A 91604-nucleotide genomic window follows, 5' to 3' on the forward strand; every position below is an offset into this window, starting at 1 on the left:
TCGCCGACCACCTCACCGCCGACCGGATCGAGCTGGTACGGCTCCGCCGCTCCCTGGAGGAGCGCGGCCTGGAGGTCGTCAGCCTCAACGGCACCGGCGGCCGCAACCAGGAGGCCCCCGGACCTGACTGGGCCAAGCCCGAGCGCTACCGCTACACGATGGCGCTGGCCAGGATCCTGGCCTTCCTGCTCCCGGAGGACGTGCGCTTCGGCAGCATCTCCACCATCCCCATCGGCTGGCGCCGCGACTGGCCCGCCGACCTGCACGCGATCGCGGCCCGCCGCCTCGAACGCCTCTCCCGCGAGCTGAGGGGCCTGTACGGCGTGACCGGCAAGACCATCAGGGTCGGCTTCGAGCCCTGGCCCGGCTGCGTGCTGGAGACCACCGAGCAGGCTCTGGAGCGGGTCTGCGGCATCGACTCCGAGCACCTCGGGGTCTGCCTGGACGCCTGCCACCTGGCCGGGGGCACGGCGGGCGCCGGGATCACGGAGGAGGCCGGGACGGCGCTGCGCGGCCTGGCCGCGGCGGGCACGCCCGTGGTCAAGCTCGGGCACGTCCACAACCACGCGGGCGACTCCTGCCGGGAGCTGCCGAGCACCCGCCCGGTCCTGGAGGACACGCTCACCGCGATGCTCTCCGGGGCGGTGAGCGGCACGGCCCACATCGAGGTCGAGATCCACGACCTGGCCGTGCCGCTGCGGACCAGGGGGCCCGGCGCACTGGTCAGCGCGCTGGCCGAGGAGCTCGACTGGGCCCGCAGCAACCTCACCGCCCTGGGACTGCGGCTCGCCGCCTGAGCGGCGCCGTCACCTGCTCACCCGCCTGAGCGGCACCGTCATCCGCTCACCCGGGCGGCCGTCCGCCGGCAGCCCGCCGGGCGGCCCCGTCGCCCGGAGGGCTCTGCGCCGTCCCGCTGCGCGGTGCGAGGGCTCATCCCGTGCCGCCCGGCAGCCGGTAGGTGCCGTCGCCGAGGACCTCCGCCAGGCCGTCGGAGACGAGGCCGTCGAGGGCGCGCTCACGCTGGACGGGCTCGTCCCAGACGGAGTCGAGTGCCGCCTTGGGGACGGGGCCGTGGGCCTCGCGCAGGACGGCCAGGAGGCGGCCGCGGCACTGGCGGTCGGTGCCCGCGTAGGTCTGCCCCCTGCGGGCGGGACCCTCGTAGGGGGGCTTGCCCGCCAGGCGCCAGGCGCACCGGTCGCGGATCGGGCAGTCGGCGCAGCGGGGGGCGCGCGCCGTACAGACCAGGGCGCCCAGCTCCATCACGGCGACGGCCCAGACGGGCGCGTCCTCCGGCCCGGGGAGCAGGGACTCGGCGAGCGCGCGCTCGGCGGCGGTGGTGGCCTTCGGGGGATATTCCTCCGCCCGTACGGCCCGCGCCAGCACCCGGCGGACGTTGGTGTCGAGCACGGCGTGGCGTCCGCCGAAGGCGAAGCTGGCGACCGCGGCCGCGGTGTACTCGCCGACGCCGGGGAGGGTCAGCAGCGTGGCGTGGTCGGCGGGGACCCGTCCGCCGTGCAGGTCGGTGACCGCGCGGGCGCAGGCGTGCAGGTTGAGGGCACGGCGCGGATAGCCGAGGCGGCCCCAGTGGCGTACGGCCTCACCGGGCGGCTCGGCGGCCAGGGCGGCCGGGGTCGGCCAGCGCTCCATCCACTCGGTCCAGACGGGGAGCACCCGGACCACCGGCGTCTGCTGGAGCATGATCTCGCTGACCAGGATCGACCAGGGGGTGGCGCCGGGCTCGCGCCACGGCAGCTCGCGGGCGCATCTGGCATACCACTCGAGAACGGGAGTCAGCAGGAGATTGCGCTTGGCCACGCCTCGACGATAGTGCCGTCCGCCGACATGTTTACCCAAGGAAGCGTAGGGGAACGGCGGGTCGCCGCCGGGCTTCCCCAAGGGCTCCCCATACTGTGCGCATGGATCCGGACACGTTCCGCAGTGACATGGGGGTCGACGTCTACTGGAGGCGCCGGCTGATCGCGCTCGTCGCCGTCCTCGTGGTGGTCGCGATCGTGGCATGGGCCTGCTCGGCGACGGGCGGGCCGGAGAGCGCCTCGAAGGCCCAGGCGGCTCCGACGAGCCGGTCGCCCGCCCCGGACCCGCTCCTGGCCACCCTGCCGGTGGCCGCCATCACCCCCACCCCGACGGCTCCGACCCCCTCCCCGAGGCCCGCCAAGCCGGTCCCCCGGCCCAAGCGGCCGGGGGACGCCTGCGACGCCGCCGACCTGGTGCTGAGCCTCATCGGCGAAGGGGAGGTCTACCGCTCGGGCGAGCGTCCGCGGTTCATCCTCACGCTGGTCAACACCGGCAAGGTGATGTGCACGGCCGACGTGGGGCCGCGGACGACGGAGGTCCGCATCACCTCCGGTGACGACCGCGTCTGGTCGTCGGCCGACTGCCTCAGCGGCGAGACCGACGACATCCGCAGGCTGGAGCGCGGCATCCCCTACGTCCGGCAGATCCAGTGGGACCGGCGCAGGTCGGGTTCCGACTGCAGGGCGAAGCGGGCCGAGGCCCGTCCGGGGACGTATGTGGCCGTGGTCCGGGCTCCCCGGCTGAAGAGCGACAAGGTGGTCTTCCACCTGCGCTGAGGGCGGGGATGCGGGTGTGCGTCTCGGCGCGGGGCCGGGTCCGCCGCCCGGGTCCGCCACGGTCTGGCCGGCGGGGTCCGCCGCGTCTGCCCAGCCCCGCACCCGTCGCCCCCGTCCCCGTCCGGCCCTCGTGTCTGTCCGGCTCCTGCGGCACGGACGGCGACGGCGGAACCTTCACCGAACGCCGTTATGGTGACGCTGAAGGCGATTTAAGACTCCCATAAGATAAGCGGTTCTCCTTTCATGTTATAAAAATGACCAGTTTCACGGAGCATGAAGGAGTCGCCCTCTCGTGAGCATTCCCCGCCGTTTCACCGCACCACCGGACGAGGTGAGCCGTCTCCCGGCGGAAAGGTCGCGTCCGAGCGGCCCGGTGGGCCGCGCGGGCCGGAGGCCATCCGGTGGCGTGACTCCCGAACGGCGCCCATGACCCGTTCGACCTGCGGGTACGGTGCCCCGTCGGTGGCGTCCGCGGAGACGGCCGGTGGCCGGAGGTCCCGGACGGCTCCGGCGGGAGCGCTCGCTCCGTGATCCGGCGCGACCCGGCCCGCTGAACGACCGCGGCCTTCGCGCAGCGGTCCGGAAAAAAGGCCGAGCGGTCGTCCGCCGTAAGGGAAGGCGTTCTTTTCTGCTTTCCACAGACCCCGAGCAAGGAATGGTAAATGCGTAGAACGGCCACGCTCCTCACCATGGCAGCGGTCAGCTTCGGTGCCACGGTTTTCGCCGCCTCCCCCGCCCTGGCCCACGGCTACGTGTCGTCACCGCCGAGCCGCCAGGCCATGTGCGCCCAGGGGCGCGTCGCGAACTGCGGCGCGATCGTCTACGAGCCGCAGAGCGTCGAGGGCCCCAAGGGGCAGATGAACTGCCACGGCGGGGTCGGCCGGTTCTCCGTGCTCAGTGACGAGAGCAGGGCCTGGCCGGCCACGCCCGTCGGCAACAGCGTGACCTTCAACTGGGTGCTGACGGCTCGCCACTCCACCAGCCACTGGGACTACTACATCGGCAACAAGAAGATCGCCACCTTCAACGACGGAGGCAGGCAGCCCGGTGCGACGGTCTCGCACGTGGTGAACCTGTCCGGCTACAGCGGGCGGCAGAAGGTCCTGGCCGTCTGGAACATCGCCGACACGGTCAACGCCTTCTACTCGTGCATCGACCTGCAGGTCGGCGGCAGCGGCGGCGGGAGCACCCCGCCCCCGGCTCCCACCCCGGCTCCGACCAGGCCGTCCACGCCCGCGCCGACCCCCGCCCCGACCAAGCCGTCCACCCCGCCCCCGGCCACCCCGGGCGGGACGTGGAAGGCGGGGACCTGGTACGCGGTCGGCGCCAAGGTCACCTACGGCGGTGCCGCCTACCGGTGCATCCAGGCGCACACCGCCCTCGGCGGATGGGAGCCGCCGAACGTCCCGGCTCTCTGGCAGCGGGTCTGACCGGTCCGCGGGCGCCGCGCCGTCCCGGTGCGGCGCCCGCGTGGCGGGAACCCGGTTCCGGCCAGGAGAAACGACGTGAATGAGACGACACGAATGAGATGGCACGGATGAGACGCCATGGACGAGGCGACACCGGTGAGACGACACGGATGAGGCGGTGCCCGTGAGCGTCCGTGGGATGGTGCCTAGCAGTGCCCGTGGGGCGGTGCCTATCAATGCCTGTGGGTCGGTGCCCGTGAGACGCCTCGCCCTCGCTCTCGCCGTCACGGGTGTGCTGGCGCTCTCCGGGTGCGGGACGGCGGCCGCCTCACCCGGCCACCATGCCGGCCCTCATGCCGGTCACGCCGCCCGGGTGCCCGCCGCGGACCCGGCCCCCGCCACCGCGGCTCCCGCCACCACCCCCGCCTCCGCGGGCACGGTGCCCGCCTCGGACGGTCCCGCCGGGACCGGGAGGGCCTCGGCCGGCCGGGAGGGCGGTCGGACCGGGACCGGCTCCTTCAACGACGCCGACGTGATGTTCCTGCAGATGATGATCCCCCACAACCGGCAGGGGGTGGAGCTGGCGGGCCTGGCCGGCTCCCGGTCCGCCCGGGGCACGGTGAAGGCGCTGGCGGCGGCGATCGCGGCCACCCAGGACCAGGAGGCCGAGGCCATGGCCGGTCGGCTGGGACGCTGGGGGCGCCCCCTGGAGGCCGAGGCGCACGCCCACGACGCGCACGGCGGCCTGCACGTCACCGGCCCGGAGGAGGCCGGGATGCTCAGGAAGGCGACCGGAGCCGCGTTCGACGTCAGGTTCCTCAACGTGATGGTCGCCCACCAGCACAACGCCGTCGAGATGGCCCGCGCCGAGATCCGGGACGGACGGCATCCCGAGGTGGTCGAGCTGGCCCGGCGGATCGAGCTGTCGCGCTCCGCGCAGATCAAGGCGATGCTCGGGGAACTGGGCTCCTGAGCTCCCGGGAAGGGCGCGTCCCCTCCGGACGGGTGCCGGCCGCGCGGGCCCGTCTCCCGGGTCGCGTCCGTCAGACGTAGCGCTCCAGGATGGACGACTCGGCCAGGCGGGACAGACCCTCGCGGATGTGGCGGGCGCGGGTCTCGCTGACGCCGCCCGCCTCCTGCAGGTCCTCGGTGCTGGCGGCCAGGAGCTTCTGCAGGCTGCCGAACTGGTCGGCCAGGCGGTCGACGACCGCGGTGGGGAGCCGCGGGATCTTGGCCAGCAGGCGGTGGCCGCGCGGGCTCGCCGGGGAGTCCAGGGCGTCGGCGCCGGTGTGGCCGAGGATGCCGGCGACCGAGGTCAGGTCGAGCAGGGCGGTGGAGGAGAGCCTGTCCAGTTCGTGCAGGGCTCCGGCGACCGTACGGGCCCGGCGGCCCGTCACGGGCAGGTAGTCCCGCACGATGAGCTCGCGGTCGGTCTCCGTCCCGGCGACCAGCTCGTCCAGCTGCAGGGAGAGCAGCCGGCCGTCCGTGCCGAGCTCGACGACGTAGTCCGCGATCTCGTCGGAGATCCGGCGGACCATCTCGAGCCGCTGCAGGACCACCGCGATGTCGCGGACCGTCACCAGGTCCTCGATCTCCAGCGCCGACAGCGTGCCGGAGACCTCGTCCAGCCGGAACTTGTACCGCTCGAGGGTGGCGAGGGCCTGGTTGGCCCGGGACAGGATCGCCGCCGACTCCTCCAGCACGTAGCGGACGCCGTCCAGGTAGAGGGCGATGATCCGCATGGACTTGCTGAGGGAGACGACGGGGAAGAAGGTCTGCACCGAGACCCGCTGGGCGGTCCGGTGCCTGGTGCCGGACTCGTCCGTGGGGATGGAGGGGTCGGGCATCAGGTGCACGGCCGCGCGCACGATCCGGTGGCCGTCGCAGCTCAGCACGATGGCGCCGTCCATCTTGGCCAGCTCGCGCAGCCGCGTCGCGGAGAACTCGACGTCCAGCTCGAATCCGCCGCTGCAGATCTCCTCGACCACGCGGTCGTATCCCAGCACGATCAGGCCGCCGGTGTGCCCGCGCAGGATGCGCTCCAGGCCGTCGCGCAACGCGGTGCCCGGCGCGACCGAGGCCAGGACGGCTCTGCGGCGCTCGTCGAGGCCCTTGTCGGTTGCTGCCACATGACCCCCGTGGTCCGTGTCGAGAGCCCGGCGGGTCCGAAAGCCGTCACCGGGGTCCGGCGCCCAGCTTACCGAAGGCCCGCGGCGGGCCCCGGTCTTCAGGACGTGACGTGGTTGAGGGCGTCCCAGACGTTCTCCGCCTCGACGACGTCGAAGCCCGGCGCGAAGCTGGAGCGACCGTCGGCCCGGACGAGGGAGCTCTCGCCGCGCCTGCCCCGGCCGGCGTCGAGGGAGCCCGCCGGGACCAGCGCGCGGGTGAAGCCGAGCCGCGCCGCCTCCGACAGGCGGCGCCGTACGTCGCGCACCTGGCGGAGCTCTCCGGCCAGGCCCACCTCGCCCAGCACCACGAGCCCGGACGGGAGCGCCCGGTCGCCGGCCGCGCTGGCCACCGCGAGCATCACCGACAGGTCGATCGCCGGGTCGCCGAGCTTGATCCCGCCCACGGTCGCGGTGAACACGTCGCAGCCGCCGAGCTTGGCGTTGAGCCGCCGCTCCAGCACGGCCAGCACCATGGTCACCCGGTAGGGGTCGAGACCGGAGGAGGAGCGGCGCGGCTGCTGGGCCTCGGTCCGCGCGACCAGCGCCTGGACCTCGGCGGGCAGCGGCCGGGTGCCCTCCATGGTGACCGTGACGCACGTGCCGGGGACGGGCTCGGCGCGGTGGGAGACGAACAGCCCGCTGGCGTCGGTGATGCCCTCGATGCCGCCCTCGTGCAGGTCGAAGCAGCCGACCTCGTCGACGGGGCCGTAGCGGTTCTTGATCGCGCGGACCATGCGGAGCCGGGAGTGGCGGTCGCCCTCGAAGTGGAGCACGACGTCGACGAGGTGCTCCAGCGTCCGGGGGCCGGCGATCGAGCCCTCCTTGGTGACGTGGCCGACCAGGACCGTGGACATGCCGCGCTCCTTGGCGAGCCTGACCAGGTTGCCGGCCACCTCCCTGACCTGGGTCACCCCGCCGGGCACGCCGGTCGCCTGCGCCGAGCCGATCGTCTGCACGGAGTCGACCACGAGCAGGCCCGGCTGGACCTTCTCGACGTGGGAGACCAGCGCGCCGAGGTCGGTCTCCGCCGCGAGGTAGAGGTCGTCGTGGATCGCGCCGATCCGGTCGGCCCTGACCCGGACCTGGGCGGCGGACTCCTCTCCGGTGACGTAGAGGACGGTCTGCCCTCGGGCGATCTTGGAGGCCGCCTCCAGGAGGAGGGTGGACTTGCCGATGCCGGGCTCCCCGGCCAGCAGCACGACCGCCCCGGGCACCAGGCCGCCGCCGAGGACCCGGTCGAGCTCGGGCACGCCCGTGCTGCGCGCGTGCGCGACCTCGGCCTTGACCTGGCCGATCGGGACGGCCGGGGCCGACACCGCGCCGGGGGAGGCCACGTGCGCGCCGCCGCGGGCGGTCTCCTCCTCGACCGTGCCCCAGGCCTGGCACTCGCCGCAGCGTCCCACCCACTTGGCGGTCTGCCAACCGCACTCACCACAGCGATAGCCGACCTTCTTTGCCATGGCCGCACGCTACCGGCCCGGGCCGACAACTTTCACCCCGACGCCCGGCCGGGTACGGCGCGCGGCGCCGTACCCGAAACCGCACCGAGGCTGCTTCAGCCCTGGGTCGTTGACATGTGGCCTTCGAGGTCGGCCAGGAGCATGCGCTTGGGCTTGGCGCCCCTGATCTGCCGGACGACCTCGCCGCCGACGTAGAGGTTGAGCGTCGGCAGGCCGAGCACGCCGTACCTGGCGGAGATCTCGGGGTGGTCGTCGGCGTTGAGCTTGGCGATGGTGAGGCGGTCGCCGTACTCGGCCTCGATCTCCTCCAGCACCGGCGCGATCATCTTGCACGGCCCGCACCACTCGGCCCAGAAGTCCACCAGGACCGGCTTGTCGCTGCGCAGCACCTGCTCGTCGAAGTTCTCCGCGGTCAAAGTGATCATTTCTCTCCCTGCTTCCCTGTCGGACATCCCTGGCAGGAGCCGGCCAGCTGCGCGGCCACCTCGGCCCGCCGGACCAGCAGCGTGCGGATCTCCTCGTCGATCTCGGCCAGTTTCCGCCGGTAGACGGCCACGGACTCGGGACACGAGCCGCCCGTGGCGTTCCCGGCCCGCAGGCACGCCACGAACGGTTCGGCGTCCGCGAGCGTGAACCCCACGGTGAGCAGCGTGCGGATCTCGGCGACGAGCCGGAGGGCGTCCTCGTCGTACTCCCGGTACCCGTTGGCCGACCGCCGCGCGGTGATCAGACCCTGCTGCTCGTAGTAGCGCAGCGCTCTGGTGCTGACCCCCGCCCGCCGGGCGAGCTCTCCGATGCGCATCCGGCCCTCCTCCTCCGCGACCGTAATCCCTGACGCCGGTGTCAAGGTCAAGCGGCGGCGTTCTGTTCCGCGGCGGAGCAGGCGCGCGGGCGCGCGGGCGCCGGAGAGCCGCCTAAGATCGTTCGTTCACCCCGTGTTCACCATCCCCTCAGGAGGACGGCCGTGTACCGCGACATCGTCGAGTTCGCCCAGGGCACCCCGGCGTGGGTGCACGCCCTCGCCGAGACGGGCACGGACGCGGGGCTGCTCGTCTTCGCGCTGCTGTTCGTCCTGGCCTGGTGGCGGGCGCGGGGGAGGGACCCGCGGGACATGGCGCTGGTCCTGCTGGGCCCGGTGGCGGTGGTGGCCGTCTACCTGCTCAGCGAGATCGTCAAGGTGCTCGTCCGGGAGGAGCGGCCGTGCCGGGGGCTGGCGGCGACCATCGCGGCCTGCCCCGAGACGGGGGACTGGTCGTTCCCGAGCAACCACGCGGTGATCGCGGCGGCGGCGGCGGGCACGCTGGTCCTCGCCTGGCGCGGGCTGGCCGCCCTCGTGCTGCCGCTGGCGGTGCTGATGGCCTTCTCCCGGGTGTTCGTCGGCGTGCACTACCCGCACGACGTCGCGGCCGGGTTCCTGCTGGGGGTGGTGGCGGCACCGCTGCTCGTCCTGCTGCTGACGGGGGCGGTCACGCCGCTGGTGCGCCGGTGGAACCTCGTGCGGGCGGCGTGACGGAGACGCGCGCCCGCGGTCCGGCGGGCCCCGGCCTGGCCGGATCAGGGCGGATCAGGGCGGATCAGGGCGGATCAGGGCCGGTCAGGCCGGGGCGGGACGGGTCGGAGCGGGCTGGGCCGGTCGGCGTCCGGTCAGAAGTGCTTCCAGCGCAGCACGTTGGGGTAGGCGATCTCCAGGCCGGGGGTCTCGGCGGCGGCCTGCGCGGCGACCTCGGGGGTGAACTCGATGCGCAGGACGGCCTCGAGGTCGGCCCGGCGCTCGAAGGCCATGCGCAGGTCGAGGGGCTGCGCCTGCCAGTCCTGGCGGACCCAGAAGTCCGCCACGGCCTGCGGCGAGTAGGACGGGATCGACCGGCGGAACCAGCGGCCGAAGTCGCCGCGGGAGGCGTCGACGTCGACCACGAAGGCGGTGCCGCCGCGCCGCAGCACCCGGGTGAGCTCGGCCAGGCCGGGCTCGCAGCCGGGGCCGAAGAAGTAGGCCCAGCGGGCGACGGCGACGTCCACCGAGGCGTCCGGGAGCGGCAGGGCCTGCGCGGTGCCCGTGCGGACCTCCACGCCGGGCAGGGCCCGGCAGCGCCGCCGGGCGAGCTCGACGAGGTCGGCGTGCGGTTCGACGCCGATGACGCGGGCGGCTTCGGCGGACAGCGCAGGGAGGTGGTAGCCGGTGCCGCAGCCGACGTCGAGGACGGTCGCTCCGGCGAGCGGGCGGACGGCGGCCATCGCGGTCCCGGCCCGGCCCTCGGGGTCGACCGCGCGGTTCTCCAGCTCGTAGACGTGCGGGGTGTTCCAGATGTTGGGGCTGGGGATGGCCCCCTTGACGAACCGCGGCATCCCCACACCGTATCCGGGTGATCGATCGGTGTGATCCGGGCCGCACAGGGGTGGCTGGACGCCATTCTGCCCCGGGCGCGCTTAGTCTGGCATTGTGGACGAGCGGGGCGACCGGCGTCGCGGCGTCCGCGCGACATGGACGACATGGACTCCGACCCCGAAGGCGAGAAGGCTCCGATGAGCGTCATCCGAGTGCCCAGCGCCAAGATCGCGCTGTCCACGGCGTCGGTGTATCCGGAGCGCACACCGGACGCCTTCGAGTTGGCCGCGCGCCTGGGATACGACGGCGTGGAGATCATGGTGGGCGCCGACCCCGTGAGCCAGGACATCGACGTCCTGGAGCGGCTGTCGGACCACTACCAGCTGCCCATCCTCGCGATCCACGCGCCCTGCCTGCTGGTCACCCAGCGGGTGTGGGGCAAGGACCCGTGGGCCAAGCTCAAGCGCGCCCAGCGGGCCGCGGAGCGGGTGGGGGCGCGGACGGTCGTGGTGCACCCGCCGTTCCGCTGGCAGCGCGACTACGCGCGCGACTTCGAGGTCGGCCTGGCCCGGATGCGCGAGGAGACCGACGTGGTCTTCGCGGTGGAGAACATGTTCCCGCTGAAGGCGCGCGGCAACAAGGTCGTGCCGTACTCCCCGGACTGGAACCCCGTCGACTATGACTTCCCGCAGGTCACCCTGGACCTGTCGCACACGGCGGTGTCGGGCTCCGACGCCTGGGAGATGTTCACCAAGCTCGGCGACCGGCTGGCCCACCTGCACCTGGCCGACGGGGTCGGCATCCCCAACAAGGACGAGCACCTGGTCCCCGGGCGGGGCAACCAGCCGTGCGCGCCGATCCTGGAGCGGCTGGCGGCGAACGGCTTCGGCGGCCTGGTGGTGCTGGAGGTCAACACGCGCAAGGCGGCCAGCCGTACCGAGCGCGTCGACGACCTCGCCGAGGCGCTCGCCTTCGCCCGGCTGCACCTCGCGGCCTCGGCCAACGCGTGACGGTGACGGACGGGCAGCGCCCGGGGCGCCGGCCGGGGCGCCGGCCCGGGTCGGCGGACACGCGGGGGGAGATCCTCGCGGCGGCGCGCAGGACGTTCGCGGAGAAGGGGTTCGACAAGGCCACGGTCCGTGGCATCGCCCGTGCGGCGGGGGTGGACCCGGCGCTGGTCCACCACTACTTCACCAGCAAGGAGGGCGTGTTCGTCGCGGCCATGGAGCTGCCCATCGTCCCGGACGAGGTGATCCCGCAGGTCCTCACCGGGCCGCGCGAGGAGATGGGCGAGCGGCTGGTCCGCTTCATCCTCACGGTGACCTCGGACGCGGAGGCGCGCCAGCCGCTGCTGGCGCTGGTGCGCACGGCGATGACCAACGAGAAGGCCGCCGGGATGATCCGGGAGTTCATGACGCACGCCCTGCTGCTGCGGGTCGCCGAGGCGCTGGACATCCCGCCGATCCGGATGGAGGCCGCGTTCGCGCAGCTGTTCGGCGTGGTGCTGGCCCGGTACGTGCTCGAACTCGAGCCGCTGGCCTCGGCCGGCATCGAGGAGCTGGTGGCCCTGCTGGCCCCGGCGGTCCAGCGTTACCTGGACGGGTCCCGCTGACCGGGGGGTGCCCGCAGGAGTATAGAGCATTGTTCTAGAATGGGAATTGACCATATGGTGACCACGTTCACCGCGTTTCCCATTCCGGGTGGAAGTTACCCATGGGTAGGATTCGGGGCGACCTGTGGTCACTGTGGATGACCGGCGGTCATTCGCTGGCAGCCAACGCCGTCTGTGGGAGGACCCGTGCTCTGGGTAGCCATCATCGGGCTCGTCATGACAGTCGCCGCGCTCGCGCTCGCCGCGCGCCGCGTCCTGTTCCTGTACAAGCTCGCCGTCGTCGGGCCGCCCGCGCCCGAGCGGATCGAATACGCCAGGAACAACGTCGGCGCGGAGGTCAAGGCCCAGCTGGTCGAGGTCCTCGGGCAGAAGAAGCTGCTGAAGTGGACGCCGTCGGGCGTCGCGCACTTCTTCGTCATGTGGGCCTTCTTCATCCTGCTGACCGTCTACATCGAGGCGTACGGCGCGATCATCCAGGGTGCGATCACGGGGCGGGCGAACTTCCACATCCCGATCATCGGCACCTGGCCGGTCCTCGGCTTCCTGCAGGACTTCATCGCGGTGGCCTGCCTCCTCGGCCTGGTCGCCTTCGCGGTCATCCGGATCAAGAACTCCCCGAAGAAGCTCGGCCGCGGCTCGCGATTCTCCGGCTCACACCTGGGCGGCGCCTGGCTCGTCCTGTTCATGATCTTCAACATCATCTGGACGCTCTTCCTCGCCCGCGCCGCCGCGGTGAACACCGGGAACTTCCCCTACGCCTCGGGCGCGTTCGCCTCCGAGGCGGTCGCCTCGATCCTGCCCGCCAGCCACCTGCTGGAGGAGATCGCGCTGCTGCTGCACATCGGCTTCATGCTGGTGTTCCTGGTCATCGTGGTGAACTCCAAGCACCTGCACATCTTCACCGCGCCGCTGAACGTGATGTTCTCCCGCCGGCCCGACGCCATGGGCGCGGCCCCGGAGATGCGCATCGACGGCAAGGTCGTCGACTTCGAGGACGAGGACCTCGACGGCGACCGGCTCGGCCGCGGCAAGATCGAGGACACCACCTGGAAGGGCTTCCTCGACTTCTACACCTGCACCGAGTGCGGCCGCTGCCAGTCCCAGTGCCCGGCGTGGAACACCGACAAGCCGCTCTCCCCGAAGATGCTCATCCTGGACCAGCGCGACCACGCCTTCGCGGTCGCGCCGTACCTGATGATGAGCGAGGAGCAGCGGGCGCACCAGGGCCAGGACGTGCTGGCGCTGCTGGAGAAGCCGCTGGTCGGCGAGGACGGCGTCATCCACCCGGACGTGCTGTGGTCCTGCACCAACTGCGGCGCCTGCGTCGAGCAGTGCCCGGTGGACATCGAGCACATCGACCACATCCTCGACATGCGCCGCTACCAGGTGATGGTGGAGTCGAACTTCCCGTCCGAGGCCGGCGTCATGGTCAAGAACCTGGAGAACAAGGGCAACCCGTGGGGCATGTCCGAGATGAAGCGGGCGGACTGGATCGAGGAGCTCGACTTCGAGGTCCAGCTCATCGACGAGAAGATGCCCGAGGACACCGAGTACCTGTTCTGGGTGGGGTGCGCCGGCGCGCTGGAGGACCGGGCCAAGAAGACCACCAAGGCGGTCGCCGAGCTGCTGCACATCGCGGGCGTGAAGTTCGCGGTGCTCGGCCCGATGGAGGCCTGCACCGGTGACCCGGCCCGCCGCCTGGGCATGGAGTTCCTCTTCAACATGCTGGCCCAGCAGAACATCGAGACGCTGAACGAGGCGGGCGTCAAGAAGATCGTGGCCACCTGCCCGCACTGCTTCAACACCCTGGCCAACGAGTATCCCCAGCTGGGCGGGACCTACGAGGTCGTGCACCACACCCAGCTGCTGGCCAAGCTGGTCGACGAGGGCAAGCTGGTCCCGGTCACCCCGATCGAGGAGAAGATCACCTACCACGACCCGTGCTTCCTCGGCCGCCACAACAAGGTCTACTCCCAGCCGCGCGACATCATGGCCAAGGTGCCCGGCGTCAAGACGCAGGAGATGCACCGCCACAAGGACCGCGGCTTCTGCTGCGGCGCCGGCGGCGCGCGGATGTGGATGGAGGAGCGGCTCGGCAAGCGCATCAACACCGAGCGCGTGGACGAGGCGCTGACCACCGACCCGGACACCATCTCCACCGCGTGCCCCTTCTGCCTCGTCATGCTGGGCGACTCGATCAACGAGAAGAAGAACTCCGGTGAGGCCAAGGAGACGCTGGAGGTCGTGGACGTCTCGCAGTTGCTGATCAAGTCCGTCAAGGGCGAGCCGGTCGAGGCATCCTGATCGTTTTTCCGCTCACGGGTCGGGCGCGGTCCGCTTTTTTGCGGGCCGCGCCTGACTCGTTGTAATGCCTCTTTGAAAAGGACAGTCGGTCCGAAACTTCTCCGTCTAGGGCTGTCCACATAACGGGAAAATCACGGTAACCTCAACGTCGCGTAGCTCATTCGACGGGGAGGGGGCCGGCGGTGCGTGCCGTCGTCACGGATGCCGAAGTCACCCTGGCCGACGTGCTCTCCCTCCGCCTGGCGATCGACGAACCCCTCGCCGAGGGCGCCGAGCTGGTCCTGCGCCACCGGGCCACCACCACCGAGCGCCGGGTCCCGCTGGGCGCCTCGGCCACGAAGGCGCGGGACGCGACCCTCGCCGTCTCCCTCGCCCCGCTGACGCTCGCCCCCGGCCGCTGGGACGCCTACCTCGCCCAGGACGGCCCCCGAGCGCGGCTGCGCAGCGTCGACCCCGGATTCTCCCTCGACCACCTCGACACCTACGCGCTGAGCCGCCGCTCGCTGGCCTACCGGGCCTACCGGACCCAGGGCGGCTTCCTCGCCCTGAAGATCGACAAGGTGGAGCCGCTCGCCGAGGTCCGTGCGGTCTGGTTCCGGGAAGGCCGCTTCGAGGTCACCGGGCTGCTGGCCTTCACCGGGCTCGACGACGACGAGTCCCGGCACGAGGCGCGGCTGGCGCTGCGCCGCGGCGAGCCCGAGGCCGAGCTCTCCGTCGCCGCCACGGTCCAGGGCGTGCGCTTCCACGCCGCGCTCTCCCTGTGCGACGTGGTCGACGCCGCGCCCGAGCGGCCGGGCGTCTGGGAGCCCGTGCTGGAGGTCGACGGCCTGCCCGGCCCGCTCCGCCTGGGCTCGCGCCTCGACGACGTGGACGGCAAGCGCCGCCGTCTGCACTACCCGGCCGCCCGGATCGACGGGGTGCCGATCAGGCCCTGCTACACCGCCGACGACGAGTTGAGGATCGAGGTGGGTGGGTGAGGATCTGCCTGCTCGTCCCCTCGGTGTACGGCATGCGCGGCGACGTCCGCTCCGTCGTCAACCTCGCGGGCGAGCTGGCGGAGCGCCACGACGTGGAGATCGTCAGCGTCCGTCGCCACAAGGACCGGCCCTTCTTCCCGGTCGGGTCCAAGGTGCGGCTCTCCTGGCTGGTCGACGCCAGGCCCGGGGTGCGCCACCTGCTCCCGGCCGGGCAGATGCGCACCGAGGTGGCCCTGTGGCGGCGGCTGCGCGGGCTCCGGACGGACGTGCTGATCACCACCCGGCCGGGACTGGGCGTGCAGGCGGCCCGGCACGCCCCGCGCGAGATCGTGCGGATCGCCCGGGAGTGGGGCCGCCCACCGGTGCCTGGCCCGATCAGGAGGTTCTACCCGCGCCTGGACGCGGTCGTCGCCGCCACCGAGACCGGCCGCGACGAGTGGGACCGCCTGCTGGGCGGCGGAGCCGGAGACACGGGGGGAGGCGGCGGGGGCGGTGGGGGCACGGCGGTCCGGATGATCCCGGACGCGCTGCCCGCGGGGCCCTGGCCGCGCTCCCGGATGGACAACCGCATCGTCGCCGCCGGCGGACGCCTGGTGCCGGTCAAGGCGTACGACCGGTTGATCCGCGCGTTCGCCCTCATCGCGGGCAGGCGCCCCGACTGGCGGCTGAGGCTGTACGGCGGGGGCCCCGAGGAGCGGCGGCTGCGGGCCCTGGTGGCCGAGCTGGACCTGCACAACCACGTCTACTTCATGGGCACCACCCCCGACCTCGGGGGAGAGTTCGCCAAGGCGTCGATCGTGGCGGTGACGTCCCGGGCCGAGGTGCTCGGGATGACCGTGATCGAGGCGATGGCCAGCGGGGTCCCGGTGATCGGCTTCGACAGCGCGCGGGGACCGGGGGAGTTCGTGGCGGACGGGCGGAGCGGGGTCCTGGTCCGCGAGGGCGAGGGCGAGATCGAGGCGTACGCCGCGGCGCTGCTCGGGCTCATCGACGACGAGCGCAGGCGCCGGGAGCTCGCCGCGGGCGCGCTCGACGCCGCGGCCGCCCACGGGGCGCCCGTCGTGGCCGAGCGGTGGGAGAAACTGATCGCCGAGACCTCCGGCTGCTCCTGACCCGGGTACCGTTGGGTCATGCATGGGTACAGCGGAGACAAGCAGGCCTATCTCACCCGGTTGCGGCGCATCGAGGGACAGATCAGGGGTCTGCAGCGGATGGTCGAGGAGGACTCCTACTGCATCGACGTGCTGACGCAGGTCTCGGCCGCGACCCGGGCGCTGCAGGCCGTGGCGCTGGGGCTGCTGGAGGACCACATCGGCCACTGCGTCGCGGAGGCCATCGGCACGGGGGGCCCGGAGGCGGAGGAGAAGGTCAAGGAGGCCTCCGCGGCGATCGCCCGGCTGGTGCGCTCCTGACTAGTCATCGCACCGTCCTTTCGGACCACGTCCCGGACCCCCTGCGGAGGGGGTCCGGGACCGGATCGGACGGGTTCACCGTGTCCTGCCGTGGCTTCAGCAGATCGCCGAAGCGCTCAATCCGAGCGCGTTGTCGAGCTCGGCCAAGGTGAGAGGCCGTTCGCTGTCAGCGACGGCGGTAAGCACCTCGGCATAGAGCGCGATCTCGTCCAACGCGACACGGTCGTGGACCCTGAGGTCCAGGTCGTCGTGCCCCACCGCGTCGTCCTTCCTTCCGCAGCCCACACCCACTCCGAGGGTACGGCGGGCGGTCTTTCGTGCCCATGGCCCATCGGGGCCATTCCCTCCGGTACCGGTCCGTACCCCGAAGGATCATTTCCCGATTGCGAGATCACGATTCAGCTAATTGTGGGGCATAGTGGGGGCGAGAAGGGTATAGGGGAAGTAAGGGTGAAATAACCGGATTAGTAGTTTAAATCCACCGAGATGCGTCAGAAGTGGCGCAGATGTGGATGCGGCCCTGAAACACCGGGGAGCGGATCGTCCCGCTCGTGCGTCAGCCGGTGCACCACCGCCGCGGCCGTCGCGAACCCCCGCTCCGGCACCTCGGTCCCCGACAGCCGGCACCAGGCGAGCCCGGTGGCGTAGGCCGAGCCCAGCAGCGCCGCGGCCGAGGCGCGGTCCGGCGGGTGCAGCGCCGAGGGCAGCGCGGAGGCCGACGGGAAGTCCGGGACGCCGCCCGCGCGCGGCCAGCAGCCCCGCAGCGGGTGCGCCGGGTCGGTGAGCACGACGTGCAGGATGTGGCGGAGCTCGGGATCCAGCCACGGGTAGAGCCGGTCGGCGGCCCGGGGCGCGTGGGCCGACAGGTCCGCGGCGAGCAGCGAGGCCGCCACCGCCCGGGGGTCGGCCCCCTTGCGGGCGATGAAGCCCAGGGCCCGCACCAGGTCGTAGACGGCGTGCTGGAAGTGGTCGCCGGGCGACGACTCCGACAGCGTCACGTGGGACGGGCAGCGCGACAGCCACGCGTGCCGTACCGCGTCGTCGCCGTGGTGGGCCGCGGCGGCGTCCTGACCGGTCCGGTGCAGGACCGGGGCGACCATCGCCGGCAGCGCGGAGGCCCGGGGGCGGAAGCGGGGGTCGGTCCGGACGGCCTCGGCGGTGGCGGCCATCAGCGCCACCAGCCGGCGGCCCGCCTCGGGATGGCCCGCCCGGACGCGCTCGCCGTACAGGGCGACCAGGTCGCCGAGCGAGGCGGGCGGCAGCCAGCGGACCCACTCGTCGCCGGGGAGCGGGCGGGCCAGGAACTCCCCGAACATCGAGAGCAGCACCTCGTTGCCGTCGAAGGCCGGGGCGTAGGCGCACCACATGAGCGTGCCCCAGACCGCGGCCACCGGGCTGGCGACCTCGGCCGCGAACAGCCCGGCGAACGGGCCGTGCAGCGGGAAGTCCTCCGGGCGCCTGCCCCGCTGGGCGGCGAGCAGGTCGCGGACCCGCTCGGTGATCTCGAACGGCACGTCCGGGCCGACGAAGCCCTGCACCGACCCCCGGTCGGCGGTGAAGTCCGGGCCGGACGGGACCAGCTGCGGCGGGACCGCCGAGGCGATCTGGACGACCCGGGCCCCGGACCGCATCAGCGGGTCGGCGGGCGGGTGCGACAGGTGCCAGCGGCCGTCCACCGGGTCCTGCCGGTACCACCGCGCGTGCGCGCCGAACCGCCACAGGCCGTCGTCCGGTGTGGCCAGCGTGCGCAGCGCGACCGCCTGGGCGCGCGCGGCGAACGGGAGCGCCGGCCACCGGGGGTCGGTGACCATGGTGCGCACGTCGCCCTCGATGGCGTCGAAACCGTCCCACTGCCGCACGGCGTCATGCTACCGACCGCGTCACCGGCCGTCCGGGTGCACCGGCAGGACGGTGGCGGCGCGGTGACGGGCGGCCTTGGCCATGTAGTTGTCGGGGGTGCGGGCGAAGGAGGCGCGGTCGTCGTCGGTGAGCTCCCGGACGATCCTGCCCGGGACGCCCGCCACCAGGACGCCGGCGGGGATCTTCTTGCCGGGGCCGACGAGGGCGCCCGCCGCCACCAGCGAGCCCGCGCCGATCCGCGCGCCGCCCAGCACGATCGCGCCGATCCCGACGAGCGCCCCGGTCTCGACGTACGCGCCGTGGACCATGGCCTTGTGGCCGAGGCTCACCCGCGGCTCCAGCACGGTCGGCTCGCCCGGGTCGGCGTGCAGGCAGCACAGGTCCTGGACGTTGCACTCCTCGCCGACCTCGACGGCCTCGTCGTCCCCGCGCAGGACGGAGCCGTACCAGACGCTGGCCGCGCGGCCGAGCCGTACCCGGCCGACGACCACCGCGCCGGGGGCGACGTAGGCGTCCGGGTGGATCTGCGGGGCGGCGTCCCCGTCGAGGGCCGCGAGGTGAGGGACGAGGTGAGGAACGCGGTTCATGGGGACGATGGTACGAGGGGCGCGCTGTCCGATATTTCGCAAGCATGTCCCCGTTCCGGTTGCGATTGCGGATGGTTGGCAGCAGAGTCGTCTCTGACTTCTCCTTTTCCGCCCCACGACCTCCACGGGTAGCGCCATGACGAACCAGCACGAGAGCTTTCCCGACCTGATGCATGAGGACTCGTTCGAGGTCGTCATGCGTGGTTACAGCCGTCGCCAGGTGCACGACTACATGATCCGGACGCGCAACCAGATCCGCGATCTGGAGGAGCGGGTCGCGCGGGCGATCGACCAGGCGGAGCAGAGCAGGCTGGAGCTGGCCGACGCCCGGCGCAGGCTCTCCGACGCGCCCCAGGACTACGACGAGCTCGGGCAGCGGCTCAGCCAGATCCTGAAGCTGGGCGAGGAGGAGGCGGCGGCCAAGCGCGAGGTCGCCGACGCCGAGGCGAACCGCCTCCGCGACGAGGCCGCGGCCGAGGCCGAGCGGCTGGTCGGCTCCGCCCGCGAGCGGGCCGAGGGCATCCTCACCGCCGCGCAGCAGGAGGCCGAGCGCCGGGTCGCCGAGGCCACCGCCACCGCCGAGCAGCTGCTCGCCCAGGCGGGCGGCGACGCCGAGGAGACGCTGGGCGCGGCACGGGCGGAGGCGGAGGAGACCCTGACCCGCGCCCGCAGCGAGGCGGAGCGCATGATCGGCTCCGCCCGCCACGAGGCCGAGCGCACGCTGGAGGGCGCCCGCGCGGAGGCGGAGGAGACCCTGACCCGGGCCAGGAGCGAGGCGGAGTCGACGGTCTCCTCGGCCAACGCCGAGGCCCACTCCACACTGAGCTCCGCCCAGCAGCGCGCCGCGGTCCTGGACGAGAGCACGGGCCGCCGGGTCGCCTACCTCACCGACACGCACCGCGAGGTCATGCGCCGCCTCAACGAGATGGGCACGGTCCTCGGCGACCTGCTCCACCGGGAGAACAGCGCCGGGCCGCTCATCGACGAGGCGGCGGTTCCCCCTCCGGCGGCCGCCGCGCAGCCCCTGCCGGCTCCCGGCGTGCTCGTCGCCTCCGGCGCCCCGTCACGGCACGGGCATGGGGACGAGGCTCCCGGCACCGGTCCCGGGAGCGGCGCCGAACCCGGCCCGGAGACCGGTTCCGGCGCCGATCCCGAGATCGACGTCGAGGCCGTCCGGGTGATCGTCGAGGACGAGGACGAGGACGAGCAGGGCCCCGCCGAGGGGCGCCGCGTCGTGGTCTCCGACGACACCGTCCTCGGCCTGGGCCCGGCGCGCGGCGGCGACGGGGAGCTGGCCACCCGAAAGTGAGGGTGTCTCCCGCTGACGAGTGCGTCGGCGGGAGGGCGCCTCCCGCCCGTGGATGCGGAACGGTCCGAGCGGTCCCGGTGGTTCGAGCGGTCCCGGTGGTTCGAGCGGTCCCGGTGGTTCGGGCGGTCCGGGCGGTTCGGGCGGTCCGGGCGGAAGCCCCCGCCCCCGATAGGGTCGGGGGCTTCCGCGTTCCTGGAGCCCGGCGCCGGAGCCGCGAGCGCTCCGCCGACCGCGGCACCGGGCGGCTCTTCGACGGCGGTTCAGCGGAGCGTCCCGCCGGAACGTTCCTCCTGGTCGCGCAGGCGCCGGCGCAGTCCTTCGGCGTCGTCCGCGTCGACGGTCATCGCACAGCCCGCCTCGCGCTGGGCGGAGCTCAGCGGGTGGTGGCGGGTGGCCCACCACCGACCCGCGTCGCTCCGCCAGATCGTCCAGTCGGGAAACTCCCGGGCCATCTCCGCCAGATGCCGGTCGAAAGACATCCATGCACCTTCCCCGCGCCCAGGACCGCTGTGACGTTCCACCTCCGACGGTGCGACACCTCTCTAGAGAAATCAATGATCGCAAGGGTCAGGTCAACCTACCGGTTGACGGGCGGCCTTGATCTATGCGTCGAAGTCGTACTGGAGTACATATGAGGCGGAGTCCAGGACCATCTCGTTGACCTCGACGGGCACGCCGGCCGAGGTGTAGGCGGTCCGCATGATCGCGATGACCGGGGTGCCCGCCGGGAGGTCCAGCTGGACGGTCTCGTGCGGGTGCGGCATCCGGGCCCGCACCTCCTCGGTGAAGTGGGCCGGGGCGTGCCCGAGGTCGCCCAGGCGCGCGTAGACGCCGCCGGGGCCGGTGTCCTCCTGGACGATCGCGGTGCCCTCCACCAGACCGGCGGGGAAGTAGGAGACCGAGAGCTGGACCGGCCGCCCGTCCACCGAGTAGCGCCGCCGCCGCACCCAGACCTCGGGCCCGCCCAGCACGCGGGCGACGTCCTCCTCGGCGGTCTCCCTGTCGAGCTGCACCTCGTCCACGGTGTACGGCCGGCCCCTGGTGTCGGACTCCCAGATGGCCTGCCCCTGGCCCCAGTGCTCACGGGAGAGCCGCCGGGAACCGTGCCGCCTGATGGGCCGGAAGCGCCGGACGTAGACCCCCGAACCGCGCTTGGGCACGGCCAGTCCTTCGTTGATGAGCACCGACAGCGCCTGCCTGGCGGTCGCACGGGCGATGCCGTGCTGCGCCATGAGGGCGTTCTCGCCCGGAAGCCGGTCCCCGTCACGGAGCTCGCCGGACAGGATCGCTTCGCGGAGCCCGTCGGCGATGCGCCGATAGATCGGGGTCTCGGGAGGTACCGGGGACTGCTGCACGTTTGATCACCCTCTGTCACCAACCGGGTTTGGCGTCTCCAGAGAACTTGCCCCGCCTTGTCCACGATCGCACAGATACAGAGGTTGGTACCGGGATTCTTTTGAGTGGATCGTGCCCGTGTGGTGATCCACGGGGGTTTTCTTGGTCCGTTTCCATGGAACGGTCCTGACCGCTATCGCCGTGCCCACCACCGGCGGGTGACGAGCGCGGCGAGTACGGCTCCCGCGGTGTTGAGGAGCACGTCGTCCACGGAGCTGACCCGGCCGAGACGCAGGCCGTACTGGAGGACCTCCACGGCGGCCGAGGCGGCGGCGGCCACGCCGGCGACCGCGGGGAGCGACGCCAGCCGCGCCGAGCGGACCGGGAGCAGCGCGCCGAGCGCGGCGAAGACCAGGAGGTTCCCCCCGACCTGTACGAACGCCGCTCCCGGTGACATGTGCCCGACCTGCCCGGCCAGGTCGACCAGCGGGACGAGGTTCACCCCCTGCGCGGTCCCGGGGGTCAGGATCATCCAGATCCACGGAACGGTCCCGGCCAGGGCGCCCACGTCGGCGGCGGCCGTACGCCAGGGGGCGGGATGCCCGGCGCGCCCGCGGCGGCGGGCCAGCAGGAACGCGGCGAGGACGGCCATCGGGACGGCCGAAACGGCCGTGATGACGACATCTCCCCATGTGCGCCATGCCTGCTCCACAGGACGATGATGCCAGGGCGGCCACCTCGCCGTGCGGTCCGTCAGGTCAGGGGAAGGTGGCTCCGGAGGAAGGCCGTCGCGTGCGCCCAGGCGGCCCGGGCGGCCTCGGGGTGGTGGAACTGCGGCGCCGCGTGGTTGTGGAAGGCGTGACCGGCCTCCTCCGCGACGTACATCTCGATGTTCGGGCGCCCGGCGGCGGCCTTCTCCACCTTGGCGACCTGGTCGCGCGGGATGTAGGGGTCGGAGCCGCCGAAGACGAGCAGCGCCGGGCAGCCGATCTTCTCCACCAGGCCGACCGCGTCCGGCACGCCGGAGCCGTAGAACGAGAGCAGCGCGTCCATCTCCACCGAGGCGGCCAGGACGTAGGCGATCGAACCGCCCAGGCAGAACCCGAGCGCCCCGCTGCGGCCGGTGGACTCCGGCAGCGCCCGCAGGTGCGCCAAGGCCATGGCCGCGTCGGAGACGGCGTGCGTGAAGTCGAGGCGGGAGGCCACCTCCATGGAGGCCATCGTCCCGGCCTCGGTGTGCTCGGCCTCCCAGTGCGGCTCGATCCGCCAGAACAGGTCGGGCGCCCCGACGACGTAGCCGAGCGCGGCCAGGTCCTCGGCGACCCTGCGGATGTACGGCCCGACCCCGAAGATCTCCTGGACCAGCAGGACGGCCGGGCCGCCGCCGCTCACCGGGAGCCACAGGTGCAGGTCGAACGAGCCGTCGGCGACGGTGACCGTCTCGGTCCGAGCTTCCACGGAGCCCTCCTGGATCTTCGTTCTGCTGACGACCAGCCTAGGACAGCGGAAGGGTCGTCCCCGGCATCCGTTCCCCGTCACCGGGTGATACGCCTGGGGCGCGGGTAAATGTGAGGATTCATCTCGCGCGAACCGCGCTCCACCGACGACCTCCCGGAGTGCCCCGATGGCCGAGCCCACCCACCGGCGGCGCATGGGCGTGCTGGCGATCTGCTGCATGAGCCTGCTGCTGGTGAGCCTGGACACCACCATCCTCAACGTCGCCCTGCCGGCCATCCGCCGGGAGTTCGACGCGTCGGTCTCCGGCCTGCAGTGGACGATCGACGCCTACGTGCTGGTGCTGGCCTCGCTGCTGATGCTCTCCGGCTCCACCGCCGACCGGATCGGCCGGCGCCGGGTCTTCCAGGCCGGGCTCGTGCTGTTCACCGCCGGCTCGGTGCTGTGCAGCCTCGCGCCGAGCCTGGGGTGGCTGGTGGCCTTCCGCACGGTGCAGGCGGTCGGCGGGTCGATGCTCAACCCGGTGGCGATGTCGATCATCACCAACACCTTCACCGACCCCCGGGAGCGGGCCCGCGCGATCGGCTTCTGGGGCGGCGTGATCGGCATCAGCATGGCCGCCGGGCCGCTGGTCGGCGGCCTGCTCGTGGAGACGGCCGGCTGGCGGCTGGTCTTCCTGATCAACCTGCCGGTGGGGCTGGCGGCCCTGGTCCTCACCGTGTTGTTCGTCCCGGAGTCCAGGGCCGCCCGGGCGCGCCGGACCGACCCCGTCGGGCAGCTCCTGGTGATCCTGGTGCTCGGGCCGCTCACGTTCGGCATCATCGAGGCCCCGGTCCTGGGCTGGACCTCACCGGTGATCGTCGCCTGCCTCGCGGTGGCGCTCTGCGCGCTGGCGGTGCTCCCGGCCTACGAGCGGCGCCGGGACGATCCGCTGATCGACCCGCGGTTCTTCCGGAGCGCGCCGTTCGCCGGGGCGGCGGCCATCGCGGTGTGCGGGTTCGCCGCGCTCGGCGGCTTCCTGTTCGTCAACACCCTGTACCTACAGGACGTGCGGGGCATGACCGCCCTGCACGCCGGGCTGTACCTGCTGCCGATGGCGGCCATGATGCTCCTGCTGGCCCCGCTCTCGGGGCGGCTGGTGGCCGCCCGCGGGCCGCGCCCGCCACTGCTGGCGGCGGGGACGGCGATGACGCTGGGCGGCGGGCTGTCGGCGGTGGGCGGCACGGGGTCCCCCGGTTCCCCCGACGCGCTGCTGCTCGCCTCCTTCGTCCTGTTCGGCGTCGGCATGGGCCTGCTCAACGCCCCCGTCACGAACACGGCCGTCTCCGGCATGCCGGTCGCGCAGGCCGGGGTGGCGGCGGGGATCGCCTCCACCAGCCGCCAGGTCGGCCAGGTCCTGGGCGTCGCGGTCGTCGGCTCCGTGATCGCCGCCGGGGTGGGCGGTGCGGCCGTCGCCGCGGGAGCCGGTTTCACCGGGGCCGCCCGTACGGCCTGGTGGATCATCACCGGCTGCGGAGCCGCCGTGCTCGTCCTCGGCGCCGCCACCACGGGCCCCTGGGCCCGGGGTACGGCGGAGCGCGCGGCGGCCCTGATCGGAGCCGAGGGGGGAGCGGCGCCGTCCGGTGGCCGCACGGGTTCCCGTACTGGATGATGGGAGGACTGGTAAGGACCCAACCGGGAGATGATTCATGGCCATCAGCCGCGCGGACTGCGCCGCCCTCGACGCCGCCGATCCCCTCCGGCACCTCAGGGACGAGTTCGTCCTGCCCGACGGGACGGTCTACCTGGTCGGCAACTCGCTCGGCGCCCCGCCGAAGCGCGCCGCGGCGGCGGTCACCCGGGTCGTGGAGGAGGAGTGGGGCGGCCGCCTGGTCGGCGCCTGGAACGCCGACGGCTGGTTCGACCTGCCGATCTCCACCGGTGACCGGCTGGCCCCCCTGATCGGGGCGGGCCCCGGGCAGGTCGTGGTGGGCGACACCACCTCCATCGCGATCGTCAAGGCCGTCTCGGCCGCGCTGCGCCTGCGCCCGGGGCGCCGGGTGATCGTCTCGGACCTGGACAACTTCCCGACCGACCGCTACATGGTCCAGGGGCTCGCGGGGGCGCTGGGCGGCTACGAGATCCGCGACGTGCGCGGCACGGAGGGCCTCGACGAGGCGCTCGCCGGAGGGGACGTGGCGTGCGTGCTGCTGTCGGAGGTCGACTACCGGACCGGGAACCGGCACGACACCGCCGAGGTGACGGCGCGGGTCCAGGCGGCCGGCGCGCTGATGGTCTGGGACCTGTGCCACAGCGCGGGCGCCTACCAGGTGGACGTGTCCCCGGCCGACTTCGCGGTCGGCTGCACCTACAAGTACCTCAACGGCGGCCCCGGCTCCCCGGCGTTCGTCTACGTGCACCCGCGCCACCAGGCCGACGCCGAGCACATCCTGACCGGCTGGCACGGCCACGCCGCGCCGTTCGCGTTCGAACCCGGCTACCGCCCGGCCGAGGGGGTGCGGCGCTTCGCCGTGAGCACCCCGCACGTGCTCTCCTTCGCCTCGCTCAACGCCTCGCTGGACGTCTGGGAGCGGGCGGACCTGGCCGAGGTGCGGGCCAAGAGCGTGGCGCTCACCTCCCTCTTCATCGACCTGGTCGAGGAGCTGTGCGCGCCGTACGGGCTCGGGCTGGCCACCTCGCGCGACCCGGAACGCCGGGGCAGCCAGGTGAGCTTCACCCATCCGGAGGGCTACCCGGTCATGCGCGCGCTGATCGACCGGGGCGTGCACGGGGACTTCCGCGCCCCGGACATCCTCCGGTTCGGCTTCGCCCCGCTGTACATCCGCCACGTGGACGTCCACGATGCGGCGGTCACCCTGGCGGAGGTGCTGGAGAAGGAGCACTGGCGCGACGAGCGGTACCGGCGGCGGCTCGCCGTCACCTGATCCCGGTCCCGGTTCTCCGGTCCCGGGAGTTCGGTCTGTCGCCGGGCCTGGTCGCCGGTCCGCCGCGTGCCCGCGACCGGTTCGCCACCGCCCGGTGGTCCCCGGGTCTCCCTGGATAAATAGGATGAGCGCGCCCACAAGGCACTTTTCACCACATGTCCAGGGAGACCCCCGTTCCATGTTGACGACCTTCGCGGTCACGGCGCTCGTGATGATCATGATTCCCGGGCCGGACCAGGCCCTGATCACGCGCAACGCCCTCGCCTTCGGCCGTACCGCCGGCCTGCTGACCATGACCGGCGGCCTGTTCGGGCTCGCCGTCCACGCCACCTCCGCCGCGATCGGGCTCTCGGCCCTGCTGCTGGCCTCGGCCACCGCCTTCACCGTGCTGAAGGTCGCGGGCGTGGTCTACCTGCTCTGGCTGGGTGTCCAGGCGCTGCGCTCCAGCCGCCGTACGGCCGCCGCCACCGCCGTCGTCACGGAGGTCCCGGCCGACGGGGGCCCGCCCTTCCGGCACGTCCGCAACGGCTTCCTGTCGAACGTGCTCAACCCCAAGGTCGCTCTCTTCTTCGTGACCTTCCTGCCCCAGTTCCTGCCGGCCCACGGCAACACGCTGGGCCGGGCCCTCCTGCTCTCGGCGATCTTCGCCGGGCTGTACCTGCTCTGGTTCGGCTTCTACAACGTGGTGGTGGACCGGATCGGCGCGCTGCTGCGCGCCCCCCGGGTCCGCGCCAGGGTCGAGCGGGTCACCGGTCTGCTGCTGGTCGGCTTCGCGATCCGCCTGGCCGTGCAGCAGCCCTGACGACGGCCGGCGCCGACATGTTTGCGCGGCGGGGTCCGGCTGGGTAGCGTTGCCGTTCCCAGCAGTGGACGCACCGGAGGAGGTGAGACCCATCAACGCCAGATCAGGCCGGGTGCTCTCCTCCCGCGGCCGCGCGGTCCACCCGGCCTAGGTGACCGAGAGAGCACCCATCGGAATTCCGAAGGGCTCTCATGCCGGTTCAGCCGTCACCGCACATCCGATCCGTTCCCCCGCCACCCGCCGCGGCCCCGCCTGTCGTCCCGTCCGGCGTAGAGGTCCCGCCTGTCGGCCTGTCCGGCGTAGAGGTCCCGCCTGTCGGCCTGTCCGGCGTCGAGGTCCCGTCCGCCGTCGTCGCCAGGCTCCGGGCCGCCGGTTGCGTCTTCGCCGAGGACGAGGCCGAGCTGCTCGCCGCCGCGGCGCGGACGCCCGGCGAGCTCACCGCCATGGTGGAGCGGCGGGTCGCCGGGCTCCCCCTCGAGCACGTCCTGGGCTGGGCGGAGTTCTGCGGCCTGAGGGTGGCCGTGGATCCCGGGGTCTTCGTGCCCCGCCGCCGCACCGAGTTCCTCGTCCGCCGAGCCGCCGCCTTCGCCCGTCCGGGATCCGTCGTCGTCGACCTGTGCTGCGGTTCGGGGGCGCTGGGCGCGGCGCTGGCCGCCGCCCTGGCCGCGCCTCCGGAGAGGGCCGCCGGCAGGGCTCCGGAGGACCCTCCGGACGGCACCCCCGGCGGGCTGGAACTGCACGCCGCCGACATCGATCCCGCCGCGGTGGCCTGCGCCCGCCGCAACCTCGCCGCCCTGGGCGGCCGGGTGTACCGGGGCGACCTCTACGAGCCGCTGCCCGCCGCGTTGCGAGGCCGTGTCGACGTCCTGCTCGCCAACGTGCCCTACGTGCCCACCGGTGAGATCACGCTCCTGCCTCCGGAGGCCCGGCTCCACGAGGCGCGGGTGGCGCTGGACGGCGGCGCGGACGGGCTCGCCGTCCTGCGGCGGGTGGCCGCCGGGGCGCCGCGGTGGCTGGCGCCGGGCGGCCGCCTGCTGTTCGAGACGAGCGGGCGGCAGGTTCCGTCGGCCGTCGGGATCGTCACCCGGGAGGGGCTGGTGCCGGAGGTGGCCGTCTGCGAGGAACTGGACGCCACCGTGGTCGTCGCGACCCGGCCGCCCACCGGTTCACCCGGCCGGACCCGGTAGCCGGGCGGTGCGGACGCCTCGGCCGACGGGATCCCGTCAGCCGAGGCGGGCGGGTTCCTACCGGGGAACGATCGGGAGGGTGATGCAGGAGTCCGGGAAGACCTTCTGGTGCTGGAGGACCAGATCGGCCTCGGTGGCCTCGGCGGCCGGGCGGCCGGTTCCGGGATTGCGGTCGAAGCGGGGGAAGTTGGAGCTGGAGACCTCCACCCGGATGCGGTGGCCGGCCTTGAAGACCTGGCTGGTGGCGACCAGGTCGATGGTGAACGTCCCGGCGGGTTCGGCGGTGCGGACGATGCCGTCGATCACGCTCATCGCCCGCCCGTCGGGGTGGACGTCCACCAGCTTGGCCGTCCAGTCGGTGGCGGCCGCCGAGGTCTCACCGTGCAGGGTCACCGTGACCGGGCCGGTCACCTCGACGTCGGCGGCCAGGACCTCGGTGGTGTAGCAGAGCACGTCCGGGCGGAGCTCCACGTCGCGCTGGTCCTGCGGGCCGACGTTGGTGGTGTCGGGCAACAGGAGCGGGCCGCCGACCGTGGGGACCGGGTCGCGCGGGTCGAAGGTGAACACGGCCGGTTCCGCGGTGGCGGGAGGAGCGGTGGACAGCAGCCCGTCGGAGTGGAAGTGGTAGCGGGTCTCGACGGCGCGGGCCAGAGGCCAGGCCTCCTCGTCCCGCCACACGTCGTCGCCCATCACGAAGATCTTCACGGCGGGGCCGGTGTCCTCGCCCCGCAGGAAGGCCAGCTGCCGCTGCTCCAGCCGGATCGCCTGCGCGGAGGCGGAGAAGCCGAAGTCCAGCCGGCCGGTGCCGGTCGCGCCCAGCGCCGTGTGGGACCAGGGACCGATGATCAATGGCCCGCCCAGGCGGCGGTGGTTCTCCAGCGTCCCGGCCAGGAACAGGTCGAACCAGCCCGCCACGTGCATGACCGGCACCTCGATCCGGTCGTGCCGCAGGGTCTCGGCCAGGTCCTGCCAGTAGGCGTCGCGCTCCGGGTGACCGGTCCAGTCCCGCCACCACGGGATGCCCGGGACGTCGCCCACCGGGAGGGTGCGGGCCGCGGCGGCCTGGTCGCCCAGGACCGGCAGGAGCGCGCCGAACCCGGCGCCGACGTCCTCGCCCGCCTCCATGGCGTGCACCAGCCCGAGCATCGCCTGCATCGCGCCCCAGCCCAGGGCGGAGCCCAGCGCGAACGCCCCGCCGTGGTACTTCAGCCCGTCATGGAAGTCGTGCGGCGTCACCGCGGCGACCACGGCCTTCAGCCCCGGCGGGCGCGTCGCGGCGGCCTGCAGCGCGCATCCGGCCAGGTAGGACATGCCGCTCATCACGACCTCGCCGTCCGACCACGGCTGCGCGGTGATCCAAACGATCGTGTCGTGGCCGTCGGCGCCCTCGTCCAGCCAGGGCCGGAACTCGCCGTCGCTGCTCCCGCGCCCCCGGCAGTGCTGCAGCACCACCGCGAACCCGGCCTGCAGCGCTGACCGCACCGGCACCGACCGGAACGTGCCCTCGCCGTACGGCGTGCGGACCAGCAGCGTGGGGAACGGCCCGCCGCCGGCCGGCCGGTGGACGTCGCCGCGCAGGACGGTGCCGTCGCGCATCGGCATGGGCACGTCGTGTTCGGTGGTGATCGCCAGCGGGGTGCGGTCGAGCTTCGGCATGAGGCTCCTCGGTGCAGGGGCAGGGGCAGGGGCAGGGGCGGAGGCGGGGGCAGGGAGCGGGGCGGGGATCTCGCGGAGACGTGGGCCGCCGGCCGAGGTGGGGACGGGGTGGGGACGGGGTGGGGACGGGGTGGGGACGGGCCGCCGCCGGGGACGGGCCGGGTGAGGACGGGCCGCCGGGCCGCCGTCAGGTCAGGGCATAGGCGTCGTAGCGGACGGCGCCGGGGGCGCGGGCACCGGAGGCCACGGCCAGCGTGCGGTTGAGCCACAGATAGCGCTCGTCACCCGTCTCGAAGCGGCAGAACAGCCGGAAGTAGTACGCCGACGGATCCACCTCCTCGCCCCGGGCCAGGCGGCCGAGGACCTCCGGCGGACCGTGCCGCACGCCGCTGGTGGAGATGTACAGGTGCGCGCCGTCGTGGGTGCGCAGCGTGTAGCGGGTGTCGATGCTGGCCGTGCCGTCGGCGTGCACGACCTGCCAGTCGGCCCCACCGGGCAGCACGGTCCCCGACAGGCGGGGACCGTCGAACGACCCGCCGACGATGTTGATCACCCGGCGGCGGCCCCACTGCGAGTCGCCGAGATCGAGGATCGGGTCGAGTTCCACGTGGAACGCGGCGAGCGGTTCGAGGTTCACGGGCGGCGCTCCAGGGGCTTACGGGCGGTGGTCCGGGGCATCGGAGGGGGCTTGCGGGCGGTGGTCCGGCGGACCGGGGGTGCGGCGGCCCGGCGGCTCGGTGGTTCACCGGGTGACATTCCAGGAAGGGCGTTCGTTGAGCGAGGCCGGGTCGAAACCGGCGGTGCGCTTGTAGGCGGCGGCGATCTCGGCGCGCTCCGCGTACGGGATGACCTGCTCGATGTCGTCGAACCCGCCGGGCGCGCGCTCGTGGGCGAGCTTCATGACGACCTCGGGGCCCATCTCGCGGTTGGACAGCTGCAGGGCGGTCGTGGCGGGGCGGCGCAGCGCCTCGTAGGCGGCCAGGTCCCCGCGGGCCAGCGAGTGCGCCAGCACCCGGGCGTCGATGATCGCCTGCGAGGCGCCGTTGGAACCGATCGGGTACATCGCGTGGGCGGCGTCGCCCAGCAGCGTGACGCCGTCGAAGGTCCAGCGGGGCAGCGGGTCGCGGTCGACCATCGGGTACTCGTAGGCGGCCTCGGCCCCGGCGATGACGCCCGGCACGTCCAGCCAGTCGAAGCGCCAGTCCGCGAAGTGCCGGCCGATCTCGGCCGGGTCCGCCGGGTGGTTCCAGTTGCCCCGGTCCGGGGCATCGCCGTCCAGCGGCCGCTCGGCGATCCAGTTGATCAGCGTGCGCCCGCCGGTCTCGATCGGGTAGGCGACGAACTTCTGGGCGCCGTCCCCGGCCATGATCATGGATCGACCGGTCAGGAACGGCTCGCCGTACGTGGTGCCGCGCCACAGCACCAGGCCGTTCCACGGGGGCGGGCCCTCTCCGGGGAACAGGTGGGCGCGGACCGCCGAGTGGATGCCGTCCGCGCCGATCAGCAGGTCCTCGCCGCCGAGGCCGGTGATCCTGCTGCCGGTCCGTACGGCCCGCGGCCCCAGCCGCTCGGCGACCGCCTCCAGCAGGAGCAGTTGCAGGCGTCCGCGGTGCACGGAGTACTGCGGCCAGGCGTAGCCGGCGGCCAGGCCCCGGGGCTCGGACCAGATCGCCGTGCCGTACCGGTTGAAGTAGGCCAGCTCGGCGGTGGCGACACCGATCTCCGCGAGCCGGTCGCCGAGGCCGAGCTCGGTCAGCTCCCGCACGGCGTGCGGCAGGAGGTTGATGCCCACGCCCAGCGGCCGGATCTCGGGCACGGCCTCGTGGACGGTCACGTCCTCGAAACCGGCCGCGTGCAGGCTGAGCGCGGTGGCCAGTCCGCCGATGCCGGCTCCGGCGATGACGATGCGCACGGGCTCCTCCGGGGACGCCGCCGCTGCGACGACAGATTGTTATGGCCATAACAATATTCACGCCGGGTGGCCCGTTGCGCAAGACTTGGCCGGTGGACGGAACCGGTGACGACGGGGATCGGCGGGCGGGCCTCGACGAGGATCCTCCGGGCGAGGGCGAGGGCGAAAGCTGGCAGGAGGCCCGGGCGGACCCCGGTGCGGGCTTCCGGGGCGGCGAGGGCCTGCCGGACGACCTGTGGGCGGGTCCCCCGGGCGTCCCGGCGGACCTGCGGTACGCCGCCTACGCGCGCGAGCGCCTGGCCGCCATGCCGCCGCCGGCCGACGCCGAGGCGTTCGGGCTGGCCTACAACCTGCTTCAGCTGGCCTATCTGCTCGTCAACGACCTGGAGACCCGGATCCACCGCCCGCGCGGCTGGACGCTCCCCGGCTTCCGGCTGATGTTCAAGCTGTGGCTGCTCGGGCCCACCCGGCCCGCCCGGCTCGCCGAGATCTCGGCCATGTCCCGCTCGGCGGTGACCAACGCGGTCAACACCCTGGAACGGGACGGGCTGGTGGCACGCCGCCCGCTGCCGGAGGACGGGCGCGCGGTGGTGGTCGCGCTGACCGCCGAGGGCGAGACGGCCGTCCGCGCGGCCTTCGCCGAGCAGACCCGCAGGGAGCGGGAGTGGTTCGCGCCCCTGGGCGCCGTCGAGCGCGAGCACCTGACCGGCCTGCTCGCCCGCATCCTCGAATCCCGCCCGCCCGGCGCCCTCTGAGCCGCCCGCCGGAGCCGGGCCCAGGCTGCGGGGGTCAGGCGTCCCGGGGCCCGGCTGCGGGGGTCAGGCGTCCTGGGCGTCGAGCGCGGCGACGAGCTTCTTGGGGGCCACGGCGCGGTAGCTCTCCTCGACCCAGTCGAGCAGCACCTCGGTCTCGGGAAGCGTCCCCGTCAGCGGGACCGTCACCCACCCGGACCTGCCGAGTCCGTAACCCGAGGGGCGGACGCCGTCGAGGGCCAGGGCGTGGCCGTGCGACTCGGGCAGCTTCACCCCGGCGCTCGGGCTCCACTTGTCGGTCGGCTCCTCCACGCCGAGGAAGAGGAAGATCTTCTTGTTGACCTTGACGACGGTCTCACCCCAGGGGTGGTCCTCGTAGGCCTCCGGGAACCGGAGGGCGAACTCGCGCAGCGTCTCGCGGACCTCACGCCATTTCTCCATGCCCGCCATTGTGGACGCCGGGTCCGACGTTTTCCCGCCATCCGGCGAGCACCCGGTCGATGTCCGCCCGGATCCGGTCGCGGGCCTCGGCGCGCGGCACCCCCGCCATCAGCAGCCGGTCGTAGTCCGTGTCGAGGTGCCGCACCGAGGCGACCACGGCCAGCGTGACGGCGTTCGCGTCGAGGACCTTGGCGGCGGCCGTGCGCCCCACCCGGCCGCTGCCCCGCTCCGCCGCGTGCCGGGCGATCTCCGCGGCCCGCTCCTGCGGGCAGCCGGGGAACAGCCGGACGATCTCCTCGGCCATCCCGGCCTGGAAGCGCAGGTCCTCGTCCGTCCGGCGCTCGCGGTCGCGCTCGCGGCGGCGGAGCCGTACCTCCTCGTCGGCCAGGCACTGCTCCTCGGCCCGCGCCAGCGCGGCCTCCTCGACGAGGACGCCGAGTCGCTCGTACCGCTTGCGCCGGGCGTTGAAGCGGACCACGACGGCGGCCAGCCCGCTCTCCTTCTTGGCCCGGCGGCTGAGCGCGGCGTCCCCCGCCGGGAGGAGGACCAGGTGGTCCAGATCCGCGCAGGTCAGGCAGTGGGGCTCGGCGTTCTCCATGATCAGGTACGGCCCGGTGCCGCGGCAGTCGGCGCACTCCCACGCCCTCGTCGCCTCGACCACCGTCAGGTCGGGCGCCTTGGCCTGCCGCTCGGCGAGCTGCCTGCGCCGGGCCTGGCTCATGTCCGGTGAGACCCAGTGGACCCGGAACGGGCCGTCGTCGCCGGAGGCGGTGAACCGGAGCTCGGCGCGGTCGCGGGCGGCCGACAGGTAGGGGGCCTCGCCGGGGGCGAGGCCCCGCTCCCCGGCCCACCGGGCCAGGACCGCCACCGCGTCGGCCATCCTCGCGCCGTCCACGGCCGCGAGCTCCTCCAGCGACCCCGCCCGGCCCTGCCGCCAGACGTCCACGTGCCGGGCGTGCAGCCAGCCCGCCCCGGTCAGCACGTCGATCGCCGTCACATATTTGCGCTGCGCGAGCGCGGCCTCCGCCGCCGCCACGACCCGCCGTTCGTACTTCGCCACGGCCCCAGCCTGCCGTACGGCGCGGCCCGGCCGGTCCGGAAGCCGCCGGTTCCGGAGGGCCGGTCGGTTCCGGAGGGCCGGCCGGTCCGGAAGCCGGAGGTTCCGGAGCGGCCGGTTCCGCAGGCGCCGGGTTCACGGGGCCGGACGCGCCGGGTTCACCGGGCCGGGGTCAGAAGTACCAGGGGAAGGGGCTCCAGTCGGGGTCGCGCTTCTCCAGGAAGGAGTCGCGGCCCTCGACCGCCTCCTCGGTCATGTAGGCCAGCCGGGTGGCCTCGCCGGCGAAGAGCTGCTGGCCGACCATGCCGTCGTCGGCCAGGTTGAAAGCGTACTTCAGCATGCGCTGGGCCATCGGGCTCTTGCCGTTGACCTTCCGGGCCCACTCCAGGGCGGTGCTCTCCAGCTCCGCGTGGGGCACGACGGCGTTGACCATGCCCATCCGGTGGGCGTCCTCGGCGGTGTAGTCGTCGCCGAGGAAGAAGATCTCGCGGGCGAACTTCTGGCCTACCTGGCGGGCCAGGTAGGCCGAGCCGTACCCGCCGTCGAAGCTGGCCACGTCGGCGTCGGTCTGCTTGAACCGGGCGTGCTCCCGGCTGGCGAGGGTCAGGTCCGAGACGACGTGCAGGCTGTGCCCGCCGCCGGCGGCCCAGCCCGGCACCACGCAGATGACGACCTTGGGCATGAAGCGGATCAGCCGCTGGACCTCCAGGATGTGCAGGCGGCCGGCCCGCGCCGGGTCGACCTGTCCGCCCTCGGCGTACTTGTAGCCGTCGCGCCCGCGGATGCGCTGGTCGCCGCCCGAGCAGAACGCCCATCCGCCGTCCTTCGGCGAGGGCCCGTTCCCGGTGAGCAGCACGCAGCCGACGTCGGCGCTCATCCGGGCGTGGTCGAAGGCGCGGTAGAGCTCGTCCACCGTCTGCGGGCGGAACGCGTTGCGCACCTCGGGCCGGTCGAAGGCGATCCGCACCGTCCCCTGGTCCACGGCCCGGTGGTAGGTGATGTCGGTGAAGTCGAAGCCCTCGACCTCCCGCCACGCCTGCGGGTCGAACAACTCGGAGACCATGCTCGTCACCTCTCCCGGCCCGGTGCGCCGGCGGTTGGGGAACCGGTTAGTAGGGAAGAGCGTAGGGCGTGAAGCCCGAGGCCATGAAAGGCGCCTTGAACTTCGCGTAGGCGACCGTCGCGACGTCCCCGTCGGAGGTGTAGCGCTCGCTGGGGTTGGCCTTCAGCCAGTCCAGCCAGGCGGTGGAGCAGAAGCGGGCGCAGTCGTCCTTCTTGATCTTGTCCATGGAGCGGATGCGCGGCAGGTTCACCGGGTCGAAGTCCTTGCTGAAGGGCGAGGACCCCGGGGTGTACCCGGCGCGGAAGACACCGCCGTAGTCGTAGGAGACGTCCCCCGCGCGGCCCTTGAGGGCCCACGACTTGGTGCTCGGCTGGTTTCCGTACGGCAGCGCCAGCGTCACCGGGTCGGTGCCGGTCAGCTCGGTGATCAGCTCGTGGCCCTTGGCGATCTCGGTCATCGCCTCCTTCTTCGACATGCCGAGGAGGTTGCGGTGGCCGTGGGTGTGGTTGCCGATGTCGAAGCCGTTCTCCCGGAGCCAGGTGAGCATCTGCGTCTGCTCCTCCGGGGTGGTCTTGCCGAACAGGTCGCGCGTCACGTAGAAGGTGGCCACCGGCCGGAACCCCGGGTGCTTCTTCGCGACCTCCTGCAGGATGGCGACGGCGGTGTTCGGCATCGGCGTGCCCGTCCCGTCCAGGGTGAGCTGCTCCGGGGACGCGTCGTCGAAGGTGAGGACGACCGGGTGCTTGCCGGGGGGGACGCCGATGCGCCCGCGGACGTACTCGGCGGCGGTGATCGGGACGTAGCCCTCGACGGCCAGCCGCTCCAGCTCCTTGCGGAACTGCCCGGGGGTGCGGTCGTCGGGGGCCGTGGGCCTGTCCACCACCCGGTGGTACATCAGGACGGGGATCTGGCCCAGTTCGTTGGCCTTGACCTTGGCGGCCCTGGCCGCCTTCTCCTTGCGGACGGCGCTCTGGTCGGTCTTGCCGCCCTGCCGTCCGGCGGCGGCGCCGATCTTCTTCTGCTCCGGCTCGTCCTCCCACGGCATGCACCCGGTCAGCGCGGCACATGCCAGCGCGGCGGCCAGGCCGGCCGCGCCTACCCTACGACAGCTCATCAGATCTCCCCGGAAAGGTGGAACAGGTGCGATGGGGGGGTGGCCGGCCGCCCCTGCGGGGCAAGGGCGGCGGCGCCCGGCGCTACCGCGCGCCGGCGGCGAGCGGCTGCTCGTCCCGGTTCTTCAGGACGGGCGCGCCGGCGACCTCGATCCGGCGGGCGTGCGGGTCGATCGGGTCGAGGTGGCCGCCGTGCTGGTCGTGGCGGTCGGCGTCGGGGTCGTCGAACCAGACGCCGCCCTCGGCCAGGTAGCGGAAGGAGACGCCCCGGTGCGCGGGGACGGTGACGGTCACCTGGTAGGTCCCGTCGTCGCCGCGGCGCATCGGGTGGGCGTACGGGTTCCAGTCGTTGAAGTCCCCGACGAGGGAGACCTCACCGCGGACCTGGTCGGCCGGCAGGGTGAAGGTGAGCTTGACCTGCCCGTTCTTGGCGGGCTTACCACGCTTGATCACTGATGTCCTCCTGAACTCGTTGCCTCATGGCCGCTGCCGCGGTGATGGGCGCGCGGGGCGCCCCGTCCGCACGTGCACCCGTCCATGCGGGCCGCATGCGGGCGCACTGTCCACACGGATCGCGGTGGAGGCGTCGCGGTGGAAGCGGAGGTCCGTCCGGCTGACTGGTACAGACCATGAGAATCTCTACTTCCTGGTCCCCATGGGGTGATATGGACACACTGCGTGTTGTGCAGGATTTACGCCCACATGCCGCTATCCCGACGGTGAGCGCGGGAATCCGGCCGGAAGGCGGGGTGATCCCGTCCGGGGGATGTCGTCACGCTCCGTCAACGGTCCCGGCCGCCGGGTCCGGCCGTTGGTCCCGGTCGTTGGTCCCGGTCGCTGGTCCCGGCACATACCGACCGTTTAGTATGTTGGTTCCGTGCCGGTGGGGTGCCGGTGCGCCGGTGCGTGGGTGAAGGAGTTCGCGTTGGATGCCGGAGAGGTCCGCGACGAGGACGCGTTCGACGTCGCCGCGCTGCACGCCTGGCTGACCGGGCGGGTGGAGGGCCTGGACGGGCCTCCGGAGGTGCGGCAGTTCAGGGGCGGCGTGTCGAACCTGACGTACCTGCTCCGGTACGACGGCCTGAACCTGGTTCTGCGCCGTCCGCCGCGCGGGCACAAGGCCGCCTCCGCGCACGACATGCGGCGCGAGTTCACGGTGCAGCGGCGGCTGCGGCCCCACTTCGGCGCCGTCCCCGAGATGCTGGCCTTCTGTGATGATCCGGCGGTGCTGGGCGGCGAGTTCTACGTGATGGAGCACCTGGAGGGGACGGTGCTGCGCCGCGAGCTCCCGGCCGGGATGACGCTGGGCGAGGACGAGGCCAGGGCCCTCGGCCACACCGTGGTCGACACCCTGGCGGACCTGCACGCGGTGGATCCGGAGGCGGCCGGGCTCGGCGAGCTGGGCCGGGGGCCGGGCTACGTGCGGCGGCAGGTCGAGGGCTGGTCGCGGCGCTACCGCGGCGCGCTGACCGACGACGTGCCCGACGGCGAGGCCGTGATGGCCTGGCTGGCCGGGCACCAGCCCGCCGACGCCGCCCTGCGGCTGATCCACAACGACTGGAAGCTCGACAACCTGATCCTGGACGTGGACGGGCCGCTGCGGGTCGTGGGCGTCCTGGACTGGGAGATGGCGACGGTCGGCGACCCGCTGATGGAGCTGGGCTCGGCCATGGCCTACTGGATCACCGCGGACGACGACGAGCTCTTCGCCCTCCTGCGCCGCCAGCCCACGCACCTGCCCGGCATGCCCACCCGCGAGCAGTTCGTGGAGCGCTACCTGTCGCGGACGGGCCTGCCGATGGGGCGCTGGGACTTCTACGAGGTCTTCGGCCTGTTCCGGCTGGCGGTGATCACCCAGCAGATCTGGTTCCGCTACCGCGCGGGCCAGACCACCAACCCGGCGTTCGCGCCGTTCGGCGACGCGGTGCGGATCCTGATCGCCCGCGCCTCGGACCTGGCCGGGGTACGGCCGCCCGGCTGAACCCGCGGCCCCGGACTCACTTCCCCTGCGGGGAGGTCTCGATCGGCTCCTTCTCCTCCACGGACAGGCCGGGCTCCTGGGGAAGGTCCTCGACCTCGATGACCGACTCCTCCGGCGGCGCCTCGACGGTCACCCGGGAGCCCCAGCCGGTGAAGCGCAGGTCGGAGCTGAGCCCCAGTACGTAGTCGTCGTTCGTCCGCTGGGAGACCTTGGTGGTCAGGCGGGTGACCCGGCCCCTGTCGTCGAACCAGAGCGCCCAGGCGACCTTCTCGCCTTTCTCGCCGCGGCTCATCGGCACGCCGAAGGGCCAGCCGGGGATCTTGGCGGAGTAGATGGTGCCCTTGGCGCTGCGCGGGCCGGCGGAGGAGGCGGTGGCGAGCAGCGCCTTCAGGGCGCCCGGCTCGAACTCGGATGAGGGCACGACCCGCGGAGGCCGGCCGGGCCTTCGCGGGCCCGGCCGGAGGGGCGGCCTCAGGTGGTCCAGGGCGGGGTGATCCGCTCGGCGTCCCTGGGAGCCAGCTCGCACGCGTCCTCGGGTGAGACGCCGCCGGGGTTGTACGCCCGGCCGCCCGGGAGTGCGGCGACGATCGCGACGAAGCCGTCCCGGGCGTCGGCGAAGACCTGCCGGGGCAGGTCGGCGGGCATGACGACGGTGTCGCCGGCGACCAGGTCGATCTTCTCGCCGGCCAGGTCGACGGTGGCCCCGCCCTCCAGCAGGGTCCAGATCTGCTCGGTCTCGAAGGCGTGGAGCGGGCCCTCCCTGCCGGGCGCCATGTCCACCCGCCAGAGGGCCTGCCCGGCGCCGCCCAGGGTGGGCGAGGCGAAGGTGGTCATGACGGCGTTGGGCGTGGTGCTGCGGCGGGCTTCGGCGGCACGGATGACGGACATCGCTGCGGTCTCCTAAGATGGTCAACGTTGTTGTCCATATAGTCAATCAGGTTGTCTATCATGTCAAGCGACCCGCCCGGATTCGAGCTCCCGCTCCGGCTGTTCCTCGGCTTCCGCGTCCTCATCGACGAGCTCCACGCCGAGCTCGCCCGGCAGGGCCATCCCGACATGCGCCCCATGCACGGGTTCGCGCTCCAGGCGATCATGCGCGGCGGCGACACCGCCGTGGAGCTCGGCCGTACGCTCGGCGTCTCCAAGCAGGCGGCGGGCAAGACGATCGAGACGCTGGAGCGCCTCGGCTACGTCGAGCGCACCGTCGACCCCCGCGACACGCGGCGCAAGATCGTACGGCTCACCGCGCGCGGGGCCGACTCGCTGGAGCGCTCGGCCCGCATCTTCGACGACCTGCGCCGCCGCTGGGCCGGCGAGATCGGCGAGGAGCGGCTCCGCGCCCTGGAGGCCGACCTGTGCAAGGTGACGCCGGTGGACGTCTTCCGCCTCGACGTGCCGGGCTGGTTCGGTGGCCAGTGATCCGCGGGCGGCGTTGCCTAACGCGTAACCAGTAGGTTACGCTTTCAACGTGGATCAGGTGGCAGGGGCGATCGCGGACCCCGTACGGCGCGAAATCCTGATGATGCTGCGCGAGGGGCGGCTCTCCGCCGGGGAGATCGCCGGACGGTTCCCGATCAGCAGGCCCGCGGTCAGCCGCCACCTGCGCGTGCTCAGGGACAGCGGGCTGGCCCGCGACGAGCTGGTGGGCAGGCAGCGGTTCTACGTGCTCGACACCGGGCCGCTCACCGGCCTCGCCGAGTGGATGGCCCTGCTCGCCAGGCCCTCGGGCTGGGAGCACCGTCTCGACGCCCTGGAGACGGAGATCCACCGGACCCGCCGCGAGCGCCGCGTGCACGACATGACCGACCAGGCGAAGGAGAACACCGCGTGAGCCCCATCCCCACCGGCCGGTTGTTCCGCACCGGCGACGGAAGCGATCTCGTCCTCGGCCGCACGTTCCGCGCCTCCGCCGAGGACGTGTGGGCGAGCCTCACCGAGCCCGAGCGCACGGCCCGCTGGTTCGGCCCGTGGGAGGGCGAGGCCGCCCCCGGCCGGACGGTCCGGGTGCGGATGGCGTTCGAGGAGGGAGCGCCCTGGTGCGACCTACGCATCGAGGCGTGCGACCCGCCCCGGCGGCTGGTCCTGTCGATGACCGACGAGCACGGGAGCTGGGACGTGGAGCTGCTGCTGTCCGAGGCGGACGGCTCGACGGAGCTGCGGTTCGTGCAGCACCTGGCCGGGGAGGACGGCCTCGGCGAGGTCGGCTCCGGCTGGGAGTACTACCTCGACCTGCTCGCGGCCTCGCGCGAGGGCGGCCCGCGGCCGGACTTCGGCGACTACTACCCCGCGATGAAGGCCTATTTCGAGGAGCTGCCGACCCGGGCGGAGACTCCCGGCCGCACCGGGTGAGGTGATCTGCCCGCCGGAGCCGCCGGAGCCGCCGGAGCCGCCGGTCTCCCGGACGAGCCCGACGGCCCGGAAGGGTCAGGCCAGGCCGGTGAAGAACCGGCGGACGTCGGCGGCGAGCACTCCGGGCACCTGGTGCGCGGCGTAGTGGCCGCCGGAGTCGTAGGTGTTCCAGGAGACGATGTTCTCGTGGTCGCGCTCGGCGAAGCGGCGCACCGACTTGAAGTCGTCGGCGAAGCCGGCCAGTGCGATCGGCACGGTGGTCGGCTCGGCGGGCTGCTCGGCCCGCTTGTCCTCGTAGTAGAAGCGGATCGACGAGCCCGCGGTGCCGCAGAACCAGTGGATCGCGATGTTGGCCAGCACGAAGTCGTCGTCGAGCCCCTCACCCAGGAGCTGGGCCATCCAGCCGAGCAGCCCGGCCGGGGAGTCGGCGAGCGCGTGCGCGAGCGTCTGCGGGGACTGGGCCTGGAGCAGGTTGAAGGCGCCCATGTTCTCCCAGAACCACTGCAGGTGGGCCACGGCCGCCTGCTCCTCCTCGGTCAGGCCCTCGAACTCGGCCGGGTCGCCGGAGGGGAAGGAGAAGATCTGCGTGACGTGCACGCCGACCACGTGCCCGGCGTCGACCCTGCCGACCTCCGGGGAGATCAGCGAACCGCCGTCGTTGCCGACCGCGCCGTAGCGTTCGTAGCCGAGCCGGCTCATCAGCTCGGCCCATGCCCTGGCCACGCGGTTGCGGTCCCAGCCCTTCTCCCGGGTCGGTCCGGAGAAGCCGAAGCCGGGGATCGACGGGATGACCAGGTGGAAGTCCTCCGACAGCGGCTCGACGACGTCGAGGTACTCCATGACCGTGCCGGGCCAGCCGTGCGTGAGGATCAGCGGCAGGGCCTCCGGGTTCGCGGAGCGGACGTGGACGAAGTGCACGTCCTGCCCGTCGATCTCGGTGGTGAACTGCGGGTGGGCGTTGAGCCGGGCCTCCACGGCGCGCCAGTCGAAGCCGGTGCGCCAGTACTCCACCATCCGCTTGACGTAGTCGAGCCGGACCCCGTACGCGCCGTCCGAGCCGGGCAGTTCGTCCGTGAAGCGGGTCAGCGCCAGCCGGGCGCGCAGATCGTCGAGGTCGGCCTGGGGGACGTCGACGCGGAAGGGGCGGATCTCGGTCATGGCTTCCTCTTCACTCCAATGGGAACGAACCGTTCTGTTCCAGAATACCAGAACGGAATGATTTGTTCCACAATTTGCGGTGATGGGAAGGCGGCGGCCGTCCGGAGGGCGCCGACGAGGCGCGGGCCCCTACTGCCCGGGCCCCGGGAAGGTCACTCGGGCCCCTGTCGCCCGGACCCCGGGAGGGTCACCCGAGCCGCCTGAAGCCCCGGCGCCGCCGGCCGGGAGCGCCGTCGGCGCCCCGCTCGGAGGTCCGGCCCGCGCTCTGCTCGGGCCTGCGGGAGACGAGCGCGCTGGACAGCGTGGCATGGACGGCGAAGGCGCGGTCCAGGCCGGTGACGTGCAGCAGCCTGGCCACGGGCGGCCGGGGGGCGGCGAGGCGGACCGTGATGCCGGACGCCGTGGCGCGCTGCCGGACGTCGACCAGCACGCTCAGCCCGGAGGCGTCGCAGAACGACACCGCGGACAGGTCGAGCACGAGCAGGTCCGTGCTGTGCTGGAGCGCGTTGAGCAGGCGCCTGCGCAGCGCCGGGGCGGTGGCGACGTCGATCTCGCCGTGCAGCGCGACGACGGTGTGCGGGGGGCGGCAGGCGGCCAGCAGGCGCGCACGGGTACAGGCGTCGGCCTGGGTGGTGATGATCATGCAATCTCCGATCGAGAGGCTGGGCGTGCGAGTTCGGGACGGGCGGCGGAACACCGCCCGTGCGCGGGGTCTCCCCGCTGGGAGGAGGGTGGGAACGCCGCGTCCGGCGTGCTGAGAGAAGTGGTCCGGCCGTCGTGATCGGCCCGGTCCGCATCGGTCTCGGAAAGGACCGCGGCGAATCGCCGCGGGTGGCGCCGGCCGTGTCGCCGGCGCGCGGAAGGTCCTTTGGTGATCACAGTCTACCTCCCCGGCGGGACCCGGCGCGGCCCGGCGCGCGCAGGCACGGGTGCGGACCTCGCCGGGACGGGGCCCGGCCGGGGTTCCGGCGGCCCCGTCCCGGGTGCGGTGGGCTACAGGGCGGCGCCGACCGCCGCCTCACCCGCCTCGTCGAGCCTGAACACCGCGGTCCGGCCGGCGGCCGACACCTCGTACTCGCCGAGGAAGCCGTTGAAGCGGACCGTGCCGTCGGCGTCGGTGACCATCGTGGTGGGCGCCAGCCACCACTCGTCCTTGACCAGCGAGCGGAGCGCGTCGTACGAGGGCTTCGGCGTGCCGTCGACGCGGACGAGGCCGCCCGGCGCGCCGAGCCAGCCGCCGTCCGAGATGCCCCAGTACGTCGTCGCCTCCACGGAGGGGTGGGAGAGCAGCGTCCGGTAGTGCCGGACGATCTCGTCGGCCTGGCGGGCCTCGCCTTCGGGCGTCGTCGGCCACTCCGGGATCTGGTAGTCGTTCAGGTCCTCGATCTCGGCCGGCATGATGTGGCCGGAGAGGATGGTCGTCTCGGTGAAGTGGATGGGCAGCCCGTAGCGGGCGAAGCGGTCGATGATCCCGAGGGTCTTCTCCTCGCCCCAGTAGCCCTGGTGCATGTGGCTCTGCAGCCCCAGCGCGTCGATCTTCACGCCCGCCTCCAGCACGCCCTCGATCAGGCACTCGTACGCCGAGGACATGTCGAAGTCGTTGAGCAGCAGCGTGGCGTGCGGATCGGCCTCGCGCGCCGCGTCGAAGACCATCCTGACCATGGGGATGCGCCCGATCTCACGGCAGAGCCGGGAGATCCCGTTGTCGTACTTGTCGAAGATCGGCATGATCACGACCTCGTTGACGACGTCCCACATGCCGACCAGGCCGGCGAAGTCGGTCATCTCCCGCCGGATCCGGTCCACCTGCACCCGGGCGATCTCCTCGTTGGACAGGTCCTTCAGCCACTCCGCGCTGACGGTGTGCCAGGCCAGCGGGTGCCCCTTGACCGCGCAGCCCCGGTCGGCGAACCACCGCGCCGTCCTGAGCAGCCGCTCGGTGTCCGGCCTGCCGCGCACGGGCTCGAAACGGCCCCAGTAGAAGGGGAGCGTGGCGAAGTTGAAGAGGTCGAACCAGAGGTCGGCCAGGTGCTCGTCGTGGACGGCGGGCGCCTCGCCCAGAGACCCCGGCACCTCTCCCGGTACGGCCTGCGCCACCTGCGGCGGCTCACCGTTGGCGAGCGGGATGAAGTCGAAGCCGATGCAGCCGAAGAGGAACTTGTGGTTCCGCTGGCGGACCACCACCTCCTGCCCGGCCAGCGGCACGCCGTCGAGGGTGACGGTGAGCGCGGTGTCCGCCGTACGGTGCCTCCTGATCAACGGATCGGAGACGGAAACGGGGCGATCGGGACGTGACGCCATAGGGGGTCCTCCAGTGGTGCTTGGGGCGGAAATGCTATGAGAACGGACTCACCAGCCGTAAGTCCTTTCCCGCCGGTAACAACCCGGCTGGACGTCTCCGGCCGGTGAGGGCCTGCCGCCTCCTCCGGCCGGTCCTTCCCACCGTCTCCCCGGCCGCCCCTGCGGGTCTCCGGCCGTCCCTCCGGGTGGGAATGTCGCAGTCGATCACTACGCTCTCCGCACGTGAACGACAGGCAGACTCCCCCCGGCACGGCCGTGTTCGTCGACCGGACCGGCAGGCGCAGGCGGCTTCTCAAGGCCGCCGGGCTCGTCGTCGGCATCCTGGCGTTCGCCCTGGTGACGACGGTGGTCACCGGGTTGTTCGCGGCCACCCCGCTGGCGGTGGTCGGCTGGCCCGGGGACGGTCCCGCACGGCCCGCGCCCGCCGCCACCCCGGCCGGGCCCGGCCGCTCGGCGAAGCCCTCCCCGCACCCGGAGGCCACCGCCCCTGCCCGGCGGCGTACGGCGCCGGTGGTCTCCCGCACGCCCCGGAGCACGGCCCCTCCCCGGACCGCGCCCACGGCCGCCCCGGTGCGTTCGACGAGGCCGCTTCCCTCGCCCCGCCGTACCGGTCCGGCAGCCCCCGCGACCGCCTCGTCCGAGCCGGCGGATCCGGGAGGACTGGCCGAACCCGGCGAACCGGCCGGACCGGCTCGCGAACCCGGCGAACCGGCCGGACCGGCTCGCGAATCCGCGGAACCCGACGCCTCCGCGCGACCGCCGGACCCGTCCGGGGCCCCGTCCGGTCAGGACTCCGGCGTGGCCGCGGAGCCGGGGAGTTGAGCCCCCGGCCCGCGGAGAGCACGCAGGCCGGGGGGACCGCGGTCCGCGCCGGACGGCCCGCCGACCCCGCCGCCGGCACCGTCCGCGGAAAGCGCTCCGCGGCCCGGCGGCGGCACCGGGCCGATCCGCGGGGGCACTGGTTCCTGGTCGTGGCGGTCATGGTGCTGACGGCGGGGGCGCTGGTGCTCGACGCGTACGTCGCCGGAGCGCCGGGCAAGGCGCCGGAGGAGACGTACGCCCCGCCGCATCCGCCCGGCGCACCCTCCACCGGACTCGGCCGGGTACGGCGCGGCGGACCGGTGCTCAACCTGACCGGCCCCGAGCCGGCCAGCGTCCGCCTCCCGGCCCGCACGCTGGCCCTCACCTTCGAGGACGGCCCGGATCCGCGCTGGACGCCGCGGCTGCTCGACGTGCTGGCCGAGCACGGCGCCAAGGCGACGTTCTTCGCCGTCGGCGCCAGGATCGCGGAGAACCCCGCGCTGACCCGGCGGATCATCGCCGAGGGACACGAGATCGGCAACCACTCCTACGTGCACCCCGACCCCGCCGCCGTGCCCGGATGGCGGCTGCGGCTGGAGCTGTCGCTCACCCAGAAGGCGCTGGCCGGGGCCGCGGGCGTGTACACCCGCCTGGCGCGCCCGCCGTACTCCTCGGCTCCGGCGGCCCTGACCGACGCCCAGCTCCGGGCGATGCGGGTGATGGCCGGGGAGGGATACCTCCTGGCGCTCACCGACCTGGACGCCGCGGGCCGGGAGGGGGAGGGGACCGCCGGACGGGACGCCGCGGACCGGGACGGAGCGGAGACCGCCGACCTAGGCGCCGTGGACCGGGGCGGAGCGGGGACCGCCGGACGGGACGGGCGGGAGACCGGGCGGATCGTCCGCGCGGCCACCCCGCGCGCGGGCAGGGGCGCGATCGTCACGATGCGCGGCTCCGGGGACGACGGCGGCCGGACGGCCGAGGCGGTGGACCGGCTGCTCACCCGGCTCGCCGCCCGCGGCTACCGGGCGACGACGCTCACCTCCGCGCTCGGCATGCCCCCGGCCCACGTGGCGGCCGGGCAGACGGACCGCTTCGTCGGCACCGGGCTGATCCTCGCCCAGCGCGGGGCGACCGGCTTCACCGCGGCGATGTCGTGGATCATGGTCGCGGCCGGCGCGCTCACCCTCCTCCGGCTGGTGCTCTTCCTCGGCCTGGCCCGGACGCACGCCCGGAGGGCCCGGGGCGGTCCGGCCCGCGGCGGGCGGACGGGCGCCCGCCGCGTTCCGCAGTGGACCGCGCCGCCCGGTGTCACCGTGATCGTCCCCGCCTACAACGAGGAGGCCGGGATCGCGGCCACCGTACGCTCGCTGGTGGACACCGGCTACCGGGGAGCGCTGGAGGTGATCGTCGTCGACGACGGCTCCTCGGACGGCACCGCCGCCGCCGTCGCCGCGCTCGGCCTGCCGCGGGTGCGGGTGATCCGCCAGGAGAACGGGGGCAAGCCCGCCGCGCTCAACACCGGCATCGCCCACGCCTCCCACGACATCCTGATCATGGTGGACGGCGACACCGTGTTCGAGCCCGCCACGATCGGGAACCTGGTCCGGCCGCTCGCCGATCCCACCGTGGGCGCGGTCAGCGGCAACACCAAGGTGGGCAACCGGAGCGGCATGCTCGGCCGCTGGCAGCACATCGAGTACGTCATCGGCTTCAACCTCGACCGCCGCGCCTTCGACCTCCTGGGCTGTATGCCCACGGTGCCCGGGGCGATCGGGGCCTTCCGCCGCTCGGCGCTGGCGGCGGTCGGCGGGCTGAGCGGCGACACCCTGGCCGAGGACACCGACCTGACCATGGCGATGTGCCGGGACGGCTGGCGGGTCGTCTACGAGGAGACCGCCCCGGCCTGGACCGAGGCGCCGGCGTCGCTCCGGCAGATGTGGCGCCAGCGCTACCGGTGGTGCTACGGCACCCTGCAGGCGATGTGGAAGCACCGGCGCGCGGTCGTGGAACCGGGCCCGTTCGGTCGCCGGTGCCTGGGTTACCTGGCCCTCTTCCAGGTGGTGCTCCCGCTGCTCGCCCCGGTGGTGGACGTCATGGCCGTGTACGGCGCGGTGGTGGGGGAGCCGCTGCCGGCGGTGGCCGTCTGGGCGGGGTTCGGGCTGCTCCAGGCGGTCGGCGGCTGGTATGCGCTCCGGCTGGACCGCGAGCCCGCCTCGGTGCTGTGGGCCCTCCCCCTGCAGCAGCTGGTGTACCGGCAGCTGATGTACCTGGTGGTCATCCAGTCGGTGGTGACGGCGGTGCTCGGGGCTCGCCTGCACTGGCAGACGATCCGCCGGGAGGGGACCTTCTCCGGGACCGGGCCGGTTCCTGTACCGGTTCCCGGTCCGGCTCCCGTGCCGGTTCCTACGCCGGATGCACGAGCCGGTTCTCGTAGGCGAAGACGACGGCCTGCACCCGGTCGCGCAGTTCCAGCTTCGCCAGGATCCGGCCCAGATGCGTCTTGACGGTGGCCTCCGCGAGGTGCAGCTCGGCGGCGATCTCGGTGTTGGACAGGCCGCGGGCCACCTCGATGAGCACCTCCCGCTCGCGGGGGGTGAGCAGCTCCAGCCGCCCGTCACCCGGCGGAGCGCCGCCGGCGGGAAGCCCGTGGGCGAAGTTCTCCAGCAGGCGCCGGGTGATCCGCGGGGAGACCACCGCGTCGCCCGAGGCGATGCTCCGGATCGCCGCCAGCAGTTCCTCGGGCAGGGCGTTCTTGAGCAGGAAGCCGGACGCCCCGGCCTTCAGCCCGGCGAAGGCGTACTCGTCGAGGTCGAAGGTGGTGAGGATGAGGACCCGGGTCTGCCGGCGGTTCCGGACGATCCGGCCGGTCGCCTCGATCCCGTCGGTGCCGGGCATGCGCACGTCCATCAGGACGACGTCGGGACGGAGCCGCCGGGCGAGCCGTACGGCCTCGGCGCCGTCCCCGGCCTCGCCCACCACCTCCATGTCCGGCTGGGCGTCCAGGACCATGGTGAACGCCATGCGGAGCAGCGGCTCGTCATCGGCGAGCAGGACGCGGATCGTCACGCGGCACCACCTTCAGCGGGGACGGGGACGGCGCCGGGACCGAGGGCGAGGGTGGCGGAGACCCGCCATCCGCCGCCCGGGAGCGGCCCGGCGTCCAGGCTCCCGCCGTACGCGGCGACGCGCTCGCGCATGCCGGGGATGCCGTGCCCGGAGGACGGCCCGGAGAGCGGCGGGCCGGGGACGTGCCCGGCCCGGCCGTCGTCGGTGACGTCGAGGGCGACGGCCGCGGGCGAGCAGCGGACCCGGACCTCGGCGCGGGTGCCGGGCGGGGCGTGCTTGAGGGTGTTGGTCAGGGCCTCCTGCACCAGGCGGTAGGCGGTGAGCTGCGCGGCGGCGGGGACGGGGGCGGGGTCGCCCGCCACCCGGAGGCGGGTCGGCAGCCCGGCCGCGCGCATCCGCCCGGCGAGGGCGTCCAGCTGGGCGATGCCGGGCATCGGGTGGCGCAGCGCGTCCGGCTCGTCGGCCCGCAGGACGCCCAGGGAGCGCCGCATGTCGGTGAGGGCCTGCCGCCCGGTGCCGGAGATCTGCCGCATGGCGGCGGTCGCGCGGTCGGGCGAGCGGTGCTGCGCGAAGACCGCGCCGTCGGCGAGCGCGACCATGACGGACAGGTTGTGGGTGACGATGTCGTGCATCTCGCGGGCGATCCGGGCGCGTTCGTCCGCCGCGGCGAGCCGGGCCCGCTGGTCGCGTTCGCGTTCCAGGCGGACCGCGCGGTCCTCCAGGGACGCGAGGTAGGCGCGTCTGGTCCGCGCGTTCGTCCCGGTGGCGGCGACGGCGGCGGCCACCGCGCTCAGGAAGACGACCGAGCCGAGGAATCCGCCGTCGGGCGCGGCCCAGCGGGCGGAGGCCAGCACGATGCCGAACTCCAGCACGGCCCAGGCCGCGAGTGTGCGGTACCAGGCGGAACGTGCGGCCACCGTGTACAGGACGACCAGCAGTGCCACGTCGGTCAGCAGCTGGACGTCGGCGAGCCACTGGGCGAAGGCGGCGGCGGCCACCGCGCAGAACACCGCCAGGGGCGCGCGTCGCCGCCACACCAGGGGCAGCGACAGGGCCGCGTGGAGGATCAGGGGACCGGGCGGGCCCTGGTAGACCTCGCTGGTGAGGCCGGCGCTGCCGAGGAAGACCGCGGCGGCCAGAAGCGCGTCGAACGCGACCGGCGGGAACCGGTCGCCTGCCCGGAACAGGGCCCGTACCGGCCGCGCGGCGTACGGGCGGAGAACGGTGAGCCCCCACTGCACGGCCCCAACATAGCCGCTCCCGCCCGGCGGTCCGGGGCCGGCCGGACCGGCCCCGGAGCGGCCCGGGTCAGCCCGGAGTCGTACGCGGGTCCGCCGGACGAGGCCCCCGGCGCGGCCCGGCCTGCGGAGAAAACCGCAGGCCGGGCACGGTGCCGTCCGGAGACGCGGCGGAGCGGCCCGCGGGACCGGACGGGATCGGACGGGGCCGGGAAGCCCGACCGGAGGCTGACGCGCCGGACCGGCCGTGCGGCCTAGCTTCGTACCCCGTGACGTACGGCCTGCGATCCGCGCAGGCCGTCCCCGGGCCGGGAGGCCTCCCGTGCACCGCGCCGCGGGTACGGGAGGCCGCCCGTGCGGCGTGGTCGCGCCGGGCCCGGGAGGCCGGGCGCGCCGCGGTCGTGCGGGGCCCGGGACGGTGGACGGTGCGGAAGGAGAACCCGATGAGTGGACGAAGAGCGGCGGCGGCCGGGGTCGCGATGGCGGCGATGCTGGCGGGCGCCGTCGCGGCCGGTGCGACGCCGGCCGCCGGGGTGGCCCGGGAGGGTGCCGGGGTGGCCCGGGAGGGCGCCGGGGTGGCCCGGGAGGGTGTCGGGGTGGCCCGGGAGGGTGCCGGGGTGGCCCGGGAGGGCGCCGGGGACCGCGCCGAGCAGGACGGCCTGGACCGGTTCCGGGGGCAGGAGATCGACTGGCACCGCTGCCGGACCGGCCCGGACGACGCGGAGGGCGGGCTGCTGGACGAGGCGAAGGCCCAGTGCGCCGAGGTCACCGTGCCACTGGACCACCGCCGCCCGGAGGGGCGGACGATCAAGGTCGCGATGTCCCGGCTGAAGGCCGCCGACTCCGCCCGACGGAGGGGTGTCCTGTTCTACAATCCCGGCGGCCCGGGCGTTCCCGCGATGTCCCTCGTCCTGCAGGTCAGGCAGGCGGCCCCCGAGGTCGCGGCCCGCTACGACCTGATCGGGATGGACCCCCGGTTCGTCGGGCGCAGCACCCCCTTCGACTGCGGCTGGCCCGTTCCCGCCGTCGGCTCCGCCGGGCCGGACCGGCGCGGCTTCGAGCGGACCGCGGCCCTGGCGAAGGACCTGGCGTCCCGCTGCGCCGTCCACCGGGACGTGCTGCCGCACGCCTCCACCCGCAACACCGCCCGGGACATGGACGTGATCCGGGCCGCCCTCGGCGAGCCGAAGCTGTCCTACCTCGGCTCGTCGTACGGCACCCAGCTCGGCATGGTCTACCTGCAGCTGTTTCCCCACCGAGCCGACCGGGTCGTCCTCGACAGCACGATGAACCCCGACCTGTTCGGCCCCGACCTGACCCGCACCCAGGGCCCGGCCGTGGCCGCGATGCTGGAGGACTGGGCGGTCTGGGCGGCCCGCCGCCACGACCGCTACCGGCTGGGCTCCACCGCGGCGGAGGTCATGGCCGCCGTGCGCCGGATCGACCGGGCCGCCGCCCGCTCCCCGCTGAAGGTCGGCCGCCACCGGGTCGACTCCCGGGTGCTGCCCATGATCCTGTTCAACGTCACCGCCGGGGACGGCCCGGAGGCGTACGGCTCCTTCGCCGCCGACGTCCGGGTCCTCAGCGCGGCCGCCCGCGGGGCCGAGGCGGCCCCGACCCCGGTCCTGGAACAGGTCCTGACCGGCCTGTCCGCGCCGGACGAGGGCGGGACCGCGAGCGTGCAGACCGCGATCCTCTGCGCGGACCGGGCCGCGTCCCGCGACCCTGAGGCCTACTACCGCGACATCCGGGCGCACCGCGCCGCCGAACCGCTGTTCGGCGCGCTGACCCGCAACCTCACCCCCTGCACGTTCTGGCCGACCGCCCCCGCCGAGCCCCCCACCCGGGTCCGCAACGACGTCCCGGTCCTGATGGTGGGCGCCACCGGCGACCCGGGCGCCGTCCACACGGGCCAACGGGCCGCGCACCGGGCCCTGACCGGCTCCCGTCTGGTGACCCTGCGCGGCGTCTTCCGCCACACCGTGTACGGAGGACTCTTCGCCCCCCGGAACGCCTGCGTCGACGCCGCCGTCGAGCGCTACCTGCTCCGGGGCGTCATGCCCGCCCGGGACGCCGTCTGCGCCGAGGCCCGGGCCCGCTGACCATCCGGCGGCCATCCGGCGTCGCGCCGCCCGGCCGCCGGCACCGCGCCGCTCGATCATCCGGCGTCGCGCCGCCCGGCGATCCGGTGGCTGCGCGCACCGGGTCGCCGGGCGGGCCGTTACGACCGGTTCCGCGGGGGCACGGTCCCTCATGCGACACCGGTGAAGGCACCTCATGAGAAGGACGGGAAACGCCATGGACACTCCGACCCGGCCGCTGGCCGTGGTGACCGGCGCCTCCAGCGGCATCGGCTACGAGCTCGCCCGGCAGTTCGCCCAGCACGGCTTCGACCTCGTCGTCGCCGCCGAGGACGAGGGGCTCATCCCGGCCGCCCGCTCCCTGGAGGAGCTCGGGGCGGCGGTCTCCAGCGTGCGCGTCGACCTCGCGCACCACGACGGAGTCGAGGAGCTCCACACCCGGATCACCGCGCCCGGCCGCCCGGTGGACGCGATCGCGATCAACGCCGGTGTCGGGGTGGGCGGGGACTTCGCCCGGGAGACCGACCTGGACGCGGAGCTGAAGCTGATCAAGCTGAACGTGATCTCCTCGGTGCACCTGGCCAAGCGGGTGCTGCCGGACATGGTCCGGCGCGGCCAGGGCCGGGTGCTGTTCACCTCCTCCATCGCCGGGACCATGCCGGGGCCGTTCCACGCGGTGTACGCCGCCTCCAAGGCCTTCCTGTACTCCTTCTCCGAGGCGATCCGGGAGGAGCTCAAGGACACCGGCGTCAGTGTCACCGCCCTGCTGCCCGGCCCCACCGACACCGACTTCTTCCGCCGCGCCGGCATGGAGGACACCAAGGTGGCCACCGGCAAGAAGGACGATCCGGCCGAGGTGGCGCGCCAGGGCTTCGAGGCGCTGATGTCGGGAGACGACCACGTCGTGGCCGGAGCGAAGAAGAACGTGCTGCAGAGCGTCGCGGGCAAGCTCGCGCCCGAGGCCGCCCAGGCGAAGATGGCCCGCCCGATGGCCGAGCCGGGCGGGGGGAAGGACTCGGACCCCGCCGGGGAATAGGACGCGGAGCCTGAGAGACGCGGCGGGGCTATTCGACGATGCCGGCCCGGAACGCGGCGATGGCCAGCTGCACGCGGTTGGTGGCGGAGAGCTTGTCGAACAGGCGGGTGACGTGGCTCTTCACCGTCGCCTCGCTCATGTGCAGCCGGGCGGCGATCTCGGCGTTGGCGTGGCCGAGGCCGATCTCGACCAGCACCTGCCGCTCCCGCTCGGTCAGGTCGCGGAGCCGGTCGAGCGCGTCCCGGCGGCGGCGCGTGCGGTCCTCGGCGGTGAGGCGGTCGATGAGCTGACGGGTGACGCCGGGGGAGAGCATCGAGTCGCCCGCCGCGGCGAGCCGTACGGCGCGCAGGAGGTCGTGCGGCGGGGTGTCCTTGAGCAGGAAGCCCGTCGCCCCCGCCTCCAGGGCGCGGAAGACGGTGTCGTCGGCGTCGAAGGTGGTCAGCACGATCACCGCCGGCGGACGCGGGCGGGCGCGGATCGCCGCGGTCGCGGCCAGCCCGTCGAGGCCGGGCATGCGGACGTCCATGAGGACCACGTCCGGCCGGTCGCGGGCGACCGCGTCGATCGCGGCACGCCCGTCGGCGGCGTCTCCGATCACGGTCATGTCGTCGGCCGTTTCGAGGATCATGCGCAGGCCGACCCGGACGAGGGCCTCGTCGTCCACGAGCAGGACGGAGATCACGATGCGTACCTCCCCGTCGTCCCACTCGTGTCCGTTGTCCTCGTCGTCCCGGTCGTTCCCGCCGTCCTGCTCGTGCCCGTCATCCCCGTCATCCCCGTCGGCCCACTCGTTCCCGTCGTCCTCATCCTCCCGGCCGTCTCCTTCGTTCCCGCCGGCTCGCCGGAGGCGGGTTTCCCGGCCGTCCCGCCGGCCGGGCCCCCTTCGCGGACCCCGTGGTCGAGGTGGGGGAGTACGGCGCGCAGCCGCCAGCCGCCGCCCTCCTCGCGTCCGACCGGGCCGCCGTGCAGGGTCCCGCCCACCAGCCGGACCCGTTCGGCCAGTCCGACCAGCCCGGAACCCGACCCGGGCAGGTCGGCCGGTGCGCCGCTCGCCGGAGGGTTGTCCACGGTGACGGTCACGGCGCCGACGCCGACGCCGTCACGGTCCACCGAGACGGCGACCGGCGCGTCCGGCGCGTGCTTGTGGGCGTTGGTCAGTCCTTCCTGGACGACGCGGTAGACGACCCGGGCCATGACCGGCGGCAGGGGCCCCGCCCGGTCGTGCAGCTCGACCCGCTGCCCGGCCCGCTCCGAAGCCCGGACCAGCGACGACAGGTCGGCGAACAGCTCACCGGCGGAGCCGTCATATCCGCCGTATCCGCCGTATCCGGCATGTCCGCCGTGTTCGCCGTGTTCGCCGTGTTCGCCGTGTTCGCCGTGTTCGCCGTGTTCGCCGTGTTCGCCGTGTTCGCCGTGTCCCTCGTGTCCCTCGTGTCCCTCGTGCCCACCGGAGGGGCCGGCGTCCGGCGGGTGCACCGCGTGCCGCGTGCCGGGCGGGGCCGGCCGGTGCGGGGCGTCCGGCAGGTCCGGCTCGGCCCGGAGCACGCCGAGCACGTAGCGCAGCTCCTGCAGCGCCTCACGGGCGGTGAGGCGGATGAGCGCCGCCCCCTCCTCGACCCGGGGGGAGCCTCCGCTCGCGGTGAGTTCCAGCGCGCCCGCGTGCAGGGCGATGAGCGAGACCTTGTGGGCCAGCACGTCGTGCATCTCCCGCGCGATCCGGGTGCGTTCGGCGGAGCGGGCCTGCTCGTCGCGGAGCCGCCGCTCGGCCTCGGCGCTCTCGGCCCGCTCGCGCCAGGACTCGGCCAGCGCCCGCCGGGTGGCGACGTGCAGGCCCAGGGCCGTCACCAGTGCGGCCGCGACGGCCGCCGAGAGCACGCCGTCCACCGTCAACCGGCCCTCGTCGATCCACGACCATCCGGCGAAGCCCGTCCACCCGGCGACCGCGAGCGCCCCCACCTGCCGGCGGGGAGCGTACGAGGCCCCGGAGTACAGGCCGACGAGCAGGGGCGCCGGGTTGCCCGACAGCGCGTACGCCGCCGCTCCGGCCACGGTCGCCGCCTGCGGCCACCGCCTGCGCCACCACTGCGCCAGGCTGCCCGGCACGCCCGCCCCCACGATCACCGGCCACGGCAGCGCCGACCAGTGCGCCTTCGCCGCGAGGCCGGTGAGGGCCAGGCACACCAGCACCGCGGCCGCGTCCACGACCCGCCGCCCGGCGAACCGGTCCCGCCACCGAACCGTCAGTTCCATGGCCCGAAGCCTAGGCGCCGCACCGCGGCGCTCCCATCCCTCCGCCGTCGCCGCGTCCGGCCGTCCCGCTCCGACTTTCGTCGCCGGGGCCGGCCCCCGGGCTCCGACTTTCGTCGGAGGACGGTCCCGCTCGCGGGGCGATGCGCTCCGGGTCCCCGCGACGCGACGCTGTACGGCATCCCCGGCCGGACCGCCGTCCGACGTCCGGGCCGGATCACTGTCCGGCATCCCCGGCCGGACCGCCACCACGAGGAGTCCCCATGCGCATCCGGCCGTCCCGTCCGACCCGCAGAGCAGCGGCAGGCCTGCTGGCGAGCTGCGTCGCCGTACCGCTCCTCGGCCTGGCGGCGGGCCCGGCGCGGCCGGCCTCCGCCGACGCCGCCCCTTCCGCCGGTGGTCCCCTCTCCACCACCACCGCCGCCGTCACCACCGAAGACACCGGTGCCACCGCTGTCGGCGCCACCGCCTCCGCCGGTTCCGGCGCCTGCGCGACTCCCGACCGGGCGGCGCTGGCGGGCTTCTTCGACCGGGTGGTGCCGGACCGCCTCACCCGCGACCGGGTGCCCGGCGCGGTGGTGTCGGTGGTGGCCGGTGACAGGACCGTGTTCACCGGCGGGTACGGCCTGGCCGACACCCGGCGGGGCGTCGCGTTCGACCCCGCCCGCTCCCTGGTCCGGATCGGCTCGATCACCAAGCTGTTCACCTGGACGGCCGTGATGCAGCAGGTCGAGGCCGGCCGCCTCGACCTGGACGCCGACGTGAACCGCTACCTGAAGGCGTTCAAGGTGCCGTCCGCCTACCCGGAGCCGGTGACCCTGCGGACCCTGATGGACCACACCGCGGGCTTCGAGGAACGCGTGGTCGGCACCGGGGCGCGCACCGCCGCCGACGTGCCGCCGCTCGGCGAGCAGCTCGCGGAGCACCTGCCGGCCCGGATCCGGCCGCCGGGCGAGATCTCCGCCTACTCCAACCACGGCGCCGCGCTCGCCGGACACCTCGTCGAAGAGGTCACCGGAGAGCCCTACGACGCCTATGTCCAGCGCCACCTGCTGGCACCGCTCGGCATGACGCGCAGCACCGCGGCCGAACCGGTGCCCGAGCACCTCGCGGCCGACCTCGCCCGCGGCCACGACTCCGACACCGACCCCCTGGAGGCCGCCCCCTTCACCTTCGACCGGCTGCCCCCCGACGGGTCGATCAGCGCCACGGCCGGTGACATGGCCAACTTCATGATCGCCCAGTTGAACGGCGGGCGCTTCGGCGGCACGGCCGTCCTCGGTCCGGAGACCGCGGAGCGGATGCACCGGCGCTCCTTCGCCGCGGACCCCCGCCTGGGCGGTTACGCGCACGGGTTCATGGACCGGACCATCAACGGCCACCGGGTGCTGATGCACGACGGCAGCTGGGAGGGCTTCCAGAGCGCGCTGGTCCTGGTGCCGGGATGCGACCTCGGGGTGTTCCTGTCGGCCAACGGCACCGGCGGCACCGAGACGCTGGCGGAGCTGATCCCGACGTTCCTCGACCGGTTCGCCCCGCCCCGGGCGGCCTCCGAGCCCGCGGCCGCGCCCGAGGCGGCACCGGCGCCTCCGCTGTCCAGGACCGCCCCGCAGGCGGGCTTCTACACGCCGACCCGGCACAACGAGTCGACGATCGAGAAGATCCTGGTCCTGCTCGGCCCCTCTCGGCTGACCGTGGAGGGCGACGGCACCGTCCGCTTCAAGGGCGCCGAGTGGACGCCCCGGGGCGACGGCCTGTACGTCCGGGCGGACGGCGGGGACCGCCTGGTGTTCCTCGAAGGCCGGGACGGGCGGCGCTACGCGGCCACCGACGGCCCCGCCTACCAGCTGATGACCGCCGCGCAGGGCCCGATCCTCAACCTGGTCGTCCTGCTCGTATTCGCGGTCGCGGCGGTCAGCGCGCTCGCCGTGCCCCTGGCGGCGCTGTGGCGGCGGGTGCGCCGCCGGCCCGCCGCCGCCACGGCCGCCTGGCGGGCGGCACGCGCGCTGGCCGCCGGGGCCGCCGGGGCGGGCCTCGCGTTCCTGGTGCTGCTGGCGGTCCAGCTCTTCGGTGACACGGGGGACTTCCTGTACGGCGTGACGACCGGCATGCGGGTCCTGCTCGCCGTACCCCTCGCCGTGCTCGCCATGGCGGCCGCGGCGGCGGTGTGCACCGCGAAGGGGTGGCGGGGGGCGGGCGTGGCCGCACGTGTCCACCAGGTGGTCCTGTTCGCGGGTCTGGCGGCGCTGGTGTGGTTCCTCTGGCAGTGGAACCTCGTCGGCTGGCGGTTCTGAGCGGGGACGGAGCACGGACGGTCCCGGACGCGGACGGGGCCGCACCGGCGGGTGCGGGTCACGGCCCCGCCGGGACCCACCCACCCACCCGCCCACCCGCCCACCCACCCGCCCACCCACCCGCCCGCCCGCCCGCCCGCCCGGCCGGCCGGACGGCACGTGCCCTCCGGCTCCGCGCGTCGTGCCGTCACCGTGACCTCCGGTACTTATCCGGCCGGGTCCCCCGCTCCTACCGTCGGACCGTTCCCAGTCCTCACGGAAGGAGTTCCCGTGTCACTCTCCTGGATGTCGCGCTTCGGCATGGTGTGCGGCGTCGTCCTGGCGCTGTCCGTCGGCCTGCCCGGGGCGGTCGAGGCGTTCACCGGCGAGACCGCCGCGACCAGTATCGTCCTCGGCCTCGGAATCGCCTCCGGCCCGCCCGCGCTGACCGCCTTCCACCTGCATCAGAGCTCTTCCTCGGGGCGTTTCGGCGCCGTCGCGTACGCCGTGAACATGATCGGCCTCTGTCTCTTCGCAGGTGTCGTCTTCGCGCTCAACCTCGTCGTCTTCTTCCTCGACCCGGCGGTGGTGAAGACGCTGCTCGCCGGGCCCACCAGGATCGCGTTGCTCGGCGGCATGGCGCTCTTCGTCGTCGGGACCGCGCTGTTCTCCGCGTCGATGCTGCGCACCGGGGTCTTCCCGCGAGTCCCCGCCGTGGGCTACGGCGTCACCCTGGTGCTGCTGGCGCTGCTCGCGCCGCTGCCGGACACCCCGCTGAACAGCGTCGTCCACGTGCTGGTCGCCGCATCGCTGATCTGGCTGTCGCTGTCGCTGCGGCAGGGCGGGGCGTCGCCCCGGCGGGCGGCCGTGCCGTACCGGACCGCGGGATAGCCGGGTGGAGCGGCGTACCGGACCGCGGGACGGCCGGGTGGAGCGGCGTACCGGACCGCGGGACGGCCGGGTGGAGCGGCGTACCGGACCGGGGCGGTGTACCGGACCGCGGGACGGGCGGGTGGAGCGGCGTGCGGTCCGGCCGTAGTCTGGCGGGCATGTCCCTCTCCCGCCCCGTGCCGTGGGTGTCGCCCGTCCTCTACGGCGCGGTGCTGGCGGCGGGCCTGTACGCCTGGGTGGCCGGGTTCGGCGACACCCGGCCGGCGCTGTTCGCCGGCGGCCTGGCCGCGCTGGCCGGGCTCGACCTGCTGGAGGGGCGCCGCCACCCGGAAGGCACGCCCCGGCGGCAGGCGGCCGTGCTGCTCGGCGCGAGGATCGCGCTGTTCGCGGCCGTCGCGGCCGCCGACGGGTCCGGGCTGTCACGGGCGCTGTTCGTCCTGGTGCCGTTCACCGCGTACTTCGCCTTCGGCCGCACGGCCGCGGTCGTGCTGGCCGTGGCCTGCGCCCTGTCCCTGGCGGGAGCGGGCGCGGTGGCCGACCCGCGCTGGTACGCCGACCCCGAGCAGGTGTCCGACCTGCTGATGTTCTCCGTGGGACTGGTCCTGGCCGTCGCCATGGCCGCGGTGGCGGTGGAGGAGCGGCGGGCCAGGACCGAACTGGCCGCCTCCGCCGCCAGGGTCGCCGAGCTCTCCGCCGCGGCCGAGCGCAACCGGGTGGCCCGGGACATCCACGACGACCTCGGGCACCACCTGACGGCGGTCGTCGTGCTGCTGGAGAAGGCCGCGGCCTTCCGGGAGCTGGACGCCGCCACGGCGGACCGGGCGGTCGCGGACGCGCACGGTTCGGCGCGGCGCGCGCTGGGCGACGTCCGGCGGTCGGTCCGCACGCTGCGCGAGGAGGGCGGCGGCTCCTTCGACCTGGCGGACGCCCTGGCCGAGCTGGTGGAGGGCCAGGCGGACGACGGCGTGGCCGTGGCCCTGGAGGTCACCGGCGAGGAGAGCGGGCACGATCCGGCGGCGCTCCGGGCCGTCTACCGGGCGGCCCAGGAGGGCATCACCAACGCCAGGCGGCACGCGCGCGCCACCCGCGTCACCGTGGCCGCGACCCTGGGCGCCGCGGGCGCCGAGCTGGTGGTCAGCGACGACGGCCGCGGGTTCGCTCCGGAGAAGGAGGGGTACGGCCTGCTCGGCATGCGCGAGCGCGTGCACCTGGCCGGGGGACGGGTCGACATCGGCTCCGCCCCCGGTGGCGGGACCCGGCTGACCGTCACGATCCCCCGGCGGACCGCACCGTGACCCCGGCGACCCCGAACATCTCGGACACCCCGGCGACCCCGGACATCTCGGAGAGCGCCGGGGCTCCGGCGGGCCCGGGGACGTCGGCGCCCGCGGAGGGTGCGGTGTCCCCGGAGACCTCCGACCGGGCGGTGCGCGTCCTGGTCGTCGACGACCAGCGGCTCATCAGGGAGGCCGTCGCCTCGCTGCTCGGCATCCAGCCCGGCATCGCCGTGGTCGGCACGGCGGCGGACGGGCGCGACGCGGTGGAGCAGACGGTCGCCCTGGCGCCCGACGTGGTGCTCATGGACGTCAGGATGCCCGGGATGGGCGGGGTCGAGGCCGTCGCCGCCCTGCGCGACCGCGCCCCCGGCGTCCGGGTGGTCATGCTCACCACCTTCGACGACGAGGAGTACGTCGTCCAGGCGCTGCGCGCGGGCGCGACCGGCTACCTGCTCAAGGACGTGCCGGCCCGGGAACTGGCCGCCGCCGTACGGCTCGCGCACGCCGGCATCGCCCAGCTCGACCCGGCGGCGGCGGCGAGGCTGGCGTCGGTCCTGGCCGTCCGGCCCGGCGCCGGGCCGGACGCCTCCCTGACCGCCAGGGAGCTCGACGTGCTCCGGCTGATCGCCCGGGGCTCGACCAACCGGGAGATCGCCGAGCGCCTGTTCCTCAGCGAGGGGACCGTGAAGAACCACATATCGCGCATCCTCCACCGGCTCGGCCTCCGCGACCGCACCCAGGCGGCCGTCTACGCCCGCGACCACGGCCTGGGATGACGCCGGGCGCCGGCGTCCGCATCGGGACTCTGTACCGGCGTCCGCACCAAGACCCTGCGACGGCGTCCGCACCGGGACTCTGCGCCGGCGTCCGCGCCAAGACCCCGCGCCGGCGTCCGCACCGGGACTCTGCGCCGGCGTCCGCGCCAAGACCCCGCGGTGGCGGCCGCACCGGAACCCCTGCGGTGGCGTCCGCACCGGGGGACCGACGGCGGCGGCCGATGCCCGGCCGGCCTGGCGGCGGATCCCCGGACAACGATCTTCTCTATTGATTACATGATTACAGATCATGCATAGTGGGCCGGAGAGTTCGATCCCGCCCTCCGGAGGACGACCATGATCGTGGAGTACATCCGCTACCGCATTCCCGACGACCGGTCGGCCGCGTTCGAGGAGGCCTACGGCAGGGCGGCGCTCCTCCTCGCGCGGGCGCCGCAGTGCGCGGACTACGAGCTCAGCCGCTGCACCGACGACCCCGCCTCCTACATCCTGCGGATCACCTGGACCTCGGCCGAGGACCACCTGGAGGGGTTCCGGGGAGGCGAGCTGTTCCCCGGGTTCCTCGCGGAGGTCCGGCCCTACATCGGCATGATCGAGGAGATGCGCCACTACGAGCCGGCCGCGGTGCGCGGCACCGGCGGCGCCGTCCCCACCCTGTACGACTGGATGGGCGGGACCGAGGCGCTCGAACGCCTCACCGAGCGGTTCTACGAGACGGTCAGGGCCGACGACGTGGTCGGGCCGCTCTTCGCCCACATGGACCCCGGTCATCCCCGCTACGTCGCCATGTGGCTGGCGGAGGTCTTCGGCGGCCCGGCGCGCTACACCGGCGAGCGGGGCGGTTACGCGCACATGCTGGGCATGCACCTGAACCGGGCGATCACCGAGGCGCAGCGCCGCCGCTGGGTGAGCCTGCTGGCCGACGCCGCCGACGAGGTCGGCCTGCCCGACGACCCGGAGTTCCGCGCCGCGTTCATGGGTTACGTCGAGTGGGGCACCCGCCTGGCCCTCGCCAACTCCCAGCCCGGGGCCGCGCCCGTGCGGCAGGCGCCGGTGCCGCGGTGGGGCTGGGGCGTCGCGCCGCCGTACCAGGGCTGAGACGCCGCGGCACCCCCACGGGACTTTCCCGCGGGGGTCCCGCCGTGCGGCGGTCGGCGCGTCACCGCCGGGCGCGGGCGCGGGCACGGGCGCGGGCGCGGGTGACGGGCTCCGGGCGGGAGGAGCGAGGGGGGCGGCTCGGCGCCTCAGGTGAGGGCCGTGGCCGCCAGGGCGAGGACCGATGCGCCGAACACCACGGTGTGCCGCACGTTCTGCAGGGTCCAGGTCCAGGCGGGGAAGCCGTCCTCGGCCGCCTTGAGGAGGGCGGGCACGTCGATGCGGGCCGGCGCCGGGTCGCCCTTGCGCCGGAAGGCGGCCTGCACGGACTTCGCGGCGGTCAGCTGGCTGTACAGGATGAGGCCGTTCGCGACCAGGACCAGTGACTGGAAGATCCAGGTCAGGGGCCGGGCCCAGTCGCCGCCGGACAGGTTGAGCGCGGCCAGCGCCGCCATCACCGCGGCCACCGCGGCCGGGGCGGCGGTCTCGTGCCCGCCGGCGTCGAACCGCATCCCGTTCTCGGCCAGGACCGTGGTCCGCACGCCCTGACGGGCCAGCTCCGCCTGTGCGCCGGCCATCGCGACGGCTCCGTAGCGGTGCCGGACCAGCGGGATGCTCAGAAAGGCCGCGGCGACGAGCGACTGCATGACGGCGGTGAAAACGCTCACGGAAGGGCTCCTTCGTCGGGCGCCCCGGGGCGCCTCCTGGACTTTCACTAAGTTCAAGTGAACCGTAACCCGTCGATTGAACTAAGTGCAATACCTCTCTTGAACTTTGTGCAAGAACGGTCGGATGCCCTATCGTGAGCCCATGCCGCGCGACACGCTGACCAAGGAGCAGATCGTCCGGACCGCGATCGAGCTGCTCGACGACGAGGGTCTGGACGGCCTGAACATGCGCAGCCTGGGCAAGCGGCTGGGCGCCGCGGCCACCGCGGTCTACTGGCACGTCAAGAACAAGGACGACCTCATCCTGCTCGCCGGCGACCGGGTCTGGGACGAGATCGACCTGCCGGACCCCGATGCGGCCGGCTGGCGCGCCGCGGCCACCGCGATGGCCACCGGCCTGCACGCCATGCTCAGCCGGCACCCGTGGCTGGTGCAGGCCTTCGGCGCCCATCTCTTCCACGGTCCCGGCAAGGCGCGCCACGACGACCGCAGCCTCGCCGTCTACGAGGCGGCCGGCTTCACCGGGGAGCAGGCCGACTGCGCCGCCGCCGCCGTTTTCACCTTCGTGCTGGGCGACGTCCTGGGCGCCTCGGCCATGGTCTCCCTGACCCGGCGGCTGAGCCGCGACGGCGCGGACGCCGAGGCGCTCATCGCCGACACGATGGTCAGGGCGCGCGAGGTCGCCATGGACTTCCCCCGGCTGCGCGCCCGCCTCGAGACCCCGATGGCCATCGACTACGCCGCCGCCCCCGGGCGGACCTTCGAGTACGGCCTGCAGGCCCTCCTCGACGGCCTGGAGGGCCGACTCGCCGGCCTCCGCCCGGACGCCTCCCGGGCATAGCGCGCCGGACCGGCGGCGCTAGGCGGCGGGTTCGAGGAGTACGCAGCAGTTGTCCGGGCAGGGCCGCAGCCGGGCGGTGAACCGTTCCGAGGCGTCCAGGCCGTCGAGGCAGCCCCGGGCCAGGGCGGCGTTCACCGAGCAGACCAGCTCGGTGTCGACCGCGCGCATCCGCTGGAACGGGCAGTTCGTCAGCAGCACGGAGGCGCCGTCGGCGGCGGGCTCGTAACCGAGCCGGCCGAGGAGGTCCCAGAGCGCGTCGGGACCGTCGGGACCGTCGGCGGCGGCCTGCTCGGCGGCCAGCCGGCGGCCGAGCCGTACGGCCGCGTGGGCGGCGGCCTCGGCGAACGACTCGGAGGGCAGCTGCTCCCGGGCGGCGCGGAGCAGGATCTCGGCGAGCAGCTCGTAGCGGCGCGGCGGCACCGAGGCGTTCAGCTCGCGCCGGGCGGCCCGGTAGCGCTGGGCGGGACGGCCGCGGCGGCCGGTGCCCGCCGGTTCGTCGACCGTCGTGACGAGCCGGGCCTGTTCGAGCTTGAGCAGGTGGAACGCGACCAGGGTCCGGCCCATGCCGAGGGCGTCGCAGATCTCCTGGCGGGTGCACGGCCCGTTGGCGGCCAGGAACTCGTAGAGGCGGGCCCGTTGCGGCTCGGACAGCAGGCCGAGCGCCTCGAGGTCCCCCGACGTCGCGTCCATGGACTCCACCGTAGCCGAATCTCAAATTTCGCCAATTCTGGTTGACGTAATTGGGGGCCGGCGGAATATTGAGCACGGCAGTTGGCGGAAATGGCCCGACCGATGGGGGAAGCGATGCGCCCGACATACCGGAGACGAGAGGTGAGCCGATGAGAGACGAACCGATCGGTGCCGGACCGGCGATGAGGCTCGACCGGCTCCGCGGGCCGGTGCTCTCGCTCTTCCGCGCCGTGACGGGCCTGCTGTTCCTGTTCCACGGGCTGGCGTCGATCTTCGGCGTCCTCGGCGGCAACCGCGGCACCGGCCAGGCCGTGGAGTTCGGCGCCTGGCCCGGGTGGTGGGCGGCGCTGATCCAGCTGGTCTTCGGGGGCCTGGTGCTCACCGGGCTCCTCACCCGCATCAGCGCGCTGGTCTGCTCCGGCTCGATGGCGTACGCCTACTTCGTGGTGCACCAGCCCGAGCACCTCCTGCCGCTGCTCAACGGCGGAGAGCTCGCGGCGCTGTTCTGCTGGTCGTTCCTCCTCGTCACGGTGCTCGGCCCGGGGCCGTGGGCGCTGGACGCGCTCCTGCGCCCCCGGGGCCGGAGCGGGCCGGCGGTGGCGGTGGTCGCGCGGGACGGCCGGTCCGTCGCGCGGTGACGGACCGGCGGAGGCGGGCGGTGCCCGGACGGTCCCGGGACGAGTGACGGAGGTCACACCTGAGACCGTGAAAGCGGATCGGCGGATCGGGCGATAAGAAGCGACCGCCGATCCGTCTTCGAGAGGGTGCACATGCCGGGGAGACCATCATGACCGCGCCGCCCCGGGCCGCCCTGTCCGCTGCGGGTACCGGCCGGACCCCGCCTGCGGAGGACGCCGGGACCGGCCCGCTCTCCCTCGACGACCCGGAGGCGTTCGGCGCGGTCTTCGACGCCTGCTTCGCAGAGATCCACCGCTACGTCGCCCAGCGCCTCGGCCCCGACCACGCCGAGGACGTCGTCGCCGAGACGTTCCTCACCGCGTTCCGCAAGCGGGCCTCCTACGACCCCTCCCGGGCGGGCGTGCGGGCATGGCTGTACGGCATCGCCACCAACCTCGTCGGCAGGCACCGCCGCCTGGAGGTGCGCACGCTGCGCGCGCTCGGGCGCCACGGCCCGGACGCCGACGCCCCCGGCCACGACGAGCGCGTCGCCGTGCGGGTCAGCGCGCAGAGCCTGCGGCCGGAGCTCGCGGCGGCGGTGGCCGGGCTCGACCGGCGCGACCGCGACGTCCTGCTGCTGGTCGCCCTGGCCGGGCTGAGCCACGAGGAGATCGCCACCGCCCTGGGCATCCCGTACGGGACCGTCGGATCCCGGCTCAGCCGGGCCAGGAAGAAGCTGCGCGCCGCGCTGGGCGGCGGCAACCCGATGCTCGACCCCGAGGAGACCGGCCGTGGATGAGCTGAAGACGCTCCGCGAGCTGTACGGCGAGCCGCAGGCCGACCCGGTCCTCAAGGCCAGGGTCCGCGGCCGGGTCGAGGCAGGGGTACGCAACCTGCCGGACGCCGCCACCCGGCGGAGCCCGATGGCCTGGTTCCGCCAAGGACAGGGGACCGGGCATCCGGGGGCCGGACTCCTTCGGGGTCCGGGGACGGGACCGGGACGGCGGCGCCGGTGGCCGTGGGCACCGGTCGCGGCCGGGCTCGCCGCCGCCGTGGCGGTGGCGGTGGCGGTCGTGGTTCCGGGGGCGACCGGCGGCGAGCCGGGCGGACCGGGCGGACCGGGCCGGATCACGACGGTCTCCGGACGGTCGGTGCTGCTGGCGGCGGCGAGCACGGCCGCCGCCGAACCCGCGGTGACCGGCGCGTACTGGAGGGTCAGGAAGCTGCACCGGCAGACCCATCCGGAGCCGCTCGGCCGGGGCGGGAACCGCTACCGGCTGGTGGAGTCGCGGGTCACCGAGCAGTGGGTGGCCAGGGACGGCCGGGTCTGGTCGGGTTCCCGGGCGCTGGGGGCGCACCCGGCCGGCAAGGCCGACGAGGACGCCTGGCGACGCGACGGCTCGCCCGCCGAGTGGTCGGGCCGGGGACGCCTGCTGTCCACCGCGGCGGAGGAGGGGCGGCTCACGGAGGCCACGGGCAGGGTGCCGTTCAGCATGGCCGGCCGTGCGATGACCTTCGAGCAGATCCAGAGGCTGCCGACCGATGCCGCCGCGCTGAAGGAGTGGGTGAGCCGGGCGGTGCGGGAGGAACGGGCGGCCGGCGCCTCCGGGGCCGGTCCGCTCGATTCGTTCGACGGCGTCGTCGCCGACGCGCTGAGCGGCCTGCTGTGGAGCAAGCCGTCGCCGCCCGCCGTACGGGCGGCCGCCTACCGGGCGCTGGCGGAGCTGCCGAACGTCCGCTACCTGGGCGAGGAGACGGACGAACGGGGCCGCAGGGGCGCCGCATTCTCGTTCATCCTGCGGGCCGCTCCCGCCGTCCGGCGGACGCTGATCATCGATCCCGGTGACTCGCAGGTGCTCTCCGCCACGGTCGAGGGCCCGTCGGGGTCCGGAGGAGACCAGGTGGAACTGGTGCTGGAGGCGGGCTGGACCGACGACGAACCGGCCGTGCCCGGGCTGCCGTAACCCGCCTCGCCGGGTGGTCTCCGGGGCCGCTCGCGCCGTTCATTGGAGCAAGCATTTGTTCAAGCACGTCATCACGGCGCCCGGCCCCGTCGCGTACCGGCCCGCCGTACCGGCCCGGATGCGCCGCGCAGGCGTGGCCCTCCTGCGACGGGCCCCCGTGCGGGCCTCCGTGCGGGCCCTCCTGCGACGGGCCTCCGTGCGGGCCTCCGGGGAGCGGCCCGCCCTGCGGTCCCTCCGGGCGGGCGAGGGCCCGGCCGTCTGCGTGCCCGGCGGCCTCCCCGCGATCGACGCCGCGGAGGTCCTGCGGGGCCGGGTCGCGTTCGCCGGCCTCCCGCCCGTCGATCTGGGCACCGGGGGGATCGACTGGCACGCCGACCCGCACCGGAGCCGTTCCTGGGCGCTCAATCTGCACGCGCTGCGCTGGATGGGCGGCCTGGTCGTGGAGTACGGGCGCTCCGGGAACCGGGAGTTCCTCGACCGCGCCGCCGCGATCGCCGAGGACTGGGTGCGCGGCAACCCCGAGGGCGGGGCCGGGGTCAGCCCGTGGGCCTGGGCCGAGCACCCGGTCGCGCTGCGCGGCCCGGCGCTGGTCTGCCTCAGTGCGCACGTGCGCGCCGGCTGGCTGCGCCGGAGCCTGGCCGAGCACGGCCGGGTCCTGGCCGATCCGGCGCTCTACCGCCGGGGGCACAACCACGGCCTGGACCAGGACATCGCGCTGCTGACGATCGGATGCCGCCTCGGCCACCGGCCCTGGCGGGAACTGGCCGTCCGGCGGATGACCGGCTCCGCGCTGCTCGCGATCGACGGGCAGGGCGCGCTGCACGAGCAGGCGCCGCGGTACGGCCTCTACGTCCACCGGCGGCTGGGGGTCGCGCTGGAGACGATCACCCGGTGCGGGATGGAGGTCCCGCCCGCCCTGGCCGCGCGGCGCGCGGCGCTGGAGTCCTACGTCGCCCACGCCACCCAGCCCGACGGCCGCCTGGTGCCGATCGGCGACGGCCCGGCCGGGGTGCGCCCGGTGGGATTCCCCGCCCGGCGGGAGACGGTGAAGGTGTTCGACGCCGGCTACGTCTTCGCCAGGACCGCCTGGGGCGACCCGGCCTCGGCGTACTACTCGATCAGGTTCGGACCCGGGCGCAGGCTGCACGGCCACGAGGACCACCTGGGCGTCACCTACCACGCCCGGGGCCGCGCGGTCCTGGTCGAGGCGGGCTTCCACTCCTACGAGCGCACGCCGTACCAGCGGTGGACGGCCTCGCCCGAGGCGCACAACGTCCCGGTCGTGCCGGGCGCGACGTTCCGGGAGGGTACGGCGACGCACCTGGTGAGCGCGTCCACCGGCCCGGAGCGGCAGTGCTTCCGGCTCACCGACGACGCGTACGGCGTCCGCCGCACCCGCTCGGTCCTGGTCGTCCACGGCACCGACCTGATGGCCGTGCTGGACGAGGTCCCGGCCGGGTCGGCACTGCGCAGCCTCTGGCACTTCGACCCGTCGCTCACCGTGGTCTCGGTCCGCGACGGGCGGGTGGTGCTGGCCGACGGGGAGCGGCGGGTGACGCTGGTCCAGCTCTCCCCGGTCTCGGGCCTGCCGCTCGGCGGACAGGAGGTCGAGCACCGGGAGATCGCGACCGGGCACCTCCGGACGGCGCGGTCGGCGACGGTGCTGTCGCCCGCGGCGCGCTCCGTGCTGACCCTGATCGTCCCCGGCACCGGTGATCCCGAGGTCACCTGCGCCGGCGGCCGGGCGACCGTCCGGACCCCCGGCGGCCCGGTCTCCTTCCCGATCCCGCTCGACCGGTGACGCCGTCCGGCCGGAACCCCGGGAACGAGGACGTCCGGCCGGAACCCCGGGAACGAGGACGTCCGGGCCGGCCCGCGCGGGCCGGCCCGGACGCCGGGATCATCAGGCGAGGTCGAACCGGTCGAGGTTCATGACCTTGTCCCATGCCGCCACGAAGTCCTTCACGAACTTCTCCTTCGCGTCGTCGCTCGCGTAGACCTCCGCGAGGGCGCGCAGCTCGGAGTTCGCCCCGAAGACGAGGTCGGCGCGGGTGCCGGTCCACTCGATCGAGCCGGCGGCGTCGCGGCCCTCGAACGTGCTCGCGTCCTCCGACGTCGACGTCCACTCCGTGCCCAGGTCGAGCAGGTTGACGAAGAAGTCGTTGGTCAGGACCCCGGGCGTCTTGGTGAAGACGCCGAACGGCGACTGCCTGTGGTTGGCGTTCAGGACGCGCAGGCCGCCGACGAGGACCGTCATCTCGGGGGCGCTCAGGTTCAGCAGGTTCGCCCGGTCGAGCAGGAGGTACTCGGCCGGCAGCCGGTTGCCCTTGCCGAGGTAGTTGCGGAACCCGTCGGCCGCCGGCTCGAGCGCGGCGAACGACTCCACGTCGGTCTCCTCCTGCGAGGCGTCCACGCGGCCCGGCGTGAAGGGGACCTCGACCTCGAAACCGGCGTCCCTGGCGGCCTTCTCGACGGCCGCGCAGCCGCCGAGCACGATCAGGTCGGCGAGCGAGACCCGCTTGCCGCCGGCCTGGGCGGCGTTGAAGGCCTGCTGGATCCCCTCCAGGGTGCGCAGCACCGGCGCGAGCCGGTCGGGGTCGTTGACCTCCCACCCGTTCTGCGGCTCGAGGCGGATGCGGGCGCCGTTGGCGCCGCCGCGCTTGTCGCTGCCGCGGAAGGACGAGGCCGACGCCCACGCGGTGAACACGAGGTCGGACACCGTCAGGCCCGAGGCGAGGATGTCGCCCTTGAGGGAGGCGGCGTCGGCGGCGTCGACGAGCTCGTGGGTGCGCTCCGGGAGCGGGTCCTGCCAGATCAGCACCTCGCTCGGGACCTCCGGGCCGAGGTAGCGGGCGACCGGGCCCATGTCGCGGTGGGTCAGCTTGAACCACGCGCGGGCGAAGGCGTCCGCGAACTCGTCGGGGTTCTCCAGGAAGCGCCGCGAGATCTGCTCGTAGATCGGGTCGAACCGGAGCGCGAGGTCGGCCGTGGTCATCCCCGGGGCGTGGCGCTTCGACGGGTCGTGCGCGTCCGGGACGGTGCCGTCACCGGCGGCGCCCTTCGGCTTCCACTGGTGGGCGCCGGCGGGGCTCTTGGTCAGCTCCCACTCGTAGCCGAACAGGATCTCGAAGAAGCTGTTGTCCCACTGGGTCGGGGTGTTCGTCCAGGTGACCTCGATGCCGCTGGTGATCGTGTCGCCGCCCTTGCCGGTGCGGAAGGTGCTCTTCCAGCCCAGGCCCTGCTGCTCGATCGGGGAGGCCTCGGGGTCGGGGCCGACGTGCTCGGCCGGGCCCGCGCCGTGGGTCTTGCCGAAGGTGTGGCCGCCCGCGATCAGGGCGACCGTCTCCTCGTCGTTCATCGCCATCCGGCGGAAGGTCTCACGGATGTCGCGGGCCGAGGCGAGCGGGTCCGGGTTGCCGTTCGGGCCCTCCGGGTTGACGTAGATGAGGCCCATCTGCACCGCGGCGAGGGGGCTCTCCAGCTCCCGGTCGCCGCTGTAGCGCTCGTCGCCGAGCCAGGTGGTCTCGGGGCCCCAGTAGACGTCCTCGTCGGGCTCCCAGACGTCCGCGCGGCCGCCGGCGAAGCCGAAGGTCTTGAAGCCCATCGTCTCCAGGGCGACGTTGCCGGTGAGGACCAGGAGGTCGGCCCAGGAGATCTTCTGGCCGTACTTCTTCTTGACCGGCCAGAGCAGGCGGCGGGCCTTGTCGAGGTTGGCGTTGTCCGGCCAGCTGTTGAGCGGGGCGAAGCGCTGCTGACCGGCCCCGGCGCCGCCGCGGCCGTCGTGGATCCGGTAGGTGCCGGCGCTGTGCCAGGCCATCCGCACCATGAGCGGGCCGTAGTGGCCGAAGTCGGCCGGCCACCAGTCCTGCGAGGTCGTCAGGACCTCCGCGATGTCCCGCTTCACGGCCGCGAGGTCGAGGCTGCCGAACGCCTCGGCGTAGTCGAAGTCCTCACCGAGGGGGTTGGCCACGGCGGGGTTCTTCGCGAGGATCTTCAGGTTGAGCCGCTCAGGCCACCACCGGTGGTTTCCGCCGCCCTGAGCGGGGTGCGAGGCGCGCCCGTGCGCGACGGGGCAGCCGCCTCCCTCCTCCGCCTTCGGGTCGGTGACGATCGCATCGTGGTTCTCGGACATGGAAATCCTTCCGGACTGAGGGACGAGAGGTGTTCAGGAGTCGCTGGTGGAACAGGCGGGGCACAGGCCCCAGTAGATGACCTCGGCCTCGTCGATCGAGAAGCCGTGGGCATCGGACGCGGTCAGGCAGGGCGCCTCACCGACCGCGCAGTCGACGTCGGCGACGACGCCGCATGACCGGCACATGACGTGGTGGTGGTTGTCCCCGACGCGTCCCTCGAACCGGGCCGGGCTGCCGGCCGGTTCGATGCGGCGCAGGAGTCCCGCCGCGGTGAGCGCGTGGAGGGCCTCGTACACGGCCTGGAGGGAGATGTGGCCCACACGGTCGCGCACCCCGGAGGCGATCGCCTCGACGTCGAGGTGGTCGCCGGCTCGGACGGTCTCGAGGAGCGCGACGCGGGCGGCCGTGACCCGCAGGCCCACCCCGCGCAGCTCCTCGGCGGTGGTCGGAGTCTCGGGTGCGGTCATGGCGCCAAACCTACCTCCGTAAACACGAATGATTCAAGAGAGCGAATGACTTAAGTCTAATGCCGCATCGGGCGGGATTCGTCCCGTCGCGGTACGGCATGCGGAGACCGGGAGCCGGTGGGCGCCGGGCTCCCGTCCGGCACGCCGGGATGCGTTAGATTGGTGCGGCATGGGCGTGACCGGCCGCGACGCGCGCCCGACGAGCGGGGGCCGCCGTCCTCCACCCGGCGGATCCGGCGACGCGGTGCGGTTTCGATCATGGCGGCGGTGACGTCCCCGGCCGTCTTCATCCCCCGGCCGCGGCGAGCCCGCGGCGCCTCATCCCACCCGCACGTGCCTTAGGAGAGCCTCGCCCATGGGCGCCGACCATTCCCACGGTTCGCACGGTCACCTCCCGGCGGGCTCGCGGGCGACGGTCCGGGCGATCCTGGCCGTGATCATCCCGCTGGCGGTCGTCACCGTGGCGGCGCTGGTCTGGCTGTGGCCGGCCGGACAGGTCTCCACCGCCCAGCAGCCGGCACTGCAGCGGGTGAACGGGACCATCACCGCGATCACCCTCACCCCCTGCCCGCAGGAGCCGCCCCTCGAAGGGGAGCCGCAGGCGGCGCCGCCCGCACCGGACCCGGCCACCTGCGGCGACGCCCGCGTCCGGCTGACCAGCGGCCCGCAGGCCGGCGGGGACGTCGTCTCCCCGCTGCCCAGCGGCCCGGGCGCGCAGCGCTTCGCCGCCGGCGACGACGTGGTGCTCATCCACACCCCCGAGAGCGAGTTGGAGGTGCCGCCCTACCAGATCTCCGACCACGACCGGTCCTCACCGCTGCTGCTGGCCGGAGCCGCCTTCGCGCTGGCGGTGATCGCGTTCGGCCGCTGGCGCGGGGTGATGGCCCTGGTCGGGCTGGGCATCACCTTCGTGCTCCTGCTGGCGTTCGTCATCCCGGCGATCCTGGCCGGCGAGCCGCCGCTGCTGGTGGCCGTGGTCGGCGCCGCGGCGATCATGCTGACCGTGCTGTATCTCACCCACGGTTTCACCGTCACGACCTCGGTGGCGATCGTGGGCACCGTGGCCAGCCTGACCCTGACCGGCGCGCTGGCCTACGCCGCCATCGGCGTCGTCCAGCTCAACGGCATCACCGACGAGAGCTCCTTCTACCTCGACACCAGCCACCGCATCAACACCCAGGGACTGCTGCTGGCCAGCATCATCATCGGATCCCTGGGCGTACTGGACGACGTCACCGTCACCCAGGCCGCCACCGTCGCCGAACTGGCCCACGCCAATCCCGGGTACGGGTTCGCCCGGCTGTACCGGGCCGCGGCCCGGGTCGGCCGTTCCCACATCGCCTCGGTGATCAACACGATCGTGCTCGCCTACGCCGGCGCGTCGCTGCCGCTGCTGCTGCTGATCAGCGTCGGCGAGCAGCCCCTGGGCGAGGTGCTGACCAACCCGGTGCTCGCCCAGGAGATCGTCCGCAGCGTGGTGGGCACCCTCGGGCTGATCGCGGCCGTGCCGATCACGACCGCGCTGGCCGCCCTGACCGGCGCCCGCCGCGCCGACTCCGAGCACGACCACGACCACGACCACGGCGACCCGCCGCGCCGGGCCCGTCACCGGCGGCCGCCGCAGCCGCTGTCCGACCCGGTCGCCTGAGCCGGTCCGGCTGCCGGGGCGGGCGGAAAACCGCTCGCCTCCCTCTCGTGCGCTGCGGCAGCATGGCCACGGCGGTGTCGGCGTTCGGGAGGGCTGATGACTGTGCTCGGATCGCCGGAGGGCTCCGGAGACGACCCGCCCGTGCGGAGATCGGCGGTTCTGCTGGCGCTGCGCCACTACTGCGGTGAGCTGAGGCGCCAGTGGCGGGTCGCGGTGCCCGCGCTGACGCTGCCGGCGCTGGGGAACATCTGCCTGTACTACCTGGCGCCGCTGGCGGTGGCCGGGCTCGTGGGGCACCTGGCGGGCGGCGGGGACGGCTCCGTCGACGCGCTGCTGCCCTACGTGCTCGGTTTCGGCGCGCTGCTGCTGGCGGGCGAGGTGCTGTGGCGGGTGGGGCTGCACTTCCTGAACCGCACCGACGCCCGGGGCATCGAGAGGCTCGGCGTGGTGGGCATGGACGCGCTGCTGGCCAAGGACGCCGCGTTCTTCCACGACAACTTCGCCGGATCGCTGACCAAGAGGGTGCTCGGATTCTCCTCCAGGTTCGAGGACTTCGCCGACACGCTCACGTTCTCGATCATGGCCAAGGTGGTCCCCCTGGCCTTCGCCTCGGTGGTGCTGTGGCGGTACCACCCGCTGCTGGTCGTCGTGCTCCTGGGCCTCATCGTCTTCACCGCCGTCCTCGTCGCCCCGCTCATCCGCCGCCGCCAGGCGCTGGTCGACGAACGCGAGGCCGCCAAGGTACGGGTGTCGGGCCACGTCGCCGACGTGCTGTCCAACATGGACACGGTCCGCGCGTTCGCCGCGGAGGAGCGCGAAGCCGCCGAGCACCGGGTCCGGCTCGCCGAGCAGCACCGGTTGTCCCTGCGCTCCTGGGACTACGGCAACCTCCGGGTGGACACCGTGGTCGCCCCCCTGTCGGTGCTCACCAGCACCGCGGGGCTGCTCCTCGCCGTGGCGCTCCGCGGCGGCCTCGGCGTGGAGGCCGTCGTGGTGACGTTCACCTACTACTCGAACGCGATCAACATCATGTTCGAGTTCAACCAGATATACCGGCGCATGGAGAGCGTGCTCACCGAGGCGGCCCAGTTCACCGAGCTGCTCCTGGTGCCGCCGACCGTGGTGGATCCCCCCGACCCGCAGCCGCTGCGCCCGGCCGACGCGGGCGTCCGCTTCGAGCGGGTGAGGTTCGGGTACGCCGACGGCCCGCCGCTCTTCGAGGACCTGGACCTGGACATCCCCAGCGGGACCAAGATCGGCCTGGTCGGCCAGTCCGGCGGCGGCAAGAGCACCCTCACCCGGTTGCTGCTGCGCCTCATGGACGTGGACGGGGGCAGGATCCTGGTGGGCGGGCAGGACATCTCCCGGCTGCGCCAGGCCGACCTGCGCGGCCTCATCGCCTACGTCCCCCAGGAACCCGCCATGTTCCACCGGTCCGTGCGGGACAACCTCGCGTTCGCCCGGCCGGGCGCCACCGACGCCGAGATCCTCCGGGCCGCGCGGGCGGCGCACGTCACGGAGTTCGTCGAGTCCCTGCCGGACGGATTCGACACCCTGGTCGGGGAGCGCGGCGTCAAGCTCTCCGGCGGCCAGCGGCAGCGCGTCGCGCTCGCGCGCGCCATCCTGCGCGACGCCCCGATCCTGGTGCTGGACGAGGCGACCAGCGCCCTGGACTCCGAGAGCGAGATCCTCGTCCAGGAGGCCCTGTGGCGCCTGATGCAGGACCGCACCGCGCTCGTGGTCGCGCACCGCCTGAGCACCGTCGTCCGGATGGACCGGCTCGTCGTCCTCAACCGGGGGCACATCGTGGAGCAGGGCACCCACGCCGAGCTGCTCCAGGCCCGGGGCCCTTACGCCCGGCTCTGGCACCACCAGTCCGGGGGCTTCCTGGCGGAGGACGACGCCCGGGACGCGCTCCACCGCTGACCGGCACCGTGTCAGTACAGTTTCGCGGTGGTGCGCTGGACGGCGGCGGGGGCCAGGCGGACGCGTCCCGCCGTGGCCCGGTGCCCGCGGGTGTCGGTGACCCGTACGGCGAAGGGGCCCCGGCCCATGCCGGACTCGGCGATCCAGTGGTTGTGGTCGGCCCGGGCCAGTCTGCGCCACGCGCCGCCGGCGGCCTTCACCTCCACCGAGGCGAGCGGGTTGCCGTGGTCGATGACCAGCAGGGCCAGCCACCACCGCGACGACCCCTCCTTGACGCGGAAGGAGAGCGGTCTGCCGATTCGCGGGTCGCGGACCGGGCGGTAGGCGACCCGCGCCGTGCCCCTGCCGGAGCCGGCCACCCGGGTGAAGGCCCTGCGGCTCAGGTCGATGTGCCCCGCCGGGCACTCCGGGCACTGGTCGACGACCTTGACCCGGACGGAGCCCTTCGGCCCGGTGACGTGCAGGTAGCCGCCGCAGGAGGCGGCGGCGGCGTACTCGCGGGGGGAGAGCGCCACGTAGAGGCCGTCGGCCGGAGGCGAGGGATACGAGCAGTTGCCCCCTCCGGACCGCAGTTCGTAGAAGGTCGCCTTCCCTCTGACCGCCTTCCCGTCGGCCGCTGTTCCGCCGGCCGCCTTCCCGCCGGTCGCCGCCGGCCCGCGGGCGGCGGCGGTGCTCTCCCCGCCCCGGGCGGACTGCGCCAGGACCGGGGACGGGAGGAGCGAGCTCGCGGCGAGCACGGCTACGAGGGCGGGGGGCAGGCGTCGCATCCGGGGATTCCTCTCAAGGGGGACGGAGAGGACGGTAGCGAATCGGCCCCGGGTGCCGCGCGCCCGGCCGGTGCCCGCTCTGCCCCGGCACCCGCGGGCCTGCGGCTCACCGGCCGCGGGTTCACCGGGGGATGGCGGGACTGGAGCCCGGCGCCGCCGGCGCTAGGCGAGGTTGCGGTGGGCCCGTGCGTGCAGGGCGATCCCCACCGAGACGGAGACGTTGAGGGACTCGGCCGCGGGGTTCATGGGAATCGACACCGACTCGGCGGAGATGCCGGAGAACTCACCCGACGCACCGGTCTTCTCACTGCCGAACATGAGGACGAGGCGCTCGTCGATGTCGCCGAGGTCCCTGACCGTGAGGGCTCCGCCGGACTCGAAGGCCATCAGGCGCATGCCGTTGTCCTGGAAGTGGCGGAGCGCCTCCTCCCGGGAGGCGAGGACGATCGGGAGCGAGAACACGTAGCCGCGGCTCGCCCGGATCAGGCGCCGGTCCGCGATGCTGACGAGGTCGCTGTCCACGAGCACGATGCCCGAGGCGCCGAGTGCGAAGGAGGTCCGCACGATGGCGCCGATGTTTCCGACGATCTTCACCCCGTCCAGCAGGACGAGGTCGCCCTTCCGGCCGGTCAGGTCGGCGAAGCCGCAGGGGCGCGGGACCCGGCAGATGCCGAACGCCTTGGGCTTCTTCTCGGTCTTGAAGACCTGGTTGGCGATCGCGGGGGAGAGCAGGCGGACCGGGATGCCGCGCTGCTCGCACGCGGCGAGCAGGTCGCCCGGCAGGGGAACGGTCTCCAGCCCGTAGACCTCGATGAGCTCGACCCCGGCGCGGATGCTCTGCAGGAGCGGCTCGGGGTCCTCGATCAGCGCCGTGCGGACGACGGACCTCGAAGGCTTCGTGACATCGATGATCCGTTGTACGGCGGGATCGGAGCGCTCGGTGATGACGTCAAGGCTGGCCACGGCGAAGAGGCTAACACGAGCGCCGCCCGGTCTTCGGGCCGGTCAGGACGGGGTGCGAGGGCGGGCACGGGGTGCGAGGGCGGACGCGGGGTGCGAGGGCGGACGTGGGGTGCGAGGGCGAGCGGTATCAACCGTTCGGTGGATTTCCGGATCAGCACCATTCGCGGATGAACATGGCCGGTGGATCGATTCGCCCCGGACGCCGGCGCAAGATGCTTGAGCCATGGCAGTCATCGAAGTCACAGACCTCCGCAAGCGGTACGCGGACCTGACCGTGCTGGACGGGGTGTCGTTCTCGGTGGAGGAAGGCGAGATCTTCGGCATCCTCGGACCGAACGGCACCGGCAAGACCACCACCGTGGAGTGCGTGGAGGGCCTGCGGCGGCCCGACGGCGGGTCGATCAGGGTCCTCGGGCTCGACCCGGTCGAGGACGCGCGCAAGGTGCACGAGCGGATCGGGGTGCAGCTCCAGCAGACCCAGCTGCCGGAGAACATCAAGGTGTGGGAGGCCCTCGACCTGTACGCCTCCTTCTACGCCGCGCCGCGCGACTGGCGGGCGCTGCTGGAGGAGTGGGGTCTGGCGGACAAGCGGAACGCCCGGTTCGGCAAGCTCTCCGGCGGCCAGAAGCAGCGGCTCTTCATCGCGCTGGCGCTGGTCGGCAACCCGCGGGTGGCCTTCCTGGACGAGCTGACCACCGGCCTGGACCCGCAGGCCCGCCGGGCCACCTGGGAGCTGATCAAGCAGGTCCGGGCGAGCGGTGTGACGGTGGTCCTGGTCAGCCACTTCATGGACGAGGTGGAGGAGCTGTGCGACCGCGTCGCCGTCTTCAACCGCGGCAGGGTGGTGGCGATCGACACCCCGGCCGGACTGGCGGAGGGCGAGCACCGGATGCGGTTCACGGTGATGACGGGGGAGATGACCGGCGTCGAGGGGCTGCCCGGCGTGACCGGTGTGTCCAGGGAGGGGAACCGGGTGGTCGTCACCGGGACGGGTGACTTCGCCACGGCGGTCACCGCGCACCTGGCCCGCCACCAGGTCCTCGTCAGCGACCTCCGGATCGACAAGCGCACCCTGGAAGACGCGTTCACCGCCCTGACCGGCCGGTCCTTCGACTAAAGGAAAATGATCATGATGAAGCTCGCCGTCGTCGAGACCAAGCTGCTGACCCGGGAGCCCGGGGCGCTCTTCTCCCTGCTCATCCCGCTGTTCATCCTGGTGGTGTTCGGAAGCTCGATCGAGCCGGGCGACACCGTGCTGCTGCCGATGGCGCTGGCCATCGCCGTGGGGCTGGTGGCCCTGTACATGCTGCCCACCACCCTGGCCACCTACCGCGAGCGGGGCATCCTGCGCAGGCTGTCGGTCACGCCGGTGCGCCCGGGCAATCTCCTGGCGGTGCAGCTGCTCCTGCTCCTCGTCCTCGCGCTGGCCGCCTGCGGGCTGTTGCTGGCCGTCGCGGGCACCGTCCTCGAAGCCCGCCTGCCCGCCGGGGTGCTGCCCGCCGCGCTGGTCTTCGTCCTCGGTACGGCGAGCATGTTCGCGATCGGCCTGCTCATCGCGGCGCTGGCGCCGAACGGCCGGTCCGCCAACGGGATCGGGGTCCTGCTGTACTTCCCGATGGCCTACCTCGCCGGGCTCATGCAGCCCGTCCACCTGATGCCCGATATGTTGATCCGCATCGGGGAGTTCACCCCTCTGGGCGCCTTCGCGCAGAGCATGCGGGACGTCTGGGCGGGCGGTGCCCCCAGCCCCCTGCTGCTCGGTGTGATGGCCGTCTACGCCCTGGTCGTCAGCATCGCGGCGGCCACGCTCTTCCGCTGGGAGTGACGGATGACCGGCCGGCTCGACCGATGGGAACGGCTCCTGGAGCGCCAGATGGCGGCCACGCCGTACGTCTTGCTGGCGATCTCCGCGGTGCTCTCCCTGTCCACCGGCGGCAGTCCGTGGATCACGTCCGGCCTGGCCGCGCTCGCGGCCGCCTGGATGCGGCTGGCGCCGCGGGGCTTGGCCGGCGGTGCGGTCTACGTGGCGGGGCTGGTGGTCCTGATCGGCGCGCTCTGCACGCAGGGCGTGTGGTTCGCGAGCTTCTTCGGCTTCACCGGCTATCTCCACTCCTGGCAGTACCTGAAGGGGAAGTGGCGGGCGGCCGGGGTGACCGCCACGGCGGCGATCAGCGTCACGGCCTACGGCGGCGGCCTGCCCGAGCCCACCCCGTCAGCGATCTTCACCTACCTGTTCTTCACCGCCGCCATCGTCGTGGGGGTGAGCCTGTTCAGTTTCGTCGGGGAGGTCACCGCCGAACGGAGCACCGAGCGCAAGCGCATGGTGGCGCGGCTCGAGGAGACCATGCGGGAGAACGCCGGCCTCCAGGCCCAGCTGCTGGTCCAGGCCCGCGAGGCGGGCGTGCTCGACGAACGGCAGCGCATGGCGGCCGAGATCCACGACACCCTCGCCCAGGGGCTGACCGGCATCATCACCCAGCTCCAGGCGGCCAGGCAGGCCGAGGACTGGCGGCCGCACGTGGACAACGCGGTGGGGCTGGCCCGGGAGAGCCTCGCCGAGGCCCGGCGCTCGGTGCACGCGGTGGGCCCCGGCCAGCTGGAGGCGGCACCGCTGCCCGAGGCGCTGGAGGGCGTCGTGGCCCGGTGGGGCGAGCTCAACAAGGTTCGTGCGGATTTCACCGTCACCGGTACGGTTCGTCCCATGCATCCGGAGGTCGAGGAGACGTTGCTGCGCACGGCGCAGGAGGCTCTGGCCAACGCGGCCAAGCACGCCGGCGCGTCCCGGGTCGGGCTGACCCTGTCGTACATGGAGGACGTGGTCACCCTGGACGTGCGTGACGACGGCGCCGGGTTCGACCCGGAACGCGTCCGCGACGGCGGGGGGTTCGGCCTGACCGCGATGCGCAAGCGGGTGACCCGGCTGGCGGGCACGCTGGAGGTCGAGTCCGAGCCCGGCACGGGCACCGCGATCTCCGCGAGCGTCCCGGCGGTGGCCCGTGGCTGAGTCTTCCGTGCCTTCCGTGCCTTCAGTGACCCCCATCCGGCTGCTGATCGCCGACGACCACCCCATCGTCCGCGACGGCATCCGCGGCATGTTCGCCGGCGACCCGGACTTCGAGGTGCTCGGCGAGGCAGGCGACGGCGCACAGGCCGTCGAACTCGCGCGGGCGCTGAACCCGGACGTGATCCTCATGGACCTGCGCATGCCGGGGACGGACGGCGTCACGGCCATCAAGGAGCTCGCCCGGCTGGGCAGCGCGGCCCGCGTCCTGGTGCTGACCACCTACGACACCGACCGGGACGTCCTGCCCGCCATCGAGGCCGGCGCCACCGGCTATCTCCTCAAGGACACCGGCCGCGACGAACTCGTCCGCGCCGTGCGTACGGCGGCGCGGGGCGAGGCCGTGCTCTCCCCGTCGGTCGCCACCCGCCTCCTCGGCCAGGTCCGCACCCCCGCCGACCCGCTGAGCGCCCGGGAACGGGAGGTCCTCCGCCTCATCGCCGAGGGCGGCACCAACCGGGAGATCGCCGTCCGCCTGTTCATCAGCGAGGCCACGGTCAAGAGCCACGTGCTGCACATCTACACCAAACTCGGCGTCAACGACCGCGCGGCCGCCGTCGCCGTCGCCTTCCGGCGCGGCCTGCTCACGATGGACGACGGCTGACCGGACGGCCACCGGCCGCCCGTCGCCCTTTCCCGGCCCCGGCCAGGCACCGACGTAGGCCGCCCGTCGCCCGTCGTCCTTCCCCGGCCGGGATCAGGCGCCGACGTAGGCCGCCAGGTGCTCGCCGGTGAGGGTGGAGCGGGCGGCGACGAGGTCGGCGGGCGTGCCCTCGAAGACGATCCGGCCGCCGTCGTGGCCGGCGCCGGGACCGAGGTCGATGATCCAGTCGGCGTGCGCCATGACCGCCTGGTGGTGTTCGACGACGATGACCGACCTGCCGGAGTCGACGAGCCGGTCGAGCAGGCCGAGCAGTTGCTCGACGTCGGCGAGGTGCAGCCCCGCGGTCGGCTCGTCGAGGACGTAGACGCCGCCCTTCCCGGCCATGTGCACGGCCAGCTTGAGCCGCTGCCGCTCGCCGCCGGACAGCGTGGTGAGCGGCTGGCCGAGACTGAGGTAGCCGAGCCCGACGTCGGCGAGCCGGGTCAGGATCGCGTGCGCTGCGGGGATCCGCGTCTCGCCGGCGCCGAAGAACTCCAGGGCCTCGGTGACCGGCATCGCGAGCACCTCGCCGATGTCGCGGCCGCCGAAGCGGTGCTCCAGCACCGCCGCCTGGAACCGCCTGCCCTCGCACTCCTCGCAGGGGACGGCGACGCCGGCCATCATGCCCAGGTCGGTGTAGACGACGCCGGCGCCGTTGCAGTCGGGGCAGGCGCCCTCGGAGTTGGGGCTGAACAGCGCCGGTTTCACGCCGTTGGCCTTCGCGAACGCCTTGCGGACCGGGTCGAGCAGGCCGGTGTAGGTCGCCGGGTTGCTCCGCCGCGAGCCCCGGACGGGCGCCTGGTCGACCGCGACGACACCCGCGGAGGCGGGGATGGAGCCGTGCACGAGCGAGCTCTTGCCGGAGCCGGCGACGCCGGTGACGACGCAGAGCACGCCGAGCGGGATGTCGACGTCGACGTTCCGGAGGTTGTGGCGGGTGGCGCCGCGGATCTCCAGCCTGCCTGCGGGGGTGCGGACCTTCTCCTTGAGGGCGGTCCGGTCGCCGAGGTGGCGGCCGGTGAGGGTGCCGGCGGCCCGCAGGCCCTCGACGGTCCCCTCGTAGCAGACGGCGCCGCCCGCCGTACCGGCGCCGGGGCCGAGGTCGACGACGTGGTCGGCGATCGCGATCACCTCCGGCTCGTGCTCCACGACGAGCACCGTGTTGCCCTTGTCCCGCAGCCGCCGCAGCAGGCCGTTCATCCGCTGGACGTCGTGGGGGTGCAGGCCGGCGGTGGGCTCGTCGAAGACGTAGGTGGTGTCGGTGAGCGGGGAGCCGAGGTGGCGGATCATCTTGACGCGCTGCGCCTCGCCGCCGGAGAGCGTGCCCGCCGGCCGGTCGAGCGAGAGGTAGCCCAGTCCGATCTCCGCGAACGAGTCGAGGGTGTGCAGCAGCTTGGCCAGCAGCGGCGCCGCCGACGGCTCGCTGAGGCCGCGGACCCACTCGGCCAGGTCGCTGATCTGCATCGCGCAGGCGTCGGCGATGCTGACGCCTCCGATCCGCGAGGAGCGGGCCTCCTCGCTGAGCCGGGTGCCGTCGCACCCGGGGCAGGTGGCGAAGGTGACCGCCCGGTCGACGAAGGCCCGGATGTGCGGCTGCATCGCCTCCCGGTCCTTGGCCAGGAACGACTTGCGGACCTTCGGGATGAGGCCCTCGTAGGTGAGGTTGACGCCGTCGACCTTCACCTTGACCGGCTCCCCGTACAGGAAGTCGCGGAGCTCCTTCTCGGTGTAGTCGCGGATGGGCTTGTCCGGGTCGACGAAACCCGACTCGGCGTAGACCCGCACGGTCCAGAAGCTGTCCGACTTCCAGCCGGGGATGGTGAACGCGCCCTCGGTGAGCGACTTGGAGTCGTCGTAGAGCTGGGTGAGGTCGATGTCGGTGACCGTGCCCCGCCCCTCGCACCGCGTGCACATGCCGCCGACGCGGGTGAAGGTCACCTTCTCGGCCTTGCGTGCACCGCGGTCGACCGTGATCGCACCGCTCGCCCGGACCGTGGGGACGTTGAAGGAGAACGCCTGGGGCGAGCCGATGCGCGGCCGTCCGAGCCGGCTGAAGAGGATGCGCAGCATCGCGTTGGCGTCGGTGACGGTGCCGACCGTGGAGCGGGGGTCGGCGCCCATCCGCTGCTGGTCGACGATGATCGCGGTCGTCAGCCCTTCGAGGACGTCGACCTCCGGCCGCGCGAGCGCCGGCATGAAACCCTGCACGAAGGCGCTGTAGGTCTCGTTGATCAGCCGCTGCGACTCCGCGGCGATCGTGCCGAAGACCAGCGAGCTCTTGCCCGAGCCGGAGACGCCGGTGAACACCGTCAGCCGGCGTTTCGGGATCTCGACGCTGACGTCCTTGAGGTTGTTCACGCGCGCGCCGTGCACGCGGATCAGGTCGTGGCCGTCGGCGGGGTCCGGCACGGGCGGCTGCGCGTCCGCCTTCGTGGTCGGGCTCATGCTGTCTCCATCCGTCGGGCGGGGCCGCTCCGCGGTCTCCGCCGGTGCCGCCCCGCAGGTCGTGGTGGCGGCCTCCAGGCTAGGCGCGGCGCGGAGACCGGCGCTTCTCGATTCCTGACCGGTCCGGTCACCCGCCCGGCCGCGGCCAGGCCCTGAGATCAGGCCCTGAGAGGTCAGGCCCTGAGATCAGGCCCTGAGAGGTCAGGCCCTGATCTCAGGCCCTGAGAGGTCAGGCCCTGAGATCAGGCCCTGAGATAGGTGAGGACGGCGAGGACCCGGCGCCGGCGCTCCTGGCCCTCTTCGAGGGTGGATGGTGACGCACCCCGCGGGCGGCCGGCCGGCCGGGCACGGGCGGGCCTCAGCCCGCCGCCTGCTTCACCAGCGCGGCGATGCGCGCCTCCACCTCGGCCGTCACCTCGGTCAGGGCGAAAGCGGTCGGCCACATCGTGCCCTCGTCCAGCTTCGCCGGGTCGTTGAACCCGAGCGTCGCATAGCGCGCCTTGAACTTCTCCGCGCTCTGGAAGAAGCAGACGATCTTTCCGTCCAGCGCGTAGGCGGGCATCCCGTACCAGAGCTTCGGCGCGAGGGCCGGGGCTTCGGCCTTGACGATCGCGTGGACGCGCTCGGCCATGACCCGGTCCGAGTCCTGCATCTCGGCGATCTTCGCGAGCACGTCCCGCTCCGCCTCCGCAGCCTTGTCCGCCCGCGAGGCGCGGCGCGCCGCCTTCTTCAGCTCCTGGGAGTGCTCCTTCATCGCGGCCCGCTCCTCGGCCGTGAACCCCTCGTACGTGCTGTTTCCGGTGCCGCTCATCGTGTTCTCCTCCGTCGTTTCCGGTGTGAGACAAGGATGCCCGCCCGGATTGATACGTCCGCTATGCGATGACGATGCGAGGGCACCGGCGGGCTTCCGCCCCGGTGGTCGGCGACCGGTCACCTCACCCCGGCGGGAACCCGTTCACCGGAGGTCACCGCGGATCGTGCCCCGGTGGTCGGCGACCGGTCACCTCACCTCGGCGGGAACCCGTTCACCGCCCAGGGACTCCTCGGACCTCTTGTTCCGGGTCAGGTGGACGTAGGCCAGCGCGCCCAGGAACAGGGCGACCGACGTCCACTGGTTCAGCCGCATCCCGAGGATCTCGTTGGCCGGGTCGACGCGCAGGCCCTCGATCCAGAACCGGCCCGCGGTGTAGCCCGCCACGTACAGGGCGAAGAGCCGGCCGTGCCGCAGCGCGAAGCGGCCGCCGATCCAGATGAGCGCCAGCGCCAGGCCCAGGTTCCACAGCGACTCGTACAGGAACGTGGGGTGGTAGGTGGTGACGCCCGGCACGGTCCCCGGGCGGCCAGCGTCGATGACCAGGCCCCAGGGCAGGTTGGTCGGGCCGCCGAACAGCTCCTGGTTGAAGTAGTTGCACCACCGGCCGACGGCCTGACCGATGGCGACGGCCGGGGCCGCGGTGTCGGCGACCGCGCTCACGGAGATGCCCCGGCGGCGGCAGGCGATCCACACGCCCACCCCGCCCAGGGCGATGCCGCCCCAGACGCCCAGGCCGCGCCAGCCCGGCCCGGACTCGCTCCAGACCAGGATCGCGTCGATCGGCCGGTGGGGGGCGTCGGGCCCGAAGTACAGCTGCCAGTCGGTGATGACGTGGTACAGCCGCGCACCCACGATGCCGAACGGGAGCCCCCACGTCACCAGGTCCACCATGGTTCCCGGAGCCCCGCCCCGGTTCCGCCAGCGGCGCTCGGCGACGACGACGGCCACCACGACGCCGAGCATGATGCAGACCGTGTAGCCGCGGATGGGCAGCGGCCCCAGATGCCAGACGCCTTCGGAGGGACTGGGGATGCCGGCGAGCGACATGACGGGTGACATGGCCGGCAATCTAACGCGGCCCGCGGCGATCATGCATCCGACCGAAGTTCATACTTCGCACGCCTCCACCGCCGGGGCGGTCACCGTCCCGCGCCGATGCCGAGTGGCATGATCCTGCTTGACCTTGACACAGTGACAAGGCCTTCACTGTGCTGGAGGAGGTGGTCCCGATGACCATGCCGGAAGAGGACACGAACACGATGAGGGCCCTCCGGGGGCTGGAGGACGGCGGCCCGTCGGTGCGGCTGCGGGCGGCGATGGCGGCCGGTACGGCCCCCGACCCGCGGTTCGTCGGCGTGCTCGTCGAACGATGCGCTGTCGAGCCCGAATTCCATGTGCGCGATATGCTGACCTGGGCACTCACCCGCCACCCCGCGTCCATGACGGTTCCGGCGCTGCTCGGCGAACTCCGCTCGGAGCGTGTGCAGGCACGGAGCCAGGCGCTGCACACGCTGTCCAAGATCGGAGATCGGCGGGCGTGGCCGGCGATCACACGGGCGCTCCTGACCGACGCCGACGACGAGGTGGCGCGGAGCGCCTGGAGGGCGGCGGTCGTGCTCGTGCCCGAAGGCGAGGAGCCCGGGTTGGCCGGAGTGCTGGCGACGCAGCTCGGCCGCGGCGGGCGCGAGACGCGGCTGAGCCTCAGCCGGGCGCTGATCGCACTCGGTGAGGCGATCACGCCGATCCTGCACGCCGCGATGACGGACCCCGACCCCCGCGTGCGCCGGCACGCGGCCGCCACGGAACGGCTGCTGCGCGACCCCGACGCCGGATTCGAGTTCGCGATCGAGGAGGCCAAGCGCGCCGTAGCCCTCGGCGGCGCCGGCCGGGAGGAGTGACGGGCAGTGTTGATCGGTGACGTGGCACGGCGGTCCGGGGTCAGCGCCCGGATGCTCCGGCACTACGACTCGCTCGGCCTGGTGCGGCCGACGGATCGTAGCGGCGCAGGCTACCGGGAGTACTCCGGCGAGGACATCCGGCGGATCTTCCACATCGAGAGCCTGCGCTCCCTGGGGCTGTCGTTGCGTGACGTCGGGCGCGCGCTCGATGATCCCGACTTCACGCCGTCGGAGCTCGTCGGCGGCCTCATCCGCCGGACGCGGGAACGCATCGCGGCCGAGACGGAGCTGCTCACGCGACTGCGCCGGATCGACGCCGCGGAACCCGCCGGCTGGGAGGACGTCCTCCAGGTCGTCGCGCTCCTCCGGGCACTGGGGTCGAAGAGCGCCGGCAGCCGCCAGCGCGCGGTCCTGTCCTCGGCCGAAGAGCTGCCGGTGGAGGCGCTGGTCGAGGCGGCGCTGAGCGAGACGGACCCGAACGTCGCCGGAGCCCTCCGCTGGGCGCTGGCGCAGTCGGGCGACGAAGGCCTGGCATTGCTGGCGGAGGGCCTCGGCTCACCGGCGGCCGAGGTGCGCGAACGCGCCGTCCGGTCCATCGCCGAGATCCCGGACGGCGAGGCGACCGCGCTGCTGCGGAACGCCCTCGCGAACCCCGACACCGTGGTCCGCAGGCACGCGGCTCTGGCGCTCGGGGCACGCGGAGTGGCCGACGCGATCCCGGCGCTCATCGACGTCGTCGTCGAGGGGACGAACGACGTCGACGCGGCCGACGCCCTGAGCGCGCTGGCGGGTCGTCCCGAGCTGGCGGATCGGATCGCGACCGGGCTCGTCGACCGCCTCGCCCCCGCTGACGTCGGATCGCCCGCGCGTCTGCGGCTGACCCAGGCGCTCGCGGACATCCCGGGAACCACGGCGTCCCGGGCCCTCGCCGAGCTGTCCCATGACGGCGACCGCGCCGTCGCGCTCACCGCGGCGTACATCCTCGGGATACGCGACGCACGATGACGGGTCGTCGCCGGCGCGGGCGGTCCGGCAGGCCGTCACCGGCGCCAGTGGCCCGGCTGGACGAGGCCGGACTCGTAGGCGCAGATGACCGCCTGGATCCGGTCGCGCAGGCCGAGCTTGGACAGCACGCCGCTGACGTGGCTCTTCACCGTGTGCTCGCTGACCACCAGGGCTTCGGCGATCTCGGGGTTGGACAGGCCGCGACCGAGGAGGGCCAGGGTCTCCCGCTCGCGACCGGTCAGGGTGTCCATGCCCGGTACCGCCACCGGCGGGCGGGCGTCGCGCCGGATGATGTCGTCGACGAGCTTGCGGGTCACGGCGGGGGCGAGCAGCGACTCTCCGGCCATGACGACGCGGACGGCGTGCACGAGGTCGTCCCGCCGCACGTCTTTCAGCAGGAAGCCGCTGGCCCCCGCGTGCAGGGCCTCGTAGACGTACTCGTCGTTGTTGAACGTGGTCAGGATGATGATCCTCGCGGCGGTCTCGGCGCAGATCCTCCCGGCGGCCCGGATGCCGTCCATGACGGGCATGTGGATGTCGAGCAGGACCACGTCGGGCGCGTGGAGGCGCGCCGCCTCCACCGCCTGGGCGCCGTCGCCGACCTCCGCGACGACCGTGATGTCCGGTTGCATGTCGAGGATCAGGGCGAAGCCGCTGCGCACGAGCTCCTGGTCGTCGGCGACCACGACGCGGATGGTCACGCGGCGGCTCCCGGCAGGCGGACCGAGACGGTGAAACCGCGCCGGCCCGGTCCGTGGCCGAAGGACGCCGAGCCGCCGCAGGCCGCCGCGCGCTCGCGGATGCCGACGAGCCCGTGCCCCGTTCCGCCGGTGTGCCCGCGGCCGTCGTCCGTCACGTCGATCACGAGCGCGTCCGCCCGCCAGCCGAGTTCGATGGAGACCTTGCTCGCGCGGGCGTGCTTGACGGCGTTGGTGAGCGCCTCCTGGACCACCCGGTAGGCGGCGGCCTCCACGTCCGGCGGCAGGGGGCGCGGTGTCCCGCTGACGGTCAGGGCGGCGGGCTGCCCGGCGCGGTCCACGCTCTCGACCAGCGCCCCGATGCGGGCCACCGTCGGGGTGGCTTCGGAGGAGTCCTCCCCCAGCAGGCCGAGCAGGCGGCGCAACTGGTCCATCGCGTCGCGTCCGGCCGCGGCGATGGCGTCGAAGGCCGCTTCGGCGCGGCCGGGATCGGGCCGCACGATCAGCGGGCCGGCCTCCGCCTGCACCACCATCAGGCTGATCGCGTGGCCGAGGATGTCGTGCATGTCCCGGGAGATCGCCGCCCGCTCCCGCTCGACGGCCCGGCGCGCCTCCATCTCCTTCTCGCGTTCGAGCTGGCGGGCGTGGGCCTGCCGGTTGGCCGCCGCCCGCCCCATCGCCCAGGCCGCGACGTACATCACCAGTCCGCGCACCGTCGTGTCCGCACTCGGCGTGCGCAGGATCAGTCCGGCGAGCTGGGCGGCGGCGCCGGCGGCGAGGATGGCCAGCCCCCACGCCCGCTCGCGCCGCGAACCGTGTACGGCCACCGTGTAGACGGCGATCAGCAGCGCGTACGGGACGGGCTGCGGCGCGGTGTCGGGATCGTTCAGCAGGTAGGCGCCGGTCGCGGCCATCGCCGCGACCAGGACCGCCAGCGGTGCGCGCCGCCGCCAGAGCAGCGGCAGCACCTGGCCGAGCACGGGGAGGTACTGCTGGACCGTGTAACCCGTCACCGGGTCGGCCTCCCGGACCGTCAGCAGGAAGGGAGCCGAGTGGGCGGCGAGGACGGCCAGGGCGACGGCGATGTCCGCGGCGAGTGGCGGGATGCGGCGGACGACACGGACAGTGGAGCTCATAAGTGAATGGATCATAGTTCAGGTGTGCGAGAGGCCGGCGAGGTTGTACGCGACCGCCACGACGGCGAACGCGGTCACGCCGAGGGAGACCAGGGTGTAGGCGATCCTGCCCGGCGCCCGCCACCAGCGCCTCCACCAGGCCATCGCCGTGCAGACCAGCAGGGCGGCGGCCAGCGGCACCGTCAGCGACGCCAGCACCAGCAACGCGATCAGCACCGGAGCACCCTCCAGGACCAGAGGCAGGGCCCGGCCCTGGTCGGCGAGCAGGCTGCCGAACCCGGCGGTGAAGGCGACCACGCAGGCGCCGGCGAGCCAGGCGAGCAGGCGCGGGACGCGGGGGCCGGCGGGGGGCGGGGACGACCGTCTGCGGACCGCCCGCACCGCCGCCGCCACGGGGAACCCCAGCAGGGCGGCCAGGGAGGCGAGGAGCGCGGCGGCCAGCAGGGCGAGGTGCAGGGACGGGTGGTCCAGCGGGCCGATCCGGTCGAAGACGGCCGTGCTGCGGCTGATCGCCAGCTGTCCCGGCTCGGGGAAGGCGATCCGGTCCCAGCCGCCCTCCTCCTGGAAGACGCCGGGCTCGAACTGGACCCAGCGCACCTGCCTGCCCTTGAGGCCGGTGGTGAGGACGCCGCCGTCGGCGGTCGCGGTGACGTGCACCGGCGAGTCCGTGAGCGCCTGCACCTTCAGCAGGCTGCCGTGGCTGGTCCGGCTGCTCTGGTACGAGCCCTCGTACCGCTCCGCGGAGGCGCCGGGCAGAGCCTTGACGGCCGTCGGGCGCGCGCCCGGGAGATAGCGGTCGATGATCTTGTGGGCCAGCTCGAACCCGTCCAGCCCGTGTCGTCCGGTGCCGTCGCCGTTGGACATGACGTGGATGCCGATGCCCCGTTCCGGCAGCAGGAACATGTAGGTGTGCATGCCCGGCATGTCACCGGCCTTGAAGAGCATGCGATGCCCCTTGTACGGCGATTCCTCCCACATGAAGCCCATGCCGGGCAGCCGGGGGTCCTCGGTGTGCTGGCGCCGCTGCATCTCGGCCGCCACCCCGGTCCCGAGACGGGGGTCCAGTTCCAGCTGCGCCTGCAGGTAGGCGGCCATGTCCGACGCGGTCGACGCGGGCCCCGCACCGGAGGCGGCGAAGTTCGCGCAGTCGGCCGTGGTCGTCGAGCCGTCCGCCAGGTAGGCCTTGGTGTCCCCGAGCCCGCCGCAGGCGATCGTCGAGTCCTCCATGCCGAGGGGGGCGAACACGTGCCGTTCGACGTACTCCTCGAACGGCATCCCCGAGACCGTCTCCACCAGGTATCCGGCCAGGGCGACGCCGTAGTTGCTGTAGGAGACGCCGGTGCCCGGCGGGCGGAGCCGGGCGGGCTGGGTCGCGGCCAGCGCCTCGCCCAGCGGCCGGACGTCCGCGCCGCTGCCCAGGATGTGGTCGTCGTCGAATCCGGCCGTGTGCGTGAGCAGATGCCGCAGGGTGACCGGACGGCCCGGATAGGTGTCACGGATCTCGAAGGCGGTCAGGTAGGAGTTGACGTCGGCGTCCAGGTTCAGCCTTCCCGCGTGGACCAGCTGCAGGGCCGCCTGGGCGGTGAACAGCTTCGTCTCCGACCCGATCAGGAAACGGGTGCGCTCGGGATCCACCGGGAGGCGGCGCTCCGCGTCGGCCCAGCCGTACCCCTTGTCGACCACCCGCCGGCCGTCGGCGACCACCGTGACGGTCACGCCGGGGATCTTCTCCTCGGCCATGACCGAGGAGACGTGTTCGTCGACGAGCGCGCCGACCCCCGGCAGGTCCGCCGGCTGAACGGCCTGAGCCGGGGTGGTCGCGAGGACCAGCGCGGTGATGAGTTCCAGCAGCATGCCGTCAAGCCTCCTGCGAACCCCCCTCCCGGCACATCGCCGACGCCGCCCATTCCGCCGTCCCCCGCGCGGGGGAGTACCGCGGTGACGCCTCTCCGCCGGGCGGCCGCCCGCCGTCAGGTCCCCATGACGTGTACGGCCCGGCCGCCCGCCGTCAGGCCCTGACGTGTACGGCCCGGCCGCCCGCCGTCAGGCCCTGACGTGTACGGCCCGGCCGCCCGCCGTCAGGCCCTGACGTGTACGGCCCGGCCGTGCGGTGACGTGACGCCGCTTCCCGCGGCCGGCGGCACACCGCGGGAGAAGCCGGCAGGTGCGGGTCCCGGACCCGCACCTGCCGGCTGCGATGACATCGTCTCCATGATCCGGGACCGCCGATCCGCTCATGGGCGGCGGCCTGCGGGAGGCCCTACTCCCAGCGGAACCAGCGGACCGCGATGACCGTGCACCCGGCCGCGTAGGCCGCCAGGGTCAGCAGGGGGGCGGCGGGCGGGAAGGATCCCAGGTAGGCCTCCTGGAAGGCCTGCATGCCCGCGCCGAGCGGGGTGTAGTGGCTGATGGTCTGCAGCGCCTCGGGCATCTGCGCGACCGGCACCCACAGCCCGGCGAAGAACATCATCGGGAAGAACAGCACCGTGCCGATCGCCGTGGCCGGGCCGCGCCCGGGTGCCAGCGCGGTGATCAGCAGGCCGATGGCGAGCAGCGCGGCGGTCGCCAGCAGCCAGGCCAGGACGAAGCCGACGGGGTGCCGGGGCAGGTCGACGCCGAAGCCGAGCCCGGCCACCGCCAGGAACAGGACCGTCGCCACCAGCGCGATGGCGAAGTTGGCCGCCAGCTGGGCGCCCAGCACGCGGGCCGGGCCGATCGGCGTGGTCTGCATGCGCCGCAGCACGCCGTTCTCCCGGTAGCCCGCCAGCGTGGTCGGCAGCGCCGTCATGGCCAGGATGGCCAGGTTGAACAAGATCAGGACAGGCACGTACAGGTCGAAGTAGGTCAGGCCGCCGGCGGTCGGCACGGGTTCCCGCAGGGCGGGCACGAGGCCCAGGATGATCAGCACGATCAGCGGGCAGCCGACGCCCCACAGGGGACCGACCTTGTCGCGGATGCTCAGCCTGCTCTCGGCCTTGATGAGCCGCCACGTCGCCGAACCACGTGCGGCGGTGACGGGAGCGGCGGGGGCGGGGGCGGTGTTCAGGACGGACATGGAGGCGGCCTTTCGTTCTCTGTCTCGTTGCGGGGGAGGAGGCGGGCTGCGAGCGGTCGGCTAGCGGGGGTCGAGGCGGCTGCCGGTCAGCTGGACGAAGGCCTCCTCCAGGCTCGCCTGCTCGACGCGCAGCCGTTCGGCCACGATCTGGTTGCGGGCCAGCACGGTGGTCACGGCGTTGAGCGCGTTGTCGTTGCCGTTGACGACGACCAGCTCGCCCCGGCGGGTGAGGCCGGAGACGTCGGGCAGGCTCGTCAGCAGGTGGTCGTCGATCGGCCGGGAGGGGCGGAAGCAGATGCGCTGCTCGATGCGGGCCCGCGCGGTCAGGCCGGCCGGGGTGTCCACCGCCACGACGCGGCCGGCGTCGATCAGCGCCAGCCGGTCGCACAACCGCTCGGCCTCCTCCATGAAGTGGGTGACCAGCACGATCGTCACCCCGCTCGAGCGCACCCCCTCGATCAGCTCCCAGGTGTCGCGCCGGGCCTGCGGGTCCAGACCGGTGGTGAGCTCGTCCAGGATCGCCACCCGGGGGTTGCCGACCAGCGCCAGCGCGATCGACAGCCGCTGCTTCTGCCCGCCCGACAGCTTGCCGTAGGCGGTCCTGGCCTTGTCCGCCAGGCCGAGCCCGTGCATCAGTTCACGCCAGTCGGCCGGGGCGGGATAGAAGGAGGCGTACAGCTCCAGGGCCTCGGCGACCCGCAGCCGGTCGGGCAGTTGGCCGGCCTGCAGTTGCACGCCCAGACGCCGGGTCAGCTCGGCGCGGTCCCGGCGGGGATCGAGCCCGCACACCGCGATCGTGCCCCGGTCCGGTGTGCGCAGGCCCGCGATGCACTCCACGCTCGTGGTCTTGCCGGCGCCGTTCGGGCCGAGGATCCCGAAGATCTCGCCCTCCTGCACGGTCAGCGAGACGTCCTCGACCGCGACCTTGTCGGCGTAGCGCTTGTGGAGGTCGCGTACCTCGATCACTGCTGGCATGTGCGTGTCCTTTTCGGAGCGGGATCGGAGCGGGATCGGAGCGGGATCGGAGCGGGAACCGCCGGTGTCCGGCTGCACCAAGCGTGCTATGACCGGCGCTTCTCCAACACCGACCGGCGGACGGGACCTGTTCACCGGACGGTGGGGACGCCGGATCAGCCGATCGGTGGATCGCCACCCGGCCGGAGGTGTGCTCGCGCGGCGGTCGCGGTGCCGGCGGCGCCCCGACCGCTCTCCTGACGCACGCGAAGCAGGCGCGGGGCCGCTCCCGGATCCGCCGGCCTTCGGCATGGGCCTTCGCCGTTTCCGCGGTTCGCCGTCCGCGCGGCCGCAGTGCGGGACCGCAAGTTAAGCTCAGAGAAGCCTTAAGTTAGATCACAGACCCCGGCTGAATCATGAAACTTTCACAGGCGCGGGGAGGGCGGTGTGCTCCCGGATCGGAAGAAACCACAGGTCGGGAAGTATTCCGGCGGTGACGTCCGGGCCGGCGAGGACCACCCGCCCGTTGACGCCGGGCTGAGGCATCGGATGTACTCCGCGGAAAGCGCTCACCTAAATCGGCAGAGCAGCCTGCATGATTCTATGTTAGCGCTAACAATTCGCGAGGACGCAGCTTCGACCAGCCAAGGAGCCCTGGATGTCCCCCCCATCCCCGGCGCCCGTGCGCGCCAGACCATTCGCCCGCCCGCCGGTGAACCGAGGCGCCGACGCCTCCACCCGGACCGGCACGGTACGGCGTGCGGTCGCGGTCCTCGCGGCCCTGCTCCTCCTGGGCGTGTTCCTCACGCCCCAGGCGTCGGCCGCGACGGTCGACACCGACGCATGGTACGTCCTGGTCAACCGCAATAGCGGCAAGGCGCTGGACGTCTACAACCTGGCGACCGGCGACGGCGCCCGCATCACCCAGT

General features: G+C 73.5%; 87 protein-coding genes and 1 pseudogene (1 of these 88 only partly in view). 44 read left to right on the top strand and 44 right to left on the bottom strand.

What is annotated here, in order from left to right:
* Positions 1 to 797 carry the 3' portion of a TIM barrel protein gene (locus IEZ06_RS16045; protein ID WP_189237491.1) on the top strand. It extends 172 nt beyond the left edge of the window, so the window shows 797 of its 969 coding nt (coding positions 173-969); its start codon lies off the left edge, out of view; the stop codon is at positions 795 to 797.
* A gap of 133 nt (positions 798 to 930) precedes the next feature.
* Here the strand turns inward: IEZ06_RS16045 and IEZ06_RS16050 are convergent, their stop codons facing one another.
* On the bottom strand, positions 931 to 1815 hold the full coding sequence (locus IEZ06_RS16050; protein WP_189237492.1) for an iron-sulfur binding domain-containing protein: 885 nt from the start codon (positions 1813 to 1815) through the stop codon (positions 931 to 933).
* Positions 1816 to 1916: 101 nt separating this feature from the next.
* Here IEZ06_RS16050 and IEZ06_RS16055 point away from each other — a divergent pair, with 101 nt between their 5' ends.
* The 3 genes from IEZ06_RS16055 (at position 1917) to IEZ06_RS16065 (ending at position 4973) form a co-directional block, all read left to right on the top strand.
* The gene (locus IEZ06_RS16055; protein ID WP_189237493.1) at positions 1917 to 2591 is read left to right on the top strand and encodes a hypothetical protein; all 675 of its coding nucleotides are present in this window, start codon (positions 1917 to 1919) and stop codon (positions 2589 to 2591) included.
* Positions 2592 to 3253: 662 nt separating this feature from the next.
* Positions 3254 to 4021 carry a lytic polysaccharide monooxygenase gene (locus IEZ06_RS16060; RefSeq protein WP_189237494.1) on the top strand — a complete coding sequence of 256 codons (768 nt, stop codon included), beginning with the start codon at positions 3254 to 3256 and terminating at the stop codon, positions 4019 to 4021.
* A gap of 235 nt (positions 4022 to 4256) precedes the next feature.
* The gene (locus IEZ06_RS16065; protein WP_189237495.1) at positions 4257 to 4973 is read left to right on the top strand and encodes a DUF305 domain-containing protein; all 717 of its coding nucleotides are present in this window, start codon (positions 4257 to 4259) and stop codon (positions 4971 to 4973) included.
* A 70-nt stretch (positions 4974 to 5043) separates the two neighbouring features.
* Here IEZ06_RS16065 and disA read toward each other — a convergent pair whose 3' ends face one another.
* The 4 genes from disA to IEZ06_RS16085 form a co-directional block, all read right to left on the bottom strand.
* The gene (disA, locus tag IEZ06_RS16070) at positions 5044 to 6129 is read right to left on the bottom strand and encodes a DNA integrity scanning diadenylate cyclase DisA (RefSeq protein WP_189237496.1); all 1086 of its coding nucleotides are present in this window, start codon (positions 6127 to 6129) and stop codon (positions 5044 to 5046) included.
* Positions 6130 to 6227: 98 nt separating this feature from the next.
* Positions 6228 to 7628, bottom strand: coding sequence for a DNA repair protein RadA (gene radA / locus IEZ06_RS16075; RefSeq protein WP_189237497.1), 1401 nt, complete (start codon positions 7626 to 7628; stop codon positions 6228 to 6230).
* 95 nt (positions 7629 to 7723) lie between these two features.
* Positions 7724 to 8053, bottom strand: a complete 330-nt coding sequence (gene trxA / locus IEZ06_RS16080; protein WP_189237498.1) for a thioredoxin — start codon at positions 8051 to 8053, stop codon at positions 7724 to 7726.
* A complete protein-coding gene (locus tag IEZ06_RS16085; protein ID WP_189237499.1) occupies positions 8050 to 8430 on the bottom strand; it encodes a MerR family transcriptional regulator in 381 nt (126 codons plus the stop codon). The genes trxA and IEZ06_RS16085 overlap by 4 nt, the downstream gene beginning before the upstream one ends.
* A 162-nt stretch (positions 8431 to 8592) precedes the next feature.
* Here IEZ06_RS16085 and IEZ06_RS16090 point away from each other — a divergent pair, with 162 nt between their 5' ends.
* Positions 8593 to 9138: a phosphatase PAP2 family protein gene (locus IEZ06_RS16090; RefSeq protein WP_189237500.1), complete on the top strand. Its 546-nt coding sequence runs from the start codon at positions 8593 to 8595 to the stop codon at positions 9136 to 9138.
* A 134-nt stretch (positions 9139 to 9272) separates the two neighbouring features.
* On the opposite strand, the gene IEZ06_RS16095 is transcribed toward IEZ06_RS16090, so the two are convergent.
* Positions 9273 to 9971: a class I SAM-dependent methyltransferase gene (locus IEZ06_RS16095; RefSeq protein WP_189237501.1), complete on the bottom strand. Its 699-nt coding sequence runs from the start codon at positions 9969 to 9971 to the stop codon at positions 9273 to 9275.
* A 177-nt stretch (positions 9972 to 10148) separates the two neighbouring features.
* On the opposite strand from IEZ06_RS16095, the gene IEZ06_RS16100 reads away from it, so the two are divergent.
* From IEZ06_RS16100 to IEZ06_RS16125, 6 genes are all read left to right on the top strand, one after another.
* On the top strand, positions 10149 to 10961 hold the full coding sequence (locus IEZ06_RS16100; RefSeq protein ID WP_189237502.1) for a sugar phosphate isomerase/epimerase family protein: 813 nt from the start codon (positions 10149 to 10151) through the stop codon (positions 10959 to 10961).
* A gap of 2 nt (positions 10962 to 10963) precedes the next feature.
* Positions 10964 to 11563, top strand: coding sequence for a TetR/AcrR family transcriptional regulator (locus IEZ06_RS16105; protein WP_189237503.1), 600 nt, complete (start codon positions 10964 to 10966; stop codon positions 11561 to 11563).
* A gap of 186 nt (positions 11564 to 11749) precedes the next feature.
* Entirely contained in the window at positions 11750 to 13867 is a 2118-nt protein-coding gene (locus IEZ06_RS16110) for a (Fe-S)-binding protein (protein WP_189237504.1), read from the top strand.
* 182 nt (positions 13868 to 14049) lie between these two features.
* Positions 14050 to 14844 (top strand): hypothetical protein, encoded by a 795-nt coding sequence (locus tag IEZ06_RS16115; protein WP_189237505.1) that lies wholly within the window; start codon positions 14050 to 14052, stop codon positions 14842 to 14844.
* A complete protein-coding gene (locus IEZ06_RS16120) occupies positions 14841 to 15956 on the top strand; it encodes a glycosyltransferase (protein ID WP_189237506.1) in 1116 nt (371 codons plus the stop codon). The genes IEZ06_RS16115 and IEZ06_RS16120 overlap by 4 nt, the downstream gene beginning before the upstream one ends.
* 18 nt (positions 15957 to 15974) lie before the next feature.
* A complete protein-coding gene (locus tag IEZ06_RS16125; RefSeq protein ID WP_189237507.1) occupies positions 15975 to 16256 on the top strand; it encodes a metal-sensitive transcriptional regulator in 282 nt (93 codons plus the stop codon).
* A 96-nt stretch (positions 16257 to 16352) separates the two neighbouring features.
* Here IEZ06_RS16125 and IEZ06_RS16130 read toward each other — a convergent pair whose 3' ends face one another.
* The 3 genes from IEZ06_RS16130 to IEZ06_RS16140 form a co-directional block, all read right to left on the bottom strand.
* On the bottom strand, positions 16353 to 16514 hold the full coding sequence (locus IEZ06_RS16130) for a hypothetical protein (RefSeq protein ID WP_189237508.1): 162 nt from the start codon (positions 16512 to 16514) through the stop codon (positions 16353 to 16355).
* Between the two features lie 233 nt (positions 16515 to 16747).
* The gene (locus tag IEZ06_RS16135; RefSeq protein WP_229798217.1) at positions 16748 to 18115 is read right to left on the bottom strand and encodes a hypothetical protein; all 1368 of its coding nucleotides are present in this window, start codon (positions 18113 to 18115) and stop codon (positions 16748 to 16750) included.
* A gap of 21 nt (positions 18116 to 18136) precedes the next feature.
* Complete coding sequence (locus IEZ06_RS16140) at positions 18137 to 18703, bottom strand: gamma carbonic anhydrase family protein (RefSeq protein WP_189237509.1); 567 nt, start codon at positions 18701 to 18703, stop codon at positions 18137 to 18139.
* 136 nt (positions 18704 to 18839) lie between these two features.
* On the opposite strand from IEZ06_RS16140, the gene IEZ06_RS16145 reads away from it, so the two are divergent.
* On the top strand, positions 18840 to 20012 hold the full coding sequence (locus tag IEZ06_RS16145) for a DivIVA domain-containing protein (RefSeq protein ID WP_189237510.1): 1173 nt from the start codon (positions 18840 to 18842) through the stop codon (positions 20010 to 20012).
* A 260-nt stretch (positions 20013 to 20272) separates the two neighbouring features.
* On the opposite strand, the gene IEZ06_RS16150 is transcribed toward IEZ06_RS16145, so the two are convergent.
* The 4 genes from IEZ06_RS16150 to IEZ06_RS16165 all read right to left on the bottom strand — a co-directional run bounded on the left by IEZ06_RS16150 (position 20273) and on the right by IEZ06_RS16165 (position 22805).
* Positions 20273 to 20491, bottom strand: a complete 219-nt coding sequence (locus tag IEZ06_RS16150; RefSeq protein ID WP_189237511.1) for a hypothetical protein — start codon at positions 20489 to 20491, stop codon at positions 20273 to 20275.
* Between the two features lie 123 nt (positions 20492 to 20614).
* On the bottom strand, positions 20615 to 21367 hold the full coding sequence (locus IEZ06_RS16155) for a GntR family transcriptional regulator (RefSeq protein ID WP_189237512.1): 753 nt from the start codon (positions 21365 to 21367) through the stop codon (positions 20615 to 20617).
* Positions 21368 to 21540: 173 nt separating this feature from the next.
* The gene (locus IEZ06_RS16160; RefSeq protein WP_203872118.1) at positions 21541 to 22059 is read right to left on the bottom strand and encodes a VanZ family protein; all 519 of its coding nucleotides are present in this window, start codon (positions 22057 to 22059) and stop codon (positions 21541 to 21543) included.
* Positions 22060 to 22100: 41 nt separating this feature from the next.
* Positions 22101 to 22805 (bottom strand): dienelactone hydrolase family protein, encoded by a 705-nt coding sequence (locus IEZ06_RS16165; RefSeq protein WP_203872119.1) that lies wholly within the window; start codon positions 22803 to 22805, stop codon positions 22101 to 22103.
* A 166-nt stretch (positions 22806 to 22971) separates the two neighbouring features.
* Between IEZ06_RS16165 and IEZ06_RS16170 the strand changes: the two genes are divergently transcribed.
* The 4 genes from IEZ06_RS16170 to IEZ06_RS16185 all read left to right on the top strand — a co-directional run bounded on the left by IEZ06_RS16170 (position 22972) and on the right by IEZ06_RS16185 (position 27715).
* The gene (locus tag IEZ06_RS16170; protein ID WP_189237513.1) at positions 22972 to 24453 is read left to right on the top strand and encodes a DHA2 family efflux MFS transporter permease subunit; all 1482 of its coding nucleotides are present in this window, start codon (positions 22972 to 22974) and stop codon (positions 24451 to 24453) included.
* Between the two features lie 37 nt (positions 24454 to 24490).
* Positions 24491 to 25726: a kynureninase gene (gene kynU, locus IEZ06_RS16175; protein WP_189237514.1), complete on the top strand. Its 1236-nt coding sequence runs from the start codon at positions 24491 to 24493 to the stop codon at positions 25724 to 25726.
* A gap of 178 nt (positions 25727 to 25904) precedes the next feature.
* Complete coding sequence (locus IEZ06_RS16180) at positions 25905 to 26528, top strand: LysE family translocator (RefSeq protein WP_189237515.1); 624 nt, start codon at positions 25905 to 25907, stop codon at positions 26526 to 26528.
* A gap of 191 nt (positions 26529 to 26719) precedes the next feature.
* Complete coding sequence (locus tag IEZ06_RS16185; protein WP_189237516.1) at positions 26720 to 27715, top strand: putative protein N(5)-glutamine methyltransferase; 996 nt, start codon at positions 26720 to 26722, stop codon at positions 27713 to 27715.
* 57 nt (positions 27716 to 27772) lie between these two features.
* Here the strand turns inward: IEZ06_RS16185 and IEZ06_RS16190 are convergent, their stop codons facing one another.
* From IEZ06_RS16190 to IEZ06_RS16200, 3 genes are all read right to left on the bottom strand, one after another.
* Positions 27773 to 29371 (bottom strand): CocE/NonD family hydrolase, encoded by a 1599-nt coding sequence (locus tag IEZ06_RS16190; protein ID WP_189237517.1) that lies wholly within the window; start codon positions 29369 to 29371, stop codon positions 27773 to 27775.
* Positions 29372 to 29558: 187 nt separating this feature from the next.
* Complete coding sequence (locus tag IEZ06_RS16195; protein WP_189237518.1) at positions 29559 to 30008, bottom strand: DUF3237 domain-containing protein; 450 nt, start codon at positions 30006 to 30008, stop codon at positions 29559 to 29561.
* A 105-nt stretch (positions 30009 to 30113) separates the two neighbouring features.
* On the bottom strand, positions 30114 to 31283 hold the full coding sequence (locus tag IEZ06_RS16200; RefSeq protein ID WP_189237519.1) for a flavin-dependent oxidoreductase: 1170 nt from the start codon (positions 31281 to 31283) through the stop codon (positions 30114 to 30116).
* Positions 31284 to 31375: 92 nt separating this feature from the next.
* On the opposite strand from IEZ06_RS16200, the gene IEZ06_RS16205 reads away from it, so the two are divergent.
* Positions 31376 to 32038: a MarR family winged helix-turn-helix transcriptional regulator gene (locus tag IEZ06_RS16205; protein WP_229798220.1), complete on the top strand. Its 663-nt coding sequence runs from the start codon at positions 31376 to 31378 to the stop codon at positions 32036 to 32038.
* 63 nt (positions 32039 to 32101) lie between these two features.
* Here the strand turns inward: IEZ06_RS16205 and IEZ06_RS16210 are convergent, their stop codons facing one another.
* From IEZ06_RS16210 to IEZ06_RS16230, 5 genes are all read right to left on the bottom strand, one after another.
* Positions 32102 to 32476 (bottom strand): MmcQ/YjbR family DNA-binding protein, encoded by a 375-nt coding sequence (locus tag IEZ06_RS16210; protein WP_203872120.1) that lies wholly within the window; start codon positions 32474 to 32476, stop codon positions 32102 to 32104.
* The gene (locus tag IEZ06_RS16215) at positions 32460 to 33536 is read right to left on the bottom strand and encodes a DUF2293 domain-containing protein (protein WP_229798223.1); all 1077 of its coding nucleotides are present in this window, start codon (positions 33534 to 33536) and stop codon (positions 32460 to 32462) included. The genes IEZ06_RS16210 and IEZ06_RS16215 overlap by 17 nt, the downstream gene beginning before the upstream one ends.
* A 169-nt stretch (positions 33537 to 33705) precedes the next feature.
* Entirely contained in the window at positions 33706 to 34596 is an 891-nt protein-coding gene (locus IEZ06_RS16220; protein ID WP_189237521.1) for a 1,4-dihydroxy-2-naphthoyl-CoA synthase, read from the bottom strand.
* A 46-nt stretch (positions 34597 to 34642) separates the two neighbouring features.
* Positions 34643 to 35710, bottom strand: coding sequence for a polysaccharide deacetylase family protein (locus IEZ06_RS16225; protein WP_203872121.1), 1068 nt, complete (start codon positions 35708 to 35710; stop codon positions 34643 to 34645).
* An 82-nt stretch (positions 35711 to 35792) separates the two neighbouring features.
* Positions 35793 to 36161 carry an isoamylase early set domain-containing protein gene (locus tag IEZ06_RS16230; protein WP_189237522.1) on the bottom strand — a complete coding sequence of 123 codons (369 nt, stop codon included), beginning with the start codon at positions 36159 to 36161 and terminating at the stop codon, positions 35793 to 35795.
* Between the two features lie 472 nt (positions 36162 to 36633).
* Here IEZ06_RS16230 and IEZ06_RS16235 point away from each other — a divergent pair, with 472 nt between their 5' ends.
* Positions 36634 to 37689 carry a phosphotransferase family protein gene (locus tag IEZ06_RS16235; protein WP_189237523.1) on the top strand — a complete coding sequence of 352 codons (1056 nt, stop codon included), beginning with the start codon at positions 36634 to 36636 and terminating at the stop codon, positions 37687 to 37689.
* 16 nt (positions 37690 to 37705) lie between these two features.
* Here IEZ06_RS16235 and IEZ06_RS16240 read toward each other — a convergent pair whose 3' ends face one another.
* Together IEZ06_RS16240 and IEZ06_RS16245 are read right to left on the bottom strand one after the other, a co-directional pair.
* Positions 37706 to 38110, bottom strand: a complete 405-nt coding sequence (locus tag IEZ06_RS16240; RefSeq protein WP_189237524.1) for a hypothetical protein — start codon at positions 38108 to 38110, stop codon at positions 37706 to 37708.
* A 50-nt stretch (positions 38111 to 38160) separates the two neighbouring features.
* Positions 38161 to 38577 (bottom strand): cupin domain-containing protein, encoded by a 417-nt coding sequence (locus IEZ06_RS16245; protein ID WP_189237525.1) that lies wholly within the window; start codon positions 38575 to 38577, stop codon positions 38161 to 38163.
* Between the two features lie 60 nt (positions 38578 to 38637).
* Here IEZ06_RS16245 and IEZ06_RS16250 point away from each other — a divergent pair, with 60 nt between their 5' ends.
* The 3 genes from IEZ06_RS16250 to IEZ06_RS16260 are packed head-to-tail and all read left to right on the top strand — an operon-like array spanning position 38638 to position 40038.
* Positions 38638 to 39108, top strand: a complete 471-nt coding sequence (locus tag IEZ06_RS16250) for a MarR family winged helix-turn-helix transcriptional regulator (RefSeq protein ID WP_189237526.1) — start codon at positions 38638 to 38640, stop codon at positions 39106 to 39108.
* 49 nt (positions 39109 to 39157) lie between these two features.
* On the top strand, positions 39158 to 39520 hold the full coding sequence (locus IEZ06_RS16255) for a metalloregulator ArsR/SmtB family transcription factor (protein ID WP_189237527.1): 363 nt from the start codon (positions 39158 to 39160) through the stop codon (positions 39518 to 39520).
* Positions 39517 to 40038, top strand: coding sequence for an SRPBCC family protein (locus IEZ06_RS16260; protein WP_189237528.1), 522 nt, complete (start codon positions 39517 to 39519; stop codon positions 40036 to 40038). The genes IEZ06_RS16255 and IEZ06_RS16260 overlap by 4 nt, the downstream gene beginning before the upstream one ends.
* A gap of 75 nt (positions 40039 to 40113) precedes the next feature.
* Here the strand turns inward: IEZ06_RS16260 and IEZ06_RS16265 are convergent, their stop codons facing one another.
* The 3 genes from IEZ06_RS16265 to IEZ06_RS16275 all read right to left on the bottom strand — a co-directional run bounded on the left by IEZ06_RS16265 (position 40114) and on the right by IEZ06_RS16275 (position 43497).
* Positions 40114 to 41196 (bottom strand): epoxide hydrolase family protein, encoded by a 1083-nt coding sequence (locus tag IEZ06_RS16265; protein WP_189237529.1) that lies wholly within the window; start codon positions 41194 to 41196, stop codon positions 40114 to 40116.
* 187 nt (positions 41197 to 41383) lie between these two features.
* Complete coding sequence (locus IEZ06_RS16270; RefSeq protein ID WP_189237530.1) at positions 41384 to 41839, bottom strand: STAS domain-containing protein; 456 nt, start codon at positions 41837 to 41839, stop codon at positions 41384 to 41386.
* Between the two features lie 350 nt (positions 41840 to 42189).
* Positions 42190 to 43497: an endo-1,4-beta-xylanase gene (locus IEZ06_RS16275; RefSeq protein WP_189237531.1), complete on the bottom strand. Its 1308-nt coding sequence runs from the start codon at positions 43495 to 43497 to the stop codon at positions 42190 to 42192.
* 222 nt (positions 43498 to 43719) lie between these two features.
* On the opposite strand from IEZ06_RS16275, the gene IEZ06_RS16280 reads away from it, so the two are divergent.
* Both IEZ06_RS16280 and IEZ06_RS16285 read left to right on the top strand, forming a co-directional pair.
* Positions 43720 to 44319, top strand: a complete 600-nt coding sequence (locus IEZ06_RS16280; RefSeq protein WP_189237532.1) for a hypothetical protein — start codon at positions 43720 to 43722, stop codon at positions 44317 to 44319.
* Positions 44316 to 46805, top strand: a complete 2490-nt coding sequence (locus IEZ06_RS16285) for a bifunctional polysaccharide deacetylase/glycosyltransferase family 2 protein (RefSeq protein ID WP_229798226.1) — start codon at positions 44316 to 44318, stop codon at positions 46803 to 46805. The genes IEZ06_RS16280 and IEZ06_RS16285 overlap by 4 nt, the downstream gene beginning before the upstream one ends.
* Here the strand turns inward: IEZ06_RS16285 and IEZ06_RS16290 are convergent.
* Together IEZ06_RS16290 and IEZ06_RS16295 are read right to left on the bottom strand one after the other, a co-directional pair.
* Positions 46705 to 47367 (bottom strand): response regulator, encoded by a 663-nt coding sequence (locus IEZ06_RS16290; RefSeq protein ID WP_189237533.1) that lies wholly within the window; start codon positions 47365 to 47367, stop codon positions 46705 to 46707. The genes IEZ06_RS16285 and IEZ06_RS16290 overlap by 101 nt on opposite strands.
* Positions 47364 to 48608, bottom strand: a complete 1245-nt coding sequence (locus tag IEZ06_RS16295) for a sensor histidine kinase (protein ID WP_203872123.1) — start codon at positions 48606 to 48608, stop codon at positions 47364 to 47366. Before IEZ06_RS16295 ends, IEZ06_RS16290 begins: the two co-directional genes overlap by 4 nt.
* A gap of 440 nt (positions 48609 to 49048) precedes the next feature.
* Here IEZ06_RS16295 and IEZ06_RS16300 point away from each other — a divergent pair, with 440 nt between their 5' ends.
* Entirely contained in the window at positions 49049 to 50707 is a 1659-nt protein-coding gene (locus IEZ06_RS16300; protein ID WP_229798228.1) for an alpha/beta hydrolase, read from the top strand.
* 196 nt (positions 50708 to 50903) lie between these two features.
* Complete coding sequence (locus IEZ06_RS16305; RefSeq protein WP_189237534.1) at positions 50904 to 51722, top strand: SDR family NAD(P)-dependent oxidoreductase; 819 nt, start codon at positions 50904 to 50906, stop codon at positions 51720 to 51722.
* Positions 51723 to 51750: 28 nt separating this feature from the next.
* Here IEZ06_RS16305 and IEZ06_RS16310 read toward each other — a convergent pair whose 3' ends face one another.
* Together IEZ06_RS16310 and IEZ06_RS16315 are read right to left on the bottom strand one after the other, a co-directional pair.
* Positions 51751 to 52404, bottom strand: a complete 654-nt coding sequence (locus IEZ06_RS16310) for a response regulator transcription factor (protein ID WP_189237535.1) — start codon at positions 52402 to 52404, stop codon at positions 51751 to 51753.
* Positions 52401 to 53972 (bottom strand): sensor histidine kinase, encoded by a 1572-nt coding sequence (locus IEZ06_RS16315; protein ID WP_189237536.1) that lies wholly within the window; start codon positions 53970 to 53972, stop codon positions 52401 to 52403. The genes IEZ06_RS16310 and IEZ06_RS16315 overlap by 4 nt, the downstream gene beginning before the upstream one ends.
* A gap of 260 nt (positions 53973 to 54232) precedes the next feature.
* On the opposite strand from IEZ06_RS16315, the gene IEZ06_RS16320 reads away from it, so the two are divergent.
* From IEZ06_RS16320 to IEZ06_RS16340, 5 genes are all read left to right on the top strand, one after another.
* The gene (locus tag IEZ06_RS16320) at positions 54233 to 56263 is read left to right on the top strand and encodes a serine hydrolase domain-containing protein (RefSeq protein WP_189237537.1); all 2031 of its coding nucleotides are present in this window, start codon (positions 54233 to 54235) and stop codon (positions 56261 to 56263) included.
* Positions 56264 to 56533: 270 nt separating this feature from the next.
* Positions 56534 to 57133, top strand: coding sequence for a hypothetical protein (locus IEZ06_RS16325; protein WP_189237538.1), 600 nt, complete (start codon positions 56534 to 56536; stop codon positions 57131 to 57133).
* Positions 57134 to 57291: 158 nt separating this feature from the next.
* Positions 57292 to 58428, top strand: coding sequence for a sensor histidine kinase (locus tag IEZ06_RS16330; protein WP_189237539.1), 1137 nt, complete (start codon positions 57292 to 57294; stop codon positions 58426 to 58428).
* 104 nt (positions 58429 to 58532) lie between these two features.
* Complete coding sequence (locus tag IEZ06_RS16335) at positions 58533 to 59186, top strand: response regulator (RefSeq protein WP_189237540.1); 654 nt, start codon at positions 58533 to 58535, stop codon at positions 59184 to 59186.
* Between the two features lie 336 nt (positions 59187 to 59522).
* On the top strand, positions 59523 to 60284 hold the full coding sequence (locus tag IEZ06_RS16340; protein WP_189237541.1) for a globin domain-containing protein: 762 nt from the start codon (positions 59523 to 59525) through the stop codon (positions 60282 to 60284).
* A 146-nt stretch (positions 60285 to 60430) separates the two neighbouring features.
* Here IEZ06_RS16340 and IEZ06_RS16345 read toward each other — a convergent pair whose 3' ends face one another.
* Positions 60431 to 60949 carry a hypothetical protein gene (locus tag IEZ06_RS16345; protein ID WP_189237542.1) on the bottom strand — a complete coding sequence of 173 codons (519 nt, stop codon included), beginning with the start codon at positions 60947 to 60949 and terminating at the stop codon, positions 60431 to 60433.
* Positions 60950 to 61091: 142 nt separating this feature from the next.
* On the opposite strand from IEZ06_RS16345, the gene IEZ06_RS16350 reads away from it, so the two are divergent.
* The gene (locus tag IEZ06_RS16350; protein WP_189237543.1) at positions 61092 to 61790 is read left to right on the top strand and encodes a TetR/AcrR family transcriptional regulator C-terminal domain-containing protein; all 699 of its coding nucleotides are present in this window, start codon (positions 61092 to 61094) and stop codon (positions 61788 to 61790) included.
* A gap of 18 nt (positions 61791 to 61808) precedes the next feature.
* Here IEZ06_RS16350 and IEZ06_RS16355 read toward each other — a convergent pair whose 3' ends face one another.
* A complete protein-coding gene (locus tag IEZ06_RS16355) occupies positions 61809 to 62480 on the bottom strand; it encodes a helix-turn-helix transcriptional regulator (protein WP_189237544.1) in 672 nt (223 codons plus the stop codon).
* A 149-nt stretch (positions 62481 to 62629) separates the two neighbouring features.
* Here IEZ06_RS16355 and IEZ06_RS16360 point away from each other — a divergent pair, with 149 nt between their 5' ends.
* The 4 genes from IEZ06_RS16360 to IEZ06_RS16375 all read left to right on the top strand — a co-directional run bounded on the left by IEZ06_RS16360 (position 62630) and on the right by IEZ06_RS16375 (position 66863).
* Complete coding sequence (locus tag IEZ06_RS16360) at positions 62630 to 63118, top strand: DoxX family protein (RefSeq protein ID WP_229798230.1); 489 nt, start codon at positions 62630 to 62632, stop codon at positions 63116 to 63118.
* 149 nt (positions 63119 to 63267) lie between these two features.
* Positions 63268 to 63897 (top strand): RNA polymerase sigma factor, encoded by a 630-nt coding sequence (locus IEZ06_RS16365; RefSeq protein ID WP_189237545.1) that lies wholly within the window; start codon positions 63268 to 63270, stop codon positions 63895 to 63897.
* Positions 63890 to 65062 (top strand): CU044_5270 family protein, encoded by a 1173-nt coding sequence (locus IEZ06_RS16370; RefSeq protein ID WP_189237546.1) that lies wholly within the window; start codon positions 63890 to 63892, stop codon positions 65060 to 65062. The genes IEZ06_RS16365 and IEZ06_RS16370 overlap by 8 nt, the downstream gene beginning before the upstream one ends.
* Positions 65063 to 65117: 55 nt before the next feature.
* Positions 65118 to 66863: a heparinase II/III domain-containing protein gene (locus IEZ06_RS16375; protein ID WP_229798232.1), complete on the top strand. Its 1746-nt coding sequence runs from the start codon at positions 65118 to 65120 to the stop codon at positions 66861 to 66863.
* Positions 66864 to 66965: 102 nt separating this feature from the next.
* Here the strand turns inward: IEZ06_RS16375 and katG are convergent, their stop codons facing one another.
* Together katG and IEZ06_RS16385 are read right to left on the bottom strand one after the other, a co-directional pair.
* Positions 66966 to 69194, bottom strand: a complete 2229-nt coding sequence (katG, locus tag IEZ06_RS16380; protein WP_189237547.1) for a catalase/peroxidase HPI — start codon at positions 69192 to 69194, stop codon at positions 66966 to 66968.
* A gap of 33 nt (positions 69195 to 69227) precedes the next feature.
* On the bottom strand, positions 69228 to 69662 hold the full coding sequence (locus tag IEZ06_RS16385) for a Fur family transcriptional regulator (protein ID WP_068902639.1): 435 nt from the start codon (positions 69660 to 69662) through the stop codon (positions 69228 to 69230).
* Between the two features lie 355 nt (positions 69663 to 70017).
* On the opposite strand from IEZ06_RS16385, the gene IEZ06_RS16390 reads away from it, so the two are divergent.
* Positions 70018 to 71310 carry a YibE/F family protein gene (locus IEZ06_RS16390; protein ID WP_189237548.1) on the top strand — a complete coding sequence of 431 codons (1293 nt, stop codon included), beginning with the start codon at positions 70018 to 70020 and terminating at the stop codon, positions 71308 to 71310.
* A gap of 96 nt (positions 71311 to 71406) precedes the next feature.
* On the top strand, positions 71407 to 73236 hold the full coding sequence (locus IEZ06_RS16395; protein ID WP_189237549.1) for an ABC transporter ATP-binding protein: 1830 nt from the start codon (positions 71407 to 71409) through the stop codon (positions 73234 to 73236).
* Between the two features lie 11 nt (positions 73237 to 73247).
* Here IEZ06_RS16395 and IEZ06_RS16400 read toward each other — a convergent pair whose 3' ends face one another.
* Both IEZ06_RS16400 and nshR read right to left on the bottom strand, forming a co-directional pair.
* Complete coding sequence (locus IEZ06_RS16400) at positions 73248 to 74003, bottom strand: expansin EXLX1 family cellulose-binding protein (protein ID WP_189237550.1); 756 nt, start codon at positions 74001 to 74003, stop codon at positions 73248 to 73250.
* A gap of 162 nt (positions 74004 to 74165) precedes the next feature.
* Positions 74166 to 74966, bottom strand: a complete 801-nt coding sequence (gene nshR, locus IEZ06_RS16405) for an NshR/TsnR family 23S rRNA methyltransferase (RefSeq protein ID WP_189237551.1) — start codon at positions 74964 to 74966, stop codon at positions 74166 to 74168.
* 223 nt (positions 74967 to 75189) lie between these two features.
* Between nshR and IEZ06_RS16410 the strand changes: the two genes are divergently transcribed.
* From IEZ06_RS16410 to IEZ06_RS16425, 4 genes are read left to right on the top strand one after another with little or no spacing between them, the layout of a single operon-like run.
* Positions 75190 to 76083: an ABC transporter ATP-binding protein gene (locus tag IEZ06_RS16410; protein ID WP_189237552.1), complete on the top strand. Its 894-nt coding sequence runs from the start codon at positions 75190 to 75192 to the stop codon at positions 76081 to 76083.
* A 12-nt stretch (positions 76084 to 76095) separates the two neighbouring features.
* Positions 76096 to 76791, top strand: coding sequence for an ABC transporter permease (locus tag IEZ06_RS16415; RefSeq protein ID WP_189237553.1), 696 nt, complete (start codon positions 76096 to 76098; stop codon positions 76789 to 76791).
* Positions 76792 to 76794: 3 nt separating this feature from the next.
* On the top strand, positions 76795 to 77970 hold the full coding sequence (locus IEZ06_RS16420; protein WP_189237554.1) for a sensor histidine kinase: 1176 nt from the start codon (positions 76795 to 76797) through the stop codon (positions 77968 to 77970).
* A 25-nt stretch (positions 77971 to 77995) separates the two neighbouring features.
* Positions 77996 to 78631, top strand: coding sequence for a response regulator (locus IEZ06_RS16425; protein WP_189237555.1), 636 nt, complete (start codon positions 77996 to 77998; stop codon positions 78629 to 78631).
* Between the two features lie 93 nt (positions 78632 to 78724).
* Here IEZ06_RS16425 and IEZ06_RS16430 read toward each other — a convergent pair whose 3' ends face one another.
* The 3 genes from IEZ06_RS16430 to lgt form a co-directional block, all read right to left on the bottom strand.
* Entirely contained in the window at positions 78725 to 81115 is a 2391-nt protein-coding gene (locus IEZ06_RS16430) for an ATP-binding cassette domain-containing protein (protein WP_189237556.1), read from the bottom strand.
* A 358-nt stretch (positions 81116 to 81473) separates the two neighbouring features.
* Positions 81474 to 81926 carry an iron chaperone gene (locus IEZ06_RS16435; protein ID WP_189237557.1) on the bottom strand — a complete coding sequence of 151 codons (453 nt, stop codon included), beginning with the start codon at positions 81924 to 81926 and terminating at the stop codon, positions 81474 to 81476.
* Positions 81927 to 82115: 189 nt separating this feature from the next.
* Positions 82116 to 82988 carry a prolipoprotein diacylglyceryl transferase gene (lgt, locus tag IEZ06_RS16440; protein WP_229798234.1) on the bottom strand — a complete coding sequence of 291 codons (873 nt, stop codon included), beginning with the start codon at positions 82986 to 82988 and terminating at the stop codon, positions 82116 to 82118.
* A gap of 170 nt (positions 82989 to 83158) precedes the next feature.
* On the opposite strand from lgt, the gene IEZ06_RS16445 reads away from it, so the two are divergent.
* The gene (locus IEZ06_RS16445) at positions 83159 to 83827 is read left to right on the top strand and encodes a HEAT repeat domain-containing protein (RefSeq protein ID WP_189237558.1); all 669 of its coding nucleotides are present in this window, start codon (positions 83159 to 83161) and stop codon (positions 83825 to 83827) included.
* A gap of 6 nt (positions 83828 to 83833) precedes the next feature.
* On the top strand, positions 83834 to 84832 hold the full coding sequence (locus IEZ06_RS16450) for a HEAT repeat domain-containing protein (RefSeq protein ID WP_189237559.1): 999 nt from the start codon (positions 83834 to 83836) through the stop codon (positions 84830 to 84832).
* 35 nt (positions 84833 to 84867) lie between these two features.
* Here the strand turns inward: IEZ06_RS16450 and IEZ06_RS16455 are convergent, their stop codons facing one another.
* The 5 genes from IEZ06_RS16455 to IEZ06_RS16475 all read right to left on the bottom strand — a co-directional run bounded on the left by IEZ06_RS16455 (position 84868) and on the right by IEZ06_RS16475 (position 90696).
* Positions 84868 to 85533 carry a response regulator gene (locus tag IEZ06_RS16455; RefSeq protein WP_189237560.1) on the bottom strand — a complete coding sequence of 222 codons (666 nt, stop codon included), beginning with the start codon at positions 85531 to 85533 and terminating at the stop codon, positions 84868 to 84870.
* On the bottom strand, positions 85530 to 86666 hold the full coding sequence (locus IEZ06_RS16460) for a sensor histidine kinase (protein ID WP_189237561.1): 1137 nt from the start codon (positions 86664 to 86666) through the stop codon (positions 85530 to 85532). Before IEZ06_RS16460 ends, IEZ06_RS16455 begins: the two co-directional genes overlap by 4 nt.
* Positions 86667 to 86684: 18 nt before the next feature.
* The gene (locus IEZ06_RS16465) at positions 86685 to 88520 is read right to left on the bottom strand and encodes a serine hydrolase domain-containing protein (RefSeq protein ID WP_189237562.1); all 1836 of its coding nucleotides are present in this window, start codon (positions 88518 to 88520) and stop codon (positions 86685 to 86687) included.
* Between the two features lie 406 nt (positions 88521 to 88926).
* Entirely contained in the window at positions 88927 to 89721 is a 795-nt protein-coding gene (locus tag IEZ06_RS16470; protein WP_189237563.1) for an ABC transporter permease, read from the bottom strand.
* 60 nt (positions 89722 to 89781) lie between these two features.
* A complete protein-coding gene (locus IEZ06_RS16475) occupies positions 89782 to 90696 on the bottom strand; it encodes an ABC transporter ATP-binding protein (protein ID WP_189237564.1) in 915 nt (304 codons plus the stop codon).
* A 637-nt stretch (positions 90697 to 91333) separates the two neighbouring features.
* Between IEZ06_RS16475 and IEZ06_RS16480 the strand changes: the two are divergent.
* Positions 91334 to 91604 (top strand): annotated as a pseudogene (locus IEZ06_RS16480) (hypothetical protein); the annotation flags it as partial.

Origin of the sequence: Planomonospora antibiotica, from assembly GCF_014647955.1 — a bacterium.
Classification (GTDB): Bacteria; Actinomycetota; Actinomycetes; order Streptosporangiales; family Streptosporangiaceae; genus Planomonospora; species Planomonospora parontospora.

Bases quoted from the DNA above. Each gene is read 5' to 3' on its own strand.
- IEZ06_RS16055 (WP_189237493.1), top strand. From the start codon at position 1,917: ATGGATCCGGACACGTTCCGCAGTGACATGGGGGTCGACGTCTACTGG.
- IEZ06_RS16340 (WP_189237541.1), top strand. From the start codon at position 59,523: ATGATCGTGGAGTACATCCGCTACCGCATTCCCGACGACCGGTCGGCC.
- kynU (WP_189237514.1), top strand. From the start codon at position 24,491: ATGGCCATCAGCCGCGCGGACTGCGCCGCCCTCGACGCCGCCGATCCC.
- IEZ06_RS16275 (WP_189237531.1), bottom strand. From the start codon at position 43,497: ATGGCGTCACGTCCCGATCGCCCCGTTTCCGTCTCCGATCCGTTGATC.
- IEZ06_RS16095 (WP_189237501.1), bottom strand. From the start codon at position 9,971: ATGCCGCGGTTCGTCAAGGGGGCCATCCCCAGCCCCAACATCTGGAAC.
- IEZ06_RS16315 (WP_189237536.1), bottom strand. From the start codon at position 53,972: ATGGAACTGACGGTTCGGTGGCGGGACCGGTTCGCCGGGCGGCGGGTC.
- IEZ06_RS16150 (WP_189237511.1), bottom strand. From the start codon at position 20,491: ATGTCTTTCGACCGGCATCTGGCGGAGATGGCCCGGGAGTTTCCCGAC.
- IEZ06_RS16400 (WP_189237550.1), bottom strand. From the start codon at position 74,003: ATGCGACGCCTGCCCCCCGCCCTCGTAGCCGTGCTCGCCGCGAGCTCG.
- IEZ06_RS16410 (WP_189237552.1), top strand. From the start codon at position 75,190: ATGGCAGTCATCGAAGTCACAGACCTCCGCAAGCGGTACGCGGACCTG.
- IEZ06_RS16145 (WP_189237510.1), top strand. From the start codon at position 18,840: ATGACGAACCAGCACGAGAGCTTTCCCGACCTGATGCATGAGGACTCG.
- IEZ06_RS16390 (WP_189237548.1), top strand. From the start codon at position 70,018: ATGGGCGCCGACCATTCCCACGGTTCGCACGGTCACCTCCCGGCGGGC.
- IEZ06_RS16140 (WP_189237509.1), bottom strand. From the start codon at position 18,703: ATGAACCGCGTTCCTCACCTCGTCCCTCACCTCGCGGCCCTCGACGGG.
- IEZ06_RS16220 (WP_189237521.1), bottom strand. From the start codon at position 34,596: ATGGTCTCCGAGTTGTTCGACCCGCAGGCGTGGCGGGAGGTCGAGGGC.
- IEZ06_RS16060 (WP_189237494.1), top strand. From the start codon at position 3,254: ATGCGTAGAACGGCCACGCTCCTCACCATGGCAGCGGTCAGCTTCGGT.
- IEZ06_RS16330 (WP_189237539.1), top strand. From the start codon at position 57,292: ATGTCCCTCTCCCGCCCCGTGCCGTGGGTGTCGCCCGTCCTCTACGGC.
- IEZ06_RS16320 (WP_189237537.1), top strand. From the start codon at position 54,233: ATGCGCATCCGGCCGTCCCGTCCGACCCGCAGAGCAGCGGCAGGCCTG.
- radA (WP_189237497.1), bottom strand. From the start codon at position 7,628: ATGGCAAAGAAGGTCGGCTATCGCTGTGGTGAGTGCGGTTGGCAGACC.
- IEZ06_RS16180 (WP_189237515.1), top strand. From the start codon at position 25,905: ATGTTGACGACCTTCGCGGTCACGGCGCTCGTGATGATCATGATTCCC.
- IEZ06_RS16170 (WP_189237513.1), top strand. From the start codon at position 22,972: ATGGCCGAGCCCACCCACCGGCGGCGCATGGGCGTGCTGGCGATCTGC.
- IEZ06_RS16225 (WP_203872121.1), bottom strand. From the start codon at position 35,710: ATGAGCTGTCGTAGGGTAGGCGCGGCCGGCCTGGCCGCCGCGCTGGCA.
- IEZ06_RS16250 (WP_189237526.1), top strand. From the start codon at position 38,638: ATGTCAAGCGACCCGCCCGGATTCGAGCTCCCGCTCCGGCTGTTCCTC.
- IEZ06_RS16445 (WP_189237558.1), top strand. From the start codon at position 83,159: ATGACCATGCCGGAAGAGGACACGAACACGATGAGGGCCCTCCGGGGG.
- IEZ06_RS16300 (WP_229798228.1), top strand. From the start codon at position 49,049: ATGAGTGGACGAAGAGCGGCGGCGGCCGGGGTCGCGATGGCGGCGATG.
- IEZ06_RS16100 (WP_189237502.1), top strand. From the start codon at position 10,149: ATGAGCGTCATCCGAGTGCCCAGCGCCAAGATCGCGCTGTCCACGGCG.
- IEZ06_RS16190 (WP_189237517.1), bottom strand. From the start codon at position 29,371: ATGCCGAAGCTCGACCGCACCCCGCTGGCGATCACCACCGAACACGAC.
- IEZ06_RS16355 (WP_189237544.1), bottom strand. From the start codon at position 62,480: ATGGACGCGACGTCGGGGGACCTCGAGGCGCTCGGCCTGCTGTCCGAG.
- IEZ06_RS16365 (WP_189237545.1), top strand. From the start codon at position 63,268: ATGACCGCGCCGCCCCGGGCCGCCCTGTCCGCTGCGGGTACCGGCCGG.
- trxA (WP_189237498.1), bottom strand. From the start codon at position 8,053: ATGATCACTTTGACCGCGGAGAACTTCGACGAGCAGGTGCTGCGCAGC.
- IEZ06_RS16265 (WP_189237529.1), bottom strand. From the start codon at position 41,196: ATGACCGAGATCCGCCCCTTCCGCGTCGACGTCCCCCAGGCCGACCTC.
- IEZ06_RS16210 (WP_203872120.1), bottom strand. From the start codon at position 32,476: ATGGAGAAATGGCGTGAGGTCCGCGAGACGCTGCGCGAGTTCGCCCTC.
- IEZ06_RS16305 (WP_189237534.1), top strand. From the start codon at position 50,904: ATGGACACTCCGACCCGGCCGCTGGCCGTGGTGACCGGCGCCTCCAGC.
- IEZ06_RS16245 (WP_189237525.1), bottom strand. From the start codon at position 38,577: ATGTCCGTCATCCGTGCCGCCGAAGCCCGCCGCAGCACCACGCCCAAC.
- IEZ06_RS16395 (WP_189237549.1), top strand. From the start codon at position 71,407: ATGACTGTGCTCGGATCGCCGGAGGGCTCCGGAGACGACCCGCCCGTG.
- IEZ06_RS16465 (WP_189237562.1), bottom strand. From the start codon at position 88,520: ATGCTGCTGGAACTCATCACCGCGCTGGTCCTCGCGACCACCCCGGCT.
- IEZ06_RS16125 (WP_189237507.1), top strand. From the start codon at position 15,975: ATGCATGGGTACAGCGGAGACAAGCAGGCCTATCTCACCCGGTTGCGG.
- IEZ06_RS16350 (WP_189237543.1), top strand. From the start codon at position 61,092: ATGCCGCGCGACACGCTGACCAAGGAGCAGATCGTCCGGACCGCGATC.
- IEZ06_RS16460 (WP_189237561.1), bottom strand. From the start codon at position 86,666: ATGAGCTCCACTGTCCGTGTCGTCCGCCGCATCCCGCCACTCGCCGCG.
- IEZ06_RS16430 (WP_189237556.1), bottom strand. From the start codon at position 81,115: ATGAGCCCGACCACGAAGGCGGACGCGCAGCCGCCCGTGCCGGACCCC.
- IEZ06_RS16435 (WP_189237557.1), bottom strand. From the start codon at position 81,926: ATGAGCGGCACCGGAAACAGCACGTACGAGGGGTTCACGGCCGAGGAG.
- IEZ06_RS16270 (WP_189237530.1), bottom strand. From the start codon at position 41,839: ATGATCATCACCACCCAGGCCGACGCCTGTACCCGTGCGCGCCTGCTG.
- IEZ06_RS16385 (WP_068902639.1), bottom strand. From the start codon at position 69,662: ATGACCGCACCCGAGACTCCGACCACCGCCGAGGAGCTGCGCGGGGTG.
- IEZ06_RS16360 (WP_229798230.1), top strand. From the start codon at position 62,630: ATGAGAGACGAACCGATCGGTGCCGGACCGGCGATGAGGCTCGACCGG.
- IEZ06_RS16420 (WP_189237554.1), top strand. From the start codon at position 76,795: ATGACCGGCCGGCTCGACCGATGGGAACGGCTCCTGGAGCGCCAGATG.
- katG (WP_189237547.1), bottom strand. From the start codon at position 69,194: ATGTCCGAGAACCACGATGCGATCGTCACCGACCCGAAGGCGGAGGAG.
- IEZ06_RS16470 (WP_189237563.1), bottom strand. From the start codon at position 89,721: ATGTCCGTCCTGAACACCGCCCCCGCCCCCGCCGCTCCCGTCACCGCC.
- IEZ06_RS16185 (WP_189237516.1), top strand. From the start codon at position 26,720: ATGCCGGTTCAGCCGTCACCGCACATCCGATCCGTTCCCCCGCCACCC.
- lgt (WP_229798234.1), bottom strand. From the start codon at position 82,988: ATGTCACCCGTCATGTCGCTCGCCGGCATCCCCAGTCCCTCCGAAGGC.
- IEZ06_RS16475 (WP_189237564.1), bottom strand. From the start codon at position 90,696: ATGCCAGCAGTGATCGAGGTACGCGACCTCCACAAGCGCTACGCCGAC.
- IEZ06_RS16415 (WP_189237553.1), top strand. From the start codon at position 76,096: ATGATGAAGCTCGCCGTCGTCGAGACCAAGCTGCTGACCCGGGAGCCC.
- IEZ06_RS16085 (WP_189237499.1), bottom strand. From the start codon at position 8,430: ATGCGCATCGGAGAGCTCGCCCGGCGGGCGGGGGTCAGCACCAGAGCG.